The sequence below is a fragment of the Traorella sp. mt218 genome, from assembly GCF_055420025.1.
On sequence record NZ_JBVAYM010000004.1, the window covers coordinates 57,672 to 139,454 of the forward strand.

Below are 81,783 nucleotides of genomic sequence, written 5' to 3' on the forward strand. Positions count from 1 at the left end.
AGAATATTAGAATTATCAAATAATGGAATTATTACTACGCAACAAATATCTTCTTCCGGTATTCATCGTGGATACTTACAAAAACTTGTAAAAGAAGGACAACTTTATCGTTTTAGTCGAGGTCTTTATGTATGTAAAGATGCTTGGGAAGATGATTTTTATCTATTGCAGCTTAAATATGGAAAAGGTATTTATTCACACGATACAGCTTTATATTTGTTAGGTTATAGTGATCGAACACCAGCACAATATACGATGACTTTTCCAAAAGGATATAATACTCCTTCTTTGAAGCAAGAAAATATCATTGTTAAACGTGTCATACCAAAAAATTATTCATTTGGAATTATTGAATTTAAATCACCTTGTGGAAATCCTATTTTTATTTATGATCTTGAAAGAACTTTATGTGATATTCTCCGTGGTAATGATATCGATATTCAGATTGTTGTTTCAGCTATGAAGAAATATGCAACTTCTTCTTCAAGAAATATACATAAATTGATGCATTATGCAGAACAACTTCATGTAAAGCCTAAAGTGTTACATTATATGGAGGTATTATTATGAAAATTAAAAATTCAATGTAACTTAAGGCTTTAATCAAGAAAAAAGCTGTAGAAAAGAAGATTTCTCCGCAACTCGTTATGCAAAATTATATGCTGGAACGGTTATTAGAAAGAATATCATTATCAAAGTATAGTCATAATTTTATTCTTAAAGGTGGATATCTTATTTCATCTATTGTAGGTTTAGAAACAAGAACGACGATGGATTTAGACACAACTATTAAAGGATTTTCATTAACACATGAATCAGTCGGTAATATTTTTAAAGATATTTGTGATGTAGAAGTAGATGACAATATTCAATTTGAAATTATCAATACTTCAGATATATGTGAAGGAGATCGTTATCCGGGAATCAGAGCAGCATTAAAAGCAACCTATGTTCCTATAAGTGTTCCTTTAAATGTTGATATAACTACGGGTGATGTTATTACGCCAAGAGAGATAGAATATAGCTTTCAGTCATTATTTGATGAGCATAAGATTCATATTCTTGCTTATAGTATAGAGACAGTATTAGCTGAAAAAATAGAGACAGTATTATCAAGAGAAGTTGCCAATACACGACTTCGAGATTTCTATGATATTTATGTTCTCTATCGATTGCATGATTCAGATTTTGATATTAATATGTTGAAATTAGCATTAATAAAAACTATGAAAAAAAGAGAAAGTGTTCACCTTTTAGAAAATTATTCAGTGATAATGAAAAATATTCATAAAGATAAGAAACTGCAAAATTTATGGATAAAATATCAACAAAAATTTAATTATGCAAATGATATATCTTTTGATAATATTTGTAATACGATCCAATACATCTTAGAGATGATAATGAAATAAAATGCCATTGTTAATTGGTATTTTAAATTATCATAAGTTGATTTATCTGATTTAAAATATCAAGATCAGCTTTTTGAAATTTGTGATCATAAAGATCACGAGCATTCACTAGCTTGATTTCATCATGTACTTCTAAATGAGGTGTACCCTTTTTTATGTGACACAAAAAAGCATGTACATGAAGAACAAAATTTTCTCTCGAGTCATCAATGCTGCAAAGATATTGAATGATTTCAACATCAACGCCTAATTCTTCTTTCAATTCACGGATAAGTGCTTCTTCCCTGCTTTCATTTTGTTCTACTTTTCCTCCGGGAAATTCCCAGAAACCGGGATCAGCACCCTTGCTTCGGCGTGCAATCAAAAACTTATCATCTATCTGAATAGCACCACATACAACATCTATTTCTTTCATTTATACCTCCAATTCAATATATTTTTCACAAATCTGAATAGCATTTACAGCGGCTCCCTTACGTATCTGATCACCACAGCACCATAAAGTAATACCTTTAGATGAAGTAAGATCCCGGCGGATACGTCCTACATAAATAAGATCCTGATTTGAACAATCCAAAGGCATCGGATAAAAAGGCTCATCAATAAGACGACAGCCTTGGGCTGAGCGTAATGCTTCTCTTACTTCTCCAACTGTTATTTCTTTTTCAAAATATAAAGTCATTGATAATGAATGACTTCGTAAAACAGGCACACGGACACAGGTACAATTTACCTTTAGTTGAGGTGCATGTAGGATCTTTCTTCCTTCATTCTGCATTTTCATCTCTTCACCGGTATAACCATTTTCATTAAATTCACCAATTTGAGGAATCACATTTGATACGATTTGATAAGGAAAAACATCAGTATTTATTTCTTTATTTTGTGTCAGATCTTCCAACTGTTTCTCATATTCATACATTCCTTTGATACCGGCACCACTGACTGCCTGATAGGTTGAAACAATCATAGATTGAATCGATGAAAGCTGATGAAGAGCATAAATGGCAATGCATCCAATAATAGTAGAACAATTGGGATTGGCAATGATACCCTGATGGTGTAAGATATCGGTACCATTAATTTCAGGTACAACTAAAGGCACATCATCTTCAAGTCGAAAGGCACTTGAATTATCAATGAATAATGCATGAGCTTTTTTTATGAAAGGTGCATATTTTTTCGATAGATCATTTCCAACAGCCCCTAAAACGATATCGCAGTCATCAAAGCTATGTTCATCTGTTTTTTGAATGAAAACTTCTTTCCCTTTAAATAAGATCCTTTTGCCAACACTTCTTTCACTAGCCAATAGAACGAGCCTTTTTAACGGAAAATTTCTTTCTTCTAAAGCTTGGATCATGGCTTTGCCAACTGCACCACTGGCACCTAAAACAGCTACGGTATATGTTTTCATGAATTCTCCCTTATGATTTCTCATTAACAAAATCAGCATTTGAATATCCTATATACATCAATAATGTTATTTGATGATTTGATAAGAATAATATAAGATTCTGTTTATAAAATCACATCTCAGTATAAGCTATGATTTTCATATAATTTGGTTCATGAATGGCCTAAGATCCGATCTTTAAAAAACATTGTCCAAATATTCATTTATTCTAATATCATGGCATGAATAAATTGACAATTTGAAATCCATGTATCATTTTACCATAAACCTCTTCTCTTTTATAGTTCATATAGCATCACTTCATATGATCAATCACTCTTAATACGATTGTCTTTCATATAAAAACACTTGTCTTTTATTAAAAAACATCGTATCATGATAAAAAATAAGTTTCAGTAATGATCATCTGTATTTATAAGATTCAAGGATAAATATCACTAAAGGTGATTAGGAGGAAATATGATTGAAAAATATCTGATTATCGATAAAGAAATATTACCTGATTATTTTGAAAAAGTAGTCGATGCGAAAAATCTGGTCAATTCCGGTATGGAAGTCAGCAAAGCCGTAAAAAAAGTAGGTATCTCCAGAAGTACATACTATAAATATAAAGACTATGTATTTACACCACAAGAAGATTCTACAGGAAAAAAAGCCATTATTTCACTACTGTTAAAAAATGAAAAAGGAATCCTTTCAGAAGTCTTAAATGATTTGTTATTAGTCAATGTCAATATTCTATCTGTAAGTCAAAGTATCATCATCAACAAAAGAGCAAGTCTGGAATTAGTCATCGACATGGGAGAAATGTTAGAAACGATCGAACAGCTTTTACAGCGTCTTTCAGACATGGATGGGGTCGTAAATGTAAGATTGGTTGCAATCGAATAAATTCACGTGAATTTTAATTTGTAGTATATTTTACTTGAATTTATAATATTTACAAGGAGGATCATGAATATGAAGAAGTATCTATCAGCATTATTAACTCTATTGCTGGCAGCGGTAGTATGTACTCCCGGACACTGTACCCATGTTCATACAGAAGAGTGTGGGGAAGATGGGGTTAACTGTACGCATACCTGCGAAGAGTGTGTAGAGCCTTATAACAAGAAATGGCCAGATGAGTAAGAATATGAATAGCAAAGAAATAGCATATTTAATCCATTATTCTCGTAAGAGAAAAGGAATAAGCCAAAAAGAACTGGGCGAAATTACTGGAATCAGTCATCAGATCATTTCTCGCTATGAAAAAGGAGTTGAAGTTCCTACAGAGGAAAAGCTTCAGCTCATTTTGAGTGTACTTAAAATTGATTTAAATGAAGTATTAGAAGTCAGTATTGAAATCAATGAAATGTTTGACAATTTATTGGATGATTTATTTTATCGAAAAGCAGATTATGAAAAATATTATACAATCATTCAAGAAAATAAAAAGCGATATCAAAAAAATTATGATTATTATAAAATACTGGTAATGGAATTAATTTATAACATTCATTATAAAAATACAGAAGAAATTGATTCTTTGATTTATGATATTGAAAAGAGAGAAATTCAAGATCAAAAGGTACTACAGATTTATTATGAATATAAAGGATACTATCTTTTAAAAAAGAAAAATACAAAAGATGGTTTAGAATATTTGGATAAGGCAAAGCTCCAACGCTATGATGAAAAGACAATTGCCATGATTCATTTTCACATGAGCTTTGCGTATAACTATGAATGGTTAAGAAAAACCGATGCGGAATATTTATTGGATGCGAAAAATGTTTTTCAAAAATATTATTCACTAAAAAGAGTGTCCGATTGTGAGATGATATTAGGAAATTATTATTCAACATATAGAAATTTTGAGAAAGCAATATATCATTATAAAATGCGATTAAAATTATTAGATTTTGAGAAAGAAAATAATAAAAATACTATGAATGTACATAGCACTCTTGCATGTATTTATATTGAACAAAGACAATATGAAAAGGCAGTAAATGAAATGGATATTGCATGCAAATATGGAAAAATAGATAAAAGAGATCATTTACAATATATTTGGTGTTATTATAAGCTAGGAGACATAAATAATGCAAATAGCTGGATCGTGAAGATGAATCATTTTCATTTAGATAGAGAATTAAAAATGTTATGGAATCTTTATGAAATGATCGTAGCACAATATGATAAAGTACCAAATGATCGATTGATAGAAAAGGCAATTAAAGTATATGAATATTATAAAAATCAGGAAGATTTAGAGTTATCAATATTCTACATTGATATTGTGATAGAGCTGTTGGAAAAAAGAAAAGATTATGAAAAAGGATTTTTCTATCAAAAAGAAAAAATATTTTTATTGGAAAATATGTAAATTCACGTGAATTATGTATGTCTAATACCAACAAGAAAGAAAATATGTTTGTTAATTAAAAACACATAACAAATTTCTTTCTTTTTTTGTATCCTTATAAAGAAATTAAGCAAAATAACAAGGTAAAGTATCACGTGAAAATAAATTTGTTTTGAGAAACTATTACATTTTATAATGTAAGCGTAAACAAAGAGAAATGAATCAACTTTTCTGTTTATAGTAGGAGGAAATCATAATGAAAAGGACTTATGAAGAATTAGAAAGACTGGAATTGGATATATAATGAAAAGGTTTTTGAAAATCATTAAGTTTTAAATTAAATGAGAAACAGGAGGTATTGTTATGTTTAAAAAACTAATGAAAGGGATTAGTGTTCTTAGTTTAATGTTATGTACATTTTGTTCATTGAACATGGTTTCAGTAACTGCAGCAAATGAAAATACTATTACCCCATTTGCCCGCACATATACGGTGCCAGTTAGCAAGTCATTTTCAGAACCAAACGATAAGATTGATAAAGGTAATACAGTTACATTTAAATTCACATTAACTGGAAGTTATACAGTTACAGAGAGTGGTGTAACATCAACCGTATCAAATGTGAATTTAAGTTTTAGTTCAGTTACAGTTTACCTTAATGGTAGCAAAACTTCATTGATTAATGCTAGAATTTCAAAAGTTGTGAAAACAAATGGATCAGATAGTGTTTCGGTAACATATACATTACAATATAAAAATTCAGGAAGTACTAATTGGATTGATTTAAAAACTTCAACGGTAGTTGTATAAATAATAAAAAAAATATAACTTACATAACCCTGAACATAGATACTCAGGGTTATTTTTATAATAAGATGGCAAGAAAACAGTTACAACAGATCTTGAAACTGTTATAATATAAGTGTAATCGCTAACAATTGAAAAGAGAGGGGGAAGGATACAATGAAATTTTTTAAAAGAAGCATCATAAGTATAATTAGAAAACCATCAAAATCATTACTTTTATTTTTAATTGTCTTTTTACTTGGTAATCTGGTTTGTGGTTCATATGCAATCATGCAGTCGACAATTTCTGTAAGAAATGATATCAAGCAAAAACTAGGTGCATTGATAACAATTCATGCGAATGATAAATTGAATGATGAAATCAATGATTATTTACTAAATTATGAAAATAAAATAGTACAAGAGATGTTCGATATTACAGATATATTTGAGAATATTTCAGATAATGAAGATATTCAATATAGTGATTATATGTATGAATATCCTTCATATGAATCACGAGATATTGTGAATCCATATGAATATGCGAATTATAGTGAAGTAGAGGATATTGATCCTTTAGTTAGTGTGCGAGTAATGGGGGTGATTCAGCCAAATTTTGGAGATATTAAATATGAACGTATCTCGATTACAGAAGGAAGAACATTTACAGAAGAAGAAATAAATCAGAAAGCTAATGTTATTATCCTTAATGAAAATTTTAAAAGTGTGAATGATACATGTGAGTATATTTCAAGAGAATATGATTCAGGAGATGGTGAATACTACTATGTTTGTAATAGAGAACAAAAAGAATTAAATATTGGTGATAAAATAACACTTGTCAGACAGTTACGTGTTCCAAAATTTGAAAGTATTTCAGGGTTTGGTTATTATGATGTGTTTTATGAGGTTGAAACTGAATATGAAATTATAGGTTTTTATAAAAATTTAGAGGAATTAAGAGATAATTCATTTACTCCGTCAATAGTAGAGATAGATGGAAAGCAAGTAACAACTTATACATCAGCTATGGATACAAATGCTTATGTTCCACTTACTTTACTGATAGATGAATATAACGAATTTCAGCCTTATGTAGATGAATATCGATCAGCTAATCAAAAAATTCGAAAAAGTAATTATATATTTTTAAATTCGATGTCAATCGATTTAAATGATCCTGATAAATTAGATATGTATGTTAATACAATAAAAAAAGAATATGCAGATAAAGGGTTCATTAATTTTGAGTTTTTTACTTCCAGAGATACATATGATGTCGTTGCAGGACCTGTTGAGAGCTTATCAACGATTGCTAATATCGTTTTAATCGTTTCAATTATTGTTTCAGTTGTCATTTTGACATTAGTCATCGTCATGTTTTTAAAGGATAGAAAACATGAGATTGGAATTTATGTTTCATTGGGAGAAAAGAAGTGGAAGATGATTACTCAGATTGTATTAGAAGTTTTCATCATTTCAATGCTGGCAGTAAGTTTATCTTTATTAAGTGGAATTAAATTAGGCAGTGTGATTACAGATCAGGTTTTGGAATCATCTTTAATGCAGGAAGAAGAAACAATGCAGTTAAAATTAGAAGAAATTGGTTCAGTGAACAGAGAGAATCTGCAAATTGATGATGTTGCGGAACAGATTACATTTACGTTGGATGCCACTTATGTCATCAGCGTATATGGAATTAGTATTGTCGTTATCTTATTGTCCTCCATAATTCCGGTTATGTATGTGTTAAGAATAGAACCTAAAAAGATATTGATGTAGGAGATGTTATGAATATATTAGAAACTAAAGATTTATACTTTACATATCCTGATGGTGATGCCAGAAAGGTGATCTTGAATGATGTAAATGTATCGTTTGATAAAGGAAAGTTCTATACGATCCTAGGTGCAAGCGGATCCGGTAAGACGACTTTTCTGTCACTGATAGCTGCATTGGATAAACCGGAAAGAGGAGAGATTCTTTTTGAAGGAAAAAGCATTGCGGAAATAGGTTATGAAAAATATCGAAGAAATAAGATCGGAATCGTTTTTCAAAGTTATAATCTGATTCCGTATATGAATGCGGTGGAGAATGTGATGGTTGCCATGTCGATTACTGATAATGAAATGGAAAAAGATATGAAAGCTTTTGCATTAAAGGTGCTGGAAAGCGTAGGGATCGATGGCAGCAAGGCAACAAGAAGGATCAACCGGTTAAGTGGAGGTGAGCAGCAGCGAGTAGCAATAGCACGTGCCATATCAACGAATGTAGATGTGATTATGGCAGATGAGCCAACAGGGAATTTAGATGCAAAGACGAGTGAAACGATCATAGAAGTATTTAAGAAGATTGCTCATGAAGATCATAAATGCGTAATTATGGTAACTCATTCAGAAAAGATTGCATATGAAAGTGATGTGATCATGAAATTAAATACAGATACACAGAATTTTGAGATTGTTGATAATACGATCGGATAAAGTTTTTGTACTTGTTTAAAAGATAAAGAGTAAGGCAGGTAACGATATGAAAAAGATAATGATATTCTTATGCATCTTGATGCTTACAGCCTGTGAAAATGAGAATAAAGATGTCGAATCAAATGAAAATAGGATGAATGATGTTGAGAGTCAGGAAATTTATCAGTCAGATGAAGTCTATGATGAAGATAAATTAGAGATTTCTGTTAATGAAGATAATGATGTATGTATCAATGTCTTATCAAATAATACGGTGAATGTATCGATGGTTTTATTTGATTTAGATGAAAAAACATGGGAGAAAAAACTTTCAGCTGATGGTAAGCGAATAGAAGATAAATCAGAAGATAAGGTTGAATTTATATTGAAAGAGCCTGTATATGATGGAAATATCTATATGCGTAATAATTCTGACGGAGATTATGTTTTTGAAGATGATTATTATGTAAAAGCAAAAGAAGCCGGGTATGAATTTAAGTGGGTATATGATCCGGAAGTAATATTAGATGATGAAGAAACACCTGTTGTTTATGGAATATTCTATAAAGATGGGGCATATGAAGAAACATTTGATGAATTGTTATATTTTGATCCTTCTTCTATTGATTTTCCGATAGTTGCCTATGTTGCTAAAGTTGAAGGACCGGTTTATTAATACGATAATGATTTATGTATAGAAAGAAGAAGTTGATAGATTTTTTCTTTTTATGATCCATAAGGGGATTGTATGCACACAGAAAAGAGTTATAAAAAGATTCTTAAAAAAGAAAGAATGAGCATAAGTATTTTAATACTATTTAATATTGTTATTTCGTTTTTAAGTGTATATCCTACCTATGTGATTGGTATGGTCGTTGATCATTTATTAAGTGATGATGTTGTAAGGTATATTCTTCTTTTTGTTGTTTTAAGGTTATTCTATATCATCTTTAAATTGATATCTTCTTATATAAAAGCAACAATCAAGGTACATCTTTTATCGAATACAAGATCTTATTCTCTTGGGTTGGCGATGTTGAATCCGAATTTTGGTAATTTTGAAAATAGTCAGTATATGACCCGCATTGTTGATGCGACCGATACATTTGAAAATGCATTAAGTAGTTTGATATCCTGGATTTCATTAAGTTTGCCAACAGTGTTGATCACTATCTATTATATGGCAAAAATTGATTGGCTGATTACTGCGGTATTATTACCGTTAGCATTTATGATGGTATATCTTTCAATGAAGAGTTCTAAGGTATTATCGAAAAGTGCAAATGCGGAATTATCATCTCTTTCAAAAGTAAAAGACTCCGCCTATGATATCATAAATAATATTGATAATATTTCCATTTTTAATGCTTTTGGAAATGTTTTATCCAGACATGAGAAGATCGAAGATCAATGGCAGAAAGAAAAGATAAGATATGATTTCAGGGTTGTGGGATACGGTTTATTGATTAGTTTATTTGGGGTGGTCGTAACGGCTTCGATCTTAGTTTTATCCGTATTCCATTCAACGATAAATCCGGGAAGTATCACAAGTCTTGTATTATATTCAGGAAATCTTTTTATGATCATCCAAGAGGTTGTATCAAATGTTGCGGTGGTTGGTCGTTTCAAGGAAGCAAGCAGGCGTCTGGATGATATGATCAGTGTAAAGGTTGATTTGAAAGTGAAGAAAATAAACCATTATGATATAACCTTTGATCATTTATCGTTTTCTTATGGTGATAAAAGAATTATCAAAGAATTGAATGGTGTGATTCCCTATGGCTCAAAAGTAGCGATCATTGGGGGTAATGGAACAGGAAAGACAACATTAGTAAAACTTATTTGTGGATTGTTGGAACCATCAGGCGGGAAAGTACAAGTAGGAGGTGAAGAAAGTCGTTTGATTAAGAATCGTTTCGTATCCGTGAGTTTTCAAAATCCCAAATTATTCAATGATACGATCAGGAATAATGTTTTATTCTTCGATGATAGAGTAGAACATCTAATCGATGATTTGTTTAATGATTTTGAAAAGGGTGCTGATACAGTTGCAATCAACAGTGGATCAAATTTTTCCGGAGGACAGTTACAACGAATTTCTTTATGCAGGGCATTGGTGAATGAATCCTTTATCAATATATATGATGAATTTGAAAATAGCTTAGATAAGAAGTATTTGGATTATTTTTATTCAAATATTTTGAAATTAAAAGGAACTGTGATCATGATTACGCATAGAAATATTAAAAATGATGATTTTGATTATATCATTGATTTAGATGAAGAAAAGATCATACATGTATAAATGAAAGAAATTTATACTATCAATTCTGTCACTTATGTTTGTTATTTAAAGGGAATTCGGTTAAAATATAGTTAGAAGATAAGATAGAAAGGAGAGAACGATATGATTAAAAATTCAAGAATACAAGATCTGTATAGAAAAGAAGCTGAAACGCTGGAATTGGAATCAAGAAAAGTAAAACATTTTGATGATGAAGTTAAGCCTAAAAAGAAAAGTGATAAGGTAGTGATCTATATTGCATTAGCAATCGTAGCCCTGATTCTATTATCCTTTTTGCTTTGATCGATGATTTTTATAAGATGATCAATTGTTGAAAAAAGATAGTGTATGAAATGCAGATATGTTGACTCTTTAAATATGGAAAGGAGGAAAAATGACAAATCTAAAGAAGCGTTTATACGTATCTTTATTGGCAGCTTTATGTTCGGTTCCTGTAATATGGATAATTATTAGTTTTATATGGAATCGTGGACTTTTTGATTATGGCACGGGTATCTCACAGTTGTCATTTACTTTCTTTATGACAACACTCATCAGCAATCCCTATATTTTGGCTGGTTTGATCTTTTATGGTGGGTTTTTCCTGTATTTCCATTTCTTTAAAGTGTTGAAGAATGGGATTGGTTATTGGGATATCTTTCTTAAAGGTCAGAAGAAAGAATTAATCTTCTGTTATGGCATCGTTTTTGTCATTGCTGTTCTTGGAGGTTTCTTTCCGGTGTTTGCGTCAATGTTTGTTCCGGTTGCTTTTATTCTTTTGATACCGGTCAGCTGTTTTCATTTGTCGATAACAAAAATGATCGAAAGATGAAAAAGATTTTCTTGTTGTTTCTTCTTTTGTTGGGTGGCTGTTTTAAGAAAGAAACGGTCATGGATCAGGTCATTGATGATTTGAATCGTGGATCTTATGATGTCAGTTGTGTATATGAAAGTTCTGATTTAGTGAATGTTTGTGATCAATGGTTTTATGAAGATGATCATGAAGGAGTGAGTGATGAAGCCATTTATGATATTGTGATGTCATATCGGCAAGAAGCACGTCAGATGATCACAAGTGCTGATTATGAACAAATTGATCAAGTTTCTGTAAATGATGATATAATCATGACGATTCATTATGATAATGAAGATGAAGAATCATTTGATCTTTATTATTATAAAGAGAATATATTGCGTATTTTGATCGATCATGAGTATGAGGTGTATTATCGTTTTGATGCATCTTTGCTTGAACGGTTGGAAATGATAATTAAAATATTTGAAAATGAGTTAAGAAAGGCTGGATGAAGATTCAGCTTTTCTTTGAGTTTTTTAGAATATAATTTGAAATCGGCAAAAAAACGATTATAATATAAGGACAGTTGGAGGAAATTATGGTAGATGTTCTGTTAGATGCACTTATTGATACATTAAAAATAGTACCGTTTTTATATTTGTCTTATCTTGTGCTTGATTTTATTGAAAAGAAGTCTTCTGTATATAAGTTGAACTTTTTATTTCTGAAGCATTTGGGACCTTTGTTTGGTGCATTGTTGGGCTGTATTCCACAGTGTGGCTTTAGTGTGATCGCAGCCAGCCTGTATGCGCAAAATGGCATCAGTGTCGGTACTCTGGTTGCTTGTTTCATATCGACCAGTGATGAAGCTCTGCCGATGTTTCTTTCAAATCCAGGTGAGTATCGTCAATTAGGTTTATTTTTGATCTGTAAGATCGTGATTGCTTTAATAGCAGGTTATCTGATTGACTTTGTGATACATAAGCAGGTGAATGATGAGGATGATTTTGAGATTGAAGTTGAGGGCTTGTGTAACTGTTCATCGAATAGTTTCGTGAATGCTTTGAATAAGACGGCAAAGACGGTCTTCTTTATCTTTTTGATCAATGTAATCTTAGGAATCATCATTTACTTTATTGGTGAAGATCGGTTAAGTGCCTTATTGGCTGTCCATCCTTATTTACAGCCGGTGATCGCAACTATCGTTGGTTTTATTCCAAATTGTGCTATTTCGATCTTGATGGTTCAGTTGTATATGTTGGACGCTTTGACATTTGGCAGCATGATTGCCGGTTTGTGCAGCGGTGCCGGAGTAGGATTGGCCGTGTTGTTTAAGAATAATAAAAATATGAAAGAAAACTGGCTGATCGTTTTATATATCGGTATCGTTGCGGTCATGAGCGGGGTATTGATTGATTTGTTGTTGAAAGGGGTGATCGGATGAAGTTAATCGTTGGACTTGGAAATCCGGGGAAAGAATATGAAAAAACACGCCATAATGCAGGTTTTATGTGTATTGATAAGGTTGCGGAAGCATGTAACCTGTGTTTTGATACAAAAAAGTTTAAGGCTGAATTAGCGACTGGTTTTGTGAATGGTGAAAAGGTCATATTGATGAAGCCGCAGACCTATATGAATCTTTCAGGAGAAGCTGTAGGTGCCTGTGTACGTTTTTATGATATTCCGATTGAGAATATCTGTGTTTTGGTAGATGATCTGGATCTGCCTATCGGGAAGATTCGTTTGCGTATGAAAGGAAGCAGCGGCGGACAGAATGGCTTAAAAAATATCATAGCTCATTTAGGAACACAGGAATTTAAGCGTATTCGGATCGGTATCGGCAACAATAAGCTCATTGATACAAAGGATTATGTACTTGGAAAGATAGCGAAAGAGGATCAGACGCTTTTTGAGGATGCGTTGCAAAGGGCGAGCCGTGCAGCTGTGGATTTTATATCAAAACCGTTTGAACGTGTCATGGGAGAGTACAATTGAAGCGGATATTAGAAAAGCTGGCGCATAACCCTGCAGTAGAGGTCTTGCTTCGTGATGGCAATGAGATCGGGAATCTCAATCCGATCGAGGAAGTACTGCTGATTGCGGCCACTTATGAGCAGAAGAAAAAAAGAATGCTGATCGTAAAAAGCAACCAATATACAGCACAAAAACTGATGGACAGATTGATCCCCCTTACCTCAGCCAAAGTGCTGCTTTTCAGCGTAGAGGATTCTTTGCGCGTCGAAGCCATCGCTTCTTCTCCGGAAAGCAAGGCTGTTCAATTAGAAACGATGAATGCGATGCTGGAAGGGGAAGCAGATATCGTGATCACGCATGCGGCCGGACTGATTCGTTATCTGCCAAGTGTTGATTTTTTCCGACAGTGCTCGCTTCATCTGAAAGTGAATCAGACAATTTCGATGGATGAGCTGAAAGAGCGTCTTTTTTATGCCGGGTATGAGATGACGGCCAGAGTGGATCAGCCTTTGACCTATGCGCATCGTGGAGGTATCATTGATGTCTTTTCGATGAATCAGAATGATCCTATACGTATTGAGTTTTTTGATAATGAAATTGAAAGCATTCGTTATTTTGATGTTGTGACGCAGCGTACGATCTCACTAGTTGATGAAGTGAAGATCATACCTGCCAGTGATCTATTATTCAGTGATGATGATATTGCGCAGATCATTGCCAGCGGAAATGAAAAACTGGAAAAAGCAAAGAGGGATCATAGTGAATTGATCAATCAAACGTTGGATGAAACGATCAATGCGGATTTTGACGGTTTGATGAATCATGTCAAAGAAAATCATTATTATCGTTATTATGCCTTGTGTTCCCATGAAACGACGATCAAGGATTATTTTGATGCGACCATTTATTTAAGCAGCATTGATGATGTAGAAGAAAAGATCAAGCGTATTCAGGAAGAAACGATTGCCTATGTACAGGAGTTGGTCAAAGAGGGCAGGGCATTACCGATCTACTCTTTATTTGCCTCGCTTCAGAAAGCTTTGGGTTCAAAGAAGGTTGTTGAATTTCAGTCATTTGTGGATATGCACAGTTATATCATCAGCGGCATCCAACAGCTGGATATGGCGGATCTGTCTTTAGAATTGAAACTAAAAAGGATCATTGAAGAAGCGAAAGAGAATACGGTACTTTTATGTTTAAATGAAACTGAAAGTACACTTGTTTGTGAAACATTAAAAAACATGCATGAAAAGGCGGTTGTTCTTGATGAAAAAGAACCTTTGAAACGAGGGCTGTTTATTGTCAAGAAAGATTTATATGAAGGCTTTTCATGTACCAAAGAACATGTCATCGTCTATTCTTCAAAAGAATTGTTTAATGAGCGCAGGATCATTGGCCGGCATACGAACAAGTTTAATAAAGCACAGGCCCTGACAAGTTATGAACAGCTGCAGAAAGGGGATTATGTCGTCCATCAGCAGCATGGTATCGGTATGTATAATGGTATCGTGACGCGTGAATTTAATGGATTACATAAAGATTATCTGCAGATCATCTTCCGAAATGATGATGTCTTATTTGTTCCTTTGGAACAATTCCGCTTAGTGCGTAAGTTTATCTCAAAAGAGGGAGCTGTTCCGAAGCTGAATAAGCTTGGAAGCAAGGAATGGCAGAATACGAAAAAGAAGATCAGTGAGGATATCAAAGAGCTGGCACAGCGCCTGGTGGCCTTGTATTCACTGCGTGAAGAAAATATCGGCTTTGCTTTTTCAAAGGACAGTGAAGATCAGAAACGTTTTGAAGATGAATTTGAATATGAGCTCACTGATGATCAAAAACAGGCTGTCGCAGAGATGAAAAGAGATATGGAATCCGGTAAGCCGATGGATCGTCTGTTGTGTGGCGATGTTGGCTTCGGGAAAACAGAAGTGGCCATACGTGGTGCTTATAAGGCTGTAAGCGATCAAAAACAGGTGGCCTTTCTATGTCCGACAACGATCTTGAGCCAGCAGCATTATAAAGTGTTTAAACATCGTTTTCAAAATGAAGCGGTCAATATCGAAGTATTGAATCGTTTTGTGACACCAAAGGAACAGACGCGTATTCTCAGGGATCTAAAAGAGGGCAAAGTTGATATATTGATCGGAACACATCGTATCTTAAGCAAGGATGTCGTTTTTAAGGATCTGGGCTTTTTGATCATTGATGAGGAACAGCGCTTTGGTGTCCAGCACAAAGAAAGGATCAAGGAATTAAAAAGCAGTATCGATGTGCTATCTTTATCCGCAACGCCGATCCCGCGTACGCTTCAGATGTCACTGATCGGAGTGCGTGGCTTATCCCAATTGGAAACACCGCCAAAAAACCGTCAAAGCGTCCAAACCTATGTGCTTGAGAAAAATCCGCGTATGATCAATGAGATCATCCAGCGTGAATTAGCCCGTGACGGTCAGGTCTTCTATCTTTACAACAATGTGAACAATATTTATTCTGTCGCAAACAAGATCCGTAAAGATCTGGATGTGGATGTAGGTGTCGTGCATGGAAAGATGGATAAGGAATCAATTGAAGATGTCATGGTCCGTTTCATCAACAATGAGTTTAAGGTCCTGGTATGTACGACGATCATTGAAACCGGAATTGATATACCGAATGCCAATACGATCATTATTGAAAATGCCGACACGTTTGGCTTAAGTCAGCTGTATCAGATCAAAGGACGTGTTGGACGAAGTGATCGTCTGGCTTATGCTTATCTCTTCTATAAACCGAATAAACAGCTCAGTGAAGTAGCCCAAAAACGTTTAAAGGCCATCAAAGAGTTTGCGACCTTAGGAAGCGGTTATAAGATAGCCATGCGTGATTTGACGATACGTGGAGCCGGTGATATGTTAGGTGATAAGCAGGCCGGATTCATTGATACCGTAGGTATGGATATGTACATTGAGATGTTGAATGAGGCAATCAGTGAAGAAAAAGGTATCAAAAAAGAAGAACCGAAAGAAATCATCAAGACCAATGTATCGGTGGATGCCTATATTCCGAAACATTTCAGTGATGAGGATTATGAGAAAATTACCTTCTATCAGAATATTGATAAGATTCAGACTAAAGAGGAATTATTGACGATGATGGAAGAAACGAAAGATAACTTTGGTAAGCTGCCAAAAGAAGTCCAGTATTTGTTTGAAAAAAGACGATTGGATATTTTAGTAAATGAAGAAGGTGTAGAGTCATTTAAGGAATATCCAAAGGAAGTTGAATTGATCTTCACAAAATCCTATTCAGATAAGATGGATGGTGTAAAGCTTTTTGAGATCATTACTTCTATTTCAAGAGAAATCGTTGTCCGTTACAGTAATTCTAAGATGAAATTTAAGATACCTAAGAGAAATCAATGGTTAGAAAAGGTTATTGAGGTCATAGAAAGAAGCAAAGAAGCATTGAAAGCATAATTCTTTTGCTTTGTGTATAGATTCCAACAAATTGCCGATACTACTAGCATGACATCAGTTATGGAGGCATGAAGATGAAAGCTACAGGTATCGTAAGAAGACTGGATGATCTTGGAAGATTAGTAATTCCAAAAGAGATAAGGAAACAATATCATTTGAAAGAGGGAGATTCTATTGAATTTTATATTGAGAATGAAAAAATCATATTAGAAAAATTTGATACGTTAAGCTCAAAAGAAAATGACATTTTAAAGATATGTGAAACGCTCCAGGACATCTATAAAACAAAAGTATATTTTATCCATCAGGCAGCATTAGGTATTGAAGAAGATGTAAATCCAAAGTTTATAAGCAAATGTCAGGTATATCGTATCACTCCATTTAAAAATGAAAAAATATTTGTAAGTGATGTCAATGAGGTCAATGGGGTCATCTATCCGATCGTCATAGAAGGATACTGGCAGGGAAGCTTTGTCATCATTTCTTCAGCACAGACAGATTTTCCTAAAGTAGAAGCTTTTACAGCTTTTTTGTCAATTAAATACCAATTGTAATTTTATTCATAAACTGATAAACTTATCTAGAGGTGGATTATGCGTTTAGATAAATATCTGAAAGTAGCAAGAATATCAAAAAGACGTGCAATCGGTAAAGAATTGGCAGATAATCAGCGTGTATTGATCAATGGACGTATTGCGAAACCAAGCAGTGAAGTCAAAGAAAATGATATTCTGACGATATACTTTGGACAGAAGGAATTGACGATCCGGGTCCTGATGCTGGCAAAGCAGGTCAATAAGCAGCAGGCAAATCTTATGTTTGAAGTTATTGAGGAGAAGAAAAGGGAAGAAAAAGAGAGCGAATGAGCTTAAATGTCTGAAGTATTCATGGAATGAATCCACAGGTATGTGGATTTTTTTCATAGATGTCCAAGAATCATCTTACTTTACACGTTTATGGACGGGTGATAAAATCTAATTGTTAGTGAAGATAAACTTTTAAAGCATAAGAAAGGATGGTTTTGTATGGATTTAAAATTAACGGATAAGGTTGTCTTGATCAACGGTTCAACAGGCGGCATCGGACAGGCATTGTGCCGTGCTTTTGCCAGTGAAGGATGTAAATTGGCGATTTCTTCAACGAGCCAGAAAAAGCTGGATGCTTTTGTTCCTACCTTGGATATTCCAAAAGATAAATTGTTTACCTCAGTTGTTGATGTAACCCAGGAAGAACAGGTAAAAAACTGGATCGATCGTGCCTATGAACATTTTGGCAAGATAGATATCGTTATTCCAAATGCAGGCTATGAAGGAAAGTATCAAGAGATTCAGGACTGTACGATGGAAGACTATATGAAGGTATATCAGATCAATGTCTTTAGTGTTATGTTTGTGATGAAATATGCAGCTCCTTACCTTATCAAAAATGGTAATGGTGCCATCGTTACGATCGCATCGAACGGAAGCTATACGACATCTCCGGGAATGAGTGCTTATTGCTCATCGAAGCATGCGGTAGCAGGTCTGACAAAAACGGTAGCTCTTGAGCTGGGTCCTCATGGTATCCACTGTAATTATATCTGTCCGGGAGGGGTCGATACACCGATGATCGGAAGAATCGAAAAGAATACCTTTGGTGATACGAAGACGCATCAAGAAGCTGAACAGATCTTTGGTGCACAGTATTTGGATAAGAGATACTGCAAACCGGAAGAGGTTGCTAATTTAGCGCTCTATCTGGCTTCAGATGTATCCTCTCATATGATGGGATCCGGTATTCGTCTGGATGGTGGTATGGATGCTTTATGCTGATTTGAGATAATAATAAGAAGAATGAGTGAAGATGGTGAATAGCCATCTTTTTTTTGATGATCGGATGAAAATTTGAAAAAAATCATTTTTTTGTAGCATTTTATTTGATTTTATGATATTATCAAAAAAATGGATTCTGAGTTTCATGGACTTTTTTGTGAAATATAGGACATTAGGGGATATCGGTAATGTCTTTTTGTTGAGCAGAAAACTCCTTTTTAAAGAGGCAGGAATTCATAGAAAGGAGACATCTTTGATGCGAAAAGAAAACACTTTTGCTTCAGAAGGCTATTTGCCTGATGAGAACCCTACGCTTGGGAAATTGATACTCTATGCGATCCAGCAAGTGATTGTCATGTTCCCTGCTACCGTCACAGTAGCTTTGGTAACTGGCTTTCAGGTATCGACCACCATTTTTGCCAGCGGGCTTGCGACATTGTTCTTCATTGTTATTACCGGAAGAAAGATTCCTCTCTATTACGGTTCAAGCTTTGCTTATCTGACCGCTATATCCAGTATGTGTGCGGCTGAGGGCTTTGTCAAGGTGGATGGTATTCTTCCCACAGAAGCAATCCAGTATGCCCAGTTTGGTATCATTCTTTCCGGTCTTGTTTCAATTGCAGCAGGCCTGCTCGTTCGATTCTTTGGCAGCAAGGCTGTAGAAAAGATCCTACCGGCTTCGGTAACAGGACCTGTTGCGATGATCATTGGTTTAACTTTGGCAGGAAATGCATTGAGTGACGCTATTCCGAATGTAGAAACAGCAACGATTGAAAGTAATCTTTGGATTGTTGTGGCTCTGGTAACTTTGATTTCTACGATTCTTTATTCCAAATATTTAAAAGGCTTTTTAGGACAGCTGCCATTACTGCTTGGCGCATTGACAGGATGTCTGTTCGCAGCTGCTTGTTATCTGATTGCAGATGTAAATCTCTTTAGAGAAATGCCTGCAGCAGCATTAGAAGCTTCTATTTGGAAACTCGGAGATGGTTCTCTCTTTGCTGTTCCTGCTTTTTCTTTGCCTAAAGTGTCATGGACAGCAGTTGCTGCTATCATGCCTATTGCGATTGCAACGATACCGGAATCAACAGCCCATATGTATCAGCTGGATATCTATGTAAATAATGTGGCAAAACGTAAAGGCGTCAATAAAAAGTATCACCTGGTTGACCTGTTGGACCGCAACCTGATCGGTGATGGTATCTGTGATATGATCTCCGGTGTTGTTGGAGGTCCTGCCGGAACCAACTACGGTGAAAATATCTCGACGATGGCAATTACGAAGGTCTTCTCTACTTCAGTGCTGGTCGTTGCAGCAATCTTTGCGATGATCATCAGTTTCTTTACACCACTTATTCAAGTCATCTATGGTATCCCATTGGCTGTGATCGGCGGTCTTGAAATCTATCTGTTCGGAGCAATCGCCGCACAGGGAATCGCTATCATGATCGAAAAGAAAGTGGATATGTTCTCTTCAAAAAATATTGCGGTCATTGCGGCAATCATGGTGATCGGTATCGGTGGCAACTATGCTTTCGGAGGTAATATCCCATTCTTTGGCTTGCAGATTCCTTGCATTGCCGGAGCAGCAATCTTTGGTATCTTATTAAATATCTTGTTAAGTATCGGTGAAAAGAAACAAAGTGAAAGCTAAGCTGATATTTATCTGAAAACAACTTGATTACATAAATTTAAATAAAAAAGAGATGACATCTTATGAAATCCGTGCATAATTGTCATCTTTTTATTAACTCAATTCATTAATAAGATATGATCATACTTTTGACTCTTTATTATAAGGTTCTATTATTGATTTACATTCATACAATGAACAAGGGGAGTGAACCATGGAAAATGCACTGAAGTTTGAAACGAATCCGTATCACAATTTTATCTGTAAAGAAAGGAAGATTCTTGAATTATCCGGAGTAAAAAATGTAGAGCGTTTTGATGAAAACGAATTTATCTTAGAAACGACATTAGGATGGATGTGTATAAAAGGAAGTGAATTATCATTGAATAAGCTGGATACTGAGCATGGGGATGTCATCATCAAAGGAAATATCGATGGCATAGAATATACCACAGCTCATAAAAACAAAGAATCGCTGTTTTCAAGACTATTCAAATGAATCTGTATGAACAGATGATTTCTTTAGGATATCATCTGCTTGCAGGAGCAGTTTTTGGATTTTTGTTTAGCTTTTTATCTCTTTGCAGTATTGCCTTTGCTTCTGTTTTTAAAGCTTTTCTATATATCTTCTTTTCGATGTTTTGTACCCTTCTTTTTTATTATGGCTTATACTGTATCAATGGTGGTATGACACATTTTTATTTAATGGCGGTCTTTCTATGGGGTCTTTATCTTTATTATCACTTATTTTATGAGATGCTTTTGCCCCTGTTTTTCTATATAAAAAAGATGTTTCGGCCATTAAAGAAAAAACTGGGTTTTGCGAAAAAGAAAATCTATGCTATAATAGAAAAGCAAAGGGAAAAAAGAAGGAGGTCGAAACTAAAGAATGAGCAACGCAAAAAGAAACGTAAAAATGAGAAGGTTTAATTATCATTTAAAAAGTATCTTGTTAATTGCTTGTTCCTTCTGGTTCGTTTTCAATGTTGTTAACGAATTATTAACAACAAAAGAAATCAAGGATAGGATTGATGAGGCAGAAACACTTTCAGCTCAGATCGATGATGAAACGGCAAGTCTGGAAGAACAGAAAGAAATGCTTCAGGATCCTAACTATGCGATGAACTATGCAAGAGGAAAACTTCTGATTTCTCAGGACGGCGAACAAATCTTCGCATTAGATGATGAAGAATAAACATTATAAAAAGATGCAAAAACAGGACACTTAGGTGTCCTGTTTTTGTTAAGCATTATTTTTTATAGATATGATGGCGATGATATTCAAGAAAAAGCTTTCGTGATGCATTCATGTGAGTATGATCTAATTTGAAATCTTCTTTTAACTGATAGATTTCTTTTTTATCCTGAAGCTCATCGCAGATAAGCAGATGTCCCTGTTCATCAAAGCTGATATAGCCCTGATCGAAAAGATAGTCATGATTGCGGCAAAGCAGTAATCCATTGTTTGAATCCATGGCTTCGATCAGATATCCACAATCACGGAAAGGCTTGATATGTGAAGCAATCAGCATGTGTGGCAAAGCCGCCTGACAGATGCAGCAGGAATGATGAAATTCATTAAACAGGCAGTCTTTGAAAAAGACTTGCAGATCCTTGGAACAATCCCGATCAACAGGAACCCCTTTTTGTGGAAAAATATCTAACATGTCTTTTAAATGCTGATAATTGACGATCGGTGAACCTTCATTGCGATACTGCAGCTTTTGATGACTATATAAGTCATGAGTATAACAGGCTTTTAGACAATCAGAACAGTTAAGACCTTTTACTGTATCCTCGAGGATCCATTGATATTCATAAAGCCATTTGGGTTCGAAAATACGGACATGGTCTGTTTTTTTTAATAAAAGCGTTTCAAGGATGATCGGGCGGAATTCTTCATCAATGAAGCGTAGAGATAAAGGTTCATTTAAATGGGTCTTAAAATAAGCACGGGTTTCTTCTTTCTGGATGAGAGCTTCAAATAAAGACAAAGCTTCCAGCTTTGAATCATGGGAGCTTTTGGCGAAAATATAGAGAGGCTGGGAAAGATCAAAGCCGTTTTTTAATATTTTTATATTCTTTGAAGCAATGAGAAAATCAAGTAATTGATGAAATTCCTTTTTAGAAAGTATGAGATCTTTCTCGTTGATACATGAAAGAAAAGCTTCAAATACCGTGTTATGAGTGAATGAATCTGTTTCTAACTTATCAAAAATATGTAAGTATTTCTTAAATTGTGATTTTTTCATAGTTACCTCTTACATTATTATATACAAAAATCAAAAAAAATTAAAGAAGCACCATAATGTGCGTGTTTTCGACAAACGAAAAGTCTTACAATGTTTTTATTGAAGGAGGGATTAATTATGAAAGGTCCGGGTATTAAAGATTACTTATATGCAATTGAATCAAAGAAGGAAGAAGCAAGGAAAGCAGGCTTGCATGAGATTGAGATTTCCAGTAAAGCATTACATCAGGAAATATCGCCCAATCATGCGACGATGCCCACTTGTTGTCAGGCAATGTATAAGCTGACATTAGAAGGTGATGAGATCATCAAGACACCTAAGGGAACGACAGGTTATGGTTCACATTTGATTATACGATTTCATGTTGATGATTTAGATCGTGCGCAGCGTTTTCCTAATAAGAAAAGAGGAAGACCATCTAAGACGTATGAGGAAAAATTAGCGTCTAAGAAAGCGAAGATGAAGCGGAATACGGAAGATTTGAATAATCTTTTGAAATCGTGGTTAGACGAGAACGGTTATACGTTCAGTGAAGAAAAGAATGAGCTGGTGGCTCAGAATGGCGAAAGAAAATGGATCATTCAGGTTCAGGGTGTCAAGCGTGGAAGAAAACAGACACTGCCGAATAAGATCAGTGAACTGATCACACGTATTGATGATGATGAAACTTATTATTCAATTGCTTTTAATGATACGAATCTTACACGAAGACAGTGGAATGAGATTAGTAAAGTTGTGAAGGATCAGTTGAAGCTAAGCGTGCTGTTGGCTGATAAGCAAGGAAGAATATTAGAAATTTAAAAGGGTCTGAAAAAAGACCCTTTTTTGATTGAAAAGATGATTGTCACCGGGATAAAGAGCGTGATATGATTAAGGTGTTTCATAGGTTTATTTATAATTTGGGGGTAAGTGATGAAAGCAGAGGAAATGTGGCAAGAATTTTGTAAAGATCCTGCGATTCCTTATGAAGCATGGAAGTTTGAGATGATCCTGATAAACTGGCAAAGCTTGTTGTCAATGGTATCAAAACAGCGACTTGCAGTGCCTATGTCTTTTATGAATTAGAGGGTGAAAAGCTTCCCGAGGCAGGTGAATACAGCATTGTTTTAGATTCAAAGGATGAGGCCGTATGCATCATACAGACAACACGGGTCTATATAGAAGCCTATAAAAATATTAGTGAGGAACATGCCTATAAAGAGGGTGAAGGTAACCGGACGCTGGAGGATTGGCGTAAGAACCATGAGCGATTCTTTAGAGAAGAATTGAAGAGCGTCCATCTTGAATTTAGTGAAGATATGAAACTTGTATGTGAAGAGTTTAAAGTAGTATATCAATAGGAGAGATTATGGAAATTAATGAATTTTTAGATTTTATGCATGCGGTGGAAAATTTGAAACAGGTAACCCGTCATAGCTGGACAAGCCAAGGGCGTCATGAAGATGTCGCGGCTCATAGCTGGCGTGTGGCTTTGATGGCTATGATGGTTAGTGATGAATTTAAGGAACTTGACATGAATCGTGTCATAAAGATGTGTTTGATTCATGATTTAGGAGAAAGCATTACGAGTGATATTCCTTCCTTTGAAAAGACAGAGGAGGATGAAGATGTTGAGATCAAGGCTCAAGATCAACTGATAAATCGTGTAAGCGGAGCTTTTCATGAAGAACTGAAGGCTTTATTTCATGAGATCAATGAGATGAAAACAAAGGAAGCCAAGCTTTATAAATGCTTAGATAAGCTAGAAGCATTGATTCAGCATAATGAAGCAGGTCTTGATACATGGCTGGATCTTGAAAGAGAACTCCAATTGACCTATGGGGTTGAAGAATGCGAAGCTTTTGACTATACTAAGAAATTAAGAGAAAGAGTGAAACAGGACTCGATTGATAAGATGAAGGAGGAAGGAAAATGATTCATTTTGAGTGTGATTATACGGAAGGAGCGCATCCGAATATTATCAAACGTTTGACAGAAACAAATATGATGCAGACATGTGGCTATGGTGAAGATGAGATTTGTGAGAGTGCCCGTAATAAAATAAAAAAAGCGATCGGGAATCAAAAAGCTGATGTACATTTTTTAGTAGGTGGTACACAGGCTAATCTGACGGTCATCGATGCGATTTTACGTTCTTATCAGGGAGTGTTGAGTGCGGTGAGCGGTCATATCAATGTCCATGAAACAGGGGCTGTGGAAGCTTGTGGTCATAAGGTCCTGGTATTGGATAGTGAAGATGGTACGATCAGCGGTGAGCAGGTCAGAGAATATATGGAACGTCATCTTCATGATTCTTCTCGTGAGCATACGGTACAGCCGGGAATGGTTTATATTTCATTTCCTACGGAAAACGGCACACTGTATTCAAAAAAGCAATTAAGAGAATTATATAAGGTATGTTGTCACTATCATTTGCCTTTGTTTATTGATGGAGCACGTTTGGGCTATGGTTTGATGAGTCCTGAAAATGATTGTACGCTTAAAGATATTGCGAAATATAGTGATGTCTTCTATATTGGCGGTACAAAAGTAGGTGCTTTGTTTGGTGAAGCTGTTGTGATCGTCAATAATGATCTGAAAAAAGATTTCAGATATATGATCAAACAAAAAGGCGGTATGTTAGCAAAAGGAAGACTTTTAGGTATTCAGTTTGATGAATTATTTGAAAATAATCTGTATTTTGATATTTCTAAGCATGCGATCAATCTGGCAATGGAGATCAAACAGGCATGCAGGGAGGCTCATCTTGACTTAGCTTATGAATCATTTACAAATCAGCAGTTTGTTTTATTGAATGATGAACAAGTAAAGAAATTAGAAGAAGATTTTGTAGTATCCCATATTGAAAGAAAAGGAGATATGAATGTGATCCGTCTTTGTACGAGCTGGGCGACGACAAAAGAAAATGTTGATCTGTTGATAGCAAAGCTAAAGGAATTATGTTAATTTGCGTAAAGCCGCGAATGGATGAATTGAGCTATCGTCAAAAATGGTTATCAGATGAAAATACGATGGCTTATAACAAAAAATGGGGAGGAATGATTTCTTTTCCTAAAGAAAAATGGCAAGTGTGGTATGAACGTTGGGTTGTAAATCCCGATCAGAAATTCTATGCTTATCTGTATTCTGAAGAAGAGAAAGATTATGTCGGGGAAATCAGTTATCGCTATGATGAGCATTATGATGAAATAATAGCAAACGTGATCATTGATGATCGATATCGTCATCATGGTTATGGAAAAGAAGGATTAAGGCTTTTGTGTGATCAGGCGAGCAGGATGGGTTATCAGTCCATTTGTGATGATATTGCAATCGATAATCCTTCAGTATCGATGTTTATAAAAGAAGGCTTTTATGAAGTATTTAGAAATGAACATATTATCATGGTCAGAAAAGAGCTGAGCAGTCAATGACTGCTTTTTTCATAAAAAACTTTAAATAGTCTTGTGATTAAGCGATAAAAAACATGTTTTTGATAGAAAAATAACAAAAGAGAATCAGTCAGATCAGTCGTACGAGGAAAGCTCAATTATCAGTAATCTGAGGAATATCTAAAAAGCAAAGGGAACAAGTAAGAAATATGATAAATTATAGAAAGAATTATAATAATGTAAAGCTATTTGTTCGATAAATTTTTATTAAAATTTAGAACAAAGACCTTGATTAGGAAATAAAATAGTTGAACATTCATTAATGGAAGAATAATGAGTTTGAGTTCATCTTCCTATTTTCAGCATCTGACTAATTTCAGACTTAACCAACATTTTATTATGTTAAAGATACTTTTCGATCCCAAATAACCCCGATTGTCATAATGATGATACCGATGACCTTTATCAATGAAAAGGAATAGCCAAGAGCAAGATCTAATAGAAATGAAGCAATCAATTGACCGATCAAGATAATGATCGCTGATTGAAATAGATTCATCTTATTCAGAGAAGTAATATTTAAAAAGAATGCAATGACGCCAAATACACCGCCAAAATAAAGCCAGAAAGGTGCTTGAGCCAAATGATTCATACCTGTTTTAGCTTCCGGATATGCCAGAATGACACATAGAGAAGCCAAACTGCCTATGAGATAGTTCATCAGACAGCCGCTGTTGTTTCCAAGATGCTTGGTTGCCTGAAAGTTAACAGTTCGATTTACTACGTTAAGACAGCCTAGAAATAAAGCTAATAATATATAGAAGATTTCCATGTCAGCCTCCGAAATTAATAAGTAAGATACCAAAGATAATGAGCAATAAAGCAGGCACTCTTTTTACGTTGAAAGAATTCTTGATCACTCCAAAAAGTCCAAAATGATCTAACAGAATGGAAAGAAAAATCTGACCGGCAATGGAAAGACAGGTGGTCAGCACATTACCGATATGAGAAATTGTAAGGGAAGTAAAGCTGACAAGCAATAATCCACATAAACCGCCGCCATAGATATAGAAAGGCATCGGTCCTAATCGTATTTTTTCTTTTTTAATGACTTTAATATAAAGAATCATCAGGATAGCACCGATCAGATGCACCAGAAAGCTGGTACCATAGATACCGATCACAGTGCTCAGCTGACCATTGAAGCTTTGCATACAGGCTAATAAAACGCCGGAAAGGAATACTAAAAAGTATTTCATCATCATCACCGCTCCTTATTATATAGGGTTTGGGAGAATTTGCAATGAAAAAGGAGCAAAGCTCCTCATTGTTTGATATCATTTTCTTGTTCGGAAAGTTTTTTTCCATAAGATGTCATCATATAAGCCAGAAATGTTCCGCCTAAAAGACATCCGCTGATTCTTGCAGCCTTTACTGTTTTTTTAGCTGTTTTGTTCCGCATGATCTCTTTCTTGGCTATTCTGATTGCCTGTTTCTTTATGTCCATGGTCATCACCCATGTTCATTATACACGTTTTTTTGATTTATTGAATCTGAATCTTATATTTTTTTATCCAATAGTTGATTTGTAAGAGATAGGCGATCGTCTGAGGGGTCGTCATCAATTGTCCATACCATGGTGTGCTGCTTTCCTCTACACAAAGTTTTAATACCTCTTCTTTATTAAAGATTTTCCATAAAGGCTCATCACTTTGACTGATTTTCAATAGTTCCTGGCGCAGGATCTTTAAATATTCGGGATGATGGGTCTTAGGAAAAGGACTTTTTTTACGTTCACTGATTTCAAGTGGCAATAGATCCTTCATTGCTTCTCTTAATAGACCTTTTTCTCTTTGGTTATGGTTTTTATATGCCCATGGTATCGAATAAACATAATTCAGGATTCGAGTATCACAGAAAGGAACACGTGCCTCTAATCCGTTGGCCATGCTCATCCTGTCTTTTCTGTCTAACAAGGTCTGCATGAACCAGTGAATATTAAGGTAGGTCATTTGCTGGATGGCGATATCTTCTTTAGAAGCATTTGGTAGAAACGGTGCCTTTTGAATTGAGGTGTGATAAAGAGAACCCACATAATGGTGATAGTCAATCTGATATTGATTTAAAAGCAGGGATTGACGATATTCAAGATTTTGCGTCCATGGAAAATAGGAGCGGTTTTGATCTTGAAACCAGGGATAACCGCCAAAGATCTCATCGGCACATTCTCCTGACAATACGACATCGACATGCTTTTTCACCTCTTCACAGAAGCATAGAAGAGCTGTATCGACATCGGCCATGCCCGGAAGATCCCTGGCATCGACAGCACGATAGATCGCATCGATCAAATCAGCACTTTTCAACTTGATCTTGGTATGGTTGGTTTTAAACGTATCAACCATGAGATCGATATAAGGAATATCGCTGGTCGGTTGAAAATGATTGGGAATAAAATAAAGATCATTTTCTTCAAATTCTAATGAGAAGGTTGATAATTGTTTTCCTTCTTTTTTATAGTGATTGGCAGCAACGGCACAGATGATAGAAGAATCCAAGCCACCGGATAAAAATGCACCGATTTTCACATCACTGACAAGCTGGCGTTTAATGGCATCAATGACAAGAGATTTCACTTTTTCGATGGTTTCATCATAACTGTCGGTATGAGGCTGTGCTTTTAATTCATAATAAGGATGTATCTGAAAGGATGAGGATGAGTAAGTAGCATATTCACCGCCTTTGATTTCATAAATGTTTTTAAAGACACCGCTGCCGCTGATCCTTCCCGGGCCCAGATAAGCAATCTGATGGATCGAGTGTTCATCAATGATCGCTCTGACAAGCGGATAAGCCAGCAGTGTCTTGATTTCGCTGGCAAAGAGTAAGATCTGGTCAACGAACGTATAAAATAAGGGCTTTACACCCATCGGATCACGAGCTAAAAATAAAGATTTTTCTTTAGTATCATAAATTGCGAAAGCAAATATGCCATTGATCATCTGAAGACAATTTTCTTTATAATAAATATAAGCATGCAGGATGACTTCGGTGTCACTGGATGTATGAAAAACAATGCCCTTTTCTTCCAGATCATGGCGTAATTCTTCAGTGTTGTAGCACTCTCCGTTATAAATGATCGTATATTCATTGATCTGCATCGGCTGCAATCCCTTTTCAACATCTACAATAGCTAAACGGGTATGCATCAGGGCGACATGATCCTCCAGATAAAGTCCGTCACTGGTAGGACCACGGTGTTTCATGGTCTGAATCATGTCATTAAAAATCACTTGTTGGTTTTCTAGATGATGGTTTTCATCAAGGATACCGGCTATACCACACATAATTTCACTCCTTTTTCAATCAAGTCTATTCAAATTGTGAGTGAATTATGAAAAAATGTGAAAAAAATAGTAAATCAGGTGCTAATTCTTTAAAAAAGTGATATATTATGTAAAGGAAATATGGAGGAGAATATATGTCAAAAAGACCTTTAGTTTTAGTTGTAATGGATGGCGTTGGTTTAAGTGACAACAAGCTTGGAAATGCTGTTGCGAATGCTTATACGCCTAATTTAGATGAACTGATGAATACTTGTCCGCATACGGCCATTAAGGCACACGGATTAGCTGTCGGCTTGCCAAGCGATGGTGATATGGGTAACTCAGAGGTAGGACACAACGCTTTAGGATGCGGTCAGATTTACTCTCAGGGTGCCAAATTGGTTAATGAATCAATTGAATCAAAGGACATCTTTGAAACAGATACATGGAAACAGTTGATCAATAAATGTAAGGATCACGGTAAGATGCATTTTATCGGTTTGCTTTCAGATGGTAATGTGCATTCACATATCAATCATTTAAAAGCTTTGATTGCAAGAGCAAAAGAAGATGGTGTTAAGGAAGTCAGGGTACATGCTCTTTTAGATGGACGTGACGTTCCTGAAACAAGTGCATTGACTTATGTCGATGATATCGAAAACTTCATGAATGGTTTGAATGATGATACGTTCCATGCCTGCATTGCCAGCGGTGGCGGACGTATGAAGATCACGATGGATCGTTATATGGCAAACTGGCCGATGGTAGAAGCCGGATGGAAGACACATGTATTAGGTGAAGGCAGACAGTTTAACAGTGCCAGAGAAGCGATTGAAACGTATCGCAAGGAATTAGGTGTGATCGATCAGGATCTTCCGGCATTTGTCATTGCGAAAGACGGCAAGCCGGTTGGAACGATCGAAGATGGCGACAGTGTCGTATTATATAATTTCAGAGGCGATCGTGCCCAGGAAATTTCCTTGGCCTTTGATGAGGAAAACTTTGATAAGTTTGATCGTGTAAGAAAGCCGGATGTTATGTATGCAGGTATGCTGCAGTATGATGGCGATCTGAAGATTCCTAAGCATTTCCTTGTTTATCCGCCAAAGATCAAATATACGATGAGCGAATTTATGGTAAAGCACGGAATCAGATCTTATGCAATCAGTGAAACACAGAAATATGGTCACGTTACTTATTTCTGGAATGGTAACAACTCTCAGAAATTCTCAGAAGAATTGGAAGACTGGGTAGAAGTTAAGAGCGATGTCGTACCGTTTGAAGAAAGACCATGGATGAAGAGCGCAGAAATTACAGACCAGCTGGTAGAAGCAATTGAATCCGGCAAATATGATTTCTTGCGTACAAACTATCCAAATGGTGACATGGTTGGTCATACAGGTAATTATGAAGCGACTGTGATCGGTGTTGAGAGTGTTGACTTGAATCTGGCTCGTATCAAGAAAGCCGTAGATAAGGTCAATGGTATTCTGATCGTTACAGCTGACCATGGTAATGCAGATGAAATGTATGAAAAGCCAAAGAAGGAAGGAGCTCCTTTAAAAGCAAAGACATCTCATACATTGAACAAAGTTCCATTCATCATTTATGGTGCCGATGTGGAAATCGCTGACGGTGATTTTGGATTAGCCAATGTTGCCAGCACGGTTGCGAAATTGTTAGGTCTTGAACCGGATGAACACTGGTTGCCGGCAATTATTAAATAACGAAATAAAGAGGTTCTCTGAAGTGAACCTCTTTTTCTTTATATATATACCTTTCTTGAATGTTGAAAAAGATAAATATGTTATAATATTTTGTAGAAAAAATAAAAATAAAGGAGAATACAATGATTCAAAAAAAGTATGAAATAAAAGACAGCGCTTATTTAACAGCCTATCTTCATGAATCAGATAAGAGCAGACCTGCCATCGTCGTCATTCCCGGAGGGGCTTATATGCTTGTAGGAAGTAATGAAGGAGAACCGGTTGCTCAAGCATTTTATGAAAATGGTTTTCAGTCTTTTGTCTTTTCTTATTCTACCATTACATCTGATTTGATGAAAAAGCATCCGGATTGGACATTTGATGAAGCCATTGATGAGGGAGAACGATTGATTTATGACAGTGATCATGTATCTTCGAATTATCCTAACTCACTTGTAGAATTAGCGATGGCCATGAAACTGATCACTGATCACGCAGATGAAATGCATGTCGATGTTTCTAAGATTGCAACGATCGGGTTTTCTGCCGGAGGTCATTTGAGTGCAGTCTATGGAAACTGGTGGAATGAGGAATGGTTATTGGAAAAAGCAGGATTATCAAAAGGTATTCAGCCATGGTTTCAGGTCATATGTTACGGGGTAACAAGGTTTGATGAAGATTATTTGATGTGGCTGAAAGAGAATCAGCCGGGATTGATCAAGATGTATAAAGCATTTTATAATACGATCGATCCTGATAAAGAGATTATGGATGAGTGGAGTCCTGTGAATACAGTGAATCAGAATACACCACCTACTTTTATCTGGCATACGGCTAAAGATGAACTTGTTCCAATTGGGCAATCACTTGATTATGCAAAGATGCTTCAAGAGAAGCATGTTCCGTGGGAAGCTCATTTTTACGAACAGGGCAGTCATGCGTTGTCATTGGCAAGTGAACGGACAGGAACCAATGAATCTCATGTTCAGACATGGTTTGATTTACTGATGGAATGGGTTAAATACTATCGTAAATAGAGAAGCTTATTTTATGAGCTTCTTTTTTTGATTGATATAAGATAAATGAATTACATGAGGATGAAAACACTTTCTTTTTTTGTGATTTAAAGCATCAAGGATACTTGAAAAAAACTTCAATTGGAATTACAATATATTCATTGCAGCTGTGGGGGTGAATGTATGAAAAAGAAGGGTGTTTTGTTTCCGTATATATGGAAATATAAGATCCCTTATGTAATTGGTCTATTGACTTTGCTGATGGTTGATTATGTCAACTTATTCATTCCACAAATTACAGGTGAAATTACGGATGGATTATCTTCTTTTACCCTTGATTTGAATGGTGTGCTTCAGTTGATTTTAGCTCTTTTGGGAGTAGCTTTGCTGATTACGATAGGACGCGTTTTCTGGCGTGTTTTTATTTTTGGTACTTCCCGGAAAATTGAAAATGAATTACGTAATGACATGTTTTCTAAATTGGAAGGATTGTCACAGACATATTTCAATACACATAAAACAGGTGATTTGATGACTCATTTCACAAATGACTTAGAAGCTTTGCGAAATTCAATCGGGCCGGCAGTGATCAGCAGCTTTGATGCGATCGTGATGACAGCCTTGGTATTGTATCAGATGATGGTATATGTTGATTTTAAACTGACATTGCTGACGTTGATCCCAATGTCGCTGATTGCCATCGGTGGTTATTATTTTGGTGAAGAGTTTGAACGTCGTTTTGCGAAAAAGCAGGATGCTTTTGCGAAGCTGAGCGATCATGTACAGGAAAGCATTACGGGTGAGCGTGTCATCAAAGCTTTTGTACAGGAGGAAAAGCAGGATAAAGCTTTTCAAAAGGTTAATGATTATAATAAGAAAATGAATATGCGGGTCGTAAAGTTAATGGCTACTTTTACGCCTTTGATGGACTTTATCATCGGATTGAGCTATGTAATTACGATTATCTATGGTGGTTATCTGGCTTTGACCGCTCAGATTACCTTAGGACGTTTCGTGGCATTTAATCAATATCTGGGTATGCTGGTATGGCCAATGATTGCTTTAGGAGACAGCATTACTTCTTTCTCACAAGGAAGAGCAGCGATTGGACGTATCAATCAGGTGTTTGATGAAATACCGGATATCGTGGATGATGAGCATCCGTTAGATATAAAAGAATTATATGGTGATATCTCGATCCGTCATCTTTCCTTTAGCTATGGTGATGAATTTCAGGATGCTTTAAGTGACTTGTCACTTGAGATCAAACGTGGTGAAACTTTGGCGATCTTAGGTCGTACAGGAGATGGAAAGACGACCTTGGTGAATTTACTTTTACGTTTATATGATATCAGTGAGGGTGAAATCTTATTTGATGGTCATGATATAAAGAAAATACCGCTGCATGTATTAAGGAGCAGCATTGCTTATGTGCCGCAGGATAGTTATTTGTTTAGTGACACGCTGGAGAGAAATATTTCTTTTGGAAAACGAAATGCAACCCATGAAGAGGTCGTTGAAGTATGTAAGATGGCTTGTGTGCATGACAATATCATTGATTTTCCTGAAGGTTATCAGACGGTTGTCGGTGAGCGTGGCGTGACGCTTTCAGGTGGTCAGAAGCAGCGTTGTGCGATTGCCCGTGCCTTGTTAAAGGATTCTCCGATCTTGATCTTGGATGATTCCTTAAGTGCAGTTGATACGGATACAGAAGATCAGATATTGGAAAATCTGAAAAAGAAAAGAAAAGATAAAACTACGATCATGATTGCTCATCGTATATCAACGGTGAAGAATGCAGACCATATCTTAATTCTTGAGGAAGGCAAGAAAGCTGAATATGGAACCTTTGATGAGCTGATGGCATTAGGCGGTATCTTTAAGGAAATGTATGATAAACAGCAGCTGGAGAAACAGCTGGGTGCTGAGTAAAGGAGGATAACATGGCAGAAATGGTTGAAGAAAAAGTTGAATCCGAATACTCCGGCAGCATTACCAAACGTCTGATGGCATATATGAAGCCATATACGAAGCAGATGGTGTTGTCGATCATACTTGTTTTATTGATTACGGTGTTTGAATTGCTTCGTCCAATTTTAATTGGTGATGCAATTGATACGTATATTGAAGGATATAACCAGCCTTATGCAATTGTGGAAAAGAGCGATCTTTCCTTTCAAGGTGAATATCTTTCGAAAGATTTAGAGGGAGCTGATCGTTTTGCTCAGCTTTTGATGTATGAAGATGAATATTATTATTTTACCGATTTAAATGCCCAAGAAAGTGAAGAACTGCATGAAATCAGTCTGGGAAGTGTCGTGCCGGAAAGTGTGACGAATGATGGTATGGTGATAGCGGGAATCAGTGGTGAAAAATTGGACGCTGATGAATTGAAAGTGTTGCGTAATAATGATTTTCATGGAATCATTCGTATAGGTATCCTTTATACCATCATACTGGTATTGAATCTTATCTGTACCTTTGTTCAGACATGGGTATTGCAGCTGACAGGTCAGAATATCATTTATGAAATCAGAAAGGAAATCTTTCATCATGTACATTCGCTGCCACTGCGTTTCTTTGATACTCATCCGGTAGGACGAATCGTAACAAGAGCGACGAATGATGTGGAATCATTGCATGAGATGTATGCAACGATTTTGATTCGACTGTTCAGAAATTCAATAAAGATCATTGGTCTGGCTGTCGTTATGTTAAGTATGAATCTGACTTTGGCATTATATTCATTTATCTTGGTACCGGTAATTGCCGCATTAACCGTTGTATTTAAACGGTTATCTCGAAAGATCCATCGTGAAATCCGTACAAAGATCAGTATGTTGAATACTTTCTTGTCTGAAAATATTTCGGGTATGCGTCTGATTCAGATATTTGCGAATGAGAAAATGAAATATGATGAATTTAAAGATAAAAACAGTGAATTGTATCGTGCAAATATCAAGCAGATGAGCGTGTTTGCGATATTTAGACCGTTGATTTATTTTCTAAGTCAGCTGGCTTTGGGCATTGTTTTATATATGGGTGGTATGAATGTATTGGACAGTACCCTGACGATCGGAATCTTATATGTATTCATCAATTATATTTCTAATTTCTTTGAACCGATACAGGATCTTGCGGAGCAGTTTTCAACATTGCAGAATGCCTTTGCCAGTGCAGAAAAGATATTTACGATCCTTGATGAAAAGAATACGATATTGGAAAAGGAAAATCCGGTCATTTTGGATGAGATCAAAGGTAAGATCGAGTTCAAGCATGTATGGTTTGCTTATGAAAAAGATGATTATGTATTAAGAGATGTTTCGTTTATAATTCATCCGGGGGAGAAAGTAGCCTTTGTTGGGGCGACCGGTGCCGGAAAATCTTCAATCTTAAATCTGATCGGCCGCTATTATGATATTCAAAAAGGACAGATTCTGATTGATGATGTCGATATCAAGGATTTAAGTATTGCACAGATTCGTGAGGCCATCGGTCAGATGCAGCAGGATGTCTTTATCTTTACAGGGGATATCAGCAGTAATATCCGATTGTTGAATGATGATATCAGCGATGAAACGATTGTGAAGAGTGCCCAAACGGTCAATGCAGCTCATTTTATCGAACATTTACCGGAAGGTTATCATGAGCCTGTCAGTGAAAGAGGATCGACGCTTTCAAGCGGACAGCGGCAGCTGCTCTCCTTTGCGAGGACACTGGCTTTTGATCCGAAGATTCTGGTCATGGATGAAGCGACAGCTAATATTGATACCGAAACAGAACAATTGATCCAGCAAGCCTTGGAAAGACTGATGGAAGGAAGAACAACGATCATGGTAGCTCACCGTTTAAGTACGATCCAGCATGCCGATAATATCATCGTCATGCACAAGGGAAAGATTCGTGAAATGGGTACGCATCAACAATTGCTTCAAAATGATGGTATTTATAAGAAGCTGTATGATTTACAGTTGTATTCTGTATAATGCTGAATCAATCGTGTATTAGATACATTATTCAAATAGTAAGTCAAAGTGGATGATTGAGATCGTGATAACGATCAGGTCATCTGCTTTTCTTTTATATTCAGAAAATAAATCAAAAATATTTTCAACACTTTCTTTTAAATTGTAATAATTTGTTGAAGAGATTGTGGAAATAAGAAAAAAAGTGTTCAAATCCAAATAAATTGCACAATTTTGTTCCACACTTAAGAAAAAAGAAATTTTTCATAATAAAATTAAAAACGTAAGGAGGATAAATCATGTTAATATCAATGAATGAATTATTAAATGTCGCACAAAAAAACAGTTTTGCTGTTGGAGCTTTTAACATTTGTGATAGTCTTTTGTTCAAGACTGTAATGGAAGCAGCGGAGGAAAATGATGCGCCTGTTATCGTGCAGCTGGCTGCTCCGGAGTTTGCTTATGTCGGTGAAGATTTTTTTAGCTTTGTCTTAAAAAGAATGGAAGAATCAAAGGTACCTTGTGTTTTACATTTAGATCACGGGAAATCAATGGAAGATTGTGTAAAAGCGATTCGATGTGGATTTAATTCAGTTATGATTGATGGTTCCGCATTATCCTTTGAAGAAAATATTCGTATTACAAAACAAGTTGCGATGATTGCTCATTGTGTTGATGTATGCGTCGAGGCAGAAATAGGAACGATTGGTTCATTGGGAAATTCTCCGGAAGATGGTGTTGAAAATGTGACTTATACAAATCCTCAAGATGCGCAGACCTTTATCAAGGAGACAAAGGCTGATACATTGGCGGTTGCAATAGGAACGGCACATGGGATTTATCCAAAAGGATTCGTTCCTAAATTGCGTTTAGATATTTTAGAAGAAATTAAACATAATGTCAGTGTACCACTTGTTTTACATGGTGGTTCCAGCAATAACGATGATGAGATTACAAGGGCTTGTCAGCTAGGAATAGCGAAAGTAAATATTGCCAGTGATTATCGTAAAGCATTCTTTGCGACAGTAAAGGAAACATTAGTGGATAAAGATTATTTCTGGACTCCTCGGGTTTATGATGATGCAGTGAAAGAAGCAAAGAAAGTGATCACTCATAAAATGCATTTGTTCGGATGTATCGGAAAGGCAAAGATGTATAGGTGAAAATATGATTGATTTTGAATATTATAATCCGACAAAAATTGTTTTTGGAAAAGATTCTATACAGAAAACAGGTAAATTGTTTAATGAACAGGGTTGTAAAAACATTTTGATTTTATTTGATGACTTTATTAAAAAAAGTGGCATAGTAGAATTGGTCGTTCAATCATTAAAGGATGTAAATATCCAATATGATACATATGATCAGATACATCCTAATCCCCTTGTTTCGGATGTAAAGAAGGTAGTGTCTGCATGCAAAGATAAGCATATAGATGGGATATTGGCAATTGGCGGAGGCTCGACCATAGATGTTGCGAAAGCATCAAGTGCTCTTTTAGCCGAACCATCTCTGGATTTGAATGAGGTTGTACTAGGAAAACAAGCAATTAGTAATACGCTTCCTATTGGTGTTGTTTTGACAATTGCTGCGAGTGGAAGTGAATCAAGTCCAACCTTTGTATTGACGACAGATGAAGAAAAAAGAAAGCGGTCATATAGTCATGAAAAGCTGCTTCCTAAATTTGCAGTATTGAATCCACGATTGACTTATACGTTGCCAAAGTATCAAAGTGCAGCCGGTGGATGTGATATCATGATGCATACGCTTGATCGTTACTTCAGTCCAACAAAGGATACCTTGTTAATTGATCATTTAAGTGAAAGCTTGGTACGTACTGTAATGGATGCATTAAAGGTATGTTTGAAAGAAGCAGATAACGAAGCAGCTCGTTCGACATTGATGTGGGCAGGTAATCTATCGCATAATGGCTTGATGGGAACAGGAAAGGAACCGGATTGGGCACCTCATCGCTTGGAGCATGAGCTAAGCGGTAAATTTAATGTTGTTCATGGCGCAGGACTTTGTGCTGTTTGGTCAAGCTGGGCAAGACATGTATATCGCTGTCATATTGAAAGATTTGTAGCTTTTGCGGTAAATATCATGGGTGTTGAAAATGATTTTGAACATCCTGAGCAGACAGCTTTAAAAGGTATTGAGAGAATGGAAAGGTATTTCGAAGAAGTGGGAATGCCAATACGTTTGTCTGGACTGAATATTGAAGTCAGTGATGAAGATATTGAAGATATGGCAGAAAAATGCCTGTATAATACAGATCATTTGGGTTCATTCATGCCTCTTAAGAAGGAAGATATCATTCATATTTATAAAGCAGCCAGAGGTGATTTTGATGGAAAACTATGAATTAGAGAAGTATGCGAAAAAAATTCGTTATTTATGTGTTAAGACTTTTTTGAAAGCAGGGATGGGACATTTAGGAGGCGCCTTTTCGATGGCGGATTGTATTGCTGTTTTATTCTTTAAATATATGAAAGATGATCCTAAGGATTGGTTTGTGTTATCGAAAGGACATGCAGGTCCATCTTATTATGCTGCTCTTGTTTTGAAAGGAAAAATATCTGAAGAAGATTTGTTGACGCTTAATCAGCCGGGAACCAAAGTTCCTTCACATCCGGACCGCTTTAAAACAAATGGTGTAGATTGTTCAACAGGATCATTGGGTCAAGGATTATCACAGGCAGTTGGAATTGCCTATGGTCTTAAATGTCAACATCGTGAAGGAAATGTGTATTGTATCATTGGTGATGGAGAATGTAATGAGGGTGAAATATGGGAAGCTTTTGAATTTGCCGACCATAATAAATTAGATAATCTGACCATCATTGTAGATAATAATAAACGACAGGTAGATGGATATACAAAAGATGTTAGCTGCAAATTAGATTTTGATCAGATTGCTGAATTGTTCTCTTTTACAAGTGTTCATATCAATGGAAATTCGATCGAAGAACTGGATGAGGCTTTTCAATTATTAAGCAAGCCAAAAAAATCAACAGGATTCTTGATCATGGATACCATTAAAGGATGTGGAATTAGTGAGATTGAAGATACAGACAGTTGTCATCACATACGTGTTGATAAAAAGATGGGTGAAATTTTGAATAAGCATATGGAACAATGGAAAAGAGAGATTGATTATGAATAAAAGTAATACATTAGAAATGAAAAAATGTTATACAGATACGTTGCTTGAAGTGATGAAGGAAAATGAATCGGTAATCGTATGTGATGCAGATCTTGCAAATTCATCAGGAGCACGTCCGCTATTCGATGCTTATCCGAATCGTTGTGTTGACTTTGGAGTATCAGAAAGTAATATGGCAGCTGCAGCAGGAGGTTTGTCCTTTACAGGCTTAAAGCCGATCATTCACTCCTTTGCTCCTTTTGTTACCAGAAGAGTTGTCGATCAGGTCTATGTTAGCTTGGCATTTTCTAAAGCTAATTGTCTTATTTACGGTTCTGATCCCGGATATTGGTCAAAGTATAATGGTCCGACTCATACGACCTTTGAGGATTTCGCTATTATGAGCAGTATTCCGGAAATGTCTGTTTTTGCACCATCGGATCATCATGCTTTTTCTTGGGTATTACGCCATTATGCTGAAAATGGTGGCTTATATTATGTGCGCGTACCAAGACAGGCGGTAGCGGAAATATATTCTGAAAATGAGCATTTTGCTTATGGTAAAGGAAAAGAACTTTATGAAGGAGATAAGGTGGCAGTTGTGGCAACGGGACCTGAATTGGCTGATATAATGGAGATTCATGATGAGCTGGCAGATGAAGGCATTCATATCGGTGTTGCAGATTTATTGTTTATAAAACCGCTGGATCATGAATTGCTGGAAAAATTATTTCACAAATATGAGGTTGTGATCGTTGTAGAAAATCATAATATCATAGGTGGTGTTGGTCAGCAGATCGCTTATCTGGCAGCAAGCAAAAATGATATCGGACATCCTGTTCATGTAAGGTCGATAGGTGTTCAGGATCGTTTTGGTGAAGTCGGAACGGTTGATTATCTAAAAGAAACACTTCATTTAGATAAGAAAACGATCAAATCAACGATCATGCTATATTTATAGCTTAGCTCCACACATGAAGAGTGTGTGATAGAAAGGAAATATGATGGCAAATACAAAGAATGAGGTATTGAATATTTGTATTGATAAAGTAGTAAACCTCACGAATATTGATGAATGTATCGTTAGTTCCAATACGATTAGATCCGTATTACATATCTCACGTTCTTTAGCGAGCCAGTATTTAAATGAATTATGGCGGGAAGGACAACTGATCAAAATACAGTCACATCCTACTTATTTTGGTTTTAAAAAGTCGTTTGAAAATTATTTTCGTAAACAAATTGATGAAAATTTATTCGATAGTATTGAAGATTTTAAGGAATATATCGAATTTGATGCAAGAGATGACAGCATTCATTCAATATTTGGCTATAACAGTGGATTAAATGGAGTGATCGATAAGATCATTTCAGGATTGAAATATCCACACGGCGGTTTACCGGTACTGATCGAGGGTGAGATGGGTACTGGAAAAAGCAATATGGTAAAAGATATCTTTCGATATTTAAAGCAGTCTAAACAGATTTCGGAAAATGCTCAATTTATTATCGTTCCGATTGTTTTTGGTTCGCAGGATAATATGAAAAATATCTTCAATGCAATTCATAAATGTAATGATGGGATACTCTACATAAAAAATATCGGCAGACTTTCAAAAAATGATCAACTATCATTGATTGATGTTTTAGAGAAGAAAAGAAACTATGTTGATGATATGAAAAATGTAGAATATCGGATCATTGCTTCTCTTCTTCCGGAAGATGAAGGAAAATTGCTGGATGATCTTTCAACTTATTTTCCTATTAAATGTGAGGTTGCATCCTTTGATAAAAAAACAGTGAGTGAAAGAGAAGAGCTTGTGATTGATGCATTTCAAAGTAATTCTTTGATTTTGAGGAAGCAGATTTATGTCAATAAGATCGTATTATTGCTCATACGAGATCACATTTATAAAAATAATGTTGCCGGTATGCAGAATCTTGTTTCACAAATCTGTGCATCATTAGGTAATAAAACAGATCATAATGAGATCCACATAGGCTTATCAGAACTGCCTTCTGAGATATTAGATCATTCTTATTTATCTATGAATGCCTTTGATGAGAATGAATCGATTAATATCAATTCTTATCATCGACAGCGATTCGAGGATTTATATATTTCGGTGCTGGATACCATTGTTTCTGCAATTAAGGAAATGGGATCTTCTACGGATTATCAGCAGATCATAGAACAGATACAGAAAAGCTATGATACTAATTTAATGGTGAGCGATCAGCATGTTGAATCTATTGTAAAGGTATGCTTGGATAATATCTCAGGATTAAATCAATACACTATCCCTGATTACTGCTTGGCATTTCTTAATGATTATCTTTATTATCGTTACAGCAACAATCAGATAATCGAAGATTGGGAAAAGAGGAATGATGGAGAAGTAGGAAAGCTTTTTGATAAAAAATACTATAAGGATGCAAATTTTCAGGTCTTGACGGAAAAATTGACCTATCAGCTAGAGAGAAGCTTTAATTTTAAGATTGGTAATATTTATAAATTAATTCTGTATATCGTTTTGGCACAATTTAACAATCAGAAGCTTATCAAGTATCTATGTATCATTGTTGCTCATGGCAGATCAACAGCCCATTCAATTGCATCAGCCGTTAATGAATTGCTTGGTGCCCATGTATTTGATTATTTTGATATGCCTTTAAATACGACAACATTAACGATTTCAAATAAGGTAAAAGAGTTTGTAATTCAGTATATGGTGAAAAATGATGTTATTTTGCTAGTTGATATGGGGTCTTTAGAAAAGCTTGGACAATATTTAAAATCAATTCCGAATAAGCGAATCGGCATCATCAATAATGTATCAACCTCATTGGCCTTGAATGTCGGTAATAAAGTATTAAATGATTATGATCTTGAAACTATTTTAAAAACAAGCGTAAGTGAAATGAATACTAAATATACGCTCATTAAGGAAGAGGTAAAGAAGGATGCTGTTATATTTGTATCAGAAAACAATATAAATTCAGCTGTAAAAATGCGTAATATCTTTTTAAACAGTCTTCCTAAAAAAATAGATATCGACGTTATTGCAATGGATATCGAAGATTTTATGAATGAAGAATATTTAGAAAATTTCCGCAGGGCAAATCAGATTTTATTTGTTTCGGGAACTTACGGAAGTCTGAAAAAGGTAGATGATTTCATTCCGATAGAAGAATTGATCAATGATCGTAATATTAGATTGATTAAAGAAAAGCTTTCGAAATACCTTTCTGCAGAAGAGCTGGAACAATTTCAGGAAGCGTTCATTTACAATTTTTCTTTGGAGAATATTTTAGACAGTATTTCAATATTAGATGTTAAGAAACTGATGAATTTTGTGAAAGCGGCTGTAGATAACATGCAAAGAGAATTAAATATCAGATTTATGGGTTCTACGATGGTTGGATTGTATATGCATTTATGCTGCATGGTAGAAAGACTTGTTACGAAAGAGCCGATAAAGACAAATTCTAATCTGGAAATATTTGTAAATAAAGAAAAACAATTCATTACGATCATGCGTTCATGTCTGAAAAGTTTATGTACTCATTATGGGATCGATATACCAATTAGTGAGATATCGTATCTATATGATTACATAGAAAATGATTCGAAAAGGGAGGTGAAGTAGATGGATACCTATATCATTGTGGCAACGCATGGGAGATTTGCGGAAGGAATCGTCAGCTCAGCAGAGCTTATCATGGGAAAAATAAAAGATATCGAAGCTATTAACTGTTATTGTGATGATGATCTTCCTACAAATCAAATTATTGAAAAGAAGGTTAGAGAATTTGATTATTCAAATAAACATTTGCTGGTGATCACAGATTTATTAGGTGGAAGCGTGAATAACGAATTTATGAAATATATCCATGAATTTCCATTTATCTTAGTTGCTGGATTAAATCTTGCGTTACTGTTGGAAATCTTGATGCGCAGAGATCATCTCAATCAGGAGGAGATCGTTGATGCCATCGAAAAATCAAAGAATTATACGATCTGTTGTAATACGTTAAGCATATGTGAAGAGGATAATGATTTATAGCTTGAAATTTCGTAGCGAAAGAAAGGGGGTGAAATTCGTGATCAAATTGTTACGAATCGATCATCGATTACTTCATGGTCAAGTTGCTTATTCATGGTATGGTTATTTAGGTGTCAATGCAATTCTGATTGCTAATGATCGGGCAGCAACCAATGACTTGATGCGAACTACACTAAATTTAGCAAAGCCTCCTGGCAGCAAATTAATTATTAAATCTGTACAGGATGCAATTGATGCGATAAAAAGTGGTAAAGCAGATAAATATAACTTATTTATCGTTGTATCAAATGTGGATGATGCATATACGATGGCATCTTCTTTAGATTGCATTCATTTAGTGAATGTTGGCGGCATTGAGGCACGAGCAGATACCCATCGATTCCATGGAGATAGTAATATCAATTTAAGTGATGAAGATGAGAGAAAATTGAGAAAATTAATGGAGATGGGGAAAAAAGTTGAATTGCAGATGGTTCCAAGTGAAACGGTAAAAACATTATAAGGAGGGTTAGAAAATGCTTTTATATCAAGCCATAGGAATTACATTAGTGACATTGTTATGTTATTCGCATCCGGTTTTTGCTTATAGTCAGCTAGATCGTCCAATTGTAACGGGTGCTTTAGTTGGTATCATTATGGGTGATATTACGCAGGGCTGTATGATCGGTGCAAGTCTTGAATTGATTTATATTGGTAGTGCAGCTATTGGAGGGGCATTGCCGCCGGATTATTGTGCAGGCGGTATCATGGCAACGGCTTTTGCCATTTCTACGAATACAGGTATTGAAGGTGCCGTAGCGTTGTCATTACCGATTTCTACATTAGTATCTCTTGTTAAAAATGTACTATATACCTTTGCTCGTGGATGGTGCTTGCATAAGAGTGATAAATATGCAGAAGATGGTAATCTTCGAGGCATTGAGATCATGCATTGGGTTGCCGCCTATATCGCATGGATACCGCTGGCATTGATTTGTGGATTTGCTTATTATTTTGGCAGCGGACCTATTTCAGATATTCTTGCTTTGATTCCGGATTGGGTAACAAGAGGTATTTCTGCCGCAACCGGTATGCTTCCGGCTTTAGGTTTGGCAATGCTGGCAAAATATTTGAATAATAAGATGCTGCTTCCATTCTTCTTCTTAGGCTTCTTAGCTTCTGCGTTGTTTAAAACTTCGATTCTCGGCATTGCATGTATTGCCGTTTGTGTTGCATTACTTATCGTTATGAATCAGAATGATAAAAATGAATCCGCTGTGAGCGTAAATGGAGGTGACGATAATGACTTCTAATCAAACGAATATTTCAAAAGAAACAAATCTGATTACAAAAAAGGAATTGCGTCAGGTATTTTGGCGTTCCTGCACGTATAACAGCTCTTATAATTATGAAAGACAATTAAGCGTGGGCTGGGTATATTCATTGGCGCCGGTATTAAGAAAGCTTTATGGAAATGATAAAGAAAAGATGAGTGAAGCATTAAAGCGTCACCTCGTCTTTAACAATATCACGCCTTTCATTTCAACCCTGTTATATGGAATTACGGCAGCATTGGAAGAGGAGTATGCAAAAGATCCTACCTTCGATCCGGAAATCATCAACCAGACCAAGGTTAGTCTTATGGGGCCGTTATCGGCAGTTGGTGATTCAATCTTCTTTTCAACGATTCGTGTCATTGCTTCCAGTGTTGGTGCTTCTCTTGCAGCAGAAAGTGGTTCACTGGTAGGTGCAATCGTATTCTTGCTGATCTTTAATATCCCGAATTTGATTTCAAGATGGGTTCTTGGTCCGATTGGATATAATTTTGGTACATCGTTTATTAATAAAGCCCAGTCTTCCGGAATGATGAATAAGGTATTTACAGTAACAACGATTCTTGGTTTGATGGTCATTGGCGGTATGGTTGCATCTTCTGTAAGTGTACCGTTAGCAATTACTTTTAGTAATACAAGTCTGTTAGACGTAATCAATGGTATCATGCCAAGCTTATTAAGCTTGCTTGTATTTGGATTGGTTTTGTATCTGTTGAATAAAGGTGCAAAAGTAACATTGATTCTTTGGGGAATCATTATCGTTGGTATTGCAGGAGCTTTTGTAGGTATCTTCTAATGCGTATCGCTTTAATTAATGAAAATTCTCAAGCAGATAAGAATGGTGTGATCTATGAGCAATTGAAGCAGGCTGCAGATAAATATGGTCATAAAATTATAAATTTGGGAAAATATTCTAAAGAAGAAGATAGAAATGTACCTTATACAGAAATAGGATTACTGGCTAGTGCTGTCATTGCTACTGGTATGGCAGAAATGGTCGTTACTGGCTGTGGAACAGGGCAGGGAGCAGCAATTTCTTGCAATTCTATGCCTAATCTTGTGTGTGGTATCATTCATTCACCTCTTGATATGTATTTGTTTTCTCAGATAAATGCCGGTAATGTCGTATCTTTGCCTTATTCACAGAAATTTGGCTGGGGATCAGAAGTGGAATTGTTACAGATTTTTGATATTCTGTGTAGTGAAGAATTCGGAAAAGGATATCCTGAGGAATATGCTGTTTCACAGAAAAGCAGCCGAATCCATATGAGTGAGATAAAAAAAGATGTTGGAAAAGATCTGCTTGCAATTTATAAAAAATATGAAAAAAATATAAAGGAAATGATTAATTCAACATTCAAAGAAAATTTCATCAAATACCATAACGATTCAGAAGTGACAAATTATTTGTTATCACTGATAGAATAATGGCAAAAAGAAACAGATGGTTTCCATTTGTTTCTTTTTTTATATTTATCTTTTTATAAAACTTTCCAAAAGTTTATAGTTTTGTCGAATGCTAAGCTTAATGATCTGATGCAGCGGTATGAACTTTATATAGGAAAGATCGCTGGAAAGCTTAAAAGAATCAAGGGATCCTTCATAAATCAGATAAGGCTGTAAATGATTCATAAGCTCTTGAACATCGTTAAAGGAAAAAGTCAGATTGCTTTGTTGGAGGATCGCATCAATAAAAGAAAGACAGGTATAGGCATTTTTAATATCAATACGTTTATGTAAAGGAGTTAGGAGGGCATTTATCGTATGATAATAGTATTTTTGAGGATGTGATTCAATATTGATGATGAAATGTTGGATGTTTTCATAGGATTGATTATCCAATGATATTTTATATAACCTTATATCAGCGTTATCATATCTTTCTATACATTCATGGATAAAACCGCCATAAAAGGGTGTTGAATAATAGTAGCGGGCAAAAGAAAGCAGTATATCGAGATCAGGATGGAAGGAAAAGGAGAGATGATTGTAGGATGTATTGGTTACTTTACGGATGATCTTTCCTATGTGTCCGTTTGTGGCGGACAAAACGATATATATTTCTTTCATTGATGAATTATATCAAAAAATTTTGTCGAAAAGTGGGAATTTTAGTCGTTTAGTGGATATATAAGAGTAGAGGTGATAAGAATGCTGCAAGAAAATATATTAAAAAGAAGATGTCGGCAGACATTGTATGCTGTTTACTCAGATTATTTGGAAGATGATAAAAAGAAAAGGTTCGATGAAATCAAAGAAGGTGACCCGTATTTAAATCAGATCATTGATGAAGTGATGCATTATGTTGTCTATGACCTACCTTTACAGCCTTTGATTTTAGATGTGATCCATGGAGCAGGGCATGCTGAGCATTGAACATCTGACCAAATACTATGGCAGTAAAGTGGGAGTGAAAGATCTTTCTTTTAAAATCAAGAAAGGCAAGATATTAGGTGTCCTTGGCAGTAATGGCAGTGGCAAGACGACGACCTTTCGTGTTCTTTTAGGATTGATCGAAAAAGATGAAGGAAAGATCACATATGAGGGACAATTACTTGATTTTTCAGATAAATGTCTTTTTGGTTATCTTCCTGAGGAAAAAAGCATGCTTCGTGATCTTAAGGTAAAGGATCAGATTGCTTATCTGGCAAGCTTAAAGAAAATAAAGCAGGTGATGATTGAGGAACAGATGGATTATTGGCTGAAATATTTTCATATCGAACGTTATCGCAATGCTAAGGTTCGTTCTTTATCAAAGGGAAATATGCAGCTGGTACAGCTTGTGTGTGCACTGGTCCATCAGCCTAAGATTTTGATCTTTGATGAGCCTTTGAATGGTCTTGATCTGGAAAATGTAGGTTTATTTAAAAGATTGTGTGAAAAGCTGAAGAAGGAAGGGCGGATCATTCTTATCAGCTCTCATCAGTACAATAACATTGAAGATCTGGTTGATGACGTGGTCTATCTTTATCGGGGTGATACTTGTTTCAAAGGGAATTTAAAGAATTTGAAAAAGAAATATCCGCAGCGGATTTTAATTTTAGATGAAGATATCATTGATGAAAAAGACAGTGGTGTGATCAGTGTGGAAAAGCTGGGTCATCAGTATCATGTAAAGCTTGAGAATGAACATGTCGCAAATCAATATGTACGTAAATTGATGAGAGAAAAGATCAGCTGTTTTTCATTGGAAATGGTATCTCTGCAAATGATGATCCGGGAGGTGCTGCATGAAAGAACTCGTTAAGTTTTCATTAAAAAGACGCTTTTGTAATAGTGCTTCTATCTTATTGAATGTATTATTATGCCTGGCGGTATGCGGAGTCTTATTTGCAGACAGGCTGATACAGCTTGTCAATCCTTCCCTGTTAGAAAGACAGAAAATTTATGTCAATGTTGATGAAAGGGTTGAAGCTGCTTTATTGAATATGGTCAGCGGATTGGATATCATCATAGATAAAGGTTCAAGCAAAGATCTTTTAGATAAAGATCCAAAAGCCTATGTTTTGTATTATGAAGATGGCTATAAATTAGCCAGTCAGTATGAGGTGCCCAAGGAAGTGATGGCTCTTGTCGGATCACTGATCGGTGATGTTCATCGTAAGCTGATGCTTAATGAAGTGTTGAGCATTGAGGAGATGGAGATCATGAATCAGTCTTTTCAGGTTGAAAATGTTGTGGAATATGAGAGCGTTCAAATGAATGGTGATAAACAAAATTTGATTTTTATGGTCATTACCTCTATTTATTTTACGATGCTTTCTTTTTCAACCTCTGTTGCGAATGAAGTGATCTATGAAAAAAGCACGCGTCAGCTGGAGCTGATTCTTACAAGTGTAAGTGCGAAGACACATTTTTTATCAAAGATGGTCGTTGGGTGGCTGGCAATTTTAATACAGACTTTGCTTCTGGGTAACTATCTGATTGCAGCCGGTTGCATGCGTATCTTTTATGATGGCGGGAGAGGTCTGATCGTTTTGATTCGCCAATGGGGTTTATTTATGATCGAACAGGAAACGATCGTTGAATTTTTAGGCAGTATTCCGTTTGAAGCAGATTTTATGATCAAGCTCTTTTTTATCTTGTTTTTTCTGATGATGGGAATTTTGCTTTTACAGATGGTTTTGGTTGTCATTTCCAGTTTTATTGCTAATATTGAGGAAGCCGGAAATGTACAAGGTCCTTTTTATCTGATCCTTTTAGGAATCTATTATTTTGCCTTGTCTGTGAATACACCTTATCAGATGAGCGTGGGGATCGGATTTGTTTTATCCTTCTTTCCGTTTTTAAATATGCTCTTTATGCCTTGTCGTCTTTTGATTCAGAATGTGAGTATGATCGAATTATCTTTGTCGGCGTTGATTTCTACTATTTTTATGATGCTGATCTTATCAAAAGGACCGATCGTTTATCAAAGGGGCGTCTTGGATTATACGAGCAAGGGATTTTTAGGCGTCATGAAAAAAGCTTTGAAAAGAGGTGACAGCAGTGAAAAGAAATGAGGTTTATGAAACATTTAGTGGTCTTATTTTAGTCGTGATGGTGGGTTTGACGTATGCATGTCCTTATAAAAAAATTGCAGCAAGTTTTTTCCTGCTGCTTGGAGTGATCGTATTTTTATCATTGTCTTATGCTTCTTGTAAGAAAATCGGAAAGCTTTCCTTGAGCCTGATCAAATGCGAGTGTATGGGCGTAACTCTTGTGATGATGATTTCTGCATTGACGGATATTCATTTAACACAGCTTTTGATCCTGATGATGCTGTTTCTTTTGATTACGGCATTTAAAGAAATCAGCAGAGCATGAAGCAGTTATTTTGATAATAAGATGCTTCCGCCGATAAACTCCCGTAAGATGGATTGATTGGCAATGGCGGAATCATCTTCGATCTTTTCAAAAAATCGTAAGAATGAAAGCATTCTTTGAGCTTCGGCATACTCTTTTTCATCGGGATGAACGCTTTCTAAAAGAGGTTGAGCATATTTTTTTAGAACGGCAAGCTCATAGATATAATTGGTATTGAAGAAGATATCAGCCTGATCGATGAAAGGAAAGATATTTTGGTCTTCGCCTTTGCGTACTTTTGGCCAATCGCAGATTGTCTGACTGGCAGGGCGTCCTCGGAATTGGTGATCGCGGACAAGCCTTCTTAACATTCTCGCATCTGTTGTCGGAATACGGTTGATATGATCGATGTTCAGGGATGTCAAAGGACTGATGTATATCTTAAACTTTTCGTTATCATTGATGTCTTTTGTTAATATCTGATTGAGTGCATGGATCCCTTCAATAACGATCGGCTGATTTTTGTCAATCGAAACGATCCGCTGTCCGAAGATCTTTGTCCCGTTGATAAAGTCAAAGGCAGGCAGATCTACTTTTTGACCGTTAAGAAGGTCATTGATTTGTTTATTGAAAAGCTCAATGTCAACAGCTTGGATGCTTTCATAGTCTTTTTCACCATTCTCATCCAAGACAGTTTCACTTCTTTCTACGAAATAATCGTCAGTTCCTAAATAAAGAGGTTTTAAACCAATGACACGCATTTGAATACACAGTCGTTTCGCAAAAGAAGTTTTTCCCGATGAGGAAGGACCGCATATCAGGATGATGCGTTTATTTTCCTGTTTGATCTGATCCGCGATATCTGAGATCTTCTTTTCATGGAGTGCTTCCTGTAACATGATCAGATCCTGATAATCATTGTTTTTGATTTTTTCATTTAAATCTGCAACGTAGCTGACTCCCATCAATCTTTCCCATAGGGTTGCTTCTGAAAAAGCATCATAGAGAAGCTTCTGGTCTTCATAAGGAGGCATTTCATCTGGCTGGCTGATATGTGGATATCGAAGCAAGATGCCATTGCGATATTTTTTTAGTTCAAAGAGCTCTAAATAAGAAGTGTTGGGTACAAGAAGGCCATAAAAAAGCTCTTTATAAGAATCAAGCGAATATACCTCAACATCTTGAATATTTTCTGAGGAAAGGATCAGACGGCTCCTATCTCTGCTGTTGAAATAATTGACAAGCTGTAAAAGCTCTTTGCGATGAATATGTTTTTTTGTGATGGGCAGCTGTGCGTCAACGAGTTCTCTCATTCGCTTTTCGATTCGTTTAATATCCTCTGCAGTTATATTTCCTTTGATCGTGGTATATAACCCCTTGTTCAAAGAGTTGGATACGTTGACCTGTACATTGCCCAGAATGTCAAAAACAGCTTTTTCATATAAAAGGATCAAGCTGTTTTGATAGACAAGCCAAGCATAGTTATCACTCATGTCAAGAAATTCGACATGACATGGGCGGGTGATCTTATGATTCAGATCACGATAACTGTTGTCTACTTTGCAAAGCAAGACTTTCTTTGTGTTTTTTTCGTTTAAACTAAGATATAGCTTTTCAGCGGTAATGCCTTTTTCAACATCAACGCAATAACTGTTTTTAGAATGAACGATATGGATGATCATAACTACAACTCCTTCAATTATTTTATTTCTTTTTTAACAGATCGATGCGATTTGTACGTTTGGTCTGATTGATCTTTTCATAATTTGATGCCAGCGTTTTTTCATAGGTACTGGTATTTTCGGGAATATAGAATTTCGCATCTTTGATCTTATCCGGCAGATACTGCAGCTTTGGCCAGATATCGCTGCGTCCATAATCATATTTTAATTCTTCACGCATGTTCACAGGAGTGAAGCGCAGATAATCAGGGATTGGCAAGGTCTGTTTCTTTAATGATGCCAGGGCACTGTCGATTGCCGTTTCTGCTGATTTTGATTTTGGGGATAAAGTAAGATCGATGACTGCCTGACTTAAGATGATGCGTGCTTCCGGGAAGCCGACGCGTTTTGCGGCATCTACGGCAGTCACACAGCGGGCGACAGCGGCCGGATTGCCAAGTCCGATATCCTCATAAGCAGTAGTGATCAGTCTTCTTTCAATTGAATCCATGTCGCTTGCCAGGATGAGGCGTCCAAGATAATAGAGGGCAGCATTGACATCACTGCCGCGGATTGATTTTTGAAAAGCGCTTAAGGTATCGTAATGACCGTCATCATTTTTATCGATGGCAAAATTAGGGATCTGGGTGAATTGGAGGATCGTGTCACGGGTAATTTTATGATCCTCACAGGCAAACGCACAGATTTCCAAGATATTTAAGGCATAACGGATATCGCCGTTTACATGACGGGCAATGATATATGCTGCATTATCATCAATCGTTACTTCATTTTTTAAGCCTTTTTCACTTTGTATGGCATGATGGATGGCTGTGACGACATCCTCTTCGGAATTGCTTTTTACTTCCAAAAGGTGACAGCGTGAACGAATGGCAGGATTGATGACAAATAAGGGATTGCCGGTCGTTGCACCAATCAGGATAATGGCGCCGCTTTCCACATAGGGAAGCAACAGATCCTGTTTATCTTTGTTGAGGCGGTGTACTTCATCAATGATCACGACCAGACCATTAAAAAAGCGGCTTTCCTCAAACAGCTGATCTAATTCTTTTTTATTGCCGGTAACGGCATTGAATAAACGAAAGGGAAGTTCACATTCGTTGGCAAGCACACGTGCCAATGTCGTCTTGCCGCAGCCGGCAGGACCATATAAAATCATTGAAAACAGTTTTTTATTTTCAACACATTTCCTTAAAATTCCATTTTTTCCGATCAAATGCTTTTGTCCGATCACTTCATCCAGGCGTTCGGGACGCATTCTGTATGCTAAAGGTTCCATGCGTTTATTCTATCATAAAATATCGCTCTTTTTAAGTAGTGAGCGGTTTCTTTCAAACGCAATTTCATGTATAATGATAACGGTGATATCATGAGAGTATTGTTACAGAGAGTGGCATATGCAAGCTGTCGGGTAAATGATCAGATAACGGGTAAAATTGAACGAGGCTATCTGCTTCTTGTAGGTATTACCCATACAGATGATGAAAAGGTTGCAGATATGATGGCCGATAAAATTTATCATTTGCGGATCAATGATGATGCGAATGGAAAAATGAATCTTTCGATTGAGGATGTAAAAGGAGATATTTTGTCTGTTTCGCAGTTTACCTTGTATGCGAATTGCGTAAAGGGAAGACGTCCGGGTTTTGAAATGAGTGCCGGTAAACAAATGGCAAGTAATTTATATGATTATTTCAATGATGCGCTGAGAAAAAGAGGACTTCATGTTGAAGAGGGGATCTTTGGTGCAGATATGAAGATAGAATTGTTGAATGATGGTCCGATTACGATCATGCTGGACAGTGAGGTGCTATTCAATGGAAAATAAATGTATATATGGAAAAGATATCGCAGAAAGATTGGATCAAAGAACCATTGAGTTTGTGGAAGAATACCGCAGCAGAGGACGAAGGATTCCTAAGCTTGTCTGTATCGCTGTCGGAAATCATCCTGCAAGCGCCGCTTATATGAAGGGCCTTCAAAAAAAATGTGACAAAGTTAAAATTGAGCTTGAAACGATCGTTTTAGATGAATCGATCGGTGATTTTGAATTGATCCGTACGATTCACAGCTATAATAAGATGATCAGTATTGATGGCATTCTGCTGCAAATGCCGCTGCCTTCCCATATGAACCGGGAAAAAATCGTGTTAGAAATTGATCCTTCAAAGGATGTAGATGGGCTTCATCCTTTGAATACAGGGCTTTTTTATCAGGGACAGCCGACTTTTGTTCCATGTACGGCTTTGAGTGCCATGGAATTCATTCATGCAGTTGATTTAAGTCTGGACGGTAAAGAAGTTGTTGTGGTAGGACGCAGCAATGTGATCGGGAAGCCGGTAGCACAGTTATGCCTGAATGAGCATGCCAGCGTTACCGTGGTACATTCCAAAAGCTTGAATATTGAAAGGATCTGTTCTCATGCCGATGTGCTTATCGCGGCAGCAGGCGTTCCTAAGATGATCAAAAAGAATTGGTTGAAAAAAGGTGCGGTAGTAATTGATGTAGGTATTAATTATGATGAAGATGGAAAGATGTGCGGTGATGTTGATTTTGATGATGTCATCGATCAGGTAAGCAGGATATCGCCGGTACCCAAAGGTGTAGGTGTAGTTACGAACTCAATGCTGATGAGAAATCTGATTTTTGCTTATCAGAGAAGGGGGTAAATATGGAATACGATTTAAATGATATTGTGGAAATGAAAAAAGAGCATCCTTGTCATAAAAGCAAGTATTGGAAGATCATTCGTATGGGTGCGGATATTCGTATCAAATGTCAGGGATGTGGTGCCAGCGTGTTGTTTCCGAGAAGCGAATTTGAGAAAAAGTGCAAGAAAGTTGTACAAAGAAGTCAAACTCCTCTTGAATAATGAAGAAGAAATGATTAAACTAAGGGAAGAAATTTGAGGTGAGGAAGTATGCCGTTAACAGCGGGAATCGTAGGCTTGCCGAATGTAGGAAAGTCTACGCTATTTAATGCAATTACGAAAAGTCAGGTTGAAGCTGCCAACTATCCGTTTGCGACGATTCAGCCGAATGTAGGTGTCGTGGAGGTGCCGGATGCACGTATCGATCGTCTGGCGGAGATCTTTCATCCGAAAAAGAAGATTTACACAACTTTTGAATTTACGGATATCGCAGGTCTTGTAAAGGGTGCCAGTAAGGGTGAAGGTTTAGGTAATCAGTTTTTAAGCAATATCCGTACATGTGATGCGATCGCTCATGTGGTACGATGCTTTGATGATGCAAACATTACCCATGTAGAGGGCAGTGTCGATCCGATTCGTGATATCGAGATCATTAATTTGGAACTGACATTGGCCGATTTACAGACCGTGGAAAATCGTATCAGCAAGGTAGAGCGTAAGGCTTTGACGACAAGAGATAAGGATGCCATGGCTGAGCTTGAGGTATTAAAGAAATTACAGGCCGTGCTTTTGGAAGGCAAAGCGGCCAGAAGCGTTGATTTGGATAAGGAAGAATATCTTCTGGTGAAAAATTATTCTTTATTGACCTTAAAACCGATGATCTATGTTGCGAATATGAGTGAAGACGATATTGGTGATCCTGAAAGCAATGGATATTATCAGAAGGTATGTGAATATGCGGCAAGTGAAAATAATCTTGTTATTCCGATCAGTGCAAAAATCGAAGAAGAACTTTCTGAAATGGATAAGGAAGATAAGGAAATGTTCTTACAGGATCTCGGTATTGAGGAAAGTGGTTTGGACAAGGTTGTCAAAGCGGCTTACAATATCCTAGGCTTATGTACCTTCCTGACAGCCGGAGAAGATGAATGTCGTGCATGGACGTTTAAAAAGGGCATGAGTGCTCCTGAATGTGCCGGAATCATTCATAGTGATTTTCAAAGAGGCTTTATTAAAGCAGAGGTTTATCGCTTTGAGGATATCGATCATTATGAAAGCGAAGCTGCGATCAAAGAAGCAGGAAAGCTTAGAATCGAAGGAAAAGATTATCTTGTTCAAGATGGAGATGTGGTGCATTTTAGGTTTAATGTCTGATTAATGACAATTTGTTCACATGATGAAAAGAAATTTATGGTATAATACATATATAGAGAGGTGATATAATGAAACTTATTTTAGCTATCATGTCAAATGATGATGCACCTACTGCATCAAGCGCCTTGACAAAAGAAGGGTACTCAGTGACTCGTCTTGCAACTACAGGAGGATTTTTAAGAGCCGGCAACACAACGCTTTTGATTGGTTGTGAAAATGAAAAAGTCGATAAAGCTATTGAAGTGATCGGTGAATATTCATCAAGAAGAACAGAGGTCGTACCTGCAACATCTTCTTATGATATCGGAAGATTTGCTTCATTCCCTGTTGAAGTACAGGTGGGTGGCGCAACGATCTTTGTACTGGATGTTGAAAAATTCTTGAAATTATAATCGATGAACAAACAGTTTTCATATTGTTGACGGGTTCTCATGTAAACTCAGGCTTGAAATCGAAGAGCTTGAGTTTTTTTATTGTCAACTTTCTGGTATATACCGGGTAACCAATTGAAGTATCAAAGGAAGAATAAAGATGAAGCTTGATGGAAAAGGTTTGGGTATCGTAAAAGCCAAGCTGTGCGTTATGCGAAAGAAGGGGCAAATGTCGTAATCGTCGGACGAAGAGAAGCGGTTTTATCTATGCAGTAGATGGCATCATGGGTGCAAGCTAAAACCAGTAAAGAAATTGTTGCTTTTCTTATATGGTATCTTCATTGAAGAAATAAATGGACTGCGTTATAATGGGGACAGCTGATAATAGCTGAAATGGAGTGGTGTTATGTTAGTAACAACGAAAGAAATGCTTCTTGAAGCACAAAAGAATCACTATGCAGTAGGTGCCTTCAATGTGGAAAATATGGAAATGGTACAGGCGGTCATTGCCGCTGCCGAAGAAATGCGTTCACCAGTCATCATTCAGACGACGCCATCTACATTAAAGTATGCAAGTCCTGATTTATATTTTGCGAATGTCAAGGCATTGGCACAGAAATCAGTGGTACCGATAGCGGTTCATTTGGATCATGGCAATAGCTTTGAATTAGCGATGCAGACATTTAGGTGTGGTTATACTTCGATCATGATCGATGGTTCTCCAAAGTCATTTGAAGAAAATATCGCTTTGACATCAGCAGTGGTACAAGCGGCTCATGGTGCTGGTATTCCTGTGGAAGCAGAGCTGGGTACGGTAGGTGGCAAAGAGGATAGTCTTGATAATGGTGAAGGAGGCTATACCGATCCACAAAAGGCAAAAGAATTTGTAGAACGCACCAATTGTGATTCATTAGCAGTTGCGATCGGTACAGCTCATGGCGTGTATAAGCATGCACCGAAGCTGGATCTGGAGCGTTTAAGTGCAATCCGCAAAGTCGTAGATATTCCTTTAGTGCTCCATGGAACCAGCGGTGTTGATGATGATGTCGTAAAAGAATGTGTAAAGTGTGGTATCTGCAAGGTCAATTATGCCACGGATCTAAGAATTGCCTATACGAAAGGGGTCAAGGAAATATTGGCTGAAAACCCGGAAGTCTTCGATCCGAAGAAATACGGAACAAGAGGGCGTGAATATGTCAAGCAATATGTCATGGATAAAATGCAGGTGGTAGGCAGTACAAATCGGATATAGAAAAAAAGAGGAAATCAGACCAATTTTTTTGATAACAGGGGTTTGATTTCTTTTCTTTTTTTGACAAAAAAAGGCATAAAAATGTAAATGACTTTCATAGTCAAACACATTGTAAATGATATTTAAAAAGTCTATAATAAAAAAAACAAAGGACATTTTAGAGAAGAAATTGGGAGGCTTTACATATGATTACTAAGATCAGAAAAAGAGATGGACGTGAAGATCATTTCATTCCGGAGCGAATCATACGAGCCATTTTTTTAGCGGCTACACAGGTGGCAAAAGAAGAGGGCACAGAGGCAGATTACAGTACCGCAGAGTATCTGACCGATCGTGTCGTATCTCTTTTAAATAGAGAATATAGGGATTCTATTCCTTCTGTGGAACAGGTGCAGGATGCAGTCGTAAAAGTATTGATCGAAACCGGTCATGCGAAGACAAGTGAAAAGTATATCCTATATCGCGCTGAAAGAACGAATATCCGCAATATGAAGAGTCGTCTGATGAGATCGATCAAGGAAATAACTTTTTCTGATTCAAATGAAAGTGATCTGAAGCGTGATAATGCCAATATTGATGGGAATACGGCAATGGGTACCATGCTTCAGTATGGAAGTGCTGTTTCAAAAGAATTCTGTATGAGCCAGGTGATGAATCCGGAGCATGCTCTGCTTCATGAAAATGGAGATATTCATGTACATGATATGGATTTTATGAACATGGGAACGTTGACTTGCTGTCAGATTGATCTTTCAAAGTTATTTAAAGGCGGTTTTTCTACGGGACATGGATTTTTAAGAGAGCCACAGGATATCATGTCTTATGGAGCGTTGGCAGCGATCGCTATTCAAAGCAATCAAAATGACCAGCATGGCGGACAGAGCGTACCTGCTTTTGATTATTATTTAGCGCCGGGCGTTGAAAAGACATTTAAGAAAACATATTATCAAAATGTGAAAAAGGCCGTTGAATTGTTTAAAGGCCTGGATGTGAATGTTTCAGATGATCTAAAAGCAATTGAACACAATAAAGGTGTTTATCCAAAAATCAATATGCCTGAGGAATATCTGGATGAACAAAGAGAATTATTAAGAGATAAATATGAGCTTTCTGAAAGTGATATTGAAAAGATAGAAAAATTTGCTTATGATGAAACTTACCAGGAAACAGATAAAAAGACATATCAGTCCATGGAAGGTTTTATCCATAATCTAAATACGATGCATTCTCGTGCAGGTGCACAGGTGCCGTTCTCAAGCATTAACTTCGGTACGGATATTTCAGAAGAAGGAAGGATGGTATCGAAGAATCTGATATTAGCACAGGAAGCAGGGCTTGGAAATGGGGAAACGCCTATCTTCCCGATCCTTATTTTTAAAGTAAAAGAAGGGGTCAGCTACAATGAAGAAGATCCTAACTATGATCTTTTCAAGCTAAGCATGCGCTGCTCAGCCAAGCGGCTTTTCCCGAATTTCTCATTTTTGGATGCCCCTTTCAATAAACAGTATTATATACCGGGCAATGTTGATTCAGAAGCGACTTATATGGGCTGCCGTACACGAGTAGTGGGTAATATCAATGGTGAGTCAACGGTTACAGGCAGAGGAAACTGTTCATTTACATCGATCAACCTTCCACGTATCGGTATCAAGCATGGAGTTGTGACATTAGGTAAGTTTGATGAGGTTGGTTTCTTTGCGGAGCTGGATTCTAAGATCGATGCGGTGATTGCCCAGTTAAAAGAAAGATTTGTGATCCAGTCCAATAAAAAAGTTAAGAATTTTCCTTTCCTTATGGGACAGGGAATATGGCGGGGTTCAGATAAGCTGGGCTGGAATGATACGTTGGAAGATGTCGTGAAACAAGGAACCCTGACGTTAGGTTTTATCGGTCTTGCGGAATGCTTGAAAGCATGTATCGGTGTTCATCACGGAGAGAGCGAAGAGGCACAGAAGTTAGGCTTGAAGATCATTTCCCATATGCGTGAGCGCATGGATCAGCAAATGAATATAGATCATTTGAATTTTTCATTGATTGCTACTCCGGCAGAAGGATTGGCCGGTCGCTTTACACGTATGGATAAAAAGCGTTTCGGTATCATTGAAGGTGTAACGGACCGTGAATATTATACAAATAGTTTCCATGTGCCGGTTTACTATCATATCAGTGCGTTTGATAAGATTAAAATCGAAGCTCCTTATCATGAGCTGACCAATGGCGGACATATTTCTTATGTGGAAATGGATGGGGATCCATGCAACAATCTTGAAGCCTTTGAAGCGGTTGTGCGCTGTATGAAGGAAAGCGGTGTGGGCTATGGAAGCATCAATCATCCGGTAGACCGTGATCCGGTTTGTGGTTATTCGGGTGTTATCGAAGGACATCGCTGTCCGAAATGCGGTCGTGATGAAACAAAAGGTGAAGTAAAATTCGATAAGATCCGCCGTATCACAGGATATCTGGTAGGAACGGTCGATCGTTTTAATGATGCGAAAAGAGCTGAAGAGCATGATCGTGTAAAACATGTCTGAGATGAAAATAAGATTAGCAGGCAAGTGCAATATTGACAGTATCGTCGATGGACCGGGATTAAGGATCGTTGTTTGGACACAGGGCTGTCCGCATCACTGCCCGTTTTGTCATAACCCGCAGACCCATGATTACAACGGCGGCTTTGAAGAGGATGTGGAAACGATCATTGCGCTGTTGGATGACATCAAGCTGCAACAGGGAATTACCTTTTCAGGAGGAGAACCTTTCGAACAGCCCCTGCCTCTTATAGAAATTGCTAAGGCGGCAAAGAAAAAGAACTTAAATATATGGGCTTACAGTGGTTATCTTTATGAAGAACTGCTTGAAAAGAAAGATTGTTTTGAATTGCTTCAATATGTAGATGTATTGGTCGATGGACGTTTTATCAATGATCAAAAACACTATCAGCTCAAATTCAAAGGATCATTGAATCAACGTATTATTGATGTACAGGCATCTCTGAAAGAAGATAAAGTGATATTAAGTAAATATGATGAAGAAAACGAAAAGCTGAAGATAGAACAATAAGTTTTATTTTCAGCTTTTTTCTTATATACATTATATAAATTACTTCATATCGATTCGAATTTTTAATAAATCATGTTCAATGATGGCATCTATCTTCCAATTATGTTTCTGAACGATTTCTTTTACGATAGATAAACCTAAACCGGTAGAATCACTATGACGAGCATGATCATTTTTATAAAAGCGGTCAAATAAGCTTTCTACATCAATCTGATCTGATTGGGCGATCGTATTCATAAAATAAATCACTCCATTCTCTTCACGGATTTCAAAACTATCCTTTCCATGCTTCAAAACATTATTGATCAAATTTTGAATCATACGAATGATCATATCCTGATTGGCAAGGATTTGAAGATGCTCATTTGAAAAATGTATGACAGGCTCTATTCCTTTTTCTTCAAAATCATAATAAAAAGAAGCCATGACTTTACATATCAAAGGATAGATTTCGATATTTTCCTTTTGAAGCTTATAATCGCAATCACTTATCTTTGAATGAAGAAATAAATCTTCCAGTATTGCTTTTAACGTATCTAAACGGTATTCGATTGTTTTAAGATATTTTTTCTTTTCCTTCTCATCTTTCGTTTCATCAATGAGTTTTAAATATCCCTGCATGCTAGTCAATGGTGTTCGAATATCGTGTGAGATACCGGACATCAGCGTCTGCATTTCTTTTTCTTTTTTAGATGCCTGTTCCTGAATTGCCTGGATTTCTTCATATAATGCATTAAGATGATTCTGAAGCTTTTTTATCTGATTTTGATTGCTTTGAGTGAAGATCTCAAAATGACTTTCATGCCGGTTTTTATAATCGATCTGTTCATTTATTTTTTTGATATCATGTAACATACTCAAAAGAAGAGTTAAGCAAATGATCGTGATGATACTTAGGATGATACATAATAAAATCATTGCTTAACACTCCCTTCTTTTATAAATCTCTTTTTTGGGTGATTCCTATGCTGAGAATATTATATACAATTATATAAAAGATTGAAATAAAAATTGCTTTTACCCATAAATCACCACCTGTTGGTACAGTATTCATAAAAAGGTAAGAAAGCGTATATTCAGATAAAGAGGTGAGGTGGATCATATCTAAAATACTGCTGATAAAAGGCATCAGCATGCCAGAAGCAATCAGAAAGACTAAAACGATGCCGGCTGTCTTATTTTTAAATAAAGTACAGATAAATATAATTAAAGAAAATACCGCAAGTGATACTAATAAAAGAAAGCTCATGGAATAGAGAATAACAGATAAAGATTCAATTTCAAATGAATCGATCAAACTGCTTCCTAAAATGAAACTTAGTCCATAAGAAATCATCAGGATGAATACACTCATCGTAAAAGCAACAGCTATCTTTGATAAGATGACAGCTTTTCTGCCATTAGACAATACCGCAATATTCTTAATAAAACCACTGGAATATTCAAAAGTAACAAAAGAGGATAAATAGATTCCTAATACTAAAACACCAAAGATATAACCAAAGGTCGTCGCAAATGCATTCATCGAAGTTATCACCGTATCAACTGATATATAAAGGCCGGGTTCATTAATAGAGCCGCTTTGAAAGCCCAAAGATTCCTGTGCATTTATTTGCATGAAGATACATAACACATATATGGCGATATAGATGATTAAAGATATGTAGAATCCTTTGCTTTTAAAAAGTCTTGATAATTCTGATCGTATGATATTAATCATGATTGTTTCCTCCGGTCTTTTCTAAGAAATAAGATTCAAGATCCTGTTTTTGATAATAAATCTGATAGATTTGTATATCATGCTGACTTAAAAGAGATGTGACAGCTGCACTTTCAATATCGTCATAGAGTCGGATTTCATTATTTTCATGAATGGTATAATCGTGAATATCTAAATTTTCTTCTAATAAAGATAGTGCTCTGTCAGCACTGCTTACTTTTACTGAAAGATAGTTGCGGCATTTCTCATCTAATTCCTTAGCGCTGATTTCTTCTATCATTTGTCCGTTGCGGATGATTCCATAGCGTGTTGCGATCTTGCTTAATTCCAGCAGGATATGACTGCTGATAAGAATCGTAATTTTTTTAGTTTCATTGAGATATTGAATTACTTCTCTGATTTCCCGGATTCCTTCCGGATCAAGACCATTGATAGGTTCATCAAGAATTAACAAGTCAGGATTTCCAAGTAAAGCTAATGCAATACCTAAGCGTTGCTTCATCCCCAGTGAAAACTTCTTTACGATTTTTTTATCCTGAGGGTCAAGTTGTACCAAATGTAAATATTCATTGATTTTTTCTTTATCCTTAAGTCCCATTGCGATTGCTTTTAAGTTCATATTGTCAAAGGCAGAAAGATTTGGGTAGAGGCCGGGATTTTCAATCAGCGAGCCGATTCTTCGGGCAGTAAATTGATTTCTTGCTTCACCAAATAAACGAATCTCACCCGATGTAGGAAAAATCATACCGGCAATCATTTTTAGGGTCGTGGACTTACCGGCACCGTTTCTGCCGATAAAACCATAGATATCACCTTTTTGAATTGTCATATGAATATGATCTACGGCTTTGGTATCCTTATATGTTTTACATAGATCAATAATTTCAACAATATTTTCACTCATTATGAGCCTCCTCCTTACATGTGGTTTTATTATAACGAAGAAAGTTTTAAAAAGTACAAAGCAATTATAAAGAAAGTATAAAGTATAAAGAAAAAGCTGAAATTACTCAGCCATTTTAAAACCGATGCCCCAAACGGTCTTGATATATTCTTCATCTGTGATCTTACCTATTTTCTTGCGAATATTGCTGATATGTACATTGATCGTTTTATCATCGCCGTAATAGGAATCATTCCATGCATATTCATAAATTTCCTGTTTCGTGAAAACTCTTTTAGGATTCTTGATCAAAAGCTCTAAGATATAATATTCATGCTTTGTAAGCATTAAAGGTGTTTCATCAATAGAAGCATCAAATTTTTCACTGTTTAAGACAAGCTTTTTAAATATTGAGGAATTGGAAGAAGTTTTATTTCTCTTTCTTAATTGAACATGGATTCGTGCCAATAATTCTTCTAATTCAAAAGGTTTACACAGATAATCATCGGCTCCTGCACCTAATATTTCAACTTTGCTATTTAAACTGTCTTTAGCGGTCAGGACAATGATAGGAATCTCCGATGTTTCTCTGATTTTTGATAATACCGTTTCACCATCCATTCCCGGCAGCATAAGATCTAATATGATAAGATCATATTCATGGGTTTTAAAATATAGAAGACCTTCGGTACCTGAATAAGCCTGTTGACATTTAAAATCATGGCTATGTAAATATTGGACGATCATGTCATTGATATCATTATTATCCTCAATGATCAAAAGATTCATCTTATCCATGGAATCACCTCTTCGATTCATCATTATATCAATTATTTTAGAAGAGGTAAATTATAAAAAACTCTCTTTAAAAGCTTATGCTGTTATCATCATATGACCATTCTTTGAGATATTCATTTTATTGATTTGGTGGGTTTAGATTTCACCAAAATAGTAAATATGTAAGAAGAAATTGGAAAGTATGATCAAAGACGGATATAATAGTCATAGAGGTGATACAAAATGTTAGATATGATCAAGGAATTAAAAAGGAACATGGTTCTGCTGGCTGTCTTTTATCTGATATTAGGATTGATTCTTGTCGTATTTCCGGAAGTGAGCGGCTATGTGATCTGTTATCTGATTGGCGGGCTTGCAATCATCTATGGTATTTTCCATCTGATCTTGTATCAAAGGACAAAATCACCTTTTGTCAACTATCGCTATGATCTTGTACAGGGTATTTTAGGAGCGGCAATCGGTATTTATGTGATCGTGGTTCCCGAAATATTGATCGGAACGCTGCCTGTAGTATTAGGTATTGTTGTCATGGTCGACAGTGTAGTGAAAATACAAAATGCATGGGATTTGAAAAGATTGGGTTATGATCGATGGTGGATCGTGATGATTGTAGCTGTGATCAGTGTTGTTTTGGGTTTTTTGATGGTCTTTTATCCTTTTGCGGCGTATTTATCAGTGATCGTGTTTGTCGGTATTTCGCTGATCATAAATGGCATCAGTGATTTGGTTACGATCTTTATTCTAAGCAAGAAGGTAAAAGATTTTAAATCGAAAGTAGAGAATATGGTCATTGATTCAGATGCTGAGGAGATAGATGTTGAGTAAAAAAGTGTCAGTTTTGACTCGTTAAGAAAAGTTTTTTTAAGATACAGTGTAACTCAGAAAAATGAGTTATACTGTTTTTTATATGCTGAAGGCCATCAGAAATTTTCCTTTTTTATATTTCCTTTCTTATTCAAACACGTACAACAACTTTCTGCATACAAACAATAAGTAAATGTACGCAGTTATTATATCACAGTGTCCAAGATCAAAGACCCGTTTACGGGCAGTGGGAAACAGGAAGCAAAAGGCGGAGTGACATACGCTGTGTAAGCACGGCTAAAAACCACCGGTTTTGACGGTGGTTATTTATTCTCTATAAAACCACTTGCTATGCAAGTGGAGCCAAAGAAGCGATAGCGATAAAGAAAACAAAAAGCTCCTTTGCTATAATGGAGTGGGTCTGACAGCCACGACATTAAGCAAAGGAGGATGTCCATGGACGAAAGTAGTTTATCACACACAAAATGGATTTGTAAATATCATATTATATTTATACCAAAATACAGAAGGAAAGAAATATATGGCAAATTGAGGAAAGACATGCAAATTTGAAATATAAGCATGGAAACAGACATTTTTGGGCCAGAGGATATTATGTATCTACAGTAGGATTGAATCAAAAAGCAGTAGAGGAATATATAAGAAATCAAGAAAAAGAAGATATGATGTATGATCAAATAAGCTTCAAAGAATTCGATGAACCATTTAAAAAAGTAAAATAGGGATTGCGACTGTCAGATCCTTTCATGCGTCTTAAGACGCCGCAAAGCAAGAGGCCCTTATAGGGCAACGAAAAGCCACCAGCTTTGCTGGTGGTAATTTACTTATGCCCTTTTTATTACATCCCTATTATTTCTTTTTATTTTTTCGATAATCGTAGATAACAAGACCGATTCCTGCAGCTAATATGATGATACCAAAAATAAGTACAAAGTTGGACATGAATGTAAAAGGATCTGCGACGGGATTCGTAAAATCATTGAAAAAGTCACCATACATCGATCCAGATCTTAAGAATGATGACGTCATTGCTCTTGATAAAAAATAGAAAACGAGAGCAACGATACCGGAGTATATGAGATAGTAACCAATTTTTGCCCAGTGTTTTCTGACAAGACGAACACTTTTATCAAATGTATCAGGCTTTGCCGTATGAACTTCATTTTCTAGTAACTCATCAATCGTAATATGAAAGATCTTGCTGAGCATTAAAAGATTATTGGTGTCCGGCATGACCTCATCGGCTTCCCATTTGCTGATCGCCTGTCGGGAAACATTGCATTTATGAGCAAGCTCCTCTTGCGAATATCCTTTTTCTTTTCTTAAATTGTAAATGTTTTTTCCTAATGACATAATAGCACTCCCTTCATCTACTTGTAGTATAGAATTTGTAAGTTTTATTTGCAAGAAAAGGAAGTTTACAATTTGTCAATTAGAGTTGTCATCTTAAAGAAATAACCCTTAGATCCAGTTTATAATAAATATGTAAATTCATATAAGAAAAGTATTTTTGTAGAAAAAGTGTTATAATAAAGCCATTCAAGAGGAGAAATTATGATACGAATAGGAAATGCGATGGATATCCATCAGCTCGTAGAAGGACGTAAGCTGATATTGGGTGGAGTAGAGATTGAACATGTGAAGGGATGTTATGGACACAGTGATGCCGATGCCCTCCTGCACGCGATTGCTGAAGCAATTTTAGGAGCCTTGGCATTAGGTGATCTTGGAAAACATTTTCCTGATACAGCATCAAGTACAGAAGGCATGGATTCGATGCTGATCTTAAAAGGCTGTGTAGAGATGATGAAAGAGAAAGGCTATCATCTTGTTAATGTTGATTCAACGATCAATATTGAAAAGCCGAAAATGGCACCACATATTCAAAAGATGCGAGCAAATATTGCTTCTGTCTGTGAATGTGATGTTGATTGTGTTAGTGTAAAAGCGACCCGTGGTGAAAAAATGGGGTTTGTTGGACATGAAGAAGGCGTATTGGCAATTGCCAGCGTTTTAGTAGAAAAATAAAGGAGTGAAGTCATGAAGCTTTTAGCCTCAGATTTTGATGGAACATTTTTTTTCAGAAATAAAAAAATGTTCATGGAAAATATATCTGCTGCCAGTGTATTTCAAAAAAAGAATGTTTTCGCAATCGTAACCGGCAGAGATGCTGCATCTATTCTCAGTCATTTTGAAGATACAGATTTCCGTCCGGATTACTTGGCTGTTTATAATGGCGGACGAATTCTGGATTCTAAAGGTAAGGTCTTATATGACGATCCTTTAAAAATTGATTTAGATCGTCTTTATGATGTCTTAATGAAGGAAGGTGTTTCGCAAATAAGCATCCTTTCTCTTACGAAGGTCTTTCATAAGAGCTTTCATTTTAATATCCATGACTGGCTCTTTAAACTGCATCATCGATCTTTATATCGTTGTCATGTCAAAGACTATCATGAAATTGATGACGATATCTATATGTGTTCGATCAGTTGCGGAAGTGAGGAAAAAGCGCTTCTTTTATCTGAAAAGCTAAAGGAAATGAAGCTTGGATGCAGTGTTTATGTCAACAAGAGCTTTATCGACATCGTCGGTGAGCATGCCAGCAAAGAGCATGCGGTAGAAATAATTGCCATGCATACAGAAGCCGATGAGGTTTTTGTCATAGGAGATTCTTATAATGATGTAGGAATGCTTCGTCAATTTCAAAGCTATACCGTTCAAAGTGCCACTGAAGCCATTCAAAAAGAGGCGGATCATGTCGTCGATAGCGTAGAGGCAGCAATTGCAGATATTCAAGCGAGGTGAGATCATGTTTGCGAAAACAAACGAAGTGAAGGTCATGCGCGATCCTGTGCATGGATATATTCATGTTGAATATCAAGTCATATGGGATTGCATCAATGCCAAAGAATTTCAACGCCTTAGAAGGATCCATCAATTGGGTGGTACCTATATGGTCTATCATACCGCAGAGCATTCACGTTTTGCTCATTCCCTGGGAGTGTATGAGATCACAAGAAGAATGGTGAATGAGGTCAGTGGATTGAAAGATCTGAGCGAAGAGGATAAGGTAACGGTCATGTGCGCTGCCTTGCTTCATGATGTGGGTCATGGTCCTTTTTCTCATGCCTTTGAAGCCATTACACCTACGACTCATGAAACCTATACACGAAGGATTATTTTAGAGGATACTGAGATTCATCATATTTTAAGCGGCATTGCCGATGATTTTCCGGATAAAGTAGCATCGATCATTGATTACTCTCATCCTAATGATCTCTTAAATCAGATCGTTTCCGGACAATTGGATGCTGATCGTATGGACTATTTATTAAGGGATGCGTATTTTACAGGAACCAGCTATGGTAATTTCGATCTGGAAAGGATCTTGCGTACGATGCGGGTCAAGGATCGTAAGATCGTGATGAAGGAAAGCGGGATTCATACGGTCGAAGACTATATCATGGCACGTTATCATATGTACTGGCAGGTGTATTTCCATCCGGTAACACGCAGCTATGAAGGGATCTTACACAGCGTCTTTAAACGATTGAAGGATCTTTATGCGAGCGATCCTTCCAAGCTGGATCACATTCGGATGTTCCAGCCGTTCTTGAAGCAGCAGGATACGGTCGAAGATCATTTTAAGATGGATGAATCAGCCGCTTTATATGGCTTTACACTGCTGAGTGAATCGGATGATGCGATTGTTGCGGATCTGGCCCGTCGTCTTTTAAATCGAGATCTATTTGAATATAAAACGATCTATGATGAAGATGATTTGGCAAAAATTAAAGAAAAGGTACGCCAGCTTGGTTATGATCCAAAATATTATGTGATTCATGATGAAGCCAGACAGCGGCCATACCAGCCTTATAAAAGCGGTGAAGGACATAATATCTGGATTTTAAAAGAGAATGGATCCATTGAAGAATTGTCCGTTGTCAGTGATATCGTATCTGCCATTGTCCATGGAAAGCTAAAGGAAGATAAAAAAGCATTCTTTCCTATAAAATAGAATAAAAGGAGAAAAACTGTGTATTATCCTAAATTTATAAAACCAAATGAAACGATTGGTATCTGTGCGCCCAGCAAAGGCGTAGGCATGAAGCTGGATGAATATGAATGTTCGATTCAGCGTCTTATGAAAAAGTATCAGATCAAAGAAACAGCCAGTGTCCGTAACAGCGGATATCGTTCCAATACGGCATTTGTTCGTGCAAAAGAGTTGGAAGCATTATGCTTAGATGATGAAGCAAGGATGATCCTGTGTGCCAGCGGCGGTGATTTTATGTTTGAAATATTGCCTTATATTGATTGGGATCTGATATGCCGGCATCCAAAATGGTATATGGGATATTCCGATCCTACTTCACTTCTCTATATCCTGACGACAAGATATGACATTGCCAGTCTGTATGGTATGAATGCCGGCTCATTTTATATTGAACATGATTATGTAGAGAAAAGCTTAAAGATCATGGAAGGAAATCTGGTCGTCCAAACATCATTTGATTATTTTCAGTCACAAAAGAATTATCAGGAAGAAAAACTGATCTTTGACCAAAAGGTTATCTGGCTCCATGATCAGAAGATCGATGTGAGCGGAAGGTGTATCGGTGGCTGTTTAGAGGTGATCAAAGACCTTATGGGAACCCGATATGATGCGACAGCCTCTTTCATAGAAAAATATAAAGAAGATGGGTTCATCTGGTATTTTGATAATTATGGAATGAGTGCTGAAGATGTCTATCTGACATTATTACAGATGAAATACGCCAATTATTTTAACTATACAAAAGCAGTTTTGTTTGGCAGAACCTGTTTTGAAAGCAACCATACGGGAATGACGTATCAGGATGCCTTAAAAGAAGCTTTGGAGGACATTCCTTATGTATATAACTGTGATATCGGACATACAAGTCCAAGGATGATCATGATCAATGGTGCAATCATGAAGCTTCAAGTGGATAAAGGACAAGGTAGAATTGTTTTTGAATGCCAATAAAGCTATTTCAGATACCAGTATTCACTTCCTAACAGTGATTCCTTGCCGGTAATGGGATTTACGATGCGTGCTTCAATGTTTTTACTTTTCTGATACCAGCTGGATACTGTTTCATCTTCATAAAGCTGATTGAACGTACTTTGGAATATTTTCTTAGATATTTGAAAATATTCCTCTTTTAATATGCGCGCATCGTCAAAACCGCTCCATATCCCAATCGTATAATCCGGATTGTAACCAACGATCAAACTGTCAAAATCACTGGTACCGGATTTAGCGGCCACTTTGACTTTTGGGGCTGTATTGACAAGAGTAGGCATCGTTACGGTTTTATTTTTGATATCATAGGTGCTTGTCAGCAGCTGATTCAAGACAAGGACGGTATCGCTGTCCAGGCTGATCGTTTTTTTATATTCATTTTCATAAAGCACCTTTTGATCCTGATAGATTGCTTTGATAAACGTCGGTTTGGTATAGTAGCCCATGGATGCAAATGTATTATAGATAGAAGTAAGCTCCATGAGGGACATTTCAACGGTTCCCAGAGCTAATGAGGGAAGAGGATCGGATTCGACATGAAAAGCTTTGAGAGAATCGCTTAAGACATCCATACCTAAAAATAAGTGTGTTTTCATGGCATAGATATTATCAGAAACGGCAATCGCATTGATCATTGAAATCTCGCGGTTAGGATAACGATTATCATAGTTAATAGGTGCATAGGTCGTATTTTCATCAATTTGAAAGGTCGTAGGTGACGACATAAAAAGAGTGGATGGCGTAAAGCCTGCCCTAAGTGCATTGTAATACAACAGAGGTTTGATGGTAGAGCCTACCTGGCGTTTAGAATACAGCGGCCGTATATATTCGCTTGTCGTATAGTTTTTGCCTCCGCTGATCGCTGCGATCGAGCCTGTTGACGGATCCAGGATGATGCCGCTGCTTTCACAGACATCACTACTGGCATGTGAGCGTATCGAGGTGCTGAGGGCATGCTGGGCCTTAGGATCATAGGATGTATATATTGCAATACCGGATGAAGTATCGATCTTTAATGCATTCATTTCATCTAAGACAGCCTGAATATAGTAGGAGGCATCTTCATCCTCGTATTTTTCTTCTGCCAGTGCGATCTTTTCTTTTACAGCATGCTCATACTCAATTTGACTTAGGATTCCTTCATCTTTGAGATAGGTTAATAAAAGATGTGTCCGCTCCATGGAAGCTTCAAGATCGATAAACGGTGAATATAAAGAAGGACCATTGATGATTCCGATCAGCATGACCATCTCTGCCTGCGAACAATCCTGTAAAGGCTGATTAAAGTAAAACTCACTGGCTTCATGAAATCCATAGATCCCATGTCCAAAGTATAATGTATTAAGATAACTTTCCAGTATTTCTTCTTTGCTGTACTGCATTTCCATCTGGGCGGCATAAAAAAGTTCCTGGAGCTTTCGTGAATATGTCTGTTGATTCGTTAAAAAAAGATTCTTGGCCATTTGCTGGGAAAGCGAGCTGCCGCCTTCCACGATTTTATTTGCCTTAAGATTCGTGATCATTGCTTTTGCGATACGAATCGGATCAAATCCCAAATGATCATAAAAACGCTTATCTTCAATCTGGATGATAAATTCAAGAAGTTCATCAGGAAATTCATCTAATTGACGCCAAGTAAGCTGTTCATTGAAGTTAGATTCATAAAATACTTCCTGATTGATATCATAAAGCGTTATTTTCTCTTTTTTTGATGTCAGGTCTAACGGTATGAGCTTAGCACAGCCGAAAAACAATAGGAAGATAAAAAAAAGAAAACTGCATCCGCCAAAAAACCATTTCAATGCTTTTTTCATAAAACACCTCATCTTTATTATGCGAAAAAAAAGAAATTCTTAATCAAAAATGTTGTAATCAGAAAAAGAATCGCTATAATGATACTCATGAAATATAAGGTATCCGTAAAACAAAAAAATCTGACGACGAAAGAAGAGGTTCTTTTATGTGATCAAATCTTAGAAGCAGAGAAAAATGTACATGATTTTCATTTCTCTTTTGAGGAAAAAAAGCCTTATATGGGTACGGTGGAAATCAAAGGAGATGATAAAGGGTGTACGATATATCGTAATTGTGAGAATCGATCCACGTTGGATTTTATTTTAAAACAGAAGACAAAAGGGCTGATCGAAAGCCAATATGGTATATTAGAGATTGGGCTTTATACACGTCATTATGATCAAAAAGAAGAAATGATCACGCTTATTTATGATGTTATGCATGAGAGTCATGTGGTCGAATCTTACCGATTAAGCATTAAAATCAGAAAAGTGGTATAGTTTGGGATTTGGCACATATTCTTATTACGAAAAGAAACTCTTGACAACACATGTAAAGCGTTGTATATATAGGAAAGTTAATGGAAGGGAGGAGGATTTACATGAAAGCATCAAAGCTTGATATTGCGTATAACCTGCTGACAAAGAAAAAGAAACCCACACCTTTTCTAAAGCTTTGGGAAGAAATTTCACAAATCGAAGCTTTAAGTCCTTCCCAACAGGAAGACATGATTGCGCAGTTCTATTCTGACTTGTGTTTAGACAGCCGCTTTGTGAACATGGGTGAAAACAAATGGGATTTAAGAAGTCGCCATACTTTTAGTGAAACGGTGATCGATACTGCGGAATTTATGGATGATGATGGCGATGAAGATGATGAATTTGATTTAGATGACGAGGAAGAAGAAAACGAAAAAGACGAAGAAAAATATTAGTGTTTTGATATGAGCAGAGGAATATTCTCTGCTTTTCTTATGAACAAATATATTTTTCTTAATTTTTTAAATTTTCTTGCTTTAACTTTGCATGGAAATTGAGTATAATAAAAGTGCAGAAAATAGAGGAGGAAGAAATTATGGCATTAGTTAGCGCAACAGAAATGTTGGAAAAGGCCCATGCTGGTCATTACGCTGTAGGAGCATTCAATATTAATAACCTTGAATGGACAAAAGCAATCTTACAGGCAGCACAGGAAACGAATTCACCTGTGATCTTAGGTGTAAGTGAAGGTGCTGGAAAATACATGGGTGGTTACAAGACAGTAGCAGCTATGGTCAAAGAATTGATCGATTATTTAGGAATTACGGTTCCGGTTGCTTTACACTTGGATCACGGTTCATTTGACGGTGCAAAGGCTTGTATCGAAGCTGGTTTCTCTTCAGTTATGTTTGATGGTTCAAAATATGATTTTGAAGAAAACGTTGCAAAGTCAAAAGAAATCATTGAATTAGCTCACTCAAAAGGAATTTCTGTTGAGTGTGAAGTAGGTGCTATCGGTGGTGAAGAAGATGGCGTTATCGGTACAGGTGAGGTTGCTGATCCGGAAGAATGTGCTAAGATTGCTGCATTAGGTGTTGATTTCTTAGCTGCCGGTATCGGAAACATCCATGGTAAGTATCCTGCAAACTGGGCCGGATTGAATTTTGATGTATTGGCACAGATTCAGGCTAAGACAAATGGTAAGCCACTTGTATTGCATGGCGGTTCAGGTATTCCTGCTGATCAGATCGCTAAGGCAATTTCATTAGGTGTCAGCAAGATCAATGTGAATACAGAGTGCCAGATCGCTTTCGCAGAAGCTACTCGTAAATACATCGAAGAAGGTAAGGATCAGGTTGGTAAAGGATTCGACCCTCGTAAGCTGTTAGCTCCGGGAACAGAAGCTATCAAAGAATTAGTAAAGGCTAAGATCGTAGAATTCGGTTCAAATGATAAAGCTTAATTAAAATGCATCGGAAGATGCATTTTTTTATGTACATATATTCAACTCAGTATGGAAAAAAGTCATGATCTTGGCTATGTTCTGAGTAAGAAATACTGGCATCAGGGACTTGTGTATTAAGAGGATTGATCGAACAGTTAAAAAAGATTCGTTTTCTTATATCACAGCTACGCATGATGTAAAAAATGAGGCCAGTGGAAGGGTTATGAAACATTTGGGTATGAAGTATTGTTATTCTTATGTGAGTTATGGCAGCCCAAAAATATACAAGTGATTTTCCGTATGTATCAATTGAATCTTGATGGCAAAGAAAGAGTTTATATGAAATGTTGGAATGAATCTGAAGTTCATTATATTGAAGATATATAAAAAGATATGCCGTTGCTGGCATATCTTTATGCTGTTTGAGCTTCTATATTTTTTGGAGAATATTTATTAAGATATGAAAGATAATTTTCTTTGAAGCTTTCATTGGTGCTTCGCATATTGCGAAGATATTCATGGAGATTGATATCTTCAAGTGAAATATCGATCACATTGCGGGCAATGCTTGAACAGTGTCTGGATATTCGTTCCAGGTTTGTCAGAATGTCTGTCCAGACAAATCCGGCTTCAATGCTGCATTCTCCTCGTTGCAAGCGTTGGATATGACGTGTTCGCAATTCTTCTTTAAGTGTGTCGATGGCCTGCATCAGTGGTTCGACCCTTTCAGCGGCTTCAAGATCATTGTTAAGGAAGGCGGTTTGGGAAAGCTTCAGGATTTCATTGATGGCCTCAATGAAAAGGTTCATTTCTTTTTCGGCCGTTTTGCTGAGATGGAGATCCTTGATCTTTAATTCTTCGGCTGATTCCAGAAGATTCACCGCTAAATTGGAAATCCGCTCAAAATCACTGATGATCTTAAGAAGCTTGTCGTCTTCGGCATCCTTGTTATCCGGTACTAAGAAAATGACCAGCTTTTCTAAGAAATCAGAAAGCGGAAGCATGAGTATCGTACACAAAATATTAAAAGAAGAGTGTGCCACAGCAATACCCACCAGCGATGCCGGCTGATTTAATAATACAGGATCAAACCAAGCCTTCACGATACAGAATACGCTGAGCCATACGATCGTTCCGATAACATTAAATGAAAGATGGACCATGGCCGCCCGCTTTGCATTTTTATTTGTGCCGATCGAAGACAGCAGGGCCGTCACACAGGTACCGATATTCTGTCCCATGATGATAGGGATAGCGGCACCATAAGAAACCTGTCCCGTAACAGCCAATGCCTGCAGGATTCCTACCGAAGCAGAGCTTGATTGTATGATTCCCGTCAGGATGGCACCTGCCAGCATTCCCAGAATCGGATTTTCAAAAGTAATGAAGAGATTTCTGAAAGCTTCCACATCTGCAAGACCGCTGACAGCATTGGACATCGTTTCCATACCGAACATCAATGTCGCAAATCCAAGAAAGATCAGGCCGGTATCGTTTTTCTTCGTGTTCTTGCAGAACATATAAAGAATCACTCCGATGACAGCCAGAATCGGTGTAAATGAAGAAGGCTTCAGCATCTGTACAAAGAAATTGCTGCTGGTAATGCCTGTAAGGCTCAATAGCCATGCAGTTACGGTCGTACCGATATTGGCACCCATGATGACATTGATTGCCTGCTTCAAGGTCATTAATCCGGAATTCACGAAGCCGACGACCATGACGGTTGTTGCTGATGAACTCTGGATGACGGCGGTGATTCCTAATCCTGTCAGGAGGCCGACGATTCGATTGGATGTCAGCTTACTGAGAAGTGAACGCAGATTGCTTCCCGCTCTTCTTTCTAAGGCCTGCCCCATGATATTCATACCGAATAAAAAGAGGGATAAGCCTCCAAGCATTGTTAAAAAGTCAAATATATCCATAATTTATCATTCCTTCATTCATGTTTTATCAGATTTATTTAAAATAGTTATCAGCATTATGTAAAATAAAAGTAAAATAAGCAGAATTTTTGTAAAAATCAGATGATTTTGACGTATATTTGAAGAAATATGTGTTTTTTTGTACTTTTTTAAATATAGAAGGGGATATAAGAATATTTTGATTTCATAAAATCCTCACTTTTCTATTTTGATGTGATTAGAATTTTGGTATAATAGGGTGACTGGAGGAATATATGGAAATTGTTGACCGCTTTGAAGAAAAATTAAATGAACATCAGATAAAATTGAATGATATTCAAAAGAAACAGTTTGAAATTTATGCATCGATGCTGGCTGAGTGGAATCAGAAGATGAATCTGACAAGCATTACAGATGAAGAAGGCATCTATATGAAGCATTTCTATGATTCATTGATTCCCAGCTTTGATATAAATTTCAGCGGAAGCTTATGTGATGTTGGAAGCGGGGCGGGATTTCCGAGCATTCCTTTAAAAATCATGAATCCGAAATTGGATGTGACTATCATAGAAACATTAGGAAAACGAGTAACCTTTTTAAATGAGCTGTGCAATGCTTTGAAAATCGAAGCAGTGCTGCTTCATGCGCGTGCGGAAGAATGTCATGAATTAAGGGAATCGTTTGATTTTGTAACAGCAAGGGCTGTTGCCAATATGCCTTTATTATGTGAGCTGTGTATTCCGTTAGTGAAAGTAGGGGGCCGCTTTGTCGTGATGAAGGGGGCTAATGGCAGAGAAGAGCTGAAAGAGAGTCAAAAGGCTTTGACACTTTTAGGCTGTGAAGTGAAACATGTTTTTGAAGCTTCATTGGAGGGAATGAGCCGTATCAATATTGAATGTGTGAAGGTAAGACCAACACCTAAAAAATATCCCCGTCCATTTTCTAAGATGAAGAAGAATCCGTTAAGAGGTGAGTAGTATGAAAGAAATATTAATGGTACCTATTGAAAAGATCGTAGCCAATCCATATCAGCCAAGAATCGAGTTTAATCAGGAAAGCCTGATGGATCTGGCGCAGTCAATACGGGAAAATGGATTGATACAGCCGGTAACATTAAAAGAGAAAGATGGTTATTATGAAATCATTGCCGGAGAGCGTCGTTATCGTGCCTGTCAGATGATCGGCATGACGGAGATCCCGGCCAATGTCATGGATGTGCAGGAGTCGCAGATGGCGGCACTTGCCTTAGTGGAAAATATTCAGCGTGAGGATCTAAGTGCGATCGAAGAAGCTAAGGCCTTTGTTCAGATCATGAAGGTCAGCGGCTGTACGCAGAGCGAATTGGCGTTGAAGCTGGGGAAAAGTCAGAGTGCGATTGCCAATAAGATCCGCCTTTTGAATCTTTCTGAGAATGTGCAGAATGCCGTTAGCAGCAAGATCATTACTGAACGTCATGCCCGTTCGTTAGTTGGCATGGATGAAAAAAAGCAGCAGGAGATGCTGGATAAGATCGTAAAAAAAGGCTTGAATGTTTCACAGACGGAAAATCTGATCAAGCAGGAGAAGAAAGAAAAAGTAAAATTAAAAGGCTTTACCAGAGAAATCAAGATTGCGCTGAACACCGTTCGGCAGGCTTATGCCATGATTCAGCGAGCAGGGATCAAAGCTGATTTAAGTGAATATGAGGATGAAGATGGATATACGATGACGATCCATTTTCCAAAGGAATAGGGTGAGCATATGGGAAAAATAATCGCAGTTTCAAATCAGAAGGGCGGCGTAGGCAAAACAACGACAAGCATTAATCTGGCAGCAGGCTTAGGTTATTTAGGCAAGAAGGTGTTATTGGTTGACTTTGATCCGCAAGGTAATGCGACACAAGGTGTTGGCGGCAGTGCTAAGGGGAATAAGCTATCCGTGTATAACCTGATCATGGAAAAGTTTCGGGTCAAAGATGTCGTAAAAAAGCTCGATTTTCCACCGATCGATCTGATTCCAAGCAATATTCAGTTAGCGGGGGCTGATTTGCAGATGGTGAAATTTGAAGTAGGCAAAGAGAAGCTGTTAAAGACAAAGCTGGATGAGGTCAAGGATCAATATGATTTTATCATCATTGATTGTCCGCCTTCGTTGGGTTTATTAAATACCAATGCTTTGACGGCGGCAGATTCCGTGCTGATTCCTATTCAGTGTGAATATTATGCATTAGAGGGAGTAACCCAGCTTCTTTTAACGATTCGTCTTGTCCAGCAGCTGTTCAATCCGAATTTAGTGATCGAAGGAGTGCTGTTGACGATGTATGATGCACGTACGAATTTAAGTGTGGAGGTACAACAGAACGTGCGCAAGCATTTTAAGGAAAAGGTGTATCGCAATTACATACCACGCAACGTAAAATTATCAGAGAGTCCTTCTCATGGAAAAACAATTTTTGAATATGATGTAAGATGTGATGGTGCGAAGGCTTATGCAGGCCTTGCAAGTGAAGTTGTAAAACAGAATCAGAAGGAGGTATAGAATGGCAAAGAAAAGTAAACTGGGACATGGTTTAGAGGCTGCCACACAGGGGCTGGATGCGATCTTTGGAGAGAATATTACCGATCTTCTTGAAGATATCCAACATAACAGCACTTCTACCACTGAAATCGATGTAAATGAAATCAAGCCGAATCCATATCAGCCTAGAAAACAGTTTGATGAACATAAATTACAGGAGCTGGCTGATTCCATTGCAATCCATGGAGTGTTTACACCGATCCTTGTCAAGAAGGCCGTATCCGGTTATGAACTGGTTGCCGGTGAGCGAAGACTGAGAGCGAGCAAAATGGCCAATAAGGAAACGATACCGGCCATCATCGTTGATTTTGATGATGAAGCAATGATGGAAATTGCTCTTTTGGAGAATGTGCAGCGTGAAGATCTGAATGCTATCGAAGAGGCGCAGGGATATCAGAAAATCATTGAAAAATTAAATATGACTCAGGAACAGCTGGCAAAAAAAATAGGCAAGAGCCGTGAGCATGTGACGAATATGCTGCGTCTTTTAAAGCTGCCTGAAGCTGTTCAGAAAATGGTGCTGGATGGTAAGCTTTCAATGGGACATGTCCGTGCTCTTTTGGGAGTTGAAAATCAAGAGGATCTGATTCTTTTGGCAAATCAGGCCATCAGGGAACATCTGAGCGTTCGTAAGGTTGAAGCTTTAGTAAAGGAAATGAATGAACCTAAAAAGAAGAAAACGGCGCCAAAAGAAGATCCTTTCATTGAAAACTTAAATCATCGGTTGGAAGAGAAATTTCAGACAAAAGTAAAGATTGATACGAAGCAAATCGTCATTTCTTATCATGGTGTCGATGATTTGAATAGAATTCTTGAAATTCTGGGCTGTTTGGACGAATAGTTTTGAAATATGGGAATCTATCGTATATAATAATAAAAGGAAGTGATAAGATGAAACAAAAAAATATTTTCTCAAGATTTATGGCAGTGACGACCGATTTAGTTATCACACTTATCCCTCTTTTGGTGTGGGATCTCATCATTTTTATCATATTGGCCGGCTTTTTACCGGCAACGGTCATGACATTTTTGGATGATACGATCCGTTATATCATATTTGCATCTTTTGTCATTACCAATCCTTTTATTACGTATGTATATGGAAAGACCTTGGGACAGACAGTTTATGATATTCGTATTTTAAATACTTCTAATAAAAAGGCTTCATCGGCACAGCGAATGCTTCGTGAGATGCTTGGTGGTCTTGCATTCTTAGGATGTTTCTATATTTATCATGGAATCGGGATTCCGATTTATATCATGTTGAATTTGATCGTGATCCTTCTTGATAAATATGGAAGAGGTATCGTTGATTTTATCTGCCGTACCAAACCGATCAGCATTGCGGCGGTTGCTGAGAAAGCAGAGGATCTCAAAAAAAAAGCCGAGGACGAAGAAAAAGAAGAGTTGCCCGTATTGGAAAGAGGTAAAAGCTTTTATCATTATGATCTGCATGCTCATTCCAAATACAGCATCTATGGTATGGATACAGTGGAAGAAATCTTTCAGAAAGCAAGTGCTTTGGGGATTCAGGTCTTAAGCATTACTGATAGATTCAGCGTAAAAGCAAATTTTGAGGCTGAGGTGTTAAGTAAGCCTTATGGTATCTCATATATTCCGGGGATCGAGATGGATTGTGAATATAAGGGTTATCCGCTCACGATCTTAGGATATGGCATTGATTATAAGGATCCTTTGTTTGTGGAGATGGGAAATGAGCATCTGAGATTACAGCGCAAAGCTTCGGCAGAGAGGATCGAGAAGTTCAAAGAGGTGAGCGGCATCGATATGAATCTTTCAAGGCTGGTCAATCAGACGACAAGCGGTATCGTTACACCGGAGATGCTCATCAATGAAGTGCTTAAAAATCCGTTGTATGAAGATGTGGAATTTTTAAAACCTTATCGTGAAGATGAGGAAAATGCTTTCCAGCATTTATATACGGATTATTTTGCACCTAAAAAGGAGTGTTATGTGGAAGCACCTTTGATGACGCTTCAAAGCGTGCTGGAAACGATCAAGGCAACGAAGGGTATCTCGATATTGGCTTATCCGAAGAAAAGCTGTGGAGATGATGTTGAGTTATTAAAAGAAATTCTTTCACAGGGTGTGGAAGGTATGGAAATATTCTCTGCTTATCATGAGGAAGAGGATATTCGACGTTATTTAAAGGTTGCTCGTGATTGTGCATGCTTTGTCAGCTGTGGAAGTGACTATTATGGAGATAATGGTTTGATGATCCAGCTGGGTGATTCCAAGGCTGAAAGCAAATATGAAAAATTATTAGCGATATTGATCAATCGCTGTTTGACAAAGAGTGAAACAAAAGTGAGTGAAAAAGGTTGAAAAACCTAAAAAGTTCACCTATAATATGAGAAAGGTTATGACGAAAAGAGTAGTTTGTTTTTGAAGCATAGAGAGTGCCCGGCTGGTGGAAGGGCATATGAAAGAACAGATGAAGATGGCTTCTGAACCGCTTTTTCGAAGAGGGAAAGCCGTAACACGCGTTAAGTGAAAGAGGTGCAGCAATGCACGAATAAAGGTGGTACCACGAGATTTCGTCCTTTGACGGAATCTTTTATTTTTATGGAGGAAAATATATGGATAGAGGAAAATACTATATAACTACTGCAATTGCTTATACATCTGGGAAACCTCATATTGGCAATACTTATGAGATCATCCTTTCAGATGCGATTGCCCGTTATCGCAGAAAACAGGGATATGATGTATTTTTTCAGACAGGAACGGATGAACATGGTCAGAAGATCGAAGAAAAGGCTAAGGAGGCAGGAGTCAGTCCGCAGGAATATGTTGATGCCGTAGCTGAGGTCATCAAAGAGAATTATAAATTGATGAATATTGATTATGATTATTTTATTCGTACGACAGATGATTATCATGTAAAGACAGTACAGAAAATATTTAAGAAGCTTTATGATCAGGGAGATATTTATAAGGGTAAATATGAAGGTCTTTACTGTACCCCTTGTGAATCTTTCTGGACGGAAAGCCAGCTCGTAGATGGGAAATGTCCTGACTGCGGACGTCCTGTAAAGAAAGCAACTGAAGAAGCTTATTTCTTTAATTTACAGAAATATGCCCAGCGTTTGATCGATCATATCGAATCTCATCCTGAATTTATCCAGCCGGAATCAAGAAAGAATGAAATGATCAATAACTTTTTGAAGCCGGGCCTTCAGGATCTGTGTGTATCAAGATCGACCTTTACATGGGGTGTTCCTGTGGATTTTGATAAGAAGCATGTGGTTTATGTATGGATCGATGCTTTAAGCAACTATATCACAAGTCTTGGTTATGATCCTGATGGCAATCATGGTGAGAAATATAAAAAATACTGGCCGGCAGATGTACATATCATCGGAAAGGATATCCTTCGTTTCCATACGATTTATTGGCCGATCATGCTGATGGCTTTGGGTGAACCGTTACCAAAACAGGTATTTGGACATCCTTGGCTGTTAGTGGGTGACGGTAAGATGTCGAAATCTAAGGGAAATGTCATTTATGCTGATGAGCTGGTGCATTATTTTGGTGTTGATGCCGTCCGCTATTTCTGTTTAAGTGAGATGCCGTTTGCACAGGATGGTACGATCACATGGGAATTGATGATCGAAAGGATCAATTCTGATCTTGCGAATGTTTTAGGTAATCTTGTAAATCGGACGATTTCAATGACCAATAAATATTTCGATGGTGTAGTAAACAAAGGACAGAGTGAAGAAGAAGTTGATAAGGAATTAATTGCACTGGCCTTAGATACGCCAAAGAAAGTGGAAAAAAAGATGGATGAGCTGCGCGTAGGTGATGCGATTAGTGAAATTTTCACCTTATTGAAGCGCTGCAACAAGTATATCGACGAAACAACACCTTGGACTTTAGCGAAAGAAGGCAAGATGGATCGTCTGTCTACCGTCTTATATAACCTGCTTGAATCGATACGTATTGCTGCTATCCAGCTGAGTGCTTTTCTTCCGGAAACAGGTGATAAGATCTTAAATGCTTTAAATACGCAGCAGCGTTCGTTTGAAAGCTGTGAAACCTTTGGAAATTTAGAGTGTGGAATCAAGGTTGCAGAAAAACCGGAAATTCTGTTTGCACGTATTGATGAAAAGGAAATGCTGGAAAGAATTGCTGCTGACCATGCAGCTTCTAAGAAAGAAGAACCTGTAAAGGAAGAGAAAAAAGAAGAAATTACGTTTGATGATTTCTCAAAATTGGAATTAAAGGTAGGAGAAGTTCTTTCTTGTGAGAAACATCCGAAAGCAGATCGTCTTTTAGTTTCACAGATTGATTGCGGCAATGGTGATGTCCGTCAGATCGTCAGTGGTATTGCAGATCACTTTACACCTGAAGATATGAAGGGGAAAAAGGTCATCGTTGTGACAAATTTAAAGCCTGCCAAGTTACGAGGAGTAGAGAGTCAGGGTATGATTTTAGTAGGTGAAACTGCTGATAATGAAAAGCTTGCCTTGGCTTTATGCGATTTACCTAAAGGCAGTATCGTAAGATAAATATTTTATGAACCTCCAAAAGTGGATAAGCTTATGGAGGTTTTTTCATATATTAGGAAATTTCAATTTTGATGGGCAGA

Annotated in this window: 86 protein-coding genes, 1 pseudogene and 1 other annotated feature (1 of these 88 cut by a window edge); of the genes and pseudogenes, 70 read left to right on the forward strand and 17 right to left on the reverse strand. The window is 36.9% G+C overall.

What is annotated here, in order from left to right; all coding sequences use genetic code 11:
* On the forward strand, positions 1 to 570 hold the 3' portion of the coding sequence (locus tag ACZYT3_RS03250) for a type IV toxin-antitoxin system AbiEi family antitoxin domain-containing protein (protein ID WP_464087669.1). Its footprint begins 24 nt before the window's first position; only the last 570 of its 594 coding nucleotides appear in the window; its start codon lies off the left edge, out of view; the stop codon is at positions 568 to 570.
* Positions 571 to 659: 89 nt separating this feature from the next.
* Positions 660 to 1,412 carry a nucleotidyl transferase AbiEii/AbiGii toxin family protein gene (locus ACZYT3_RS03255; RefSeq protein WP_464087670.1) on the forward strand — a complete coding sequence of 251 codons (753 nt, stop codon included), beginning with the start codon at positions 660 to 662 and terminating at the stop codon, positions 1,410 to 1,412.
* Between the two features lie 22 nt (positions 1,413 to 1,434).
* Here ACZYT3_RS03255 and ACZYT3_RS03260 read toward each other — a convergent pair whose 3' ends face one another.
* Positions 1,435 to 1,827, reverse strand: a complete 393-nt coding sequence (locus ACZYT3_RS03260; protein WP_464087671.1) for a (deoxy)nucleoside triphosphate pyrophosphohydrolase — start codon at positions 1,825 to 1,827, stop codon at positions 1,435 to 1,437.
* Entirely contained in the window at positions 1,828 to 2,829 is a 1,002-nt protein-coding gene (locus ACZYT3_RS03265; protein WP_464087672.1) for an aspartate-semialdehyde dehydrogenase, read from the reverse strand. It lies immediately after the preceding gene.
* Between the two features lie 459 nt (positions 2,830 to 3,288).
* On the opposite strand from ACZYT3_RS03265, the gene ACZYT3_RS03270 reads away from it, so the two are divergent.
* The 21 genes from ACZYT3_RS03270 (at position 3,289) to ACZYT3_RS03370 (ending at position 21,578) form a co-directional block, all read left to right on the forward strand.
* A complete protein-coding gene (locus ACZYT3_RS03270; protein WP_294561755.1) occupies positions 3,289 to 3,720 on the forward strand; it encodes an ACT domain-containing protein in 432 nt (143 codons plus the stop codon).
* A 69-nt stretch (positions 3,721 to 3,789) separates the two neighbouring features.
* Positions 3,790 to 3,960: a hypothetical protein gene (locus ACZYT3_RS03275; protein ID WP_294561754.1), complete on the forward strand. Its 171-nt coding sequence runs from the start codon at positions 3,790 to 3,792 to the stop codon at positions 3,958 to 3,960.
* A gap of 4 nt (positions 3,961 to 3,964) precedes the next feature.
* On the forward strand, positions 3,965 to 5,200 hold the full coding sequence (locus ACZYT3_RS03280) for a helix-turn-helix domain-containing protein (protein WP_464087673.1): 1,236 nt from the start codon (positions 3,965 to 3,967) through the stop codon (positions 5,198 to 5,200).
* A gap of 342 nt (positions 5,201 to 5,542) precedes the next feature.
* On the forward strand, positions 5,543 to 5,989 hold the full coding sequence (locus ACZYT3_RS03285; protein ID WP_464087674.1) for a hypothetical protein: 447 nt from the start codon (positions 5,543 to 5,545) through the stop codon (positions 5,987 to 5,989).
* Between the two features lie 153 nt (positions 5,990 to 6,142).
* Positions 6,143 to 7,750 (forward strand): FtsX-like permease family protein, encoded by a 1,608-nt coding sequence (locus ACZYT3_RS03290; protein WP_464087675.1) that lies wholly within the window; start codon positions 6,143 to 6,145, stop codon positions 7,748 to 7,750.
* Positions 7,751 to 7,758: 8 nt separating this feature from the next.
* Complete coding sequence (locus tag ACZYT3_RS03295; protein ID WP_464087676.1) at positions 7,759 to 8,451, forward strand: ABC transporter ATP-binding protein; 693 nt, start codon at positions 7,759 to 7,761, stop codon at positions 8,449 to 8,451.
* 46 nt (positions 8,452 to 8,497) lie between these two features.
* Complete coding sequence (locus ACZYT3_RS03300; RefSeq protein WP_464087677.1) at positions 8,498 to 9,106, forward strand: hypothetical protein; 609 nt, start codon at positions 8,498 to 8,500, stop codon at positions 9,104 to 9,106.
* Between the two features lie 72 nt (positions 9,107 to 9,178).
* Positions 9,179 to 10,735 (forward strand): ATP-binding cassette domain-containing protein, encoded by a 1,557-nt coding sequence (locus tag ACZYT3_RS03305; RefSeq protein ID WP_464087678.1) that lies wholly within the window; start codon positions 9,179 to 9,181, stop codon positions 10,733 to 10,735.
* A 102-nt stretch (positions 10,736 to 10,837) separates the two neighbouring features.
* Positions 10,838 to 11,017, forward strand: a complete 180-nt coding sequence (locus ACZYT3_RS03310; protein ID WP_464087679.1) for a hypothetical protein — start codon at positions 10,838 to 10,840, stop codon at positions 11,015 to 11,017.
* Positions 11,018 to 11,108: 91 nt separating this feature from the next.
* Complete coding sequence (locus ACZYT3_RS03315) at positions 11,109 to 11,546, forward strand: hypothetical protein (protein WP_464087680.1); 438 nt, start codon at positions 11,109 to 11,111, stop codon at positions 11,544 to 11,546.
* On the forward strand, positions 11,543 to 12,022 hold the full coding sequence (locus tag ACZYT3_RS03320; RefSeq protein ID WP_464087681.1) for a hypothetical protein: 480 nt from the start codon (positions 11,543 to 11,545) through the stop codon (positions 12,020 to 12,022). Before ACZYT3_RS03315 ends, ACZYT3_RS03320 begins: the two co-directional genes overlap by 4 nt.
* 86 nt (positions 12,023 to 12,108) lie before the next feature.
* Positions 12,109 to 12,954 carry a putative manganese transporter gene (locus ACZYT3_RS03325; protein ID WP_294561744.1) on the forward strand — a complete coding sequence of 282 codons (846 nt, stop codon included), beginning with the start codon at positions 12,109 to 12,111 and terminating at the stop codon, positions 12,952 to 12,954.
* Positions 12,951 to 13,505: an aminoacyl-tRNA hydrolase gene (pth, locus tag ACZYT3_RS03330; RefSeq protein WP_464087682.1), complete on the forward strand. Its 555-nt coding sequence runs from the start codon at positions 12,951 to 12,953 to the stop codon at positions 13,503 to 13,505. Before ACZYT3_RS03325 ends, pth begins: the two co-directional genes overlap by 4 nt.
* Complete coding sequence (gene mfd / locus ACZYT3_RS03335) at positions 13,502 to 16,939, forward strand: transcription-repair coupling factor (RefSeq protein ID WP_464087683.1); 3,438 nt, start codon at positions 13,502 to 13,504, stop codon at positions 16,937 to 16,939. The genes pth and mfd overlap by 4 nt, the downstream gene beginning before the upstream one ends.
* A 74-nt stretch (positions 16,940 to 17,013) precedes the next feature.
* On the forward strand, positions 17,014 to 17,493 hold the full coding sequence (locus ACZYT3_RS03340) for an AbrB/MazE/SpoVT family DNA-binding domain-containing protein (RefSeq protein WP_294561741.1): 480 nt from the start codon (positions 17,014 to 17,016) through the stop codon (positions 17,491 to 17,493).
* 39 nt (positions 17,494 to 17,532) lie between these two features.
* On the forward strand, positions 17,533 to 17,805 hold the full coding sequence (locus ACZYT3_RS03345; RefSeq protein ID WP_294561740.1) for an RNA-binding S4 domain-containing protein: 273 nt from the start codon (positions 17,533 to 17,535) through the stop codon (positions 17,803 to 17,805).
* A 159-nt stretch (positions 17,806 to 17,964) separates the two neighbouring features.
* On the forward strand, positions 17,965 to 18,750 hold the full coding sequence (locus tag ACZYT3_RS03350) for an SDR family NAD(P)-dependent oxidoreductase (RefSeq protein ID WP_464087684.1): 786 nt from the start codon (positions 17,965 to 17,967) through the stop codon (positions 18,748 to 18,750).
* Positions 18,751 to 19,006: 256 nt separating this feature from the next.
* Entirely contained in the window at positions 19,007 to 20,404 is a 1,398-nt protein-coding gene (locus ACZYT3_RS03355; protein ID WP_294562523.1) for a uracil-xanthine permease family protein, read from the forward strand.
* A 193-nt stretch (positions 20,405 to 20,597) separates the two neighbouring features.
* Positions 20,598 to 20,882 (forward strand): sporulation protein YabP, encoded by a 285-nt coding sequence (gene yabP, locus ACZYT3_RS03360; protein ID WP_294562525.1) that lies wholly within the window; start codon positions 20,598 to 20,600, stop codon positions 20,880 to 20,882.
* Positions 20,883 to 20,896: 14 nt separating this feature from the next.
* A complete protein-coding gene (gene yabQ / locus ACZYT3_RS03365; RefSeq protein WP_365936221.1) occupies positions 20,897 to 21,313 on the forward strand; it encodes a spore cortex biosynthesis protein YabQ in 417 nt (138 codons plus the stop codon).
* Positions 21,273 to 21,578, forward strand: coding sequence for a septum formation initiator family protein (locus tag ACZYT3_RS03370; protein ID WP_294562526.1), 306 nt, complete (start codon positions 21,273 to 21,275; stop codon positions 21,576 to 21,578). Before yabQ ends, ACZYT3_RS03370 begins: the two co-directional genes overlap by 41 nt.
* A gap of 55 nt (positions 21,579 to 21,633) precedes the next feature.
* Here ACZYT3_RS03370 and ACZYT3_RS03375 read toward each other — a convergent pair whose 3' ends face one another.
* Positions 21,634 to 22,635, reverse strand: coding sequence for an HNH endonuclease (locus ACZYT3_RS03375; protein ID WP_464087685.1), 1,002 nt, complete (start codon positions 22,633 to 22,635; stop codon positions 21,634 to 21,636).
* 117 nt (positions 22,636 to 22,752) lie between these two features.
* Between ACZYT3_RS03375 and ACZYT3_RS03380 the strand changes: the two genes are divergently transcribed.
* From ACZYT3_RS03380 to ACZYT3_RS03405, 6 genes are all read left to right on the forward strand, one after another.
* Positions 22,753 to 23,436 carry an AT hook domain-containing protein gene (locus ACZYT3_RS03380; RefSeq protein WP_464087686.1) on the forward strand — a complete coding sequence of 228 codons (684 nt, stop codon included), beginning with the start codon at positions 22,753 to 22,755 and terminating at the stop codon, positions 23,434 to 23,436.
* Between the two features lie 111 nt (positions 23,437 to 23,547).
* Positions 23,548 to 23,700, forward strand: coding sequence for a hypothetical protein (locus tag ACZYT3_RS03385; protein WP_464087687.1), 153 nt, complete (start codon positions 23,548 to 23,550; stop codon positions 23,698 to 23,700).
* A complete protein-coding gene (locus ACZYT3_RS03390) occupies positions 23,658 to 23,975 on the forward strand; it encodes an ASCH domain-containing protein (protein WP_464087729.1) in 318 nt (105 codons plus the stop codon). The genes ACZYT3_RS03385 and ACZYT3_RS03390 overlap by 43 nt, the downstream gene beginning before the upstream one ends.
* 8 nt (positions 23,976 to 23,983) lie before the next feature.
* Positions 23,984 to 24,550: an HD domain-containing protein gene (locus ACZYT3_RS03395; protein WP_464087688.1), complete on the forward strand. Its 567-nt coding sequence runs from the start codon at positions 23,984 to 23,986 to the stop codon at positions 24,548 to 24,550.
* Complete coding sequence (locus ACZYT3_RS03400) at positions 24,547 to 25,581, forward strand: threonine aldolase family protein (protein ID WP_464087689.1); 1,035 nt, start codon at positions 24,547 to 24,549, stop codon at positions 25,579 to 25,581. Before ACZYT3_RS03395 ends, ACZYT3_RS03400 begins: the two co-directional genes overlap by 4 nt.
* Positions 25,575 to 26,048 (forward strand): GNAT family N-acetyltransferase, encoded by a 474-nt coding sequence (locus tag ACZYT3_RS03405; RefSeq protein WP_464087690.1) that lies wholly within the window; start codon positions 25,575 to 25,577, stop codon positions 26,046 to 26,048. The genes ACZYT3_RS03400 and ACZYT3_RS03405 overlap by 7 nt, the downstream gene beginning before the upstream one ends.
* A 355-nt stretch (positions 26,049 to 26,403) precedes the next feature.
* Here ACZYT3_RS03405 and ACZYT3_RS03410 read toward each other — a convergent pair whose 3' ends face one another.
* The 4 genes from ACZYT3_RS03410 to asnB form a co-directional block, all read right to left on the reverse strand.
* On the reverse strand, positions 26,404 to 26,838 hold the full coding sequence (locus tag ACZYT3_RS03410; RefSeq protein WP_464087691.1) for a DMT family transporter: 435 nt from the start codon (positions 26,836 to 26,838) through the stop codon (positions 26,404 to 26,406).
* A gap of 1 nt (position 26,839) precedes the next feature.
* Positions 26,840 to 27,268, reverse strand: coding sequence for a DMT family transporter (locus ACZYT3_RS03415; protein WP_464087692.1), 429 nt, complete (start codon positions 27,266 to 27,268; stop codon positions 26,840 to 26,842).
* A gap of 62 nt (positions 27,269 to 27,330) precedes the next feature.
* Positions 27,331 to 27,513, reverse strand: coding sequence for a hypothetical protein (locus tag ACZYT3_RS03420; RefSeq protein WP_464087693.1), 183 nt, complete (start codon positions 27,511 to 27,513; stop codon positions 27,331 to 27,333).
* Positions 27,514 to 27,550: 37 nt separating this feature from the next.
* Positions 27,551 to 29,353 (reverse strand): asparagine synthase (glutamine-hydrolyzing), encoded by a 1,803-nt coding sequence (gene asnB / locus ACZYT3_RS03425; RefSeq protein ID WP_464087694.1) that lies wholly within the window; start codon positions 29,351 to 29,353, stop codon positions 27,551 to 27,553.
* Positions 29,354 to 29,487: 134 nt separating this feature from the next.
* Between asnB and gpmI the strand changes: the two genes are divergently transcribed.
* The 14 genes from gpmI to ACZYT3_RS03495 all read left to right on the forward strand — a co-directional run bounded on the left by gpmI (position 29,488) and on the right by ACZYT3_RS03495 (position 45,972).
* A complete protein-coding gene (gene gpmI, locus ACZYT3_RS03430) occupies positions 29,488 to 31,059 on the forward strand; it encodes a 2,3-bisphosphoglycerate-independent phosphoglycerate mutase (RefSeq protein WP_464087695.1) in 1,572 nt (523 codons plus the stop codon).
* A 122-nt stretch (positions 31,060 to 31,181) separates the two neighbouring features.
* Positions 31,182 to 32,075 (forward strand): alpha/beta hydrolase, encoded by an 894-nt coding sequence (locus ACZYT3_RS03435; RefSeq protein ID WP_464087696.1) that lies wholly within the window; start codon positions 31,182 to 31,184, stop codon positions 32,073 to 32,075.
* 162 nt (positions 32,076 to 32,237) lie between these two features.
* The gene (locus ACZYT3_RS03440) at positions 32,238 to 33,986 is read left to right on the forward strand and encodes an ABC transporter ATP-binding protein (RefSeq protein ID WP_464087697.1); all 1,749 of its coding nucleotides are present in this window, start codon (positions 32,238 to 32,240) and stop codon (positions 33,984 to 33,986) included.
* Positions 33,987 to 33,997: 11 nt separating this feature from the next.
* Entirely contained in the window at positions 33,998 to 36,040 is a 2,043-nt protein-coding gene (locus tag ACZYT3_RS03445) for an ABC transporter ATP-binding protein (RefSeq protein WP_464087698.1), read from the forward strand.
* A gap of 278 nt (positions 36,041 to 36,318) precedes the next feature.
* Positions 36,319 to 37,182: a ketose-bisphosphate aldolase gene (locus ACZYT3_RS03450; RefSeq protein WP_273401146.1), complete on the forward strand. Its 864-nt coding sequence runs from the start codon at positions 36,319 to 36,321 to the stop codon at positions 37,180 to 37,182.
* A gap of 4 nt (positions 37,183 to 37,186) precedes the next feature.
* Complete coding sequence (locus ACZYT3_RS03455; protein ID WP_273401149.1) at positions 37,187 to 38,383, forward strand: iron-containing alcohol dehydrogenase; 1,197 nt, start codon at positions 37,187 to 37,189, stop codon at positions 38,381 to 38,383.
* Positions 38,370 to 39,185 (forward strand): transketolase, encoded by an 816-nt coding sequence (locus ACZYT3_RS03460; RefSeq protein WP_273401151.1) that lies wholly within the window; start codon positions 38,370 to 38,372, stop codon positions 39,183 to 39,185. Before ACZYT3_RS03455 ends, ACZYT3_RS03460 begins: the two co-directional genes overlap by 14 nt.
* Complete coding sequence (locus ACZYT3_RS03465) at positions 39,178 to 40,125, forward strand: transketolase family protein (protein WP_273401153.1); 948 nt, start codon at positions 39,178 to 39,180, stop codon at positions 40,123 to 40,125. Before ACZYT3_RS03460 ends, ACZYT3_RS03465 begins: the two co-directional genes overlap by 8 nt.
* A 43-nt stretch (positions 40,126 to 40,168) precedes the next feature.
* Positions 40,169 to 42,814, forward strand: a complete 2,646-nt coding sequence (locus ACZYT3_RS03470; protein WP_464087699.1) for a PRD domain-containing protein — start codon at positions 40,169 to 40,171, stop codon at positions 42,812 to 42,814.
* Complete coding sequence (locus ACZYT3_RS03475) at positions 42,815 to 43,231, forward strand: PTS sugar transporter subunit IIA (protein WP_273401156.1); 417 nt, start codon at positions 42,815 to 42,817, stop codon at positions 43,229 to 43,231.
* A gap of 37 nt (positions 43,232 to 43,268) precedes the next feature.
* Positions 43,269 to 43,733, forward strand: a complete 465-nt coding sequence (locus ACZYT3_RS03480) for a PTS sugar transporter subunit IIB (protein ID WP_464087700.1) — start codon at positions 43,269 to 43,271, stop codon at positions 43,731 to 43,733.
* A gap of 13 nt (positions 43,734 to 43,746) precedes the next feature.
* A complete protein-coding gene (locus ACZYT3_RS03485) occupies positions 43,747 to 44,523 on the forward strand; it encodes a PTS mannose/fructose/sorbose/N-acetylgalactosamine transporter subunit IIC (RefSeq protein WP_273401161.1) in 777 nt (258 codons plus the stop codon).
* Positions 44,513 to 45,340, forward strand: coding sequence for a PTS system mannose/fructose/sorbose family transporter subunit IID (locus ACZYT3_RS03490; RefSeq protein WP_464087701.1), 828 nt, complete (start codon positions 44,513 to 44,515; stop codon positions 45,338 to 45,340). Before ACZYT3_RS03485 ends, ACZYT3_RS03490 begins: the two co-directional genes overlap by 11 nt.
* The gene (locus ACZYT3_RS03495) at positions 45,340 to 45,972 is read left to right on the forward strand and encodes an RpiB/LacA/LacB family sugar-phosphate isomerase (protein ID WP_273401164.1); all 633 of its coding nucleotides are present in this window, start codon (positions 45,340 to 45,342) and stop codon (positions 45,970 to 45,972) included. The genes ACZYT3_RS03490 and ACZYT3_RS03495 overlap by 1 nt, the downstream gene beginning before the upstream one ends.
* 45 nt (positions 45,973 to 46,017) lie before the next feature.
* Here ACZYT3_RS03495 and ACZYT3_RS03500 read toward each other — a convergent pair whose 3' ends face one another.
* A complete protein-coding gene (locus ACZYT3_RS03500) occupies positions 46,018 to 46,614 on the reverse strand; it encodes a hypothetical protein (RefSeq protein ID WP_464087702.1) in 597 nt (198 codons plus the stop codon).
* 81 nt (positions 46,615 to 46,695) lie between these two features.
* Here ACZYT3_RS03500 and ACZYT3_RS03505 point away from each other — a divergent pair, with 81 nt between their 5' ends.
* The 4 genes from ACZYT3_RS03505 to ACZYT3_RS03520 are packed head-to-tail and all read left to right on the forward strand — an operon-like array spanning position 46,696 to position 49,350.
* Positions 46,696 to 46,920, forward strand: a complete 225-nt coding sequence (locus ACZYT3_RS03505; protein ID WP_464087703.1) for a hypothetical protein — start codon at positions 46,696 to 46,698, stop codon at positions 46,918 to 46,920.
* On the forward strand, positions 46,907 to 47,791 hold the full coding sequence (locus ACZYT3_RS03510; protein WP_464087704.1) for an ABC transporter ATP-binding protein: 885 nt from the start codon (positions 46,907 to 46,909) through the stop codon (positions 47,789 to 47,791). Before ACZYT3_RS03505 ends, ACZYT3_RS03510 begins: the two co-directional genes overlap by 14 nt.
* Positions 47,775 to 49,046, forward strand: coding sequence for an ABC transporter permease (locus ACZYT3_RS03515; RefSeq protein WP_464087705.1), 1,272 nt, complete (start codon positions 47,775 to 47,777; stop codon positions 49,044 to 49,046). Before ACZYT3_RS03510 ends, ACZYT3_RS03515 begins: the two co-directional genes overlap by 17 nt.
* Positions 49,033 to 49,350 (forward strand): hypothetical protein, encoded by a 318-nt coding sequence (locus ACZYT3_RS03520; RefSeq protein ID WP_464087706.1) that lies wholly within the window; start codon positions 49,033 to 49,035, stop codon positions 49,348 to 49,350. Before ACZYT3_RS03515 ends, ACZYT3_RS03520 begins: the two co-directional genes overlap by 14 nt.
* A gap of 5 nt (positions 49,351 to 49,355) precedes the next feature.
* Here the strand turns inward: ACZYT3_RS03520 and ACZYT3_RS03525 are convergent, their stop codons facing one another.
* Both ACZYT3_RS03525 and ACZYT3_RS03530 read right to left on the reverse strand, forming a co-directional pair.
* Positions 49,356 to 51,011 carry a uridine kinase family protein gene (locus ACZYT3_RS03525; RefSeq protein ID WP_464087707.1) on the reverse strand — a complete coding sequence of 552 codons (1,656 nt, stop codon included), beginning with the start codon at positions 51,009 to 51,011 and terminating at the stop codon, positions 49,356 to 49,358.
* Positions 51,012 to 51,033: 22 nt separating this feature from the next.
* Entirely contained in the window at positions 51,034 to 52,290 is a 1,257-nt protein-coding gene (locus tag ACZYT3_RS03530) for a replication-associated recombination protein A (protein WP_464087708.1), read from the reverse strand.
* 90 nt (positions 52,291 to 52,380) lie between these two features.
* Here ACZYT3_RS03530 and dtd point away from each other — a divergent pair, with 90 nt between their 5' ends.
* From dtd to nrdG, 8 genes are all read left to right on the forward strand, one after another.
* Complete coding sequence (dtd, locus tag ACZYT3_RS03535) at positions 52,381 to 52,839, forward strand: D-aminoacyl-tRNA deacylase (protein ID WP_464087709.1); 459 nt, start codon at positions 52,381 to 52,383, stop codon at positions 52,837 to 52,839.
* Positions 52,829 to 53,680 carry a bifunctional 5,10-methylenetetrahydrofolate dehydrogenase/5,10-methenyltetrahydrofolate cyclohydrolase gene (locus ACZYT3_RS03540; protein ID WP_464087710.1) on the forward strand — a complete coding sequence of 284 codons (852 nt, stop codon included), beginning with the start codon at positions 52,829 to 52,831 and terminating at the stop codon, positions 53,678 to 53,680. Before dtd ends, ACZYT3_RS03540 begins: the two co-directional genes overlap by 11 nt.
* Positions 53,681 to 53,682: 2 nt before the next feature.
* Positions 53,683 to 53,883: a DUF951 domain-containing protein gene (locus ACZYT3_RS03545; protein WP_464087711.1), complete on the forward strand. Its 201-nt coding sequence runs from the start codon at positions 53,683 to 53,685 to the stop codon at positions 53,881 to 53,883.
* Between the two features lie 48 nt (positions 53,884 to 53,931).
* Positions 53,932 to 55,035, forward strand: a complete 1,104-nt coding sequence (ychF, locus tag ACZYT3_RS03550; protein ID WP_464087712.1) for a redox-regulated ATPase YchF — start codon at positions 53,932 to 53,934, stop codon at positions 55,033 to 55,035.
* Positions 55,036 to 55,103: 68 nt separating this feature from the next.
* Positions 55,104 to 55,427, forward strand: a complete 324-nt coding sequence (locus ACZYT3_RS03555) for a cyclic-di-AMP receptor (RefSeq protein WP_294562154.1) — start codon at positions 55,104 to 55,106, stop codon at positions 55,425 to 55,427.
* 385 nt (positions 55,428 to 55,812) lie between these two features.
* A complete protein-coding gene (gene fba, locus ACZYT3_RS03560; RefSeq protein ID WP_464087713.1) occupies positions 55,813 to 56,658 on the forward strand; it encodes a class II fructose-1,6-bisphosphate aldolase in 846 nt (281 codons plus the stop codon).
* A 185-nt stretch (positions 56,659 to 56,843) separates the two neighbouring features.
* Positions 56,844 to 59,189, forward strand: coding sequence for an anaerobic ribonucleoside triphosphate reductase (locus ACZYT3_RS03565; RefSeq protein WP_464087714.1), 2,346 nt, complete (start codon positions 56,844 to 56,846; stop codon positions 59,187 to 59,189).
* A 1-nt stretch (position 59,190) separates the two neighbouring features.
* The gene (nrdG, locus tag ACZYT3_RS03570; RefSeq protein ID WP_294562930.1) at positions 59,191 to 59,718 is read left to right on the forward strand and encodes an anaerobic ribonucleoside-triphosphate reductase activating protein; all 528 of its coding nucleotides are present in this window, start codon (positions 59,191 to 59,193) and stop codon (positions 59,716 to 59,718) included.
* A gap of 39 nt (positions 59,719 to 59,757) precedes the next feature.
* Here the strand turns inward: nrdG and ACZYT3_RS03575 are convergent, their stop codons facing one another.
* From ACZYT3_RS03575 to ACZYT3_RS03590, 4 genes are all read right to left on the reverse strand, one after another.
* The gene (locus ACZYT3_RS03575) at positions 59,758 to 60,636 is read right to left on the reverse strand and encodes a sensor histidine kinase (protein WP_464087715.1); all 879 of its coding nucleotides are present in this window, start codon (positions 60,634 to 60,636) and stop codon (positions 59,758 to 59,760) included.
* A gap of 19 nt (positions 60,637 to 60,655) precedes the next feature.
* Positions 60,656 to 61,438, reverse strand: coding sequence for an ABC transporter permease (locus ACZYT3_RS03580; RefSeq protein ID WP_464087716.1), 783 nt, complete (start codon positions 61,436 to 61,438; stop codon positions 60,656 to 60,658).
* Complete coding sequence (locus tag ACZYT3_RS03585; RefSeq protein ID WP_464087717.1) at positions 61,431 to 62,342, reverse strand: ATP-binding cassette domain-containing protein; 912 nt, start codon at positions 62,340 to 62,342, stop codon at positions 61,431 to 61,433. The genes ACZYT3_RS03580 and ACZYT3_RS03585 overlap by 8 nt, the downstream gene beginning before the upstream one ends.
* A 102-nt stretch (positions 62,343 to 62,444) precedes the next feature.
* The gene (locus ACZYT3_RS03590; protein ID WP_464087718.1) at positions 62,445 to 63,119 is read right to left on the reverse strand and encodes a response regulator transcription factor; all 675 of its coding nucleotides are present in this window, start codon (positions 63,117 to 63,119) and stop codon (positions 62,445 to 62,447) included.
* A 222-nt stretch (positions 63,120 to 63,341) separates the two neighbouring features.
* Between ACZYT3_RS03590 and ACZYT3_RS03595 the strand changes: the two genes are divergently transcribed.
* Positions 63,342 to 63,944: an HdeD family acid-resistance protein gene (locus ACZYT3_RS03595; RefSeq protein ID WP_464087719.1), complete on the forward strand. Its 603-nt coding sequence runs from the start codon at positions 63,342 to 63,344 to the stop codon at positions 63,942 to 63,944.
* 435 nt (positions 63,945 to 64,379) lie between these two features.
* Positions 64,380 to 64,666: pseudogene (locus tag ACZYT3_RS03600) on the forward strand (transposase).
* 127 nt (positions 64,667 to 64,793) lie between these two features.
* On the opposite strand, the gene ACZYT3_RS03605 reads toward ACZYT3_RS03600, so the two are convergent.
* Positions 64,794 to 65,297, reverse strand: coding sequence for a helix-turn-helix domain-containing protein (locus ACZYT3_RS03605; RefSeq protein ID WP_464087720.1), 504 nt, complete (start codon positions 65,295 to 65,297; stop codon positions 64,794 to 64,796).
* Positions 65,298 to 65,498: 201 nt separating this feature from the next.
* Between ACZYT3_RS03605 and ispF the strand changes: the two genes are divergently transcribed.
* Genes ispF through ACZYT3_RS03625 form a run of 4 tightly spaced genes read left to right on the forward strand, consistent with a single transcriptional unit; the run spans position 65,499 to position 68,955 of the window.
* Positions 65,499 to 65,972 carry a 2-C-methyl-D-erythritol 2,4-cyclodiphosphate synthase gene (gene ispF / locus ACZYT3_RS03610; RefSeq protein ID WP_464087721.1) on the forward strand — a complete coding sequence of 158 codons (474 nt, stop codon included), beginning with the start codon at positions 65,499 to 65,501 and terminating at the stop codon, positions 65,970 to 65,972.
* 12 nt (positions 65,973 to 65,984) lie between these two features.
* Complete coding sequence (locus ACZYT3_RS03615; RefSeq protein WP_464087722.1) at positions 65,985 to 66,752, forward strand: HAD-IIB family hydrolase; 768 nt, start codon at positions 65,985 to 65,987, stop codon at positions 66,750 to 66,752.
* A 4-nt stretch (positions 66,753 to 66,756) separates the two neighbouring features.
* Positions 66,757 to 67,965, forward strand: coding sequence for an HD domain-containing protein (locus tag ACZYT3_RS03620; protein ID WP_294562938.1), 1,209 nt, complete (start codon positions 66,757 to 66,759; stop codon positions 67,963 to 67,965).
* Between the two features lie 18 nt (positions 67,966 to 67,983).
* Positions 67,984 to 68,955: a S66 family peptidase gene (locus ACZYT3_RS03625; RefSeq protein WP_464087723.1), complete on the forward strand. Its 972-nt coding sequence runs from the start codon at positions 67,984 to 67,986 to the stop codon at positions 68,953 to 68,955.
* Between the two features lie 2 nt (positions 68,956 to 68,957).
* On the opposite strand, the gene ACZYT3_RS03630 is transcribed toward ACZYT3_RS03625, so the two are convergent.
* Positions 68,958 to 70,808, reverse strand: a complete 1,851-nt coding sequence (locus ACZYT3_RS03630) for a transglycosylase domain-containing protein (RefSeq protein ID WP_464087724.1) — start codon at positions 70,806 to 70,808, stop codon at positions 68,958 to 68,960.
* A gap of 87 nt (positions 70,809 to 70,895) precedes the next feature.
* Here ACZYT3_RS03630 and ACZYT3_RS03635 point away from each other — a divergent pair, with 87 nt between their 5' ends.
* The 3 genes from ACZYT3_RS03635 to fba (ACZYT3_RS03645) all read left to right on the forward strand — a co-directional run bounded on the left by ACZYT3_RS03635 (position 70,896) and on the right by fba (ACZYT3_RS03645) (position 72,729).
* Positions 70,896 to 71,288, forward strand: a complete 393-nt coding sequence (locus ACZYT3_RS03635; RefSeq protein ID WP_464087725.1) for a DUF1934 family protein — start codon at positions 70,896 to 70,898, stop codon at positions 71,286 to 71,288.
* Between the two features lie 101 nt (positions 71,289 to 71,389).
* The gene (rpoE, locus tag ACZYT3_RS03640) at positions 71,390 to 71,722 is read left to right on the forward strand and encodes a DNA-directed RNA polymerase subunit delta (RefSeq protein WP_294562942.1); all 333 of its coding nucleotides are present in this window, start codon (positions 71,390 to 71,392) and stop codon (positions 71,720 to 71,722) included.
* 140 nt (positions 71,723 to 71,862) lie between these two features.
* Positions 71,863 to 72,729 carry a class II fructose-1,6-bisphosphate aldolase gene (gene fba, locus ACZYT3_RS03645; protein ID WP_071441127.1) on the forward strand — a complete coding sequence of 289 codons (867 nt, stop codon included), beginning with the start codon at positions 71,863 to 71,865 and terminating at the stop codon, positions 72,727 to 72,729.
* 395 nt (positions 72,730 to 73,124) lie between these two features.
* Here fba (ACZYT3_RS03645) and ACZYT3_RS03650 read toward each other — a convergent pair whose 3' ends face one another.
* On the reverse strand, positions 73,125 to 74,633 hold the full coding sequence (locus tag ACZYT3_RS03650; protein WP_464087726.1) for a Na/Pi cotransporter family protein: 1,509 nt from the start codon (positions 74,631 to 74,633) through the stop codon (positions 73,125 to 73,127).
* Positions 74,634 to 74,887: 254 nt separating this feature from the next.
* Between ACZYT3_RS03650 and rsmG the strand changes: the two genes are divergently transcribed.
* From rsmG to metG, 6 genes are all read left to right on the forward strand, one after another.
* Complete coding sequence (gene rsmG, locus ACZYT3_RS03655; RefSeq protein WP_294562944.1) at positions 74,888 to 75,589, forward strand: 16S rRNA (guanine(527)-N(7))-methyltransferase RsmG; 702 nt, start codon at positions 74,888 to 74,890, stop codon at positions 75,587 to 75,589.
* 1 nt (position 75,590) lies between these two features.
* Positions 75,591 to 76,343 (forward strand): ParB/RepB/Spo0J family partition protein, encoded by a 753-nt coding sequence (locus tag ACZYT3_RS03660; RefSeq protein ID WP_464087727.1) that lies wholly within the window; start codon positions 75,591 to 75,593, stop codon positions 76,341 to 76,343.
* Positions 76,344 to 76,352: 9 nt separating this feature from the next.
* Positions 76,353 to 77,129 (forward strand): ParA family protein, encoded by a 777-nt coding sequence (locus ACZYT3_RS03665; RefSeq protein WP_294562946.1) that lies wholly within the window; start codon positions 76,353 to 76,355, stop codon positions 77,127 to 77,129.
* Position 77,130: 1 nt separating this feature from the next.
* Positions 77,131 to 78,009: a ParB/RepB/Spo0J family partition protein gene (locus ACZYT3_RS03670; protein WP_294562947.1), complete on the forward strand. Its 879-nt coding sequence runs from the start codon at positions 77,131 to 77,133 to the stop codon at positions 78,007 to 78,009.
* Between the two features lie 50 nt (positions 78,010 to 78,059).
* Positions 78,060 to 79,514 (forward strand): PHP domain-containing protein, encoded by a 1,455-nt coding sequence (locus tag ACZYT3_RS03675; protein WP_464087728.1) that lies wholly within the window; start codon positions 78,060 to 78,062, stop codon positions 79,512 to 79,514.
* 28 nt (positions 79,515 to 79,542) lie between these two features.
* Positions 79,543 to 79,737 (forward strand) — a binding site (T-box leader).
* 31 nt (positions 79,738 to 79,768) lie between these two features.
* Entirely contained in the window at positions 79,769 to 81,703 is a 1,935-nt protein-coding gene (gene metG, locus ACZYT3_RS03680; protein WP_294562949.1) for a methionine--tRNA ligase, read from the forward strand.
* Positions 81,704 to 81,783: the final 80 nt, after the last annotated feature.

Coding starts and splice junctions, on each gene's coding strand:
- ACZYT3_RS03450 (WP_273401146.1), top strand. CDS start 36,319: ATGTTAATATCAATGAATGAATTATTAAATGTCGCACAAAAAAACAGT.
- ACZYT3_RS03575 (WP_464087715.1), bottom strand. CDS start 60,636: ATGATTTTATTATGTATCATCCTAAGTATCATCACGATCATTTGCTTA.
- ACZYT3_RS03375 (WP_464087685.1), bottom strand. CDS start 22,635: ATGAAAAAATCACAATTTAAGAAATACTTACATATTTTTGATAAGTTA.
- ispF (WP_464087721.1), top strand. CDS start 65,499: ATGATACGAATAGGAAATGCGATGGATATCCATCAGCTCGTAGAAGGA.
- asnB (WP_464087694.1), bottom strand. CDS start 29,353: ATGTGTGGTATAGCCGGTATCCTTGATGAAAACCATCATCTAGAAAAC.
- gpmI (WP_464087695.1), top strand. CDS start 29,488: ATGTCAAAAAGACCTTTAGTTTTAGTTGTAATGGATGGCGTTGGTTTA.
- ACZYT3_RS03290 (WP_464087675.1), top strand. CDS start 6,143: ATGAAATTTTTTAAAAGAAGCATCATAAGTATAATTAGAAAACCATCA.
- ACZYT3_RS03440 (WP_464087697.1), top strand. CDS start 32,238: ATGAAAAAGAAGGGTGTTTTGTTTCCGTATATATGGAAATATAAGATC.
- ACZYT3_RS03305 (WP_464087678.1), top strand. CDS start 9,179: ATGCACACAGAAAAGAGTTATAAAAAGATTCTTAAAAAAGAAAGAATG.
- ACZYT3_RS03255 (WP_464087670.1), top strand. CDS start 660: ATGCTGGAACGGTTATTAGAAAGAATATCATTATCAAAGTATAGTCAT.
- ACZYT3_RS03495 (WP_273401164.1), top strand. CDS start 45,340: ATGCGTATCGCTTTAATTAATGAAAATTCTCAAGCAGATAAGAATGGT.
- fba (WP_464087713.1), top strand. CDS start 55,813: ATGTTAGTAACAACGAAAGAAATGCTTCTTGAAGCACAAAAGAATCAC.
- ACZYT3_RS03650 (WP_464087726.1), bottom strand. CDS start 74,633: ATGGATATATTTGACTTTTTAACAATGCTTGGAGGCTTATCCCTCTTT.
- ACZYT3_RS03400 (WP_464087689.1), top strand. CDS start 24,547: ATGATTCATTTTGAGTGTGATTATACGGAAGGAGCGCATCCGAATATT.
- ACZYT3_RS03595 (WP_464087719.1), top strand. CDS start 63,342: ATGTTAGATATGATCAAGGAATTAAAAAGGAACATGGTTCTGCTGGCT.
- ACZYT3_RS03295 (WP_464087676.1), top strand. CDS start 7,759: ATGAATATATTAGAAACTAAAGATTTATACTTTACATATCCTGATGGT.
- ACZYT3_RS03340 (WP_294561741.1), top strand. CDS start 17,014: ATGAAAGCTACAGGTATCGTAAGAAGACTGGATGATCTTGGAAGATTA.
- ACZYT3_RS03580 (WP_464087716.1), bottom strand. CDS start 61,438: ATGATTAATATCATACGATCAGAATTATCAAGACTTTTTAAAAGCAAA.
- ACZYT3_RS03545 (WP_464087711.1), top strand. CDS start 53,683: ATGGAATACGATTTAAATGATATTGTGGAAATGAAAAAAGAGCATCCT.
- ACZYT3_RS03320 (WP_464087681.1), top strand. CDS start 11,543: ATGAAAAAGATTTTCTTGTTGTTTCTTCTTTTGTTGGGTGGCTGTTTT.
- ACZYT3_RS03475 (WP_273401156.1), top strand. CDS start 42,815: ATGGATACCTATATCATTGTGGCAACGCATGGGAGATTTGCGGAAGGA.
- ACZYT3_RS03530 (WP_464087708.1), bottom strand. CDS start 52,290: ATGGAACCTTTAGCATACAGAATGCGTCCCGAACGCCTGGATGAAGTG.
- yabP (WP_294562525.1), top strand. CDS start 20,598: ATGGAAAATGCACTGAAGTTTGAAACGAATCCGTATCACAATTTTATC.
- ACZYT3_RS03525 (WP_464087707.1), bottom strand. CDS start 51,011: ATGATCATCCATATCGTTCATTCTAAAAACAGTTATTGCGTTGATGTT.
- ACZYT3_RS03410 (WP_464087691.1), bottom strand. CDS start 26,838: ATGGAAATCTTCTATATATTATTAGCTTTATTTCTAGGCTGTCTTAAC.
- ACZYT3_RS03460 (WP_273401151.1), top strand. CDS start 38,370: ATGGAAAACTATGAATTAGAGAAGTATGCGAAAAAAATTCGTTATTTA.
- ACZYT3_RS03275 (WP_294561754.1), top strand. CDS start 3,790: ATGAAGAAGTATCTATCAGCATTATTAACTCTATTGCTGGCAGCGGTA.
- ACZYT3_RS03280 (WP_464087673.1), top strand. CDS start 3,965: ATGAATAGCAAAGAAATAGCATATTTAATCCATTATTCTCGTAAGAGA.
- ACZYT3_RS03350 (WP_464087684.1), top strand. CDS start 17,965: ATGGATTTAAAATTAACGGATAAGGTTGTCTTGATCAACGGTTCAACA.
- pth (WP_464087682.1), top strand. CDS start 12,951: ATGAAGTTAATCGTTGGACTTGGAAATCCGGGGAAAGAATATGAAAAA.
- nrdG (WP_294562930.1), top strand. CDS start 59,191: ATGAAAATAAGATTAGCAGGCAAGTGCAATATTGACAGTATCGTCGAT.
- ACZYT3_RS03490 (WP_464087701.1), top strand. CDS start 44,513: ATGACTTCTAATCAAACGAATATTTCAAAAGAAACAAATCTGATTACA.
- ACZYT3_RS03485 (WP_273401161.1), top strand. CDS start 43,747: ATGCTTTTATATCAAGCCATAGGAATTACATTAGTGACATTGTTATGT.
- ACZYT3_RS03370 (WP_294562526.1), top strand. CDS start 21,273: ATGAGCAACGCAAAAAGAAACGTAAAAATGAGAAGGTTTAATTATCAT.
- ACZYT3_RS03260 (WP_464087671.1), bottom strand. CDS start 1,827: ATGAAAGAAATAGATGTTGTATGTGGTGCTATTCAGATAGATGATAAG.
- ACZYT3_RS03270 (WP_294561755.1), top strand. CDS start 3,289: ATGATTGAAAAATATCTGATTATCGATAAAGAAATATTACCTGATTAT.
- ACZYT3_RS03455 (WP_273401149.1), top strand. CDS start 37,187: ATGATTGATTTTGAATATTATAATCCGACAAAAATTGTTTTTGGAAAA.
- ACZYT3_RS03405 (WP_464087690.1), top strand. CDS start 25,575: ATGTTAATTTGCGTAAAGCCGCGAATGGATGAATTGAGCTATCGTCAA.
- ACZYT3_RS03500 (WP_464087702.1), bottom strand. CDS start 46,614: ATGAAAGAAATATATATCGTTTTGTCCGCCACAAACGGACACATAGGA.
- ACZYT3_RS03665 (WP_294562946.1), top strand. CDS start 76,353: ATGGGAAAAATAATCGCAGTTTCAAATCAGAAGGGCGGCGTAGGCAAA.
- ACZYT3_RS03670 (WP_294562947.1), top strand. CDS start 77,131: ATGGCAAAGAAAAGTAAACTGGGACATGGTTTAGAGGCTGCCACACAG.
- ACZYT3_RS03420 (WP_464087693.1), bottom strand. CDS start 27,513: ATGGACATAAAGAAACAGGCAATCAGAATAGCCAAGAAAGAGATCATG.
- ACZYT3_RS03380 (WP_464087686.1), top strand. CDS start 22,753: ATGAAAGGTCCGGGTATTAAAGATTACTTATATGCAATTGAATCAAAG.
- ACZYT3_RS03605 (WP_464087720.1), bottom strand. CDS start 65,297: ATGTCATTAGGAAAAAACATTTACAATTTAAGAAAAGAAAAAGGATAT.
- ychF (WP_464087712.1), top strand. CDS start 53,932: ATGCCGTTAACAGCGGGAATCGTAGGCTTGCCGAATGTAGGAAAGTCT.
- ACZYT3_RS03590 (WP_464087718.1), bottom strand. CDS start 63,119: ATGGATAAGATGAATCTTTTGATCATTGAGGATAATAATGATATCAAT.
- ACZYT3_RS03620 (WP_294562938.1), top strand. CDS start 66,757: ATGTTTGCGAAAACAAACGAAGTGAAGGTCATGCGCGATCCTGTGCAT.
- ACZYT3_RS03265 (WP_464087672.1), bottom strand. CDS start 2,829: ATGAAAACATATACCGTAGCTGTTTTAGGTGCCAGTGGTGCAGTTGGC.
- ACZYT3_RS03615 (WP_464087722.1), top strand. CDS start 65,985: ATGAAGCTTTTAGCCTCAGATTTTGATGGAACATTTTTTTTCAGAAAT.
- metG (WP_294562949.1), top strand. CDS start 79,769: ATGGATAGAGGAAAATACTATATAACTACTGCAATTGCTTATACATCT.
- ACZYT3_RS03300 (WP_464087677.1), top strand. CDS start 8,498: ATGAAAAAGATAATGATATTCTTATGCATCTTGATGCTTACAGCCTGT.
- ACZYT3_RS03395 (WP_464087688.1), top strand. CDS start 23,984: ATGGAAATTAATGAATTTTTAGATTTTATGCATGCGGTGGAAAATTTG.
- rsmG (WP_294562944.1), top strand. CDS start 74,888: ATGGAAATTGTTGACCGCTTTGAAGAAAAATTAAATGAACATCAGATA.
- ACZYT3_RS03515 (WP_464087705.1), top strand. CDS start 47,775: ATGAAAGAACTCGTTAAGTTTTCATTAAAAAGACGCTTTTGTAATAGT.
- ACZYT3_RS03630 (WP_464087724.1), bottom strand. CDS start 70,808: ATGAAAAAAGCATTGAAATGGTTTTTTGGCGGATGCAGTTTTCTTTTT.
- ACZYT3_RS03435 (WP_464087696.1), top strand. CDS start 31,182: ATGATTCAAAAAAAGTATGAAATAAAAGACAGCGCTTATTTAACAGCC.
- ACZYT3_RS03325 (WP_294561744.1), top strand. CDS start 12,109: ATGGTAGATGTTCTGTTAGATGCACTTATTGATACATTAAAAATAGTA.
- ACZYT3_RS03635 (WP_464087725.1), top strand. CDS start 70,896: ATGAAATATAAGGTATCCGTAAAACAAAAAAATCTGACGACGAAAGAA.
- ACZYT3_RS03385 (WP_464087687.1), top strand. CDS start 23,548: ATGAAAGCAGAGGAAATGTGGCAAGAATTTTGTAAAGATCCTGCGATT.
- ACZYT3_RS03585 (WP_464087717.1), bottom strand. CDS start 62,342: ATGAGTGAAAATATTGTTGAAATTATTGATCTATGTAAAACATATAAG.
- ACZYT3_RS03310 (WP_464087679.1), top strand. CDS start 10,838: ATGATTAAAAATTCAAGAATACAAGATCTGTATAGAAAAGAAGCTGAA.
- dtd (WP_464087709.1), top strand. CDS start 52,381: ATGAGAGTATTGTTACAGAGAGTGGCATATGCAAGCTGTCGGGTAAAT.
- ACZYT3_RS03565 (WP_464087714.1), top strand. CDS start 56,844: ATGATTACTAAGATCAGAAAAAGAGATGGACGTGAAGATCATTTCATT.
- rpoE (WP_294562942.1), top strand. CDS start 71,390: ATGAAAGCATCAAAGCTTGATATTGCGTATAACCTGCTGACAAAGAAA.
- ACZYT3_RS03470 (WP_464087699.1), top strand. CDS start 40,169: ATGGCAAATACAAAGAATGAGGTATTGAATATTTGTATTGATAAAGTA.
- ACZYT3_RS03445 (WP_464087698.1), top strand. CDS start 33,998: ATGGCAGAAATGGTTGAAGAAAAAGTTGAATCCGAATACTCCGGCAGC.
- ACZYT3_RS03675 (WP_464087728.1), top strand. CDS start 78,060: ATGAAACAAAAAAATATTTTCTCAAGATTTATGGCAGTGACGACCGAT.
- ACZYT3_RS03505 (WP_464087703.1), top strand. CDS start 46,696: ATGCTGCAAGAAAATATATTAAAAAGAAGATGTCGGCAGACATTGTAT.
- ACZYT3_RS03540 (WP_464087710.1), top strand. CDS start 52,829: ATGGAAAATAAATGTATATATGGAAAAGATATCGCAGAAAGATTGGAT.
- ACZYT3_RS03415 (WP_464087692.1), bottom strand. CDS start 27,268: ATGATGAAATACTTTTTAGTATTCCTTTCCGGCGTTTTATTAGCCTGT.
- ACZYT3_RS03465 (WP_273401153.1), top strand. CDS start 39,178: ATGAATAAAAGTAATACATTAGAAATGAAAAAATGTTATACAGATACG.
- ACZYT3_RS03510 (WP_464087704.1), top strand. CDS start 46,907: ATGCTGAGCATTGAACATCTGACCAAATACTATGGCAGTAAAGTGGGA.
- yabQ (WP_365936221.1), top strand. CDS start 20,897: ATGATTTCTTTAGGATATCATCTGCTTGCAGGAGCAGTTTTTGGATTT.
- ACZYT3_RS03345 (WP_294561740.1), top strand. CDS start 17,533: ATGCGTTTAGATAAATATCTGAAAGTAGCAAGAATATCAAAAAGACGT.
- ACZYT3_RS03285 (WP_464087674.1), top strand. CDS start 5,543: ATGTTTAAAAAACTAATGAAAGGGATTAGTGTTCTTAGTTTAATGTTA.
- ACZYT3_RS03315 (WP_464087680.1), top strand. CDS start 11,109: ATGACAAATCTAAAGAAGCGTTTATACGTATCTTTATTGGCAGCTTTA.
- ACZYT3_RS03555 (WP_294562154.1), top strand. CDS start 55,104: ATGAAACTTATTTTAGCTATCATGTCAAATGATGATGCACCTACTGCA.
- ACZYT3_RS03660 (WP_464087727.1), top strand. CDS start 75,591: ATGAAAGAAATATTAATGGTACCTATTGAAAAGATCGTAGCCAATCCA.
- fba (WP_071441127.1), top strand. CDS start 71,863: ATGGCATTAGTTAGCGCAACAGAAATGTTGGAAAAGGCCCATGCTGGT.
- ACZYT3_RS03355 (WP_294562523.1), top strand. CDS start 19,007: ATGCGAAAAGAAAACACTTTTGCTTCAGAAGGCTATTTGCCTGATGAG.